The following is a 115,343-nucleotide window of genomic DNA, read 5'->3' on the forward strand; positions in this document are numbered from 1 at the left end:
ACAGCCGCCCGTCTTTGAGCCGAAAGCCACGCCGGGTGTAGTTCAGCGTCGGATCACACCCGTGCTTCTTCTTGTACCCGGGCATCCCGGCCCGCCGCCCAACAGGCAGCCGACCCCGGATGTCCTTGAGCGCCTTCGCGCGGGACCTGCCGAAGTCCCGGACGATCTGCTGCTGCGGCACCGACGAACCCGCCGCCAGCCACGGCGTCACGGCACGACCCCTGGTCAGCATCCTGTCCAGCACGGCGGGACCGCACTTCTCCCCGTCTTGGTGGGCCTTCCTGGAACGCGCGACGCACTCGTTCCAGATCCACCGGCACCGGTCCCACTCCGCCAGCAGTGCCGTACGAGCCGTCGACGACACGCGAAGCCGGTACGTGTACCGGGCATGCCCACCCTCACCAGCCTCCTTCACCTCCGAACCTCCGACACGACGTCCCCCTCCCACGGCATCCCGACTCCCGCTCACCGGCTTCCACCACGAGACCGTACGTGCGGCACACGCACACCTGTACCCTCCTCACGACACAGCCACCACAACCAGCGAACGCGGGCACACGTGTTCGCTTTTCTCCTCGTACCGGCTCTGCGGGTGCCTCGCGCCCCAGGAGACCGCACACGGCGACGCCCCACACTGCCGCCACGGGATGCGATTCCTCCCCGGCGTGAACGCCGGGGCATCCTCGCAAGAGTCAGGTGACGAAGCGACGGACCCCGACCGGGACTTCAACCCGTGTTGGACAGGCGGTCCAGCCACTCCGTGAACATGGCCGTCTCGGCGGAGGTGAAGGCGGGGCTCGGGTTCTGCCGGAGCAGCGCGCCGAGGCGGGTCGCGGCGGCCGGGACTCCGGGGGCGCCGGAAGCCGCCGGAGCGCCGGGGGCGGTCACGTCCGGGGTGAAGACCACCGCGTGCACCGCGTCCCGTACCCGGCGCGACAGGGTCTCGTCCGTGAACGTCGCCGGGCGGGAGACCAGCATCAGGCAGACGCCGACGTTGGAGGACATGATCATCTGCGCGGCGAGTTCGGGAGCGAGCCGCAGCTTGCCCTGTTCGGCGGCCCGGCGCAGGTCGGCGGTGAGGATCCGGTGGGACTCCAGGGCCGCGGCCGGCGGTGTGCGCATCGCCGGGGAGTTCATCAGGCGGTAGAGGTTCGGGTTCCGCAGGGCGAACTCGGTGTGGCCGTCCCAGCCCTCGCGCAGGTCCTGGACCGGGTCCGTGCCGGGGTGCCGTTCCCGCTTGGCCGCCAGGTAGCGCTCCCAGCCGTGGTCGACGACGGCCGACAGCAGACCTTCCTTGTCCCCGAAGTGGCGGTAGAGCGCGGGGGCGCCGACCCCGGCGGCCTCGCACACGGCCCGGGTCGAGACGTCACCGTCCGGGGACCGCGCGACCAGTTCGGCGGCCACGGCGAGGATGCGTGCCCTGGTGCTCACGGGCGCGTCGGTGGCCGGGCCGGTCTCGCCGGGGGTACTGGCGTCGCTGCTCATCTCGGGGTTCCTGACGTCGTCGGAGCGGGAGGACCGTCGGGCGTCAGGCGATGCCGCCGTTGGCGCGCAGGACCTGGCCGTTGACCCAGCGGCCGTCGGGGCCCGCGAGGAAGGCGACGACCGAGGCGATGTCCTCGGGGGTGCCGAGGCGCTCCAGGGGCGGCTGGGCGGCCATGCGCGCGATGGTCTCCTCGTCCTTGCCGTCCAGGAAGAGGGCGGTGGCGGTCGGGCCGGGGGCCACGGCGTTGACGGTGATGTCCCGGCCGCGCATCTCACGGGCGAGGATCATGGTCATCGCCTCGACGGCGCCCTTGGTGGCGGCGTACGCGGTGTAGCCGGGGATGGCGAGGGCCAGCACGGAGCTGGAGAAGTTGATGATCGCACCGCCCGGGCGCAGCCGGCGCGCGGCCTGCTGGTCGACGACGAACGTGCCGCGGATGTTGGTGCGGTGCATCCGGTCCAGGGCGTCGAGGTCGAGGTCGACGAGCGGGGCCAGGGTCATGACACCGGCCGCGTGGACGACGACGTCGACACCGCCGAAGGCCTTCTCGGCCGTGTCGAAGAGAGCGGCGACCTCCGCCTCCTCCGCGACGTCGGCGCGGAAGGCGACAGCCTGGCCGCCCGCCTCACTGATCGCCGCGACCGCCTTGTCGGCCTCGGCGGCATTGCCCGCGTAGTTCACGACGACGGCGTATCCCTCACCGGCCAGCCGCTCGGCGCTCTCGCGGCCGATACCGCGGGAACCGCCGGTGACGATCGCGACGCGCGGGGAGGTGCTCGGCTGCTCGCTCATGGCGTTGCTCCTTGTCTCGGCCGGGGCAGCGGGGTTCACCACCCTGATGAGAGCAACGCTAACATTCAGTCGGTAGCGACGCTACCTGCGAGGTCGGCCGTCGGTCCGGATCCGGTACGGCGTCCGGGTCTCATGCCCGCCGCATCGCCCGGACCGCCAGCCACGCGCACAGCGCGGCCAGTGGCAGCTCGGCACAGAGCGCCATCGTTGCCGCCGCGGCGAGGTCACTCCCCGCCGCCGCGGTCGTGGTGTCGAACCAGGCGTCGATCACGAGCAGCGTGGCGGTCGTGGTGGCCGCCAAGGGGTGCCGTCGGTCGCCGCGGACGGCGAGGACTCCGGTGGCGATCAGGCCGGCCGCCTCCAGCGCGTCGAGACCCACCCAGGTGACCGGCCAGTGTGCCGCGCTCGCGGTGTCCGGCAGCCCGGTCGCCAGCACGTACAGCCAGGGCAGCAGAGCGAGCCCGCACACGACCAGCAGCCACCCGGCCCAACCGACCAGCCGCGAACCCGGCTCAGCCCCGGCCGCCTCCCGCTCCGACGGGTCCGACGGGTCCGACAAGCCGGAGGGGTCCGACGGGTCCGACAAGCCGGAGGGGTCCGACGGGTCCGACAAGCCGGAGGGGTCCGACGGGTCCGGCAAGTCCGAGGGGTCCAACAGGTCCGACGGGTCCGGCCCGGCATGGCCGTGCAGTGGAAAACACTCCGCGCCCTCGCCGCCTTCGGTTGCGAACTCCTCCGCGTGCAAGGCCAGTTGTCGCATGCTCTCGCTCCCCTTCCCGCGTGCTCTCCCTTTCACGGCCTCCAGCCTCCGCCGCACACCCAGGCGTCGTCAGTCACCCAGGTACCCCGACCTGAGGTGGAGAAAAGTGCACCCCGGCCCCGGGCAGTAACGTCATGGCCTGGCGGCGACCTGCGGTTCTACTGTTCGGGTATGCGCTTCAAGACGTGGCAACCGGACTTCCTGTGGCGGCCGTTCGGGGACGCGGGGCGCGCCATCGCGTTCCACTGCGTCGGCATCGCGATCCAGTCCGGAGTGCTGCTGGTCCTGGCGCTGCCATGGATCTACTTCGTGCCGACGGCGCTGTGGGCCGTGACGGTGGCCGTCGTGGTGCCGTCGGCCGCCGTGGTGCTCGCCGGTCCGCTGCTCACCCGGGTGCAACGGGCCCGTTTCCGCGAGCGGCTCGGCGTGGTCGTGCCCGCGCCCGCGGGTCTGGCGGAGCGGCCCGGACGGCCCGGCATACGGCAGTGGCTGCGCTCGGCTCCGGGACGCCGCCAGTTGCGCTACCACCTGCTCGCGGGCCCGCTGTGCGCGCTCGGCGGTCTGGTGGTGCTGGTGCTGTGGGCAACGGGGGGCGCCGCGGCCTCGATCTACGTGTGGCTGTGGGTGACCCCGTGGCAGTGGCGGGCGGAGAACGCGGGGTACGTCGTGAAGGCGGCCTATGTCACCGCCGCCGGTGTCGCCCTGCTCTACGCGAGCGCCTGGCTGGCGAAGGCGCTCGCCCGCGTCGACACCCGCGCCGCGAACACGCTGCTGGGGCCCAGCCGCGAGGAGGAACTGACCCGGCGGGTGGCGGACCTCGCCGAGAGTCGCGCCGGCGTGGTCGACGCGGCCGACGCCGAGCGGCGGCGGATCGAGCGCGATCTGCATGACGGCGCACAGCAACGCCTGGTGGCGCTCGCCGTCAACCTCGGCCTCGCCAAGGCAACCCTCGGCGACCTGCCGGAGGAAGCCCGCAAGGTGATCGACGAGGCGCACCGCGAGGCGAAGGAGGCGGTCGCCGAGCTGAACGACCTGGTGCGTGGCCTGCATCCGGCGGTCCTGGAGGACCGCGGGCTCGACGCCGCCCTCTCCGGCGTCGCCGCGCGCCTGCCCGTACCGGTGCGTCTGTCGGTGAGCCTGCGGCGGCGCCCATCGCCCACCGTCGAGGCGGTCGCGTACTTCGTGGTTTCCGAGACCCTGACGAACGTGGTCAAACACGCTCGGGCTTCGAGTGCCGACGTGACCGTCGAAGAGACGAGGGGGAGACTGTTGATCGCCATCACGGACGACGGTGTGGGAGGCGCGGATCCTTCGGGTGTCTCGGGCACCGGGCTCACCGGACTCGCCAAGCGCGTCGCGTCCGTCGACGGCACGTTCTCCTGCCGCAGCCCCCTCGGGGGCCCGACCGTTGTCACCGTGGAGCTGCCGTGCGCGCCGTGATCGCCGAGGATTCCGTCCTGCTGCGGATCGGGGTGGTCAAGGTACTGGAGATGGCCGGCTTCGAGGTGTGCGCCGAGGAGGCCGACGCGGCGGGGCTGCTGTCAGCGGTCGAAGAGCACCGGCCGGACATCGCCGTGGTCGACGTCCGCATGCCGCCCGGCTACACGGATGAGGGGGTACGAGCCGCTCTCGTGATCCGCCGGCAGTGGCCGGACACCTCCGTGCTGTTGCTGTCGCAGTACGTGGAGGAGCGGTACGCGGTCGATCTCCTCGCCGCCAACACGTCCGGCGTCGGTTACCTGCTCAAGCAGCGGATCGCCGACGTCGAGGAGTTCGCGGAGTCGGCACGCACGGTGGCGGCCGGAGGCACCGCGTTGGACCCGCAGGTCGTCTCACAGCTGCTGATGCGCCGCCACAGCGATCCCCTCGACCGACTGACGCCACGTGAGCGCGATGTGCTGGAGCTCATGGCGGGCGGCCGGTCCAACTCCGGGATCGCGGCCGAACTCGTCGTGAGTGAGAGCGCGGTCGCCAAGCACATCAACAGCATCTTCACCAAGCTCGACCTGCCCAGGGCGGACGCCGACCACCGCCGGGTGCTCGCGGTCCTGCGCTTCCTCGGCCTGGCGAACACCTAGAGGGCTGCTGAACACCTCACCCCGGCCACACGATCGCCTGCACCTCGCTGTACGCGTGCAGGGCGTACGAGCCCACGTCGCGGCCCACTCCGCTCTTCTTGAAGCCGCCGAAGGGGGCCTCCATGTTGCGGCCGACGGTGTTGACGCCGACGCCGCCCGCGCGGAGCCGGCGGGCGACGCGGAAGGCTCGGGCCACGTCCCCGGACCAGACGTAGTCGATCAGGCCGTAGTCGGAGTCGTTGGCGAGGGCGATCGCCTCCTCCTCGTCGTCGAAGGGCAGGACGACGACGACCGGGCCGAAGATCTCCTCCCGGACCACCCTCATGTCCGGTGTGCAGTCGGCGAGAAGGGTGGGGGCGACATAGAACCCGTGGGGCAGGGAGGGGCGTTCGCCGCCTGTCACCACCCGTGCGCCTTCTTTGCGGCCGAGTTCGACGTAGGACTCGACGCGGTCGCGGTGGGCCGCCGAGATGACCGGGCCGACCACCGTGCCCTGCTCCCGTGGGTCACCCACTTTCAAGTGACCTGCGTAGGCCGCCAGTTGCTGCACCAGCAGATCGTGCACGCCCCGCTGCACCAGCACCCGCGTCGGCGCCGTGCAGATCTGCCCGCTGTAGAAGGAGAAGGTCGTGCCGATACCCGACACGGCCGACCCCAGATCGGCGTCGTCGAAGACGATCGCCGCGCCCTTGCCACCCAGCTCCATCAGCTGGCGCTTCATGCCGCGCCCGCACACCTCGGCGATCCGCTGCCCGACCGCCGTCGAGCCGGTGAAGCTGACCATGTCGACGTCCCCGGAATCGACCGCGGCCTCGCCGGACTCCGCCGTCGAGCCGCTGACCACGTTGACCACGCCCGGCGGCACGCCCGCCGCCTGAAGCGCCTCGGCCATCCGGTACACGGAGAGCGGGTCCTGCGGGGCCGGTTTCACCACCACGGTGTTGCCCATCGCGAGGGCGGGGGCGATCTTGCCGGCCGGGTTGGCCCAGGGATTGTTGTACGAGGTGATGCAGGTGACCACGCCGACGGGCTGGCGCACGGCGAGCGCGCCCATCACGGCGGCCCCGCCGAAGGGGCCCGCCTCGTTGATCTGCGGCGGCAGTGGCCGCTCGACCGGTTCGGGCCGCGCGTAGCGCCGGAAGCGGGCCACTCCGACCCCGACCTGCATGCCCCGGGCCGTCCCGGTGGTGGCGCCGCTCTCCGCCTGCGCGAGGGCGGCGTACGGCACGAAGTCGCGCTGGATGAGGTCCGCCGCGCGGGCGAGGACGGCGCCCCGCTCCTCGGCGGGGGTGCGCGACCACGGTCCGAGGGCCTCGCGGGCCGCCGTCGCCGCCGCGTGCACCTGGGCCCGCGAGGCCTCGGGGGCCAGCCCGACGACCTCCTCGGTCGCCGGGTCGGTCACCTCGTAGAACCCGTTGTCGGGGGCCACCCACGATCCGCCGATGAACAGCCGCTGCTCGGCGGCCCCGGGGGCTTTCCCGCCGGCGCCCGTCACCGGGTGCTCACCGTCCGGGTGTCGCGGCCCGACCGCAGCACCTTTCCCGGCACCGCGCCCGTCACCACGTCCTCCCGGATCGACTCGACCCCGTTGACCCACACGGCCTTCACCCCGATCGCCCGGGAGTCCAGCCGCGGACTCTCACCCGGCAGGTCGTGCACGAGGGTGGCCTTGCCGGCGTCGATCCGCTCCGGGTCGAACAGCACGAGGTCCGCATGGAAGCCCTCCGCGATCCGCCCGCGCTCACGCAGCCCGAAGAGCCGTGCCGGATCGTCCGTGAGCATCTTCACGGCCGCCTCCAGCGTCGTCAGCTTCCGCCCGCGCAGACAGTCCCCGAGGAACCGGGTCGTGTACGGGGCCCCGCACATGCGGTCCAGATGGGCGCCCGCGTCGGAGCCGCCGAGCAGGACGTCCTGGTGCTGCCAGGTCTCTGCGCGCAGCGCCCAGGAGTCGGGGTCGTTGTCGGTGGGCATGGGCCACAGGACCGTCCGCAGCTCGTCGGCCGCGCAGATCTCCACCAGGCAGGCGAAGGGCTCCTGGCCGCGCTCGGCGGCGATGTCCCGCACCACGCGCCCGGTCAGGCCCGCGTTCGCCGCGCTGTAGGTGTCGCCGATGACGTACCGGCCGAAGTCGGCGAGCCGCCTGAAGACGCCCGCCTCCTTGCTCCGGGCGCGGCGGAGCATCTCGGCGCGCACCCCGGGGTCGCCGAGCTTCGCGATGCGCTCGGGGACGGGCAGGGCGAGGACCGGTCCCCAGCCGGGGATCAGGTTCAGGGCGCAGAAGGTGCCGAGCGACATGTTCATCGGGGTGAGGATCGGCATGGTGAGCGCGACGACCCGGCCGCCGGACTTGCGGGCGCGTTCGCTCGCCTCCAGCTGGCGCGGGACGCGTTCGGGGACGGCGGCGTCGATCGTCAGGACGTTCCAGTTGAGCGGGCGGCCCGCCACCGCGCTCATCTCGACGAACAGATCGATCTCGGCGTCGCTGAACTGGTCGAGGCAGCCGGCCACGATCGCCTCGATCTGGGTGCCCTCGTGCTCCCCCACGGCCTGGGCGAGGGCCAGCAGTTCGGCGGGCCCGGCGTGCCGGGAGGCGACCGGCCTGCCGTCGCCGTCGGAGTGGGTGGAGGACTGGGTGGTGGACAGGCCCCAGGCTCCGGCGTCCATGGCCTCGTGGAACAGCCGCAGCATGGCGTCGAGTTGCTCCGGCGTCGGCTGTCCGCCCACCGCGTCGGGGCCCATCACGTACCGGCGCAGCGCGCAATGGCCCACCATGAAGCCCGCGTTGACGGCGATCCGTCCCTCCAGGGCGTCGAGGTACTCACCGAAGCCGTGCCACGTCCAGGGCGCGCCCTCCTCCAGGGCGACCAGGGACATGCCCTCGACCTTGGACATCATGCGGCGCGTGTAGTCGGCGTCCTCGGGACGCGCGGGGTTCAGCGGGGCCAGCGTGAACCCGCAGTTGCCGCCCGCGACCGTGGTGACGCCGTGGTTGAGGGACGGGGTGGCGTACGGGTCCCAGAAGAGCTGGGCGTCGTAGTGCGTGTGCGGGTCCACGAAGCCGGGGGCGAGGACGAGTCCGTGCGCGTCCTCGCTCGTCCGGGACGGCTCGGTGACCGTGCCGATCACGGCGATACGGCCGTCCCGTGTCCCCACGTCCGCGGTGTACGCGGGCGCGCCCGTCCCGTCCACGACGGTCGCGCCCCTGATCAGGTGGTCGAGCATCGCGGAGGTACCTCCTAGACGGCTTGGCGGAACCGGGTCGTGCGGTGCACCGGGTCCGTGTCGATCTTCGGGATGACGTGTTCGCCGATCAGCCGGATCGTCTGGAGGGTCTCCTCCTTGGGGACCCCGACGGGCAGTCCGAAGCTGAGCTGGTCGGCGCCGGCCTGTTCCCAGCGCTTGCACTGGGTGAGCACCTCACCGGGGTCTCCGCAGATCAACAGCTCTTCCTCGATGAGGAGTTCGACGAACTCCGCGTTGTACTCGGGGAGCGTCTCGGGCCAGACGGGGAAGCCTTCGGGGCGCGGGAACGTGTCGTGGTAGCGGAAGACGAGGGAGGGCAGGTAGTGCAGCCCGCCGGCTACCGCGATCCGGATCGCCTCGTCGTGGGTGGGCGCGCAGATGGCGGTGGTGGTCACCATGACGTTGTCGTTGACGAAGTCCCCGATGGGTTCGGCGTTCACGACGGCGGTCTTGTACTGCTCCAGGACCCACTCCATGTCGGAGACCTTCTGCACGCTGAAGCCGAGCACACCGAGCCCCTTGCGGGCGGCCATGGAGTACGAGGGCGGCGACCCGGCGGCGTACCACATCGCGGGGTGCGACTTCCCGTACGGCTTGGGCAGGATCTTGCGCGGCGGGAGCGACCAGTGCTTGCCCTGGAACCCGACGTACTCGTCCTGGAGCCACATCTTCGGGAACTCGGCGATGGTCTCTTCCCAGATCTCCTTGGTGTAGTTCATGTCGGTGATGCCGGGGAGGAAGCCGAGGATCTCGTGCGAGCCGGCGCCGCGTCCGGACCCGAACTCGAAGCGGTTCTCGGTGAGATGGTCGAGCATGGCGACCTTCTCGGCGACCTTCACCGGGTGGTTGACCTGGGCGAGCGGGTTGAAGATGCCGGAGCCGAGGTGGATGCGGTCGGTGGCGTGCGCCAGATAGCCGAGGTAGACGTCGTTGGCCGAGAGGTGCGAGTACTCCTCCAGGAAGTGGTGCTCGGACGCCCAGGCGTACTTGAAGCCGGATGCGTCCGCCTGGATGACGTACTCGGTCTCCTCCATCAGCGCCTTGTGCTCCGCGAGCGGGTCGGTCAAGGCGCGCTTGCCCACGTATCCCTGTACAAAGAGCCCGAATTCCAAGGAGGTTCACCGTCCCCATCCAGTTATCTGACGTACCGTCAGATTCTTTGAGCCGACTGTTCCACCGCGTGCGTGGACCGTCAATAGCTGATACGTCGTCAGAGAACGCTCACGCCCGCGAGCCAGCCGCCGTCGATCACGAACGGCTGCCCGGTGATGTACGAGGAGTCCTCACCGGTCAGGAACAGGGCCAGCCTGGCCACCTCCTCCGGACGCCCGATCCGGCCGAGCGGCACCAGCTTGCGGTAGAGCTCGTCGAGCGCCTGCGAGGCCTCCTCGGTGTTCGCGCCCGGGTCGAGCTGTGCCGGGTTGCTCATCGCCGTGTCGACGGCCCCCGGGCAGACGGCGTTGACGCGGATCCTCTTGGCCGCGAGTTCGAGCGCCGCCACCCGCGTGAGGCCGACGATGGCGTGCTTGGTCGCCGCGTAGGCGCCGACGTACGCCATGCCCGTGAGCCCCGTGTACGAGGCCGTGTTCACGATCGTGCCGCCGCCCGCCGCAGCCAGTTCGGGTGCGAGCGTCTTGATCCCGAGGAACACCCCGACCTGGTTGACCTGCACGATCTGCATGAACTCGGCCAGCGGGGTGTCGACCAGTTCGTTGAAGCGCAGGATGCCGGCGTTGTTGACCAGCCCGTCGATCCGCCCGTAGGCCCCCCGCGCGGACCGCACCGCCGCGCTCCAGTCGTCCTCCCGGCTCACGTCCAGGTGGACGTAGTGCGCCCCGATCTCCTTGGCGAGCGCCTCCCCCTGGTCGTCGAGCACGTCCGCGACGACCACCCGCGCCCCCTCCTCCACGAAGAGCCGCGCCTCCTGCTCGCCCTGCCCGCGCGCCGCGCCGGTGATGAGGACGACCCGCCCGTCCAGCTTGCCCATGCCCTGACTCCCTAGTCGATGTGGGGCGCGACGTCCGCGCCGAACGCCGTGATCTGGTCGAGGAGTTCAGTGCGGCTCCGGCTGCGGAACCGCACCTGTATCTGGTGCACGCCCATCGCGCCGTACTCCCGCAGCGACTCGGCCAGCGCCTCGGGCGCCCCGCTCAGGGTGCGCCGTCCGACCTCCCAGCCGGGCTCACCGACGTACAGCGGCTCGGTGATGGCGCCGATCGTCAGGGGTTCCTCGATGCCCGCCTCGGCGCGCAGGCTCCCGAGCCGGGCGATCTGCCCCGGCAGCCGGTCGCGCGGATCGCCCTGCGGCAGCCAGCCGTCGCCGCGCAGCGCGGCCCGGCGCACCGCGGCGGGCGAGGACCCTCCCACCCACACGGGAACCCGCTCCTGCGCGGGCCTCGGCCGCTGTCCGAGCCCTTCGAAGTCGTACGTCTTGCCGTGGTGGACGGGGAACTCCTCCGGCCCGAGCGCGGCGCGCAGCGCGTCGATCGTCTCGTCGAGAACGGCCCCCCGGCGCGCGAAGTCGGCCCCGACCGCCTCGAATTCCTCCTGCACGTGCCCGGCGCCCACCCCGAGGACAAGACGGCCGCCCGACAGGTGGTCGAGGGTCGCGTACTGCTTGGCCGTGACGAGCGGGTGCCGGAGCCCGACGATCGCGACATGACTGAGCAGGCGCACACGCTCGGTCACGCCCGCGAGGTAGGCGAGCGTGGCGACCGGGTCGTACCAGACGGTGCTCATCGCGCCCGCGAGCCGGCGCGGGATGGCGACGTGGTCGCAGCTCGCGACATAGGCGAATCCGGCACGGTCGGCGGCGCGGGCGATCTCGACGAGGTCACCGGCGCCCGCGTCCGCCTCCCACGGCTCCGCGTAGATGGTGCTCTGCGACTGGACCGGGAGCTGCATCCCGTACGCCAGTCGCCCTTCGGGCAGTACCTGCATGGGCCCGCACCTCTCATCTGACGGTCCGTCATTTTCCAGGCTGCGCTGCCATAGTCATTGCTGACGCATCGTCAGACAAGAGGCGGGCGGGTATCGGTCGTACGGTCCCGTCGGAGCGTTCGGCGCTTCGGCGAACGGGGGATGTTCGGCCCGCCCGGACGCCGGGATGTTCAGCCCGCCCAGAGGCCGTCCGCCGTCAGTCCCAGCAGGTCGATCGCATTGCGCCGGACGATCCGGTCGATCACGTCGGCGCCCAGGTGGCCCATCTGGGCCTCGCCGACCTCACGGGACTTCGGCCAGGTCGAGTCGGAGTGGGGGTAGTCGGTCTCGTAGAGGACGTTGCCGACGCCGATCGCGTCGAGGTTCTTCAGACCGAACGCGTCGTCGAAGAAGCAGCCGTACACATGGTCCGCGAAGAGCTCGGACGGCGGCCTGTGGACCTTGTCGGCGACCCCGCCCCAGCCGCGGTTCTCCTCCCACACCACGTCGGCACGTTCGAGGATGTACGGGATCCAGCCGATCTGGCCCTCCGCGTACATCACCTTCAGGTTCGGAAAGCGCTCGAACTTGCCGCTCATCAGCCAGTCGACCATCGAGAAGCAGCAGTTGGCGAAGGTGATGGTGGAGCCGACCGCGGGCGGCGCGTCGGCGGAGGTCGACGGCATCCTGCTGCTGGAGCCGATGTGCATGGCGATGACGGTGCCCGTCTCGTCGCACGCGGCGAGGAAGGGGTCCCAGTCGTCGGTGTGCACGGACGGGAGCCCCAGATGGGGCGGGATCTCGGAGAAGGCCACCGCGCGTACGCCACGGGCAGCATTGCGCCGCACTTCGTCCGCCGCGAGCCGGGCGTCCCAGAGCGGTACGAGGGTCAGCGGTATCAGGCGCCCCCGGGCCTTGGGCCCGCACCACTCCTCCACCATCCAGTCGTTGTAGGCCCGCACCCCCAGAAGGCCCAGCTCACGGTCGGTCGCCTCGGTGAACGTCTGCCCGCAAAAACGGGGAAAGGTGGGGAAACAGAGGGCGGACTGGACGTGGTTGACGTCCATGTCGGCCAGTCGCTGCGGCACGTCGTACGAGCCGGGACGCATCTGCTCGTACGTGATGACTTCGAGCCTGATCTCGTCACGGTCGTAGCCGACCGCCGTGTCGAGGCGGGTGAGCGGCCGGTGCAGGTCTTCGTAGACCCACCAGTCCCCGACGGGACCGTCGTCACCCGGAGCACCCATCACGGGGGCGAACTTCCCACCCAGGAAGGTCATTTCCTTCAGGGGCGCCCGGACGATACGGGGGCCCGTGTCCTGGTACTTCGCGGGCAGCCGGTCCCGCCAGACGTCAGGGGGTTCGACCGTGTGGTCGTCCACCGAGATGATCCTCGGGAAGGCGGTCCCGGCGTCCGCCGAGGGGCTCTGCGCGGTTTCCGTGGTCTCCATACGGGCCACGGTAGCGCTGATCTGACGACCCGTCAGCCATCCGTCGGTTGTGCGCCCGCTCTCCGCCGGCCGATACGGTCGGCGGTAACGGAACGGCGAATTCAGGCGGATGCGTGGGGAAGCTGTGTGAGGACCGTGTGACCTATCGGGCGGTGCCCTGTGATCGCCGTCTCGCACGGCTGACGCATCCGCCATGAACAAGGCAAACTGGGCTCGTTGTACTGACAGTTCGGCAGGGGGACAGCGATGGACGGTGTGCCGCGAGTACCGAAGCAGTGGCACCCGGGCTCCGAGGAGCCCGCGGCGTTGCGCTTCAGCGTGCTCGGCCCGGTACGCGCCTGGCTCGGGGAAGACCCGCTTCCGGCCGGGTCCCCGCAGCAACGCGCCCTGCTGGCCGCGCTGCTGCTGCGCGACGGGCGTACGGCCACGGCATCCGAGCTCATCGACGCCCTGTGGGGCGACGAACCCCCCTCCCAGGCGCTGGCAGCCCTGCGGACGTACGCCTCACGCCTGCGCAAGACGCTCGGTGCCGAAGTCCTGGTGAGCGAGTCCGGCGGCTACGCGATCCGCTCCCTGCGCGAGGGAGCGCTCGACCACGTACGCGCGCAGGAACTTGCCGCCGACGCCGAGAAGGCGCGCGGCTCGGGTGACCTGTCCCACGCCCGCGACCTGCTCCGGGACGCCCTCGCCCTGTGGGACGGCGAACCGCTCGCGAGCATCCCCGGCCCCTACGCGGAGACGCAGCGGGCCCGCCTGGAGGAATGGCGCCTGCAACTCCTCGAATCCCGGCTCGACATGGACCTGGAGCAGGGTTACCACGCGGAGGCGGTCTCCGAACTCACGGCGCTCACCGCGGCACACCCGCTGCGCGAACGCCTGCGTGAACTCCTGATGCTGGCGCTGTACCGCTCGGGCCGCCAGGCCGAAGCCCTTGCCGTGTACGCGGACACCCGGCGGCTGCTCGCCGACGAACTGGGCGTGGACCCGCGGCAGGGCCTGAAGGAACTCCAGCAGCGCATACTCCAGGCGGACCCGGGCCTCGCGGAGCCCTCCGCCCCGAAGGCGGAGCCCGCCCCGGTCCTCGTCCGCCCGGCTCAACTCCCGGCGACCGTCACCGACTTCACCGGCCGGACGTCCTTCGTGCAGGAGCTCAGCGACGTCCTCGCCTCGGCATCCTCCGAAGACGGCCGGGTCATGGCCGTCTCGGCGCTGGCGGGCATCGGGGGCGTGGGCAAGACGACGCTCGCGGTGCATGTCGCCCACCAGTCCCGCGGGGCCTTCCCCGACGGGCAGCTGTACGTCGATCTGCAGGGCGCCGGATCGCGGGCGGCCGAACCGGAGACCGTCCTCGGCGCCTTCCTGCGGGCCCTCGGAACGGCCGACTCGGCGATCCCGGACTCGCTGGAGGAACGCTCGGCCCTCTACCGCTCCGTCCTCGACGGCCGCCGCGTCCTGGTCCTGCTGGACAACGCCCGCGACGCCGCCCAGGTGCGACCGCTGCTGCCCGGCACCGAGGGCTGCGCCGCCCTGGTGACCTCGCGCATCCGGATGGTGGACCTGGCGGGCGCCCATCTGGTGGACCTCGACGTGATGTCGCCCGAGGAGGCGTTGCAGCTCTTCACGAAGATCGTGGGCCAGGAGCGGGTCGCCTCCGAGCGGGAGGCCGCCCTCGACGTGGTCGCGGCGTGCGGCTTCCTTCCCCTGGCCATCCGCATCGCGGCGTCCCGGCTCGCCGCCCGCCGCACCTGGACGGTGTCGGTGCTCGCGGCGAAGCTCGGCGACGAGCGGCGCCGCCTGGACGAACTCCAGGCCGGCGACCTGGCGGTCAAGGCCACCTTCGAACTCGGCTACGGCCAGCTGGAGCCGGCCCAGGCCCGCGCCTTCCGCCTGCTGGGCCTCGCCGACGGCCCGGACATCTCACTCGCGGCCGCGGCGGCGGTGCTCGACCTCCCGGCCGAGGCCACCGAGGACCTCCTGGAGTCCCTCGTCGACACCTCCCTGCTGGAGTCGGCGGCCCCCGGCCGCTACCGCTACCACGACCTCGTACGCCTCTACGCGCGCTCCTGCGCCGAACGCGACGAACAGCCCCCCAGCGAGCGGGCGGCGGCCCTTTCGCGACTGCTGGACTTCTACCTGAGCACGGCGGCCGGGGTGTACGCGATCGAGCGGCCCGGGGACCGGCTGGTGGACCATCTGGAGCCGACGGCGTACCAGGGCCTGGTGTTCGAGGACCGGCACCGGGCGCAGGACTGGCTGTACTCGGAGGCGATCTCCCTGCTCGCCTGCGTCCGCCAGTCCACCAGGGGAGGATTCCTCCGGCGCTCCGTCGACGCGCTGTGGGCCTCCGTGGATCTGGCGGAGTCCGGCACGAACTCCAAGGCGTACGAGGGGGTCGCCTCCGCCCTGCGGGAAGCGGCCCAGGAGGCCGACGACGCGCACGCGGAAGCGCGGGCCCTGGTCACCCTGGCCTACGTCCACTACTACACCGGACGCTTCGCCCCCGCCCGTGAGGCCGCCGCCCAGGCCCTCGAACTGGCCGCCGAGACGGACCACCTGACGAGCTGCTGGGCCTCCAACACGCTCGGAGTGATCGCCCTCTACCAGAACCAGTACGACGACGGCGAAGCACATCTCACCCGGGCGATCGAGAGCTTCCGGGCCTGCCACGACCGTGCCGGCGAGGCGAGCGCCCTCTGCAACCTCTCGCGCATCCACCTCGCCACCGGGCGCACCGGGAGTGCCGTGTCGCTGGCCCAGCAGGGCACCGACACGTACGACGACATGGGCCACGCGCTCAAGGGCGCCAACGGCCGCTACGCGCTGGGCCTCGCCCTCACCCAGAGCGGTCGGCTGTCCGAGGCGACCGCCCGTCTGGGAGAGGCGCTCGCGGTCTTCCGCGACAGCCGCCAAAGGCTCTGGGAGGGCATGTCCCTGTTCCGCCTCGCGGAGGCCGATCTCGCCGCCCAGCGTCCGGCGCAGGCGGCGGCGAACGCCGAGACGGCCCTGACGGTGCTGCGCGGCATCGGCGGCGAGTGGCGCAGGGGCAACGTCCTCATCGTGCTCGGCCAGGCCCTGAACGCGATCGGCCACTCCGGCCGGGCCCAGGTCTGCTGGCGCGAATCCCTCGACATCTTCCAGACGTTGGGGGCCCCCGAGGCCGCCACGGTCAGGGCGCTCCTCAACCCGCTGGCCGTCGCATAGGACCTCATAGGCGTTCGCGTGTGCGGTCGTTCATCGTTCGTTTATCGCTACCCGGCAGTCTCTGTCTTGTCGATCCGTCGCGTCGGGGGGCAGATGGGACGACCTGAGGCCGTAGCACTAAGGTAATCGGCCCCGAGTGCCCGTCCGGCGGCCCACGGGGGAGCTGCCGGACGGGCCGCTCCAAAAAACGCACCGAGACTGTCAGGGGGACAGCCACCATGAGCGACACCAACAGCACCGACAACATCCACGCCACGGACGAGCCGACGGGCGACGCCTCGACGGACAACATCCACGCCACGAGCGAGCCGCTCACCACCAAGAACCTGATCACCAAGAACGACGGCACCGGCGACGCGTCCACGGACAACATCCACGCGACGGACGAGCCGGTCTAAGTCCCATCCCGGGGGGGCGGACTTACACCACACGGGGATCGGCCGCGGCGGCGCGGAGGGGGAGCCGCCGCGGTCGCCGTGCGTCCGGGGGCGGTACGCACCTGGTGTGCTGCAGGTGGTGCGGCGGCGGGACGCCGGCCTACAGCCCCCGGACCGCCACCCTGGGCCCGCACAGCTTCTTCAGGTCGTCCTCGTCCGACGTGTAGAGAACCACGTTGCCGCGCTGCCGCTCGGCGATGGCCGCCAGGGCCGCGTCGATGGCGTACTTGCGGCCGTGCAGTCCGCTCTCCGCCAGCAACGCGATCGCGGCATCGGTGATCTCCCGCGTCACGGGTTCGACGACGATACGGGACATCGCCCAGGACCAGGCCGACCGCTTCACCTGGCCGTGGTAGGCCTCGATCAGGGTCATGGAACTGGTCACGACACCGATTCCGGCCCGGTGGGCGTCCGCGAGCCGGGCGGTCATCCGCCGTTCGCGCAGCGCCGCCCGGGACAGGGCCTCGCAGTCCAGCACATAGATGTCGGTGCTCATCAACCCGCCATCGGCAGGCCGGGTCCGCCCGTGCCGGACGCGGCATCACGCTCGGTGAAGTAGCGGTCGAGCTCGCGCCGCTCGGCCTCGGCCGCCGCCAGCTCCTCCTCCGTGAGGGGCCCGCCCTCCTCCTGCATCCATACCACCAGCTCCCCGAGCCGGTCCCGCTCCCGCTGGCGCTCTATGGCCTGACTGACATACGCGCTGAAGCCCCCCGGCCCCACCTCGCTCCGGATCTCCTCGGCGAGCTCCTCCGGCAGCGTGACCGTGTACTTCTTGGTTGCCATACCAATTACCATACCGACCTCACCGCCCCCGCAGCTCCCCCTTCACCACCTTCCCGCTCGCGTTGCGCGGCAGTTCGCCGACGAACTCGACCGTGCGGGGCACCTTGTAGTTGGCCATCTCGCGGCGGGACCAGGCGATGAGGTCGCCGGCCGTGAGGACCGAGTGCGGGCGGCGGACGACGTAGGCCTTGCCCACCTCGCCCAGCCGGCTGTCCGGTATGCCGACGACCGCCACGTCGGCGACATCGGGATGCAGGCCGAGCAGCTGCTCGATCTCCGCGGGGTAGGCGTTGAAGCCGCCGACGATGAACATGTCCTTGATGCGGTCGGTGATGCGGAGGTTGCCCTCGGGGTCGAGGACGCCCACGTCGCCGGTGCGCAGCCAGCCCTCCTCGGACAGGACCGCCGCCGTGGCCCCGGGGTCCTCGAAGTAGCCGCTCATCACGTTGAAGCCGCGGACCAGGACCTCGCCGGGAGAGCCGGGGGCCGCCGGGGCTCCCGAGGAGTCCACCACCCGCACCTCGGTGTCCGGGATCGCCCGGCCCGAGGTCGAGGCGATCACCGCCGGCGGGTCCCCCCTGCGGCACATCGTGACGATGCCGCTCGCCTCGGAGAGCCCGTACGCCGTCAGGACCGTGTCCACGCCGAGTTCCGTGCGCAGGCGCTCGACGAGGCGCAGCGGGACCACCGCGGCACCGGTCACCACCAGCCGCAGCGCGGAGAGGTCGTACGTGTCGCGGGCGGGGTGATCGAGGAGGGACTGGTGGAGGGTGGGCGGGCCGGGGAGGACGGAGACGCGTTCCGCGGCCACGTTCGCGAGCACCGTGTCCACGTCGAACACCGGCTGGGGGATCATCGTCGCCCCGCGCATCAGGCAGGCGATGATCCCGGCCTTGTAGCCGAAGGTGTGGAAGAAGGGGTTCACGATCAGATAGCGGTCGCCCTCGCGCAGACCGGCGAGGTCGCTCCAGATCTCGTAGCCGCGCAGCGTCTGCGCCTGGGTGATCAGGGCGCCCTTCGGGCGGCCCGTGGTGCCCGAGGTGAAGATGATGTCCGAGGGGGAGGCGCCGGACACGGCCGCGCCCCGACGGCGTACCTCGTCCCGCCCCACGCCCTCCCCGTCCGCGAGGAAGTCCTTCCAGGTGCGGAAGTCGGCGGGGGCGTCGTCCGCGAGGACCACCACCTGTTCCAGGTGCGGGAGGCCGGGGAGCGGGCCCTTTCCGGCTTCGGGGCCGGGGCCGAAGCCGGGGCCGGGGCCCGTGTCCGGGGGCTCCCCCGCCGCCCGGCGCAGCGACGCCACGTAGGACGTGCCGAGAAAGGTTCCCGTCACGAACAGCAGCCTGGCCCGGCTCCTCGCCAGTACGTACGCCGCCTCGGCGCCCTTGAAGCGCGTGTTGAGGGGGACGAGGACCGCGCCCGCGGACACCGCGCCGAGGGCGGAGACGATCCAGTCGAGGGTGTTCGGGGCCCAGATGGCCACGCGGTCGCCGACGCGTACGCCGCTCGCTATGCAGGCCGCCGCCGCGCGCTCCACGCGGGCGCCCAACTCCTCGTAGGAGATGCGCGTCCGGCCCTCGACGACCGCCTCGCGGTCCGCGAAACGGGCCGCCGCCGACCGTACAAGACCCGGGACGCCGCCCCACTCCAGGTCACCGCGCATCGCGCACCTCCTGCCCGAACGCCACTAGCTGACTGACCGTCAGATTAGCGGTAGCCTGACGGCCTGTCAGCAGCCGGGACCGTGTGCGGAGGTCACCCATGCCAGGGATCAAGGACGCCACAGCCGTCGTCGGAATCGGACAGACCCCGTTCGCCAAGCAACTCCCCGAGTCCGAGAAGGCCTTGGCCTGCCGGGCGATCCTCACCGCCCTCGACGACGCCGGTATCGCGCCCGCCGAGGTCGACGGACTCGCCTCCTACACCATGGAGGAGACCGACGAGGTGGAGGTCGCCAAGGCGGTCGGGCTCGGCGACCTCACCTTCTTCAGCAAGGTCGGTTACGGAGGCGGCGGTTCCTGCGCCACCGTCGCGCATCTCGCCGCCGCCGTCGCCACCGGCCAGGCGACGGTGGGCGTGGCCTGGCGCTCGCGCAAGCGGGGGAGCGGGCCGCGCCCCTGGAAGAACACGGCCGTCCAACTCCCCACCCCGGCACAGTGGACGCGGCCCTTCGGGCTGCTGCGTCCCGCCGACGAGATCGGGATGCTCGCCCGCCGGTACATGCACGAGTACGGGGCGACCCGCGACCATCTCTTCAACGTGGCACTGGCCTGCCGCAACCGCGCCAACCAGAACCCCGCCGCGATGATGTACGAACGCCCGCTGACCCGCGAGATGTACATGACCTCCCGCTGGATCAGCGAACCCCTCTGTCTCTTCGACAACTGCCTGGAGACGGACGGAGCGCTGGCGTGCGTGATCGTCTCCGCCGAGCGGGCCCGCGACTGCCGGCAGCGTCCCGTGTACGTCCACTCCGCCGCCCAGGGCCTGCCCGCCCAGCATCACGGCATGGTCAACTACTGGAACGACGACCCGCTCACCGGACCCGCCTGGACCGCCGCCCGACACCTGTGGAAGCACGCCGATTTCACGCCGGAAGACGTGGACGTGGCCCAGATCTACGACGCGTTCACGCCTCTCATACCCCTGTCGCTGGAGGGATACGGCTTCTGCGGGCGGGGCGAGGGCGCGGCCTTCACGGAGGGCGGCGCGCTGGAGATCGGCGGACGGCTGCCCGTCAACACCGGGGGCGGCGGTCTCAGCGAGGCCTACGTACACGGTTTCAACCTCATCAACGAGGGCGTGAAGCAGTTGCGGGGCACGAGTACGGCGCAGGTGCCGGGGGCGGCGACCTGCCTGGTCACAGCGGGGGAAGGGGTCCCCACCTCCGCACTCCTGCTGAGAAGCTGAGGAGCCGAGATGGCTGAGATTGCCGAGATGGCCGAAGTTGCCGAAGCCGCCGAGACCGCCGAGGTGAACGAGTCCCTTCTGTCGCCCGTCCTCGACGACGACGGCGCGCCCTTCTGGCAGTACGCCGCCCGGGGCGAACTGCGCGTCCAGGCCTGCGCCGACTGCGGTGGACTCCGCTTTCCGCCCCGCCCCTGCTGCCCGCACTGCCACTCCTTCGCGGACGAGTGGCGAAGGATGAGCGGACGGGGCCGGATCTGGTCGTACGTCGTCCCGCACCCGCCTCTCCTTCCCGCCTACGCGGCGCAGGCCCCGTACAACGCGATCGTGGTGGAGCTCGCCGACGCGCCACACATACGGCTGGTCGGCAACCTGGTGAGCGGGCCGGACGAGCCCCTCGACTCGGTTCCGCCGGAACGGATTCGGATCGGGGCCCGGGTGCAGGCGGTGTTCACCGAGCTGAACGGTGTCACCGTCCCGCGCTGGGTCCTGGAGCGGGCGTGAGCGGGGACGGGGGCGGGGCAGGGGGCGGGGCAGGGGGTGGCGGGCTCGGGGTGAGTGTCGACAAGGACGCCGGTGTCGCCGTCCTCACGCTCGACCGGCCGGAGCGGCTCAACGCCATCGACCTCGATACGGCCGCCGAACTGGTCGCCGCCTGGCGTGAGTTCCGGTTCGACGACACCGTACGGGCGCTCGTCGTCACCGGCGCGGGCCGGCGGGCGTTCTGCACCGGGATCGACCGGGGCGTCGCGGTGCCGCAGCCCAACTCCCCGTACATGGTGGACGATCCGCTCGCCACGATCGGGCCGAAGGCGAACGACCTGTGGAAGCCGGTGATCGCCGCCGTGAACGGGATCGCCTGCGGCGGCGCCTTCTACCTGCTGGGCGAGTCGGAGTTCGTCGTGGCCGACGAGGAGGCGACCTTCTTCGACCCGCACACGACGTACGGGATGGTCAGCGCCTACGAGTCCGTCTACCTCGCGCAGCGGATGCCGTTCGGGGAGGTGGCGCGGATGGCGCTGATGGGAACCGCCGAACGGATCTCCGCGCGGCGGGCGTACGAGGTCGGCCTGGTCTCCGAACTCACCTCGCCCGGTGGCGCGTTGGCGGCGGCCGTGGCCTGCGCGACCGTCATCGCGTCCTACCCGGCCGAAGCCGTCCAGGGGACGGTACGGGCGCTCTGGCAGGCACAGGAGGCCACCCGGGCGGCAGCCCTCGCGCACGCCCCGCAGCTCGTCTCCCTCGGCAACCTGCCGGACGAGCGGCAGGCGGAGCTGTTCGCCGCGCGGCGCCCGGGCGGTTTCCGGACGCGGTGAGTCCCGCGGGCCGTCAACGCACGGCCTTGGCCTTTGGATCGACCTCGCAGTGATCGAGCCGGTCCACGGCCCCCGTGCTGGCAGCGGCCATCCGGACGGTCGCCTTGCCGTTCGCGGGCACCGACACCTGGCTGCCGGAATCGGCCATGGTGAAGCCGGTCCTGTCCTTGTAGCCGACCTTCACCGTGAAGAGAGCCTCGCGCCCGTTCGGATTCCTGACCTCGACGGTCGTGTACGGGTCCTCCTCGCTCGCGCAGTGCACGAGCACCGCGGTCCCGTCCTTCAGGGCCCGGGCGGTGGCGGAGGAGGTCGCCGTGGGGGTTGAACGGTGGGTGGGCCGCGAACGGTACGTACCGCCGCCGCTGCCACTGGTACTCGTACCGGAGCCGTACGCGTCGCTGCCGGGCGAACGGGACGAGCTGCCGTAGGGGTCACTGCCGTACGGGTCGCTGCTGGACGAACCGCTGCCGTACGAGCCACCGCCACCCGACGTCGTCGACGACGAACTGTCGTGGTCCTGGCGGGAACTGCTGCAACCGCCCCCGCCACCGCTGTCGTGACTGCGGCTCCTGTGGCCGCGGCCCGACGAGAAGCCCGTCAGGGCCAGCACCACCATCACCGACACCACTGTGAATCTGAGCCTGCGCCCCCGCGTGTACATGCCGTCACCCTACCCACGACCGCAGCACCCGCCCCGACGAGGGCCGAGCGGCCCGTCTCACGTCGTGCGGGCCGTCCCGGTCCCCTTCTCCGCGTCCAGCGCGTACACGCAGCGGTCCTTGCTGCACGCGTACACGACACCGTCCTTGACCACGGGCGCCCCGGTGATCTCGCCACCGGTGGCCAGTTTCCAGCGCAGGCGCCCGTCGTCGGCCTTCAGTGTGTACAGGAGGTGGTCCGTGGAGCCGAAGTGGATACGGCCCTCGGCCACCACCGGGGCGCCGACCAGGTCGCCCCCGGCCTGGAAGCGCCACTTCGGGGTGCCGGTGACGGCGTCCAGCGTGTACAGGCCCTTGCCGCTGCCCACATGGACGTGTCCGGCGGCGACGAGGACCGGCTCGGCGGAGGCGCGGGACTCGGTGGCGATGCGCCAGCGGTCGCGGCCGTCGGTCGCGTCGAGGGCGTACACCGTACCGAGGTAGTCGGCGAGGTAGACGCCGCCGCCCGTCACCGCCGGGCCCGGAGCGAAGGTGGGCGGACAGAGGAAGACGGCCGGGGCCTCGAAGTGCCAGCGGACGTGACCGCTCGCCGTGTCGACGGCGAGGACGCGGGTACCGGCGGAGATGTAGACGTAGCCGTCGGGCGCGTGGGTCATGCGGACCGGTACGCCGCCGCAGGAGGCCGCGTCACCGATCGGGTACGACCAGCGTTCCTCGCCCGTCCGGGCCTCCAGCGCGCGCAGTCGCGCGTCCTTCCAGACGTACACCGTGCCGTCGTGGATCGCCGGACCGGCCTCCGGGGACTCGAAGTCCGTCTGGCCGCCGCTGATCTCCCAGAGCTTCTGGCCGTTCGAGGCCTCCCAGGCCTGGATACCGCCCCCGCGCGTGCCGGTGACGACCGTTCCGCGGTCGGCCTGCAGGGAGTAGACCCAGGCGTCGGTGGACAGGCGCCAGAGATCCGCGCCCTCCCTGGCTTCGAGCGCGAACAGTGTCGGCCCGTCGGACGCGTGGATGCGGCCGTCCGCCACCGCCATCGACCACGCCACGTCACGGGTCTTGAAACGGCGGCGGCCGGTCGCGACGTCGAGGGCGTGGACTTCGAAGGAGGTGACGTAGACGAGGTCGTCGGCGACCGAGGGAGTGCCCCAGACGTCGTTCGACATACGGAAACGCCAGGGGCGCCAGCCGGCCGACGCGTCGGGCGCCGGGGGCGCGACGGTGGGCATGGGCGCCGGTTCGGCGCCGTTCACGCCGATGCGCGGCCGGGACCAGGACGCCGCGAGCCCGGCCTCCGGGGGCGGCGCCTTCACGGCCGCCGCGCGGGCGTCCAGAACCCGCGGGCCGGGACCGATGGGCACCTTGGCGCCCGCGAGGCGCACGGGGCCGGCGTCGGGCGCCCCCACGGGCACCGGGGCGTGCGAAGGAGGCGGAGGCACCACTGCGCGCCCCCCGCCACTGCGTCCGCTCCCCCCGGTCGGCGGCTTGACCGGCGGACGGCCGCCGCGGCGCGTCTCGATCAGGCCCACCGCCCGCTCGGGCAGCCACGCCGACGCCGTACCGCTGTCGTCGGATCCGGAGCCGAAGAGGTGAGGAGCGAGCTGGGCCTGGAGGTCGGCGGGGTTGGGGCGGGCCGTGGCGTCCATCTGCATGCAGGACTCGATGAGCGGGCGCAGCTCATCCGGGAGGCCTTCGAGGTCCGGGCCCTCGCGGAGCAGCATGAAGACCGTCTCCACGGGGTTGGCGCCGTGGAAGGGGGCGTGTCCGGTGGCCGCGAAGACGAGCATCGAGCCGAGCGAGAAGACGTCACTCGCGCCGGTGACACTGCGCGAGTCCTTCGCCTGCTCGGGCGACATGTAGGCGGGGGTACCGACGGCGACATTGGTCATGGTCAGACGGGTGTTCGAGACGCCGGACGCGATACCGAAGTCGATCACGCGCGGCCCGTCCTCGACCACCAGGACGTTGGAGGGCTTCAGGTCGCGGTGGACGAGTCCCGCGCCGTGGATCGACTGCAGTGCCTCCGCGACGCCCGCCGCCAGCCAGCGCACCGCCTGGGCCGGGAGCGGCCCGCACTCATTCACTATTTCTTCGAGCGAGGGCGCGGGCACGTAGGCGGTGGCCAGCCACGGCACCGCGGCGCGGGCGTCGGCGTCGACCACGGCCGCCGTGTAGAAGCCCGACACGGCGCGGGCCGCCTCGACCTCGCGCGAGAAGCGGACCCGGAACAACTGGTCCTCGGCGAGCTCCGTCCTGACCGTCTTGATCGCCACGCGTCGGCCGGAAGCCGAGCGCGCGAGATAGACCAGCCCCATGCCGCCGGCACCCAGCCGTCCCAGCACCTCGAACGGCCCGATCCGGCGCGGATCGTGCTGCGTCAGCTGATCCACCACTTGCCTGCCACCTCCCCGTACGGGTCGCGTCATCCACGTATGAACGCGGCCCAGTGCAGCGTCTCACCACCGCACCGCCATGGCGGCACGCACCCCGATTCTTCCTGGCCGAGCCGCCGGTTGCGAACCCGGGGACGGATCGGGGTGTCTCGTGACAAAACAACCGCCCCGGCAGAAGTACGGCCGACGCGGCCCGACGGTTCAGGGCCGAAATGCGCCCCTCACCCCAGAAGTACCCCGCCTCGCACCCGAGAAGTGCCGTCCCTCACTTCGAAGTGCCGCGCCCCTCACCGCAGAAGCGTTTCGACCTGTGCCGTCGAAGCAGCTTCAACGTTCAAGCATCATCACCGCCGAAACGGCGTCACGGCCGGCCGAAGCACCTTCACCGTTCAAGTACCGCGAACGACGCACCCTGATTGTCCGTGACGACGGCCAGCCGCCCGTACGACGTGTCGAAGGGTGTCACCTGGACACGGCCGCCGAGCCGGTTCACCGTCCCGAGTGTTTCCTCGCAGTCCTCGACTCCGAAGTGGACGAGGAAATGGGGAGGCATCTCGGCCGGAAAGACACCCGACACAGGGACGCGGCCGAAATCGGGGGTCGCGTCGGGCCCGAACAGCGCGTCGTGGAACAGGGCCCCGTAGAAACGGTCGACGGTCGCGGTGTCGCGCGCGTACAGCTCGGCCCAGCAGAACGTGCGCCGCTCATGGCGCTTGGCGAAGCCCGCGTGGGAGCCGGGCTGCCACAGGCCGAAGACGGCACCCTCCGGGTCGGTGGCGAGAGCGGCCGTGCCCAGCCCGCCCGACGCTCCGGCCTCGGTGGGCGCGGTGATGATCTGGCCGCCCGCCTCCGTGATCCGCCGGGTGAGCGCCGCGGCGTCCGGCGTCGCGAAGTACACCGTCCACACGGTCGGCATCCGCCCGTCGCTCTTGGGCGTGAGCGCGGCAACCGGCTCGCCGTCCAGCTCCGCCCAGCCCGCCGGGCCGGACTCCTCGGGGAACGTCCAGCCGAAGAGCTCCCCGTAGAAGCGCTTGCCCGCCTCGACATCGGGGAGCTGCGCGTCGACCCAGCAGGGCACACCCTCGGAGAACTCGGCGACAACGGCGGAATCGGCCATGCGGCCAAGCTAACGGCCCTTTCCGCATCCCGCAGAGCATGCGCACCTGCTCCGGTGACGCCCCGCCCCTGCTCAGGGGCCCGGACGGGAACATGTGCGCCATTTCCGGGGAGGCCGGGCGGGACACGAGCGGCCTTTCCCGGGGGCGGGCGGGACGCGAACACCCTTCCCGGGACCGCGCGGGAAGGCGAGCGGCCCTACCGGGGGCCGCTGCGGGAAAGCGAGCGGCCCTACCGGGGGCCGCTGCGGGAAAGCGAGCGGCCTCTCCCTGGGCCGCGCGGGACCACGCGAACCGTCCCCGGGAGGTCCGCACGGGGACGCGCGAACCGTCCCCCGGGGCGTCGGCGCGGGAGATTTCGCGCCACCGGGGGCATCCGTACGGGAGGTTTGCGTGCACCGTGGGCATCCGTGCGAGAGAGCCCGAACCGTCCACGGGCGTCCGCACCGGAACGCGCGAACCCTTGCCGGGGGGTCGCGGGGGTTCACCCACGCCCTCCGGGAATTCCGGAGAACTCCTCGGAGGCCCTGGTGAACCCCCCGTTGAACCCCCACTGAACCCCCCGCTGAACCCCCGCGATGTACGGCCGCACCCCATTTGCAGTCGGCCGAATCGCGCTCCGATCACCCCTCGGTAAGCTGACGGCATGACAGGACAAGTGCGTACCGTCGACGGCCGCGTGGCCGGACGGCGTGGGCAGGCGACCCGGCAGAAGCTGCTCGACTGCCTCAGCGAGATGCTCAGCTCCTCGCCCTACCGGGATGTCAAAGTCATTGACGTCGCCCGGAAGGCAGGCACTTCACCGGCGACCTTCTACCAGTACTTCCCGGACGTCGAAGGCGCCGTCCTGGAGATCGCCGAGCAAATGGCCGCCGAGGGCGCGGGGTTGACCCAATTGCTCGAAGGGCGTTCCTGGGTCGGCAAGGCAGGCTGGCAGACCGCGCAGGAACTCGTCGACGGCTTCCTGGAGTTCTGGCGGAAGAACGACGCGATCCTTCGAGTCGTCGATCTCGGTGCCGCCGAGGGCGACAAACGGTTCTACAAGATCCGCATGAAGATCCTGAACTCCGTGAACAACTCCCTTACGGACTCGGTCACCGACCTCCAGGCCAAGGGCAAGGTCGACAAGGACGTGAACCCGGCCGCGATGGCCGGTTCCCTCGTAGCCATGCTCGCCGCGGTCGCCTCGCACCAGAAGGGGTTCCAGAGCTGGGGCGTCAAGCAGGCCGAACTCAAGCCGAACCTCGCGCTGTTGGTGTATCTGGGCGTGACCGGGAAGAAGCCCACGAAGTAGATTCCCGCACCTGAACGCCCCAGCTCCTGTCATGCGGGCGGCGGTTCATTCCCGGAAGGTTCCTTCCGGGAATGAACCGCCGCCCGCTGCGCTGTACGGGTGCGGAGGACCGGGCGACCGGAACGAGGTCGTCCTCGTCTCCCGGTACTTCGAGTGCACCGGACCGTTCGTTCAGCCGGGCCGGACCTCGCCTTCCGCGGTATCGGCGGGCACCGGTCGCCGCACGATTCTGAAGAGCCGTATCTCCCGGTCCACCCGGGCCTGATAGGTGGCGTACGGCGGCCAGAACGCCAGCGCCGTCCGCCAGACCGCGGCCCGTTCCTCACCCGTGAGGAGTCGGGCGGTCACGGGAATGTCCTCGCCCTTCCAGTTGATGACGGCCTCGGGATGGGCGAGCAGGTTCGCGGTCCAGGCGGGGTGGTCCGTACGGCCGAAGTTGGACCCGACGAGGATCCAGCCTGCCCCCGCCGCCTCACCCGACACGGCCCCTGTCGCCTCTCCGGCATCGACGCCCGTCGCCGCCCCCGCCGCATCACCCGAACCGGCGCCCGGCACGGCACCCGACACCGCACCCGACGCGTCGCCCTCCGGCATACAGGCCAGTGGGGTCCGGCGTTCCAGGCCGCTCCGGGCGCCGCGCACGGTGAGGACGACCCCCGGCAGCATCTGCGCGCTGAGCAGCACCTTGCCGCGCGTGAGCCGGTGCACGGCACGGTCGAGGGCCGGGATGAGGTGAGGGGCCACTCTGGCGAAGGTCCGGGTGGAGGACATCCTCTGCACCAGCCGCACACCGGGCATCCTTCTCGCCCCCGTCCCCGTACCCGCCCTCCCGCCGACGTCGGCTCCCGCGCCGGTCCCGGTCCCGGTCCCGGTGCCAGTACCGGTGCCGGTCCCTGTACCGCTCCCCGTACGCGAACGCCTGGCCGCCGCCATCAGACCGTCACCTCTCCGCCGTCGAAGAGACGCGCGACGTCGGCGGCGTGCGCGCGCAGCCGGTGGACGGGGCCGAAGAGCAGTTCGTCGCCGGAGGCGCGCTTGAAGTAGAGATGGGCGTCGTGCTCCCAGGTGAAGCCGATGCCGCCGTGCAGCTGGATGCCCTCGGAGGCGGCGGTGCGCAGTGACTCCAGCGCCTGGGCCAGCGCGAGCCCGCCCACGCGTTCGCCGCCCGTCCCGGTCGCCCACGCCGCGTAGTACGCCGCCGAGCGCGCCGACCGCACGCCCACGTACACGTCCGCGAGCCGGTGCTTGACCGCCTGGAAGGAGCCGATCGCCCGCCCGAACTGCTCACGCCGGCGCACGTATTCGACGGTGCGTTCCAGCGCGCGGTCGGCGGCGCCCACGGCCTCCACGGCGAGGACGGCCGCGGCGGTGTCCCCGACGGCGGCCAGCGCGGCTGGCACGTCGGCCTGCTCGTCACCCAGCAACTCGGCCTCCACATCCCGCAGTTCGAGCCGGGCCTGGGGCCGCGTCGGGTCCAAGGACGTCTGCCGTGCGCGTACGAGCCCGTCGGCATCGGCCCTCACCAGGAACAGCAGCGTCCGCGATCGCGCGAACCCGCCGGTGTGCGCGGCCACCACCAGCAGCCCGGCGCTGTGTCCGTCGAGCACCTGCGCCGCCTGCCCGTAGAGCCGCCACGCACCCTCCGCCCGGCGCGCCTGGACGCCCCCGGCGCGGCCGCCACCGGCCCAGTCGCCGTGGTTGTCGCCGACCAGCCCGAGGGCGGTGGCCAGGCCCGCGCCCGGTACCGCGAGGGCAGCGGTCAGCGCGCCCGAGGCCAGCGGCGGCAACAGGGCGACGCGCTGGGCCTCGGTGCCGAGGGCCAGGATCAGCGGGGTGGCGAGGACGGTGGTGGACAGCAGTGGCGAGGGGGCGAGAGCACGGCCCGACTCCTCGCAGGCGAGGGCCAGTTCGGTTACCGAGCAGCCGACGCCGCCGTACGTCTCGGGGAGGGCGAGCCCGGGCAGCCCTAGCTGCTGCGCCAGGGCCTCCCAGAGCGCCGGATCGTGGCCGGCGGGGGTCAGTTCGGCGGCCCTCAGCTCCTCCGGGCCACACCGCTTCACGAGCAACTCCCGCAGCGTACGGCGGATTTCCTCCTGCTCCGCGGTGAGATGGGCATCCATGGGCGGGCTCCTCCCTCGTCGGGCAGCGGAACGGCCGGCCAGCGAGACGGCCGGGCGGCGGGACGACCGGGCGGCTGGGCAGCAGGACAGCCGGGCAGCGGACTCCCGGATCTGACGGGCCGTCATGTTAGGACGGAGGGTTCCAGATGCACAGGGGTGCGACCACCTCCCGGCGGCGCAGTTATCTGATGTACCGTCAGATCCATGACTCACGCCACCCCGGGCCACAGCCGTCGAAAGGTCGCCGTCGTCGGCACAGCCCTGTCCGACTGCGGCCGCGTGGACGAGGCGACCCCGTACGCGCTGCACGCCCAGGCCGCGCGCCGCGCGCTGGCAGACTCCGGTCTCGACCGCTCGGTGATCGACGGCTTCGCGTCGGCGGGTCTCGGCACCCTCGCACCCGTCGAGGTGGCCGAATACCTGGGGCTGCGGCCCACCTGGGTCGACTCGACCTCCGTGGGCGGGTCCACCTGGGAGGTCATGGCGGCCCACGCGGCCGACGCCATCGCGGCGGGCCATGCCGACGCCGTCCTGCTCGTCTACGGATCCACCGCCCGCGCCGACATCAGGGCGGGCCGCCGTACCGGCAACCTGTCCTTCGGCGCCCGGGGCCCGCTCCAGTTCGAGGTCCCGTACGGCCACACGCTCATCGCCAAGTACGCGATGGCCGCGCGCCGCCACATGCACACGTACGGCACCACGCTCGAACAGCTCGCCTCGGTCGCCGTCCAGGCCCGCGCGAACGCCGCCCACAACCCGGAGGCGATGTTCCGCGCCCCGGTCACGGTCGACGACGTCCTGTCGGGGCCGATGATCGCGGACCCCTTCACCAAGCTGCACTGCTGCATCCGCTCCGACGGCGGCGCGGCGGTGCTGCTGGCCGCCGAAGAGTACGTACGCGACTGCCGTACGGCCCCGGTGTGGGTGCTCGGCACCGGCGAGCACGTCTCCCACACCACCATGTCCGAGTGGGCCGACTTCACCGTCTCCCCGGCGGCGGTGAGCGGCCGGCTCGCCTTCGAACGCGCCGGAATCCGCCCGGCCGAGATCGACTTCGCCGAGATCTACGACGCCTTCACCTACATGACCCTCGTGACCCTGGAGGATCTCGGCTTCTGCGCCAAGGGCGAGGGCGGAGCCTTCGTGGACGCCGCGAAGGGGCGGCTCTTGGTGGGCGGGGAGCTGCCGGTGAACACCGACGGGGGCGGGCTGTCGGCCCAACACCCGGGAATGCGCGGCCTGTTCCTGCTCGTGGAGGCCGTACGGCAGCTGCGGGGCGAGGTCCCGGAGGAGCGGCAGGTACGGCGCCCGGACGGCACGCTGCCCGAGCTGGCGGTGGCGTCCGGGACGGGGGGCTGGTTCTGCTCGTCGGGGACGGTGGTGCTGGGACGGTAAGCCCGGACTGCGGCCGGCCGGTCAGGGCAGGACGGTGACGGCGGCCGTGTCGTTGCCGAGGTTCACGTCGCGGCGGCTGGTCGACGGCGAGGCGTCCAGGAGGGTCACGCTGCCCTCCCCCGGTCCGTCGAGGCGCAGGGTGAACTCGAAGTCGTCGCTCTCACCCGGGCCCAGCTCGTCCAGCCGACAGCTGTACGTCCCGTCGCCGGAGTCGCAGTGCGGCTCGTAGGAATCTTCGTCGGCCACCTCCATGGGCTCCTTCAGCACGGCACCGGGCGGCGGAGTGAACACCAGCCTCGTGCCGGAGCCGGGGTTGCCGGGCCCGTTGTTGCGGACCTTCAGCCGCAGCGAACGCTCCGTACCGGGGCTGCCGTGCAGTTCGACGCCGAAGACCTCGTAGTCGGCGTGGATGTCCAGGCGTACGTCGGTGACGGCTCTCCCCTCGGCGAAGGTGCCGTCCGTGTCGCGTGCGGCCATGGCCTCGGCCTTCAGGGCCGGGCCGTCGCCGTGGTCACCACCCGGCGGCACCGCGGAGTACTGGCCGGGCCCCGAGTCCAGCGGCCAGGCCTCCAGGTCGAACGAGGTGTACGTCCGCGTCTTCGGTGCGCGCAGACGCAGCGCCGGGTTCAGGACGACGGCCCCGCCCGGCGGGATACGCAACCCGGGGAAGCGGCAGACGGCCGTGTGGCCTTGACTCTGGGGCGGGTAGAGGCAGTTGGCGTACTGCTGCCGGAAGTCCAAGGATCCCGCGACGAGTTTCAGGGCGAGACCCTTCACCGGGACCTCGCCGTCGTTGCGGACGACGAGCGGGACGGTGACGTCGGCGCCCGGACGGACATCATCGACGACCTCGAGAGTCCGCACCTTCACCACCGGCTCGCCGACCACGACCCGGGTGCGGGTCGTCATCCTCTTCCCGTCCTTCGTCGTGAAGGTGAAGCGGACGACTCCCGTGTCGCCGGGCTTGCTGCCCTTCGCGGCGACCGGGTACACGCGGTCCTGGTCCGCCCAGCTGTCGGAGTTGCCTCTGACCTTGCAGGTGACCCGCACTGTGCCGCCTTGGCACTGGGGGTTCTCGGGCGAGCCCGCGGTCCTGAGCCGCACGACGCTCTCGGACCCTCGCACGTCGACGGTCAGCCGGTGGTCCCGCGCCGGGGAGGTACGGCTCGCCCCGACGTCCTCGGCCTCCACATGGAACGGCACCTTGTCCTTGGGCCCGGCCTTGTCGCCCTGCGGGCGCAGATAGAAGACCTCGGGGGCGGTGAGCGAGGACTTCCGGTCCGCGACGGGGCCAGGGCCACACGCGGCGAGCGGAAGCAGAAGCACGACACCGAGAACGACACCGGTCGAACGCCTCAACGGACGGTGCGCAGGAACGCGGCCCAGGTGGTGGGGGTGACGCCGAGGGTGGGGGCGTTGTCCGGGTTCTTGGAGTCACGGATGTGGATGGTGGTGGGGGTCGTGGCTATTTCGAGGCAGGCCTCGCCTTCGGCGTTGCTGTAGCTCGACTTGAACCAGGCGAGTCCGGTCGTGTTCACAGTGCTCCCACCTTCTGCTCGATGAGCCCTGCGGACTCCCAGGGGTTGAGGGCCTGGGCCCGCAGGATGCCGAAGAGTTCGAAGAGGTCGATCGTCTCCTCCGGCTTGTGGATCAACCTACTGCCGCCGTACGCCTCTGCGTACACCAGATTTCGCCCCTCATCCGTGCTCATCAGCTGCATCGGCCCGTTCAGCCCGGAGTGGAAGTGCCGCTTGGTCGGCATCACCTGAACAGTGAGGTGCTGCTTCAGCCGTTGGCTGCACTCCAGGATGTGCAGCAACTGCTCCTTCAGCACCTCTTCACCGCCGAGAATCCGCTCCAGTACCGACTCTTCGATCACGTAACCGACGTACGGCGGCGGGGTGCGCGTCAACACCTCCTGCCGTTCCAGTCGAGCCGTGACATGCTGCTCGATCTCCTCCTCCGTGTACGCCGGTCGTCGTGCTTCGTGCTTCGTGCAGCGCCAGCGCGTACGCCGGCGTCTGCAACAACCCCGGGATCAGCATGTTCTCGTACGCGCTGATCACCCGCGCCTGCCGTTCGAGCCGCACCCAGTTGACGAACAGGGGCGCGTACTTCTCCTCCTCCATCATCTCGATGCACGCGACGAGCGCACCCCGCGCGTCGAGCCCGTTGTCCGCGTCCTTGAGGAACTGGATCGGCGGAATGCGTTCCGCCCTCTCGTACGACCCGAAGCAGGACTCCGAGACCAGCAACAATTCCCCGGCCTCTTTCTGTGTCAGCCCCAACCGCCCCCGCTGGATACGCAGCAGTTCCCCCACCAGGCGCCGCCCCATGTCGCCCCCACCACTCGCCCCCACAACGACCACCACCCTCCCTACAACCGGCAATGTGGACCGTGTTCATCTGGTCACGCTAAGCAATCGTCGTCACGCTCATAGCCATGACGAACGAACTCACCGCGAATTGGGTCCCGAAAGCCGGTCTCCAACTACGCCTCGCCGGGATCCACTTCGATGCCGTCCGCGTGTGCGGCGTACGCGGGGAAGCCGTGCTGCACCACCTCGCCGAACTGACCGATGGACGCCCCGGACCCGTCGTACGGGAGACGAGCGGCCGCCGGTGGACGTACTTCCTGCTGGCGCCCGGGGAGAGCGCGGAGCACGACTGGCCGCCGGGCGCCCGGCGCTTCGGACGCCCGGGGCGGGACGAGTACATCGGGGTCCCCGCGCCGGACGGCAACACGTACCCGCTCGGCTGGGGCCGCGGCGCCCCGGAGGCCGGCGAGTTCGTCGACGCGGAACTGCTGCACGGGGTGCTGATGGCCCAGCTCTGCCCAATCCCCGAGTAATACTCGGGGGCATGGGAACGGATCTTCACGAGGTGCTGAGGTCGCTGCGGGTGTGGGACGCCGAGCTGCCCTCCTTCGACCCGGCGGCCGCGCCCGCCGAACCAGTGGCGCTGTTCACGGAGTGGTTCAAGCAGGCCGTGGCGGCGGGGCAGACCGAGCCGCACACGATGTCGCTGGCGACGGCGGACGAGGACGGCCTGCCCGACGTCCGGATCGTGATGCTGCACGGTGCGGACGCGGACGGGTGGGCCTTCGCCAGCCATGCCACCAGCCGCAAGGGACGGCAGCTCGCCGCCCGTCCGTACGCGGCGCTCGACTTCTACTGGCCAGTCCAGGGCCGTCAGATCCGGGTGCGCGGCCCGGTCGCGGTCGCGCCGCCCGAGGAGAGCCAGGCGGACCTGCACGCCCGGTCCACGGGGGCACTGGCCGCCGCGCTGGTCGGCCACCAGAGCGAAGTCCTGCCCTCCCTGGCGGAGCTGGACCGGGCGTCGGACGCGGCCTGGGAGCGGGCCGAAAGCGTCCCGGACTCCCCCGCCCCCACCTGGACCCTCTACCGCCTTCGCCCGGACGAGGTGGAGTTCTTCCAGGGCGACGCCCGCCGACGCCACGCACGGCTCGTCTACCGCCGCACGGAGACCGGCTGGTCCACCGAGCTGCTGTGGCCGTGACGCCGGTGGGGAAACCCAGAAGCACAGGAACCCAGGACGAGGCGTGCACGCGCGCACTCGGCGCGCCGGCGCAAGGCCCCCGGCCTCACCGGGCCGGGGCGGGTTCCGGATCCGTCGACAGCCGGCCGTGCAGGTGGATGTCGCGGAACGCGTCATGGCGGCCCGCCTCGAACATCGCGCCGCGCAGAGTCCCCTCGTACCGGAATCCACAGCGCTCGGCGACGCGGCAGGACGCCTCGTGGCCCACGGCGTGGCCGAGCTCGAGGCGGTGCAGGGCGAGGTCGACGAAGGCGTAGCGGGCCGCGAGGGTGAGGGCGCGGGTGGCGACCTGGCGGCCGCGGGCCTCCGAGTGGACCCAGTAGCCGACACGGGCGCAGCCCATGACGTGGTCGATATCGTTGACGCCGATGTGGCCGAGCGTCTCACCGCTCTCGGCGTCGGTGACGCAGAAGGAGACCCCGGTGCCGCTCGTCGCGGCGGCGACGCGCCTCCCGAGCGCCTCACGGGCGGAGTCGATGTCCCGGACGAACCTGAGCGGGGTGTTCCAGCGCTGGAACTCGGGATCGGCCAGCCCGCGCAGATAGGCCGAGACATCGGCGTCGGACTCCGGGTCCCAGGGACGCAGCCGCAGGCCGAGGCCCGCCAGCTCGGGGAAGGGATGGACGGCGAACTGTTCATGGACGTCGGACATCCAGCCATTCAAACCCGTTCAGGCTCACGGGTCACTCCATGAACGGGCATGGCTCCCGTAAGAATCCCGCGGCGACCCGGCCTCCGCACCGGACAGAGTCGGCCTCCGCGTCGAACAGAGTGAGTTTCCGCGCCGGACGGAGTCGGCTTCCGCACGGGAGGCCGTCAGCCACCGCACCGGACCGAACTGGTCCGGACCTGATCGAACTGGACTGGACCGGACCGCCCCGGACAGAGTCGGACAGAGTCGGCCGCCACACGGGACGGCGTCACTCTCCGGAGCGTGACGCGGGGCGGAACACGGGGACGCCCGCCCGGAACGCCACCTCCAGGTTCATCCCGATCCGCAGCGCCGCCTCCTCGCACTCGACCACCTCGGTCATCATCCGGGGCCCCTCCGCCAGGTCGACGACAGCGGCGACGTACGGCACGCGCTCGCCGAACGGCGGCAGGTCGTTGCGGTGGACGACGGACCAGGTGTAGAGCGCGGCACGTCCGCTCGCGGGGCGCCAGCTCACGTCCTCGCTCCAGCAGTGCGGACAGAACTCCCGGGGGTAGTGGTGAACGCGGTCGCAGGCCGCACAGCGCCGGATCAACAGCCGCCCCTCGGCCGCCGCGTCCCAGTACGGCCGGGTGAAGGCATCCGCCTCGGGCGCATCGAACCCGCCCCCCGAGCCCACCGCTCCCGCGGAAGCCGTATCCCTCACGGAACGCGTATCACTCACGGAATCCGTCGCTCCCGCGGAATCCGCCGCACTCACGGAACGCGTCGGGCCCGCCGCTCCAACGCCCCGCACGGCCCCGCTCACCGGAAGAGGCCCAGGGCGTTGTCCAGGGACCATGCCTGCCAGGACATCGCGAACAGGCCGACGGCCGAGACCAGCGCCATCATCGCGTTCTGCCCCTGTTCCGCCCAGTCGTGGATCATGAGCGTGAAGTAGAGGACGTTGAGGAGCAGGCCCGCGACCAGGGCGACGGGTGTCAGCAGCCCCGCCACCAGCCCGAGGCCGAGGGCCAACTCCGCGTACACGACGACGTACGCCATCGTCCGCGGGCGCGGTGCGACGACCGCGTCGAAACCGGACCGCACGGCGCTCCACCGGTGCTTGGACGCGATGTCCGCCGCCCACGCGATCCCGGTCCCTCGCTCGAACCAGCCCTTCTTGTCCTTGTGCCGCCAGCTCTCCAGCCACCACAGCCCGAGCCCGATACGGAGCACGGCCAGCCATTCCGCCCCGCCGAGCCAGATCGTGTCCATGGCCGAACCTCCCGCAGAGCCGCCGAATCTGACGGAACGTCAGTTTCGACTCCCCGGGACATCCGCGCAAGAGGCCGGTGCCCGCCGGCAAGAAGTACGCCACCGACGCTCCGCCGGCCCACTCCCGCTTCAGCTCTTCCAGGGGGCGCTCGGAGCCGATCCCACGCTCCCGCAAAAGGCGTACGCCCCGGCGCCCACCTGCGGCAACAGTGCACTTTTCGCACACCTCCACCACGTCGAAGTGATCTACGCCACCAGTCGCACGCACACCTCCCACAGTCGTGACCAGTTCGCAACCGATTCCGGTCTTGACCGAGACCTATCAAGCAAAGCCGTGATTACGCTCGCGCTATGGCCGACTCGACTGCTTCCACGACCCCCCGCACGGTGCCGTCCCACGAGGACCGCCCCGTGTATGTGATCGGGGGCGGCCCCGGGGGGCTCGCGGCGGCGTACGCACTGCGCGCCCGGGGCGTACGAGCTGTCGTGCTGGAGAAGTCGGACCAGGTCGGCGCGTCCTGGCGGCGCCACTACGACCGGCTGCACCTGCACACCACCCGGCGGCTGTCCGCGCTGCCGGGGCTGTCGATGCCGCGCTCGTTCGGGCGGTGGGTGTCGCGCGACAACGTGGTGCGCTATCTGGAGAAGTACGCCGAGCACCACAAGCTGGAGATCGTCACGGGCGTCGAGGTCTCGCGCATCGAGCCCGCCCCGGGCGGTGACGGCTGGCTCCTGCACGCCACCGGCGGCCGTGAACTGACCGGCAGCGCGGTGGTCGTCGCGACCGGCTACAACCACACCCCGCGCATCCCGGACTGGCACGGCCGTGACACCTACACGGGCAAGCTGCTGCACGCCGGCGAGTACCGCAACCCCGCCCCCTACGCGGGCCGCGACGTCCTCGTCGTCGGCGTCGGCAACACCGGCGCCGAGATCGCCGTGGACCTGGTCGAGGGCGGCGCCTCGCGCGTACGGCTGTCCGTGCGCACCGCGCCGCACATCGTGCGCCGCTCGACGGCCGGCTGGGCCGCGCAGTTCACGGGCATTCTCGTACGACGGCTGCCGGTGCGGCTCGTGGACAGGCTGGCCGGGCCGATGGCGAAGCTGAGCGTGCCCGACCTGGCTGCGCAGGGTCTGCCCCGCCCCGGCACCGGGCTCTACTCCCGCGTCAACGAAGGCTCCATCCCCGTCCAGGACGTCGGCCTCATCGCCGCCGTCCGCAAGGGGAAGGTCGAGGTCGTGGCCGCGGTGGAGGGGTTCGAGGACGACAAGGCCGTCCTCGCCGACGGGAGCCGGATCGACCCGGACGTGGTGATCGCCGCGACGGGATACCTGCGAGCCCTGGAAGACATGGTCGGGCACCTCGACGTGCTCGACGGTCGCGGGCACCCGGTCGTGCACGGCGGACACACACCGAAGAACGCGCCCGGCCTGTACTTCACCGGCTTCACCAACCCCATCAGCGGTATGTTCCGCGAACTCGCCCTCGACGCCGAGAAGATCGCGAAGGCGGTCGCCCGGCACACCTCCAAGGCCGAGGCCACGCCGGCCCCCACCCGCTGACACACCCACCACCTGACACGCCAACCACCCTCTGGCGCACCCACCACCCTCCTGACGCGCCGACCACCCGGCTGACACAGCGGCCCAGCCGACGCACCCACCGACAACGCCCAGGCGTGCCCTTCCGGCACGTCCTTCCCCGCACATCGTTCCCCGCATGCCCGCATACCCGCATGCCCGCATGCCCGCATGCCCGCATGCCCGCATGCCCGCAGCCCGCAGCCCGCAGCCGCCGGTCACATCGACCGCGCGGTGTCGGGTTCCGGCTTCGGGTTCCCCGGCGGCGCGTGGCGGGTACGTAGCAGGAACCCGCCGCGCGTCCTCGCGCGCCCGCGCCGCGGCGCTCTCCCGTTCCACCTCCACAGCCTTTGCCTGCACAACGGTTCCTGACACGGCGTCAGTTAAGTAATCTGACACTGCGTCAGTTAAAAGTTGACTGCCACACAGGAGCGGGCGGACCGATGCTTGGATCAACCCACGGCACCCTCACCACCGACTCCCGCCGGGCCCGGGTCATCGCCTGCGGCGAGCAGCCCTCACCGGTCGTGCACGGACGGCCGGCCGAGGTCGACGACCTGGACGTCAGCGGTCGCCCGCTGTACGCCGTCGTGCCCGATCTGGACCGCTTCTTCCGTCCCGAGTCCGTGGCCGTGATCGGCGCCTCGGACACCGAGGGGCGGCCGAACACCGGGATCACCCGGCAGCTGATCGGCTGGGCCGAGCGGGTCGGCGCCCGCCTGCACCCGGTACACCCCACCCGTCGGTCCGTCTTCGGCCTGCCGTGCCTCCCTTCCGTCGCGGACCTGCCGGAGCAGGTGGATCTGGCCGTGCTCCTCGTCGGTGACCCCCTTCCGGTGATCGAGGAACTGGCCGAGGCCAAGGTGAGGTTCGCGGTCGCCTTCGCGTCCGGATTCGCCGAGACCGGGGCCGAGGGCGCCGCCGCGCAGACCCGGCTCGCCGCCGCCGTACGCGGTTCCGGTCTGCGGCTGCTCGGGCCCAACACCAACCTCAACGCCTTCGAGAACTTCCGCGACGACCTCGACGGCCCTGCGGTCGCTCTCATCACCCAGTCCGGTCACCAGGGACGGCCGGTGTTCGCGATGCAGCAGCTGGGCGTCCGCCTCTCCCACTGGGCGCCCACCGGCAACGAGGCCGACCTGGAGACCGCGGACTTCATCTCCTACTTCTCGGAACGGCCCGAGGTCGGCGCCATCGCCTGCTACGTCGAAGGGCTCAAGGACGGCCGCTCCTTCCTGCTCGCCGCCGACCGCGCCGCCCGGCGCGGAGTGCCCGTCGTCGCGGTCAAGGTCGGCCGCACCGAGACCGGCGCCCGCACCGCCGCGTCGCACACCGGCAAACTGACCGGCGCCGACACCGTGGTGGACGCGGCGATGCGGCAGTTCGGCGTGATCCGCGTCGACGGACTCGACGAACTCCAGGACACCGCGGCCCTGTTGGCGCGAGCCCGGGCACCGCAGGCCGACGGCGTCGCCGTCTATTCGATCTCGGGCGGCACGGGCGCGCACTTCGCGGACCTGGCGAGCGAGGCGGGTCTTGACCTGCCGGTCCTCTCGGACGCCAAACAGACCGAGCTGCACACCTGGATACCCGACTACCTGAACGTCGCCAATCCGATCGACAACGGTGGTCACCCGGTCGGCGACTGGCGCGGCCGGAAGATCATCGACGCGATCCTCGCCGACCCCGCCGTCGGCGTACTCATCTGCCCGATCACTGGGCCCTTCCCGCCCATGAGCGACAAACTGGCGCAGGACCTGGTGGACGCGGCGGAACAGACGGACAAGCTGGTGTGCGTGGTGTGGGGATCGCCGGTCGGCACGGAGGCGGCCTACCGCGAGACGCTGCTCGGGTCGTCCCGGGTCGCCACCTTCCGTACGTTCGCCAACTGCATCACCGCCGTCCGCGCCCACCTCGAGCACGCGCAGTTCACCGCCGCCTACCGCTCGCCCTTCGACGAGGCCCCGCGCACCCCGTCGCCCTCCTTCCGCAAGGCACAGGCCCTGATGCGCCCGGGTCAGCAGCTGAGCGAGCACGCGGCCAAGCAGTTGCTGCGCGCGTACGGGATCCGCGTACCGCGCGAGCAGTTGGTGACCAGCGCGGCGGCGGCCGTGCGGGCGGCGAGCCAGGTCGGCTACCCGGTGGTCATGAAGGCCTCCGGCGCCCAGATCGCCCACAAGACCGAACTCGGCCTGGTAAAGATCGGGTTGACCTCCGCCAGTCAGGTCCGCGACGCCTATCGCGAGCTGACGGACATCGCCCGCTACGAGGGCATCTCCCTCGACGGCGTCCTCGTGTGCCAGATGGTCGAGCGGGGCGTCGAGATGGTCGTCGGCGTCACGCACGACCAGCTCTTCGGGCCGACCGTGACCGTCGGGCTCGGCGGGGTCCTCGTCGAGGTGCTGCGGGACACCGCCGTACGCGTGCCGCCGTTCGGTGACGACCAGGCGCGGGCCATGCTGTCCGAGCTGCGGGGGCGGGCGCTCCTCGACGGGGTGCGCGGGGCTCCGCCGGTGGACGTGGACGCGCTGGTCGAGGTCGTGATCCGGGTCCAGCGCATGGCGCTCGAACTCGGGGACGAGATCTCGGAGCTGGACATCAATCCGCTGATGGTGCTGCCTCGCGGGCAGGGAGCCGTGGCCCTGGACGCACTGGTGATGTGCCGCTGAGCCGGAGCGAACGCCAACGCCCACACCGGCTCCTGCTCCGGCTCCCACACCGGCTCCCGCTCCCGCTCCCACACCGGCACCGGCACCGGCACCGGCACCGGGACGGTCGCGCGCACCGGCCCGCCGCCACGCACCCGCCCGCCGACGCGTTCTCGAGCGCAGACACGCGCCGCCCAGGCCATGCGCACGGCTTGGCAGACCCGCCCGCAACCCCCGTACGAAACGGAGCACCTTCATGACCGACTCCCCCCACGTATCCCGCAAAGCTCCTGAATCTCATAAATCTGATGAATCTCATGAATCTCATGAATCAGCCGAAAAGTCCCTCGACTCATTGATACGTCACGCCACTGACAACGCCGTCTCGTGGATCACCCTCGACCGGCCCGAGGCGATGAACGCGCTCACCTGGGACCAGCGGGAGCGCGTGATCGAGCTGCTGGCGACTGCCTCCGCCGACCCCGGGGTGCGGGCCGTGGTCATCACGGCGACCGGCCGCGGGTTCTGCGCGGGAGCGGACCTGCGGGGCGGTCCGCCCACCGGGGAGCGGGTGCCCGGTGATGTCGCCCGCACCATCCGGCTGGGCGCGCAGCGCCTGATCGCCGCCGTTCTCGACTGCGAGAAACCGGTGATCGCGGCGGTCAACGGCACGGCGGCCGGCATCGGCGCGCACCTCGCCTTCGCCTGCGACCTCGTCCTGGCGGCCGAACCGGCCCGGTTCATCGAGGTGTTCGTGCGCCGCGGTCTCGTTCCGGACGGCGGCGGGGCCTATCTGCTGACCCGGCTCGTCGGTCCGCAGCGGGCCAAGGAGCTGATGTTCTTCGGTGACGCGCTGAGCGCCGCGGACGCGGAGCGGATCGGGCTCGTCAACAGGGTCGTACCGCCGCAGGAGTTGGAGAAGACGGCGCGTGAATGGTCCGAGCGGCTCGCCGCCGGGCCGACCCGCGCCCTCGCCCTCACCAAGCAGCTGGTCAACGCCTCCCTCGACACCGACCGGGGCAGCGCCTTCGCGGCGGAGGCGGCGGCGCAGGAGATCAACATGACGACGGTGGACGCCAACGAGGGCGTGGCGAGCTTCGTGGAACGGCGGAGCCCCCGCTACGAGGGCCGCTGAGCGGATTCGGCCGGACAGCGCCGAACCGGCCCGCGCGGAGAGCGAACCGACCCGCGTGAAGAGCGAACCGGCCCGCGCGAAGAACGGGCCCTCCCGACCGAAGGGACCGCCCGACGCCACGAGGGCAGGCCCGACCCGCGCGGAAGCAGGGTCGGCGCACATGGAAGCCGGTCGGCGCGCACGAGAGCAGAGCCTGCCCGTTCAGCCCTGCTTCAGTATGCGCAGGTGGCCAGGCAGTCCCACCGTGCCCGCCCGGCGAGGGCGGGCCTCGTCGGGCGCCTCGCCCGACCTGTTGTACCGCCGTGCTCCCGGCCTCGCGAACCCCTTCCTATCTGACGTGTCGTCAGCTTCAATGGGAGGCGTGATGGGACACGCAGGGATGGCCGCCGCCGCCGTCCGCTACCTCAGGTCGGCCGGGGCCCCCACCGTCGCGGGGCCTGTCGAGGCGTTGCCGCGTCCGGATCTGCGCGCGGTCGGCGAGGACGAGCGGGCGCCCGTCGATCCGGCCGAATTCCGTCATGTTCTGGGGCACTTCGCGACGGGCGTGACCGTGGTGACTGCACCGGCCACCGGCGCCGAGGCCCCGGCGGGCCCGGCCGGCTTCGCCTGCCAGTCGTTCGCCTCGCTCTCCCTGGACCCTCCGCTGATCTGCTTCATGGTCGGCCGTACGTCGACGACCTGGCCGCGTATCGCCCGCGCAGGCGTCTTCTGCGTCAACGTCCTCGGCGCGCACCAGGGCGACCTGTGCCGTGGCTTCGCGGTGAGCGGCGCGGACAAGTTCGCCGGGGTGGTCTACGACACCGCTCCGGTCTCCGGCTCCCCCCGCCTCGCGGGCACCGCGGCCTGGATCGACTGCACGATCCACGCGGTACACACGGGCGGGGACCACCTGATCGTGGTGGGCCGGGTGGACGCGCTCGGCACGAGCGGCGACGGCGACGAGGACGTGCCGCCGCTGCTCTTCCACAAGGGCCGGTTCCTCACCTGACGTTACTCACGGCCAGTTCCCGACCTGACGTTACTCCCGGCCTGTTCCCGGGCTGACTAGAGTCACGGCCAGTTGCTCACCCGACGCGACACACGGCCGGCCGCTCACCCGACGTGAGACGTCGGGCAGAGGGCGGACCGACCCCGTCACGCGGCAGCGGGCGAAACCGCCGCGGTCAGCGGGAGCGTCGGCCGTCGGCGCCGGATCACCAGCACCATCAGCGTGGCCGCCGCGCACAGGGCGCCCGAGGCGTACCAGACCACGTCGTACGAGCCGAGGTGGTCGCGGGCGACGCCGCCGAGGAAGGCGACGAGGGCGGCGCCGACCTGGTGGGAGGCGAGGACCCAGCCGAAGACGATGGCGCTGTCCTCGCCGTACTGCTCACGGCACAGGGCCAGGGTGGGCGGGACGGTGGCGACCCAGTCGAGGCCGTAGAAGACGATGAAGAGGACCATCGGCGGGTGCACGGTCGCGTGGAGCAGCATCGGGAGGAACAGCAGCGAGATGCCGCGCAGGGCGTAGTACACCGCCAGCAGGCGACGCGGCTCGAAGCGGTCGGTGAACCAGCCCGAGGCGACCGTGCCGACCACGTCGAAGACGCCGATCACCGCGAGGAGCGACGCGGCCGCCGTGATGGGCATGCCGTGGTCGTGGGCCGCGGGCACGAAGTGCGTCTGGACCAGGCCGTTCGTCGAGGCGCCGCAGATCGCGAACGACCCGGCCAGCAGCCAGAAGGGGCCCGTGCGGACCGCGGAGAGCAGCACGGTCACCGCACGCCGGGCGGCACCCCGCACGGGCTCGGGCTTCGGCACGAATTCCTTCGCCCCGTACGGCATCTGGCCCACGTCGGCCGGGTGGTCGCGCAGCAGCAGCCAGACGAAGGGGACGACAGCGAGGGCGGCGAGGGACACGGTCACCGCGGCCGGACGCCAGCTGTGCTCCGTGACGATCCAGGACAGCAGCGGCAGGAAGATCAGCTGACCCGAGGCCGAGGCGGCCGTCAGGATGCCCGTCACCAGGCCCTTGCGCTCGGTGAACCAGCGGTTGGTGACCGTCGCGGCGAAGGCGAGCGCCATCGAACCGGAGCCCAGGCCCACCAGCAGACCCCAGCAGAGCAGCAGTTGCCAGGCCGCCGTCATCCACACGGTCAGCCCGGACCCGACCGCGATCACGGTCAGGGCGACCGCCACCACGCGCCGGATGCCGAAGCGGTCCATGAGCGCCGCGGCGAACGGCGCCGTGAGTCCGTACAGCGCGAGGTTGAGCGAGACCGCCGCGCTGATCGTGCCGCGCGACCAGTGGAACTCCTGGTGCAGCGGGTCGATCAGCAGTCCGGGCAGCGACCGGAAGGCGGCCGCGCCGATGATCGTCACGAAGGTGACGGCGGCGACGAACCAGGCGCGGTGGATGCGGTGACGGGCCGCGGGTCGGATGGGCCGGGAGTCCTCGGGGGCCGGGGCGGCTTCGCTTGTCTGGGTCACGCCATAGATCTTCGAGGAACGGCCCACACCGAACCACTGGCCCGAAGGACAGCATTCGCTAGGATCGGGCCATGGCCTCTTCGGGTTCGTTCCGTCCGCACCGCGTCGTCGTCCTCGCCCTCGACGGTCTGCTCCCCTTCGAGCTGGGTATTCCGCAGCGCATCTTCGGCAAGGCAAGGGACACCGACGGGCGGTCGCTGTACGAGGTCGTCACCTGCTCGGTCCGGCCGCCCGGCCCGGTCGAGACGGACGCCGACTTCGCCGTCCTCGTCGCCAACGGGCCCGAGGCGCTGGCCACCGCCGACACCGTCGTCGTCCCCGCCTCGTACGAACTCGGACCCGTCCAGCAGGAAGGCATCCTGACCCCCGAGCTGACCGCCGCCCTCGCGCACATCCGCCCCGGCACCCGCCTCGTCTCCATCTGCACCGGCAGCTACGTCCTCGCCGCCGCCGGATATCTCGACGGCCGCCCGGCCACCACGCACTGGATGCACGCCGAGCACTTCCAGCAGCTCTTCCCACAGATCCAGGTCGACGCGGACGTGCTCTTCATCGACGACGGCGACGTCCTCACCTCCGCCGGCGTCGCGGCCGGGATCGACCTGTGCCTGCATCTCGTACGCCGCGACCACGGCGCCGCCGTCGCCAACGAGGTGGCCCGCCGCACCGTCGTACCGCCGCACCGCGACGGCGGGCAGGCGCAGTACATCCAGCGCCCGGTGCCGGAGGCGCAGTCGGCGACCACGACCGCCGCCCGCGCCTGGGCGCTCGGCCGCCTCCACGAGCCGATCCAGCTGCGCGACATGGCCGAGCAGGAGTCCATGTCGGTCCGCACCTTCACCCGGCGCTTCCGCGAGGAGGTCGGTGTCAGCCCGGGCCAGTGGCTCACCCGGCAGCGCGTCGAACACGCCCGCCATCTCCTGGAGTCCAGCGACCTGTCCATCGACCATGTGGCCCGCGACGCCGGCTTCGGCACCGCCCAGTCGATGCGCCAGCACCTCCAGACGACCCTCGGCGTCACCCCGACCACCTACCGGCGCACCTTCAGGTCGGGCGCCGGGATCGACGTGGCCGACAGGACTGGCGGGACCGGAGGAACCGATGGACCGAATGGGTCCGATGGGGCCGATGGAGTCGGTGGGTGCGAAGGAGTCGGCGGGTGCGAAGGAGCTGACGGAATCGGCGGAGCCGGGAGCGGGAACTCCTTCGCCGTCTCGCGGACATGACGCCTCCGCCACCGCCCTAGAACGTCAGCACCGCCCTCGCCACCTTCCCCGCGTGCGCGTCCTCGGCCGCCCGCTCGAAGTCCTCGACCGGGTACGTCGCCGTCACCAACTCGTCCAGGAGCAACCGGCCTTCGCGGTACAGCTCGGCGTACAGGGCGATGTCCCGCTGGGGGCGGGACGAGCCGTAGCGGCAGCCGAGGATGGACTTGTCGAGGTACATCGAGGAGACGAGGAAGGAGGCCTCGGCCGTCGCCGGGGGCACGCCGAGAAGGACCGCCTGACCGTGCCGGTCGAGCAAGTCGATCGCCTGACGGATGAGTTCGACTCGTCCGACGCATTCGAAGGCGTGCCGGGCGCCGGTGGGGAGGATGCCCTTCACCCCGTCCGTCGAGGTCAGGAAGTGCGTCGCGCCGAACTGGCGGGCCACGGCCTCCTTGGCCGGATTGGAGTCGACGGCGACGATCCGCAGGGCGCCCGCGAGCCGCGCGCCCTGGATGACGTTGAGACCGATGCCGCCGGTGCCGATGACGAGGACGGTGTCGCCCCGGTCGACCCGGGCCCGGTTCAGGACCGCTCCGACGCCCGTGAGGACCCCGCAGCCGATCAGCGCGGCGGACGTCAGTGGGATGTCCTTCGGGATCCGGACCGCCTGCACCGCCTTCACCACCGTGTGTTCCGCGAAGGCCGAGTTGGAGGCGAACTGGTAGAGCGGCTCCCCGGACCGCGTGAACGGCCGCTGCGGCATGCCGATCGCCTTGCGGCACATCGTGGGCCGCCCCCGGTCGCACTCGGCGCAGGTCCCGCAGTTGGCGAGTGTGGACAGGGCCACATGGTCGCCGGGCTCGACATGGATGACGCCCGCACCCACGGCCTCCACCACGCCCGCACCCTCATGGCCGAGCACCACAGGAACGGGGAAGGGTATGGTCCCGTCCACCACGGAGAGATCACTGTGGCAGAGCCCCGCCGCGGAGATCGCCACCCGGACCTCTCCGGGTCCTGGGTCCCGTATCTCCAGATCGTCCACGACCTGGGTCCGCTTCCCGTCGAAGATCACGCCTCGCATCGCGCCAGCTCCCCTCTTCCCGGGCCACCCCGGGCTGTTCCTGGGCCGTACCGGGCAGTTGCTGAGCCGACCGGGCCGTACCGGTCCCTTCCGGACCTTTCTTGGGCTGTACCGAACTGTCCTGCACCCTGTCGGACCGTTCCTGGGCCCTACCGGGGCCATAGCGGGGTCGTGCCGGACCGTACCCGGGCGGGTCGCGGCTAGCCCCGGGGTTCCTTCGGCAGGCCGAGCGTTCGCTCGGCGATGATCGTGCGCTGGATCTCGTCCGAGCCGCCGTAGATCGTGTCGGCCCGGCTGAAGAGGAACAGATGCTGGGCGGCGTCCAGTTCGTACGGCAGCGCAGCCGACCAGTCCGCCGGGCCCACCGCCGCGCCCGCCCCCCGCACCTGCATCGCCAGCTCACCGAGCCGCCGATGCCAGCCGCCCCACAGCAACTTCGCCACGCTCGGCGCGCCCGCATCCGCCAGGCTCTCCGAACTGCCCAGTGTGCGCAGGGCGTTCCACCGCATCGTGCGCAACTCGGCCCACAACCGCACAAGTCGGTCGCGTACCACGGGATCCATGGCCGCTCCCGTCGCGACGGCAGTCCGCAGCACGCGCCCCAACTCCTCGGCGAATCCGATCTGCTGGGCGAGCGTGGAGACCCCGCGCTCGAATCCGAGCAGGCTCATGGCGACCCGCCAGCCGTTCCCCTCGCCGCCGACCACGTGCTCGGCCCGCGCCACCGCCCCGTCGAAGAACACCTCGTTGAACTCGCTCGTGCCGGTCAGCTGGCGGATCGGACGGACCTCTACGCGGCCCGGCTGGTCCATGGGGACGAGAAGAAACGACAGGCCGTGGTGGCGGGTGGACCCCGGCTCGGTACGGGCCAGTACGAAGCACCAATCCGCCTCGTGGGCGAGCGAGGTCCAGATCTTCTGCCCCGTGACCCGGAACACCCCTGCCGGAGCAGCCTCCGTGTCCCGTACGGCAGTTGCCCCTACGGCAGACGCCCCTGCATCAACCGCCGGTACGGCAGTTGTCCCAAGCGCAGACGCCCCTGCATCAACCGCCGGTACGGCAGTTGTCCCAAGCGCAGACGCCCCCGCATCAACCGCCGGTACGGCAGTTGTCCCAAGCGCAGACGCCCCCGCATCAACCGCCGGTACGGCACTCGCCCCCACGGGAGTCCCCTCTCCGAGAGGCGTCCGTAAGGCAGTCGTCCGGATACCCGCCAGGTCCGAGCCCGCGCCGGGTTCGCTGTACCCCTGGCACCACAGCTCCCGGCCCTGGGCGATCGGCGGCAGGAAGCGGCGCTTCTGTTCCGGCGTCCCGTGCGCGACGAGCGTCGGAGCCAGCAGGTTCTCGCCGATGTGCCCGGACCGGGCGGGCGCCTTCGAGCGCGCGTACTCCTCGGCCCACACGACCTGTCGGGTCAGGTCCGCACGCCGGTTCCCGTACCCTCCCTCGTCCCAGCCGAGTCCGATCCAGCCGCCCCGCCCGAGTTCCCGCTCCCAGTCACGGCGCGCGGGCGCGCCGACCAGGTGCTCCCGCAGCCAGGCCCGCGCCTCGCGCCGGAAGACCTCGTCCTGCGGACCGAATGCGAAATCCACGCGCTCTCCTCCCACCGGAACCGACGACGGACTCACGAGACGGACTCATGAGACGAAGTCACGAGACGGACCGCACGACACGGACCTCACGACACGGACCTCACGAGACGAAGTCGGACGGACTCACGACACGGACCATGCGACAAACTCATGCCCCGGCCTCACGCGTTGGGGCGCGTCTTCTCCGCCGCCGCCCGCGCCATCGCCTCCAGTTGCTCCAGCAGCGGCATCGGATCGACGCCGACGGTCCCGGGCAGGAAGTCGGCGATCTTCTCCGGGGTCCAGGCACCCTCGGCGTATCCGGCGCGCAGTTCGCGGGGCTGGGCCCATACGGCGATCTTGGGGCCGGCGATCGTGTAGACCTGCCCGGTGATGCGTTCCTCGCGGGCCCGGTCCGACAGCAGGTAGACCACGAGGGCGGCCACGTCCTCCGGTTCGCCGATCTCCTTCAGCTCCATGGGTACGTTCGCCGACATGCGGGTACGGGCGACGGGCGCGACCGCGTTCGCGGTGACTCCGTACTTGTGCAGTCCGAGGGCCGCGCTGCGCACCAGCGAGATGATTCCGCCCTTCGCCGCGCTGTAGTTGGCCTGCGCGACCGATCCCTGGTGATTGCCGCTGGTGAAGCCGATCAGCGTGCCCGAGCCCTGTCTGCGCATCACCGCCGAGGCGGCCCGGAAGAGCGTGAACGTGCCCTTGAGGTGGGTGGCGACCACCGGGTCCCACTCCTGCTCGGACATGTTGAAGAGCATCCGCTCGCGCAGGATCCCGGCCACGCACACCACTCCGTCGATCCGCCCGTACGACGCGAGCGCGGTGTCGACGACGTGCTGCCCGCCCGCCATCGTCGAGATGTCGTCGGCCACCGCGACCGCTTCCCCGCCGGCCGCCTCGATCTCCTTGACGACCGTGTCGGCGACCGAACTCGTGGGCTCGGCGCCCTCGACGGACACGCCGTAGTCGTTGACGACGACGCGCGCGCCCTCGGCCGCCGCGGCGAGGGCGACCGCCCGGCCTATCCCCCGCCCCGCGCCCGTGACGGCGATGACCTTGCCCGCCAAGAAGTTCCCCACTCCCGGCCCCTTCCCGCAGTTTCTGACGGTCCGTTAGATTCAACTCGGATTCTACGACCCGTCAGATACCTGGAGACAAGCCCCGGGGAGGACTCATGTCGCCGACGACGCTCCATCCGGAGTTCCACGAGATCGCCAAGCGGGTGAACAACTGGGGGCGCTGGGGGGCCGACGACGAGATCGGAACGCTGAACCTCGTCACCGACGAGGTGGTGCGGGAGGCCGCCGCGACCGTACGGACCGGGCGCCGCGTGCCGCTCGCCCTCCCTCTCCAACAGGACGGCGTGCAGACCGGAATGATCCCGGGGCGAGTCAATCCGCTGCACGCCATGGTGCAGATCAACCAGGAGATCTTCGGCCCCGGGACGGTGGCGTGCAGCGACGACGCCGTGACCATGGGCCTCCAGGCGGGCACCCACTGGGACGCGCTGACCCATGTCTCCCACTCCGGCAAGCTCTACAACGGCCGTCCCGCCTCCACCGTCACCCCGCACGGCGGCGCCGAGTTCAGCGGGATCGACAAACCGCGGCACATCGTCTCCCGCGGTGTCCTGCTCGACGTGGCGCGGGCCCGCGGCGAACACCGACTCGCGGGCGGGCACGCGGTCACCCCCGAAGACCTTGAGGCGGCCGAGGAGTTGGCGGGCACGCGGGTGCGGGCGGGCGACATCGTGCTCGTACGGACAGGGCAGATCCAGGTGTACCTGGCGGGCGACAAGCACGGGTACGGGTATCCGTCGCCGGGCCTGTCGGTGCGCACCCCGGAGTGGTTCCACGCGCGCGATGTCGCGGCGGTCGCCAACGACACCCTGACCTTCGAGATCTTCCCGCCCGAGATCGAGGACCTGTGGCTGCCCGTGCACGCACTCGATCTGGTCGAAATGGGGATGATGCAGGGCCAGAACTGGAATCTCGAAGAGTTGTCCACAGCCTGTGGACAAGAAGGCCGCTACGCCTTCCTGCTGTCGGCCATGCCGGAACCCTTCGTCGGCGGCACCGGCACACCGGTGGCACCCGTGGCACTTCTCTGAGGGCCGGCTGGCGGCGCGCCTCCCCCACTCTCGACTGCGCCCGGCCGGGAGGTCCCCCACCTCACCCCGGGCACGGCACCGCGCGCCGCCATCCGCCTCCGGCGCACCCGCCCTGCCCCCCTGGCCGCAAGGGAGCCGACGCCGAATCACGACCCGCACTCGCCGAGGGCCCCCGTCACCGGAACCCTCGTCGTCCCCTCGCGGCGAATCGCTGAACACAAGCGTGATCAAACGGACACGCCACGTCAACACCCGATCGGGGATTTACGGCGTTACACCCTATTTGAGACAGCGCGTACGGAAGCACGGCCCGGCGCATTCGGCCACTACCGCGGCCATGTACAGAGGTTTCGTGCATACATGCACAAAACCGAACGCCCGTCGCCCGCGACCTGCCGGACAGAAACGAGGGGGAGGCTCGGCGAACCGCACGGCCGGGAACTCGAACCGTCGGCCCGCGGAGGGTGGCAGGCGTCGGTGCGTCACACGCACGGGAAGCGCTGGACCGCCTCACGCGGCACGCGCGGGGGAAGCGACCCGAGCCGCCCGGCAGTGGCCGCCGGACCCGCCGCTAGGGGCTGTCGTTCGGATCAGGCTGCGGGGTGCCGACGGTGCCTTGTCGGCTGGGGTGAGCGGGGTGTGGTGCGTGCGGCTGCAAGGCGGAGGAGGGAGTCGACGCGATGGGGGTCCCCCCGTTCGAGCGAAGCCGGGAGTGGGGAGTCGGCGAGTGACGACAACGCCGCTGGGGGTCCCCCCTGCTCGAAGAGCTCGGGGGAGTGCGTGCCGGACCCCGCGTCTGCGGCATGATCCAAACGACAGCCCTTAGACCGCCTCGTACGCGAAACCGTCGGCCGAGTACGGGGCATCCGGCGAGACACCCGAGGCGCAGCGGTCCACCTCGCACCAGATGCGCTTGCCGGCACCCTCCGGATTCCAGCCCCAGCGGTCCGCGAGGCCGTCGACGAGTTCCAGGCCGCGGCCGTTGGTCTCGTCACCGTCGGCGTGCCGCGGCATCGGTGGCCGGGTGCTGGAGTCGGCCACTTCGAGGCGCACGGTGGCGGCGCCGGCACCGCCCGGCAGACAGAGGCGCAGCACGGCCGGACACCCGGTGTGCACCACGGCGTTCGTGACAAGCTCGGAGACGAGCAGGATCAGCGTCTCGGCGAGTGGTTCATCGGCTTCTATCCCGGACCCCGCGAGCCTCGAACGGGCCCACTGCCGGGCTCGCCCCACCTCTGCGGGGTCGGGCCGGATCTCCAGCTGCACTTGAAGCACCTGCACCGCTCACACCATCCGAACCGGCGGACACATCGCCTCGCGCCTCACAAGGGCCACGATCGTAGCCATTTTCTGCATGGCCAGAACAAGGATCACGGAACGTGATTCCCTTGCGAGACAGCATGGTTGACGTACAGTCACCCCAACAAGCGCTTCGGGCATATTCCAGCGCGAAGGAGTACGCGTGCGGCATACTGTGCGACGCTCGCCACGGGGAGTCGAACAGGCAGGTACGGGGGCCCGCCCTGCCGTACGAGCGGCACGCATCGCCGGGTTCGGCGCGGCCTCGGGGGCAACACCGGGATGGCTCAGCCTCAGAACCACTCGCATCCCACACAAGGTACCGGAGCCCGGCGCCGACTCCAGGCCGTGACAAGTCACGCCTAGGACACAACCCGGTCTCAACGCTCCGCGATTCCGGTCTGCCACGATCCGTGACATCCGCCCGCGTTCCTCCCGCGGCACCACGGGGCAGCGGCCCGTTACACCGTCCCGGCCACCAAGTCGTCCGCCAACTCCTCCTCGCCCTGTGTAGCTTCACCCGCACGGTGCGTCCGGATCCATGCCCTCTTCAGGTGCAGATGGACGTCGGACTCCCAGGTGAAGCCCATGCCGCCATGCACCTGGAGACAGTCGCGGGCGCCGCGCACTGCGGCCTCGTCCGCGAGCAGGCGGGCCGCCGCGATGTCCACCGGGTCGGCGGTGACCGAGGCGGCGTAGACGGCCGCGCGGGCCACCTCGACCCGCACGAGCATGCCCGCACACAGATGCTGCACCGCCTGGAAGGCCCCGATCGGCTGCCCGAACTGCTCGCGCGTCCGGGCGTGTTGCACGGCCGTCTCGCAGGTCCGGGCCGCGCTGCCGAGCTGCTCGGCGGCGGTGAGGAGCGACGCGAGAAGCGTGTCCGGCGGCCAGGGCGCCCGGAGTTCGCCGCCCCCGGGCCGCCGGTCGGTGGAGGCGGGCAGCCGGTGCAGGGGGGTCAGCGGGTCCACCGAGGCCAGCGGCTCGGCTCCGGCGGCGTTCCCGCGGACGACGTCGGCCTCGTCCAGCCATTCCACGAGCCCTGCGCCGACGGACGTGACGACCACCTCTCCGGTGGCCGCACCGGCCACGGCGCCCGCGGCGAGATGCGTGGCGATCAGCGGGCCCGGCAGCAGCACCCGTCCCGCCTCCTCGAAGGCGAGCACGGCCTCCGGGAGTCCCTGGCCGACACCGCCCTCGGCCTCGGCCAGGCGCAGCGCGAAGAACCCCGCCGCACCGAGCTCGCGCCACAGCCTCCGGTCGAGGACCTGCCCGCCCTCCGGGTGCTTCCCGTCCGTCGCCCCGCCCCGCCGCTCCGCCCGGCCGAGGGCCGCGCGCAGCTCCTCCCGTCCGAACCGGCCCTCCAGCAGCTCCCTGATCCCCTGCCGCAAAGCCCTTTGATCATCCGTGAGCCGGAAGTCCACTTTTCGAACTCACCTCCCCTTGGGAAGGCCGAGGATCCGCTCGGCCACGATGTTCCGCTGGATCTGCGAGGTGCCGGCCGCGATGGTGTACGACAGTGACGACAGCCGGTCCAGGGTCCACTGCCGCCCCTGGTCCAGGGCCTCGGGACCGAGCACCTCGGCGGCGGCGTCGAACAGTTCCTGACGGGCGTGCGAGTAGCTCAGTTTGAAGACCGAACCGCCGACGCCGGGCACTCCACCGGTTCCCTGTGCCTCGCTGACGTTCCACTGGGTGAGCCGCCACAGGGCGCGGAACTCGGCGTTCAGCCGGCCGAGGCGGCGGCGCAGTGCGGCGTCGTCCCAGCGGCCGTTCTTCCGGGCCTCGCGCGCGACCTCGGCCAAGACGCGTCGGCAGGCGACCACTTCGCCCACGAAGGCGGTGCCGCGCTCGTAGGACAGCGTCACCATGGTCACGCGCCAGCCGTCGTTCTCGGCGCCGACCCGGTTGGCGACCGGGACGCGCACCTCGTCGAGGAAGACCTCCGCGAACTCGGTGGAGCCCGCGAGCGTGCGCAGCGGCCGGACGGTGATCCCGGGCGCGTCCATGGGCATCGCGAGCCAGGTGATGCCCCGGTGCTTGCGGGCGCCGGGGTCCGTCCGCACCAGCAGTTCGCACCAGTCGGCGACCTCGGCGTGGGAGGTCCAGATCTTGGACCCGCTCACCACGTAGTCGTCGCCGTCCCGCCACGCGCGCGTGCGCAGCGCCGCGAGGTCCGAGCCGGCGCCCGGCTCGCTGAAGCCCTGGCACCAGACCTCCTCGCCGCGCAGCACGGGCGGCAGCCAGCGCGCCCGCTGTCCGGCGCTTCCTTCGGAGGCGATGGTCGGCCCGGCGTGCAGCAGCCCGACGAAGTTGGCCCCTACATAGGGGGCGCCCGCCTTCTCCGTCTCCTCCAGGTAGATGAGGTGCTGCGTCGGGGTGGCGCCCCGGCCGCCGGCGTCGACGGGCCAGTGCAGGCCCGCGTACCCGGCGTCGTACAGCATCCGCTGCCAGCCGAGGTCGTACGCCCGTCGCGCGGGCCAGTCGTCCGGGGACGGTTTCGGCGGCAGCGCCGGAAGAACCCCGGCGAGCCACGTTCGCAGACGCGCGCGGAAGTCCTCCTCCTCGGGCGTGTACGCGAGATCCACTACAGGTCCAGTTCCAGCATGCGGATGGCGTTGCCGCGCATCAGCTTGTGGATCGTCTCGTCGTCCAGGCCCTTCACATGGTCGAGGGCGACCTCCTTGGTGTGCGGGAAGGTCGAGTCGACGTGCGGGTAGTCGGTCTCGAAGGTGGCGTTGTCGCGGCCCACGACGTCGAGGGACGCCACGCCGTGCTTGTCGCGGAAGAAGCAGCAGAAGATCTGCCGGTAGTAGTACGTCGACGGGGGCTCCGGGATCAGGTCCCTGACCCCGCCCCAGGCGCGGTGCTCCGACCAGACGTCGTCGGCGCGCTCCAGGGCGTACGGGATCCAGCCCATCTGGCCCTCGGAGTAGGCGAGTTTGAGACGCGGGAACTTCACCAGGACGCCGCTGAACAAGAAGTCCATCATGGAGGCCATCGCGTTGTTGAAGGACAGCGAGGCCTGGACGGCGGGGGGCGCGTCGGGGGACGCGGCGGGCATCTGGGACGACGAGCCGATGTGCATGTTCACGACCGTGCCGGTCTCCTGGCAGACGGCGAAGAACGGGTCCCAGTGGCCCGAGTGGATGGAGGGCAGCCCCAGATAGGTGGGGATCTCGGAGAAGGTGACGGCCTTCACGCCCCGGGCGGCGTTGCGGCGGATCTCGGCGACCGCGAGGTCGATGTCCCACAGGGGGATCAGGCACAGCGGGATCAGCCGGCCGCCGCTGTCGCCGCACCACTCCTCGACCATCCAGTCGTTGTACGCCCGGACACAGGCCAGGGCGACTTCCTTGTCGTGCGCCTCGGCGAAGGTCTGTCCGCAGAAGCGCGGGAAGGTGGGGAAGCAGAGGCTGGCCTCGACATGGTTGAGGTCCATGTCCTTGAGGCGCTCGACCGGGTCCCAGCAGCCGCGCCGCATCTCCGCGCGGGTGATGCCCTCCAGCGTCATCTCGTCACGGTCGAAGCCGACGGCCGCGATGTTGCGCTTGTACGGGAACTTGAGGTCCTCGTAGATCCACCAGTCGGTCGGCGGACCGTCCGGGTCCATGGTGATCTGATACTTGCCCGCGACGTAGGCGAGTTCACCGATCCCGGCGGTGAGCGGCCGCGGACCGCGCTCCCGGTACTTTCGCGGCAGCCAGGTCTCGAAGAGGTGCGCGGGCTCGATCACATGGTCGTCGACGCTGATGATGCGGGGCAGTTCGGTCATGGTCCCCTCCGCCTGCGTACGGGTCCGTCCGCGGGTGTCCCCCACGATGTATCTGATGGGTCGTCAGATATTTGTTCAGGAGCAGGCTAGCCCCGCGCCTATGGACCGACAAGGCGGCGAGCTCTACGCTCTGCGCACGATCTGACTGCCCGTCAGCTATGGGCGTCGAAGCGAACGATCACCGGGGGGGCCGAAGTGAACGACACCGCACACGCCCTGAGTTCCGCGCGCACGCTGTGGGAACTGGTCGCCCGCCGTGCCGACCTCACCCCCGACCGGCCCGTCCTGCTCCAGGACGACCGCTCCCTGAGCTTCGGCGAGCTGCGCGAGCGCGCCGAGCGGGTGGCGGCGGGCCTGTACGACAAGGGCGTACGCCCCGGCACGGTGGTCGCCTGGCAGCTGCCCACCCGGATCGAGACCGCCCTCCTGTCCTTCGCGCTGGCCCGCATCGGCGCCGTGCAGTCACCGGTCATCCCCTTCTACCGCGACCGTGAAGTCGGCTTCGCGCTGCGGGAGTCCAAGGCGGAGTACTTCGCCGTGCCGGGCCAGTGGCGCGGCTTCGACCACACCGCGATGGCGCACCGGCTCGGCGCGAAGAACGTCTTCGAGGCGTACGACACGCTGCCGGACGGTGATCCGGCCGTGCTGCCCGCCCCGCCCGCCGACGGCACCTCCGTCCGCTGGATCTACTGGACCTCGGGCACCACCTCCGACCCCAAGGGCGTACTGCACACCGACCGTTCACTGATCGCGGGCGGTTCCTGCCTCGCCCACGCGCTGCGGTTGTCCGCCGGTGACGTGGGCTCGATGGCCTTCCCGTACGCGCACATCGCCGGGCCCGACTACACGGTGATGCTGCTGCTCTACGGCTTCCCGGCCGTGATGTTCGAGCACTTCGCGCTGCCCGTCGCGCTGGAGGACTACCGCAGGCACGGCGTGACGGTGGCGGGCGGGTCGACCGCGTTCTACTCGATGTTCCTCGCCGAACAGCGCAGACAGCCCGGGGAGCCGGTCATTCCCACGCTGCGGCTGCTCGCGGGCGGCGGAGCCCCGAAGCCGCCCGAGGTCTATCACTCCGTCGTCCGGGAGATGGGCGTGCAGCTCACCCACGGGTACGGAATGACCGAGGTCCCGATGATCACGATGGGCGCGCCGGACGACACGGCCGAGAACCTCGCGACCACGGAGGGCAGGCCCCCCGAGGGCATGGAGATACGGATCGTGGACACGTCGGGAGCCTGCCTGCCCTGCGGCACCGACGGGGATGTACGGCTGAGGGGGGAGGCCGTGTGCCAGGGGTATCTGGACCCGGCGCAGACGGCGGAGGCGTTCGACGGGGACGGGTTCCTGATCACCGGGGACGTCGGGCATCTGACCGAAACCGGGCACCTCGTTCTCACCGGCCGGGTGAAGGACATCATCATCCGCAAGGGCGAGAACATCTCCGCCAAGGAGATCGAGGACCTGCTGCACCGGCACCCGGCGGTCGGCGACGCCGCCGTGATCGGACTGCCCGACGCCGAGCGCGGGGAACGCGTCTGCGCGGTGGTCGAACAGCCTCCGGGAGCGGCCGGGTTGACGCTGGCCGCCGTGACGTCGTATCTGCGCGGGGAAGGGCTGTCCGTGCACAAGCTGCCGGAGCAACTGGAGGTCGTGGACGCCCTTCCGCGCAACGAGGCACTGCGGAAGGTACTCAAGTACCGGCTCAGAGAACGCTTTTCGGGGTGAGACCCCGGCCGGCCGAGGTGGTCCCCACGGGGCGGCCGGGTGAGCGGTCGGCCCTGGCGGACCGGCCGGACCGGTCCCCAGGGAGGCCGGCCGTGGTGAACGGCCGGCCCTGACCGACCGGCCGGTTCTCCTACTCCGGAACCGTGAAGTAGCGCGCGAACGCGCTCACGACCTCCGTCTCGCCGATCCGTCCGTCGGCGTCCGCGTCCAGGGCGGCTGCCGCGGTGGCGGCGAGGCCGTCGCCCACTCCGAGGGCCCTGAGGACGCGCGCGGTCTCCTCGACCGTGGCCGCGCCGTCCCCGTCGGTGTCCGCCACCGCGAGGGCCGCGTGCAGGAAGGGACGGGCGATCTCGGCGAACCGGTCGGGGTTGTCGCGCAGCCGCTTCACGGCGCCGCTCACGAACTCCTCGCGGGTGATCCGCTGGTCGCCGTCCCGGTCCGCTATCCCGGCCATGCCCTGCCAGAACGCCTCGGCTCCGATGTACAGGGCCTGGCCCTTGTCCGACCGGGCCGTCGTACCGAACTCGGCGAGAAGCGCCTTGGTCGCGGCGTTGAAGTCCTCCCGGTCGATGTAGCCGTTGCCGTCCTGGTCGAAGCCGGCGAACCGGGCGGCGATCCTGCGCTCGTACTCGGTACTGACCATGGTGTGTTCGGACCGCCTCACTTCTCAGCCGGCCGGGGCCGGACTGCACTTCATCTGGCACGGAGCGTACGACGCCCGGACCGCCCGGGGAGCCGGAAAACGACGGTTGTACCAAGACCGCAAAAATTCTGGAACAACAGCGTGGCGGTGCGTCGCGCAGTGAGCAGGGGGCGTCACTCCGGGCGAGGGCCAGAGCTGGGCCTAGGGCTCGGGCTGGAGCCGGGGCTCGGGCAGGGGCTCGGGCAGGGTTTCGGGGCGGGGCACGGTTTCGGGGCGGGTGCGGGCTACCGGACGGACGGGCCGGCGGCCGGCCGGTCAGGCCGACAGCGGGCGGGACTCCTCGTCGACGGCCGCGTCGACGTCGGGGTACACGTCGAAGAGACGGCGCACTCCGAGGGCCCCGAGGACGCGGTTGACGTGGGAGCCGTCGGCCGCGCCCTGAGCGGGCAGGATCAGCCGCAGACGCCCCCGGCAGGAGCGCGTGAGACGGCGGGCGGCGATCAGCACGCCGACACCGCTGGAATCGCAGAACACGACCTCGGAAAGGTCCAGGACGATGCTGTGCCGGCCCGCGGCCACCACGTCGTGCACGCTCTGTCGCAGCGCAGGCGACGTCACGAGGTCGAGCTCGCCCGACACCCGCAGAACGGCCCACTCGCCCTCCTGGCGGCCGACGGCGCCCGAACCACCCGTGCTCCCTCTCCCTGTGCCTCCCGCGCCGCCGTCGCCGTCGGTCACGTCGGTCACGTGGATCACCTTGAGCGTCACCGCCACGCCTCTCGCTCGCCTCGCCCAGCAGAAACGGAAGCACTCCGTACGCTTCCTTCCAGCGCGGCTGCCCCGCCGTAGTTCCATGAAACACGGATCCCGCCAGGAAGAAACGCCTGTCTACGGTCGAAAATGCTTCACGAGGGTTCTCTTTCGGTCGCATACGACCAGTTGCGGTCACGTCCGGGAGTGGAAGTGGCGCGCTTCTACCATCCATCGCCTGCCCAGGGGCGCACATTGACGCAAAGGGGCGTGCGTCGTCCGACGTGCCGACTACATTCAAGACAGCAGTTGCGCACACGCTGGACAGCAGCACCGCATGACTGGACAGCGGCAGGGGACACGGCCGGGACACCTGCCGGACACACGGACGGGCGCCGGGCACGACCAGGGGTGAGGGGGCCGTATGGCGACACAGGACGCACCGCCCCGCTGGGACCGCAAGATGCAGCAGCGGCTCTCGCGCGGGGAGGCGGCCGCGCTCGGTGAGCTCTACGACCGGTTCGCCTCGCTCGTGCACGGTCTCGCCCATCGTGTGCTCGGAGACGAGCGGGCCGCCGACGGGATCACCCGCGAGGTCTTCACCCACGTCTGGGAGAACCCCGACGCGTACGACCCCAAGCAGGGCCCCCTGCGCTCCTGGGTCGCCACACTGACCCACCGCCTGGCCGTGCAGCGCCTGCGCGCCACCGAGACCGCCGCGCTCGCCCGGGGCGGCGACGGCACCGCCGAGGAGCTGGAGCGCAAGGTGCGCAGCGCGTCCGTCGCCGCCCGCGCGGACTACATCGTCACGTCCATGCCGACCCCGCTGCGGGCCGCCCTGGAGCTCGCGTACTTCCAGCGCCGTGACTACCGACAGGCCGCCGCCGACCTCGGCGTCACCGAGGACGAGGCCCGCCGCCGGCTCCGCCTCGGCCTCCAGCTCCTGTCCACCGCCCACGACACCGGTCCCACCGGCGCACCGCCGGAATACGGGGGTGCCCGGTGAGCGAGGGAACGGACCGTTCCGAGTCGTTCGACGACCAGGACGGGCGCGAGGGCGTGCACGGAGACATGGACGAGGGCGTGGACGGGAACGGGGCCGGGCACGACGGCCTGCGCGAGGACGAGGACGGGCACAGCGGGATGCATGGGGACGGACATGAGGACGTGGGCAGCGGCGGTGACGCCGAGCCGCGGCCGGACGGGTCCCCTCGCATACCGCCGCCGCGCGCCTCCGTGGAGGACACCGGACTGCCGCTGCCCGAACCGGCCGCCGCACCCGGCCCGGCGCCGCTCGTCCTCGAACACCGGGTCCTGAAGTCGCTGCTCGGCGCATGGGCGCTGGCCGCCTGCTCGGCCGACGAGACGACAGCCGTCGAGGAACACCTCGGGCACTGCGGCTCGTGTGCGGAGGAGGCGCTGCGGCTGCGCGAGGCGGTCGGACTGCTGCACCCGGCGGAGAGCCTCGACCTGAACCCGACGCTGCGGACCCGCGTCCTGACGAGCTGCCTGGGCCGGCGCCCGCCGCGCATCCCGGTACCCGAGTGGGCCGCTCCGTACGACGCGGAGACCGCCCGCCTCGACGCCCTGCTCCAGGACATCGGCGGCTCCGAATGGCACGCGCCCGTGCGGCTGCGCTGGTTCGAGGGCGACGGGCCCGTGAGCCGCCGTACGACGGTCGCCGGGGTCATCGCCCATCTGCTGACCGTCGACGGACTGGTCGCCGTCGCGCTGGGTCTTGACGACCCGCTCGGCAAGGCCGACGCGGAGCGGCCGACACCGCAGGATCGCACCGAGGCGTACTGGCGTGCCTCGCGCGTCCCGCCCACCCGGTCCGTTCGCGGGCCCTGGCGGGAGCAGAGCCACAGCATCGTCCGGACGGTGTCGTTCGTGGAGGGAGGTACCTCCCACGCGGGCGAGACCGGGGGCGGGAAGGGCTCCGGGCGGCTCACCGTGGCGTACGGCGGTTTCGAACTGCCGCTCAGCGACTCGATGCTGGACCGGGCCTTCGAGTGCTGGGTGCACGCGGGGGACATCGCCGACGCCGTGGACTACCCGTACGAACCGCCCGCTCCCCGGCACCTCCACCGGATGATCGACCTGGCCGCGCGGATGCTGCCCGTCTCCCTCGCCGAGCGGCGCCGGGCCGGGCTGTCGGCCCCGCCTGTCCGGCATCTTGTCGCGGCGGGCGCTCCGGGGCGGAGCCTGCGCCTGGAGATCGAGGGCTCCGGAGGCGGCGAGTGGCTCATCCCGCTCGACTCGCCCGGCGCGGTCGGCTCCGCCGAGCGCGAGGTGGCCCATGTCGCGCTGGACGGCGTGGAGTTCTGCCGCCTGGCCGCGGGCCATGTGTCCCCGGAGGAGGCGGCCGCCGGACAGGACGGCGACCGCGAGGCCATCAGGGACGTGCTGTTCGCGGCGGCGTCACTGAGCCGGATGTAACCCGGCCGCGGCGGCGAAGCCACGACCGCCCCACACTTCTGTGCCCGTACGCCCCTACGCCCGTGCGCCGTAGGCGGTCAGGCGGTCAGGCGGTCAGGCGGTCAGGCGGTCAGGCGAAGATGACAGTCCGGCGACCGTTCAGCAGGATGCGACGTTCCGCGTGCCACTTCACCGCGCGCGCCAGCGCCTGGCACTCCACGTCACGGCCGATGGCGACCAGCTGGTCGGGGGTGACGTCGTGGCCGACCCGCTCGACCTCCTGCTCGATGATCGGGCCCTCGTCGAGGTCGGCGGTCACGTAGTGCGCGGTGGCGCCGATGAGCTTGACCCCGCGGGCGTGCGCCTGGTGATACGGCTTGGCGCCCTTGAAGCTCGGCAGGAAGGAGTGATGGATGTTGATGATGCGGCCGCTGAGCTGCTTGCACAGGTCGTCCGAGAGGACCTGCATATAGCGGGCGAGGACGACCAGCTCGACGCCCTTCTCGCGCACCAGCTCCAGCAGCTGCGCCTCGGCCTCGGCCTTGGTGTCCTTCGTCACCGCGATGTGGTGGAAGGGCACGTCGTACGACCCGACGAGCTCCGCGAAGTCCGTGTGGTTCGACACCACGGCGGCGATGTCGACGGGCAGCGCGCCGATCCGCGCGCGGAAGAGCAGGTCGTTCAGGCAGTGGCCGAACTTGCTCACCATGAGGACGACGCGCATCCGGTCCTCGGCCCGGTGGATCTGCCATTCCATGTGGAAGGCGTCACCGATCGCCGTGAAACTCGCGCGCAGTTTGTCCACCGTCACCGGCGACTCCGCCGAGAAGTGGACACGCATGAAGAACAGACCCGTGTCGTGGTCGCCGAACTGCTGACTGTCCTCGATGTTGCAGCCGGTCATGAACAAGTAGCTCGACACGGCGTGCACGATGCCCTGCTTGTCGGGGCAGGAGAGAGTCAGGACGTACTGCTCGGAGGCGGGCGCGCTCCCGCGGACGGACGGCTCATTCATGCGGGACAGGGTCCCATACCAGGCGCCCGCGACGGAGTGCCGTCCCGCCACGCGGACGTCCGCGTGGCACCGCCCGGCCGCTCCGCGGACGCCGTACGGGCACCTGTCCGTCCCCGACGCCCGGGGAGCGCTCCACGAACGCGTCACGGACGTCCCCCGGTCACCGGTCACCGTCGGACCGAGGGCTGTTCCGATCACCGGGACGCGTGCCGGGCCGACCACGGGGCCGAACCCCATGCCGAACCCCGGTGGAACCGCTGGCCCACCCCCGGTGGAACCGCTGGGCCGGCCTCTAGGCCGACCGCGTCAGGATGCGCAGGACCTCCAGGGTGCGCGGAGGCGCGTCCACGTCCTCGCCGTCGCTCGACGCCAGCCGTACGTGCGCGGCGCGCGCGGCCTGCAAGGCGTCGGGCCACCCCTGGTGGTCGAGATAGGCGGAGACGGGTGCGTCCGGTCCGACCTGGTGCATGATCCGCAGGACCCGCAGGACGGCGCTGTCCACGAGGGCCGCCTCCTGGGGGTCCCGGAAGATCGTGCCGACGTACTTCTCGGCCGACCAGTTGTCCAGCCAGGTGTCCTCGACCAGTCGGTACACGGCGTCGGTGACGTCGCCGTACCCGTCGACTCCTGCGAGCCAGACGTCTCGCTGGAAGACGGGGTCGGAAAGCATGTGCAGCGCGGAGCGCACATTGCTGCGCCAGCGCCACCAAGGCATGTCGTTCAGTGGCATGCCGCCCATGGTGGATGAGCGACGACCGCGACGGGAAGAGTTCTCCGAGTCTTGCACGGTCACCGATCGTACGTTCCCTGTGAAAAACAGTTCATCGACCCCTGCAATTCACCTCTACGTCACCCGGTGTCGACCGCAGGTCACACAACGGTTTCTCGTGTGGGGGAATCGTGCATGCCCATGACCGGTAGGCGACGTACTCGCACCACCACCCCCCTTTCGCCCCGGCCCCGCAAGGCCAAGCTGCTGTACGCGAGCGCGCTGGTCGCGTGCGCGTCGGTCGCCGTCGGATGCGGGGTCATCCCTGGTGCCACGGGGGGCTCCGGGGATGACCCCGTCAGAGTGATGACCTGGGCGCCGGAGAAGACCAACGCAACGAACAAGCCCGGAATGCCGGCGTTGGCGAAGGCCTACGCGCGCTGGGTCAACGCCCACGGCGGCATCAACGGCCGCAAGCTGGAAGTCCTCACCTGCAACGACCAGAACGACTCGGTCGCCGCCGCGCACTGCGCCGAGCGGGCGGCCGACGAGAAGGTCGTCGCGGTCGTGGGTTCCTACAGCCAGCACAGCCGCTCGTTCCTCGCCCCGCTGGAAAGCGCGGGCATCCCCTACATCGGGGGCTTCGGCGTCACCGACGACGAGTTCACCAGCCCCATCTCCTACCCCATCAACGGCGGCCAGCCCGCGCTGCTGGCGGGCCTCGGCGAGCAGCTCGGCAAGAACTGCGGTCCTGTCTCGCTCATCCGCCCCGACACCATCGCCGGTGACGAGCTGCCGGTGCTGCTCGACGCCGGCCTGAAGGCGCTGGGCCACCCCCAGGCCGCCGATCAGCGGGCGGCCGAGGACGCCACGGAGTACTCCCAGCCGACGAAGCAGGCGCTTCAGCACGCGACCTCCGGCTCGACCGGGCGAGGGTGCGTGGTCCCCGCGCTCGGTGACCGCACGAACACCTTCATGGACTCCTTCCGGCGCGACAGCGCGGACTACCCGAAGGTGCACACCGGTACCGTCATCGGCAGCATCGACCAGTCGCTGATCGACGCCACCGGCGGCAAGTCGGGCCCCTACGAGGGTTCGTACGTCACCGGCTGGTACCCGACGGCGGACGACGCGCGCTGGAACGCGATGCGCGGTGTGATCAAGGAGCAGGCCTTCGGCGACAACCGGATCGATCCCGCCGACGCCGGGGTGCAGACCACCTGGATCGCCTACACCGTGCTGAAGAAGGTCCTCGAGTCCCTCGGCGCAGGCGAGATCTCGTCGCTCACCATCCGGCGCGAGCTCGACAACGGCCTCAAGGTGACCACGGGCGGGCTCACACCGACGCTCAGCTGGCGCTTCGAGGACCTCATCGGGGCCGGCGACTTCCCGCGACTCGTCAACGCCGATGTCACCTTCCAGGTCATCCGCGACGGTCAACTGACCACGCAGCGAGACGGGTTCATCAACATGGCGAAGACGCTGGCGAACGCGGGCTAGCCGGACGGACATCGCGGGCGGACCCGCCTGCGGTCGGGGCGGGTCCGCCCGCCCCGACCGACCGGAACCGGAACAGCGCCCACAACGAAGCCCGGCTCCCTCGCCGTTCAGCGAAGGAGCCGGGCTCTCGTGCGGTCACAGCCGACTGCCGGTCACAGTCGACTGCGGGTCACAGCCGACTGCCGGTCACAGCTGAGTGCGGGTCCGCTGTGTCAGTCCGTACTTGGACGCGATGGAGTTCCAGAGCCTCGCGGCCTTCTCCTTCTGGGCGGAGGCCGTGCCGCTGGCGGCGTCGCCCGCCCGGGTCTGCCCGGTGTTGCGGGCGTGGCCCTTGTGGCAGCCCTTCTTGTCGTTGCCGATCTGGTCGGCCCAGGCCGCGTAGTGGTTGTCGGCCGCCGCGGAGGCCTTCCAGCCGTTGGTGAGGGCGGCGGCCAGCTCGTCGTGGTTCGGCAGCTTGTCGACCGCCAGGGAGGAGAGCCGGGTGACCAGCTCGCCGCGCTGCTTGGCCGCGTCCCGCAGATCACCGGCCGCCTGGCCGAGGTTGTTGCACGCCTTCACGTTCGCCACGGCGCTGATCACCGAGTCACGGCTGCTGGTGCTGTCCGCGAGGACCTTGTCCAGCTCGACGGCCTGCGCCTTCACCGGGTCGCCGGCGGCCGCCGACGAACCCTGTGTGGCGGGCGAGGTCGCGGCCACCGTCTTGCCGGTGTCGTCGTTGCCACCGCCTCCGCCGCCACTGAGCAGGGCGCCCGCGCCGACACCGAGCACGATGATGCCGATGCCGACGGCCGCGATCACCGGGACGCGTGAGCGACTGCGGTCACCGCCGCCCGCTCCGTCGCCGTCGGACGGGCCACCACGCCGTGCCGCGGCCCGGCCACCGGGCGCGCCCGGCGCGGACTGCCCGCCGTACATGTCGCCCGCGCCGTGCGGGGCCTGTGGTGCGCCCGCGTCGATACGCGGCAGCATCTGCGTCGCCCCGGCCGCTTCCGGCTCACTGCGGAAGAGATTGTCGAACTCCGCCGGGGGCTGCCGCTCCTCCGGAGCGCCGGCGGGTATCCCGTAGGACCCGGACGGCTGTGCGGGCACGGGCGGGATGTACTGCGTGGCGTCGGCGTCCGAGCCGACGGGCGGCAGCGATCCGGCGCCGGGACCGCCCTGCGGCGTCTGCCCGAGGTACTGCGTCGCTTCGGGCCGGACCTCCGGCGGCAGCGCGCCCGGTCCCACCGGCGGTATGAACTGCGTCGCCCCCTCGTCACCACCCGGAGCGGCCGGGATGTACGGAATGTACTGAGTCGCCCCGTCTTCGCCGCCGGACGGCATCGACGCGCCCTGTCCGGCGTGACCGCCCTGCTGCTCCTGGGCCCCGTAGTTGCTGCCGTAGCCGTCGTATCCGGCGGCCGCGTGCGAGCCGTGCGCCCCCGGCGCATAGCCGTTCCCGGCGCCGTACGACGAGGGCTGCGCGCTCTCGGGCGGCAGCGGTCCGGAGCCGGATCCCTGCTGGGCGAAGCCCTGCGCCTGCTGTGCGCCGTGCGGGTCCGACCCCGGCCAGCCCTGGGGCCCGGAGGGCGCGGAGGCCTCCCACGACTGAGGGGCGTTCACCGGCGCACCCCAGCCGTCACCGGGCTGCGGGGCCGGGGCGGCCGACTGGTCGGGGCCCCACTGTCCGCCCCAGCCGGGAGCACTCACCGGCGCCACACGGTCACCCGCCGTACCCGGCAGCAGCGGCTCGCTACCGTCGGAGGGCAGCACGATGCCTTCGCGCGCGGGCCGCGCCGAGGGCTCCTCGCCCTGTCCACTCTGCGTCACCGGGACTCCTACGAATGGGGGACCTTCGGAATCATCGGCTCACGCTACCGGGTCCCCACAACCCGGTGCTACGCAGCACCGGCAGTGATCCCCGTGCCGTGTGACGCGGGTAACGAAACCGCCCCCGAATGCGCTGTATTCGACTGCCCTCGCTCACAGCGCCCACGTTTTCCCGGCGTTCACGCCGGTACAGGCCATATGTTCATTCGTGCGGACCCGAAGGCACGGAAGAGAAATGATCACACCCGCGCCGGAACCCGGGCGATCGCGCCGCCCCTGGACGACTCCCCGGGCCCTCACACCGAACCCTCGCTGCAAACGCTCACGCCGGAGCGCACGCGCCACGGTGCGCACGGCGTTCGGTTCACATGGGGCGCACGCGGCGTGCGCCCCCAGCAGGACACACGCCGTCCGTCCACGCCGAGCCGCGCACGACTCAACCCACGTGCCCCACGCGTGCGTTCACGCCGCCGCCTGCAACTCCATGCGCGCCCCGAACTCCCGCACCACGGCCTCGTCCTGGAACGGCTCCAGGCGCTGCTGCAGGTCCTCCAGGTACTCGGCGCCGCGGTTGGAGCGGAGGGTGCCGAGGAGTTCGACGGCGCGCAGACCGGTGTGGCAGGCCTGCTCCACCTCGCGCTGCTGGACCTGTGCCGTGGCCAGCAGGACGTAGCCGATGGCCCGGCGGCGGGCACGCGACTCGGGATGGCCGGCCAGGGACTCCTCGGCGCACCGCGCGGCGGCCTCGGCCTGGCCGAGGTCCCGGTGGCAGTGGGCCAACTCGTCGGCCAGATAGGCCTCGTCGAAGTGCGCGATCCACGTCGGGTCGTCCCCGGAGGACTCGTCGGCGTTCTCCAGAGCCGTGACGGCCCGCCCCGACGCCACCTGCGCGGCGCGCGCGTCGCCCATCAGCGCGTGCCCGCGCGCCTCGGCGGCGTGGAACATCGACTCCGCCCGCGGTGTCACCCGCCCGCGTGCCCCCTCCTGGGCCGCGCGCGCCAACTGCGCGATCTCGCGCGGGTTGCCGAGCTGGGCGGCCAGGTGGCTCATGGACGCGGCCAGGACGTAGCCGCCGTAACCGCGGTCGCCGGCCGCCTGCGCCAGCCGCAGCGCCTGGATGTAGTAGCGCTGGGCGAGCCCGGGTTGACCGGTGTCGATGGCCATGTAGCCGGCGAGTTCCGTCAACCGGGACACGGCGGCGAACAGTTCGCGTCCGACCGCCTCCCGGTAGGAACCGGCGAGCAGCCCGGAGACCACGCTGTTCAGGTAGTGCACGACGACCGGGCGCACATGACCGCTGCCGTACTGGTGGTCGAGCTGGACGAGGGCCTGGGTCATCGCGCGGACCGCCGCCACGTCCGAGAGCCCGACGCGCGGGCCCGCCGAGCGGGCGACCTGCGAGTCCGGCGACGAGATCAGCCAGTCACGGCTCGGCTCGACGAGCGCGGAGGCCGCGACGGACGACCCGGACAGGAAGTCCCGTCGCCCCACGTCGCTGCGCCACAGCTCGCAGACCTGCTCGATGGCGCCCAGTATGGTCGGCGAGAACTGGAGACCGACGCCGGACGCCAGGTTCTTGCCGTTGGCCATGCCGATCTCGTCGATCGTGACCGTCCTGCCGAGCTTGCGGCCGAGCGCCTCGGCGATGATCGCCGGAGCCCGGCCCCGCGGCTGCTGACCGCGCAACCAGCGCGCGACGGACGTCTTGTCGTAGCGCAGATCGAGTCCGTGCTCCGCTCCGCACATGTTGACCCGGCGGGCCAGCCCGGCGTTCGAGCAGCCCGCTTCCTGGATGAGTGCCTGCAGTCGTTCGTTCGGCTGCCTGGCGATGAGAGGCCTTGCGGCCATGGCGTACCCCCTGTGGCTGCGGTGCCTGCCCACGCACCGAGTTGACGTGTCCTCACCGGCCGACCAGCGAAAGAAGTCGGCCAGGAAGATCAATGCCCCGCAGACATGCCGAAGATGCGGGACATGTGAGGATTGCCGGGGTAAGGGCGGTTGCCCGACCCCATCCCTGATTACCCACTACCGGCTGCCGTTCCCCCTGCGCGCCCCCACACGTGCATCCATGCGCCCCAGGCGAGGAATCGATGCTCCTCCCCCGCGCGCGTGTCCCCCGTAACCCGAGGTGGACGCGGGAGTTGGGATCCACGTGGAAGAGACCATCGCAGGTACCGAGTCCGCGCAGATCCCCCGGCGGCGTGGCGAGTCGCTGCAGGAAACCGCCGTGCGCTATGCCGAGGAACGCCACTGGGACGTGGTCCCCGGCACCTGGCTGGAAACGGTCGGCGGGATACAGCTCTGCTCCTGCGGTGAACCCGCCTGTGCCGCGCCCGGGGCGCATCCGGCGCGGGAGGACTGGGCGACGCAGGCGACGGGCAGCGCGACCGTCGCACGGCGGCTCTGGGCGATACGGCCGACGGCGTCGATCCTGCTGCCCACGGGCCGTACGTTCGACGCGATCGAGGTGCCCGAGACGGCCGGGTTCCTGGCGCTCGCCCGCATGGAGCGGATGGAACTCACCCTCGGGCCGGTGACGTGCACACCGGACCGGCGCATGCACTTCTTCGTGCTTCCCGGCGCCGCGGCGAAGATCCCCGGTCTGGTACGGACGCTGGGCTGGCCGCCCGCCTCCCTCGACCTGGTCGCGCTCGGCGAGGGGGCCTACGTGGCCGCGCCGCCGACCCGGTTCGGCTCCCGGGGCGCCGTGCAGTGGGCCTGCCGGCCGACCCCCGCGAACCGCTGGCTGCCGGACGCGGAGGAACTGATCTCGCCGCTGGCCTACGCCTGTGGACGGGACCGGTAGATCCGCAGCAGTCCACAGGGGCCGCAGCCGCCCATAAAGATTCGCGGAGATCGACTGAGACCGGTAGGGACGGGGAGCGGGCGGCCGTAGGCGCTTAGGGTGCCTGTATGAGCGAGGGAGCGAAGGACGGTGGCGTGCCCGCCGTACGTGTGCGGGGGCTCTGGAAGCGGTTCGGGGAGCAGGTCGCCGTGGCCGGGATCGATCTGGAGCTTCCCGCGGGGCAGTTCATCGGGCTCGTGGGACCGAACGGGGCCGGCAAGACCACCACCCTGTCGATGGTGACCGGGCTGCTCAGGCCCGATCAGGGCACCGTCGAGGTCGTCGGCCGCGACGTGTGGCGCGACCCGGTGGAGGTGAAGGCACGCATCGGTGTGCTGCCCGAGGGACTACGGCTCTTCGAGCGGCTCTCCGGGCGTGAACTGCTCGCGTACACCGGCCGGTTGCGGGGCCTGCCCGGCGCCGAGGTCGACAAGCGGGCCGCCCAGCTCCTCGACGTCCTCGACCTCGCGGGCGCGCAGCACAAACTCGTCGTCGACTACTCGACCGGCATGCGCAAGAAGATCGGTCTGGCCTGCGCCCTCCTCCACAACCCCGAAGTCCTCTTCCTCGACGAGCCGTTCGAGGGCGTCGACCCGGTCTCCGCGCAGATCATCCGCGGGGTCCTGGAGCGGTACACGGCCTCCGGTGCCACCGTCGTGTTCTCCTCGCACGTGATGGAGCTGGTCGAGTCGCTGTGCGACTGGGTGGCCGTCATGGCCGCCGGCCGCATCCGCGCGCACGGCCCGCTCGCCGACGTACGGGGCAGCGCGCCCTCGCTCCAGCAGGCCTTCCTGGAGCTGGTCGGCGCGCACGGCCGGGGCACCGCGGCCGACCTGGACTGGCTGGGCGGCGGGGCTTCCCGGTGAGCGCCGGCACCGGCGTCTCCGCCGCGTCGATCACCCCCGTCGTCGTACGCCTGAAGCTGTCGCTCCTGCGCAACGGGCTGCGGCAGTCGGCCGGGCGGCGGGCCGCGTTCATCGTGTCCACGGTGCTCGTGCTGCTCTTCGCCGTGCTCCAGCTGCTCGGCCTGATCGCGCTGCGCGGCAACGCGCACGCCACCGCCGTCGGCGTCCTGCTCGTGGCGATCCTGGCGCTCGGCTGGACCGTGATGCCGCTGTTCTTCCCCAGCGGGGACGAGACGCTCGATCCGACGCGGCTGGTGATGCTGCCACTGCGGCCGCGGCCGCTCGTCCGGGCACTGCTGGCCGCCTCGCTGGTCGGCGTCGGGCCGCTCTTCACCTTCTGCCTGCTGCTCGGTTCGGTGATCTCGGTCGCGCACGGGGCGGCGGCGTACGCGACGGCGGTGCTCGCCCTCGCGCTCGCCCTGCTGGTCTGTGTGGCGCTCGCGCGGGCCGTCGCGGCCGCCAACATCCGGCTGCTGTCCAGCCGCAAGGGCCGCGATCTGGCGGTGCTCAGCGGACTGGTCGTCGCGGTCGGCGCGCAGCTGGTCAACTTCGGTGCGCAGCGGCTCGGTTCGGCGGGCGGCCTGTCGAAGCTGGACCCGGTCACGGACATCCTGTCCTGGATACCGCCCGCGTCTGCGATCGGCGCCGTGGACTCGGTGAGCGACGGATCGTACGGGGCCGGGATCGCCCGGCTCGCGCTGTGCGCGGCCGCCCTGGCGGGGCTGCTGGCGCTCTGGTCCCGTCATCTGACGCGGCTGATGACCTCGCCCGACGGGTCGACGCTCCAGGCCGCGGAGCCCGCCGGCCGCGAGCGCGGCTCGTCGGGGCTCGCGCGGCTGCTCCCGGCGGGGCGCACCGGCACGGTCATGGAGCGCAGCCTGCGGTACGTGTGGCGCGATCCGAAGACCAAGGCGGCCTGGGTGACCTCGCTGGCCATCGGGCTGATCGTGCCGGTGTTCAACGCGCTCCAGGGCACCGGCTCGGTCTACTTCGCCTGCTTCGCGGCCGGGATGCTCGGGATCCAGATGTACAACCAGTTCGGGCAGGACACGTCCGCGTTCTGGATGGTGGCACTGACGATCTCCTCGACCCGAGACGCCTACGTCGAACTGCGCGGGCGCGCGCTGGCCCTGCTGGTGATCACCCTGCCGTACGCGACGCTCGTGACCGCCCTGACGACCGGGCTGCTCGGCGCGTGGGAGAAGCTGCCCGAGGTGCTCGGCCTGTCCTTCGCGCTGCTCGGCGCGATGCTGGCGACCGGCGCCTGGTCCTCGGCCCGCTTCCCCTACTCCATCCCCCAGGAGGGCTACAAGAACGTGGCCCCCGGTCAGGCCGGCCTCGCCTGGATCGCCATCTTCGGCGGCATGGTCTCGGCCGCACTGCTCGCCTCCCCCGTCATCGCCCTCACGATCTGGCTGAACGTGAGCGCGGACGGGGACCGGTGGAGCTGGCTGCTGCTGCCCGTGGGCGCCGTCTACGGGGCACTGATCACACTGCTGGGGCTCCGGCTGGCGGCACCCCGGACGGCCCAGCGACTGCCGGAGATCCTGGCGGCGGTCAGCAAGGGGTGAGAGCCGGAGTGCGAGCGCACCGGCTTCAGCTGGTGAGCACGCCGTCCAGGAACGGCTCGATCGCGGCGCGCCACGCCTCGGGCTGGTCGTAGTGCACGAGATGGCCGGCGTCGGCGACCTCCGCGTACTGGCCGCGCGGCAGGACCCGGACCATCTCCTGGGACTCCGCCCGGCCGAGCTCGCCGTCGAGTCCCCGTACGACCAGGGCGGGGCACCGGACCTGGGCGAGCTCCTCCCAGTGGGCGTCGTACACCCATGTCTGGCGGGACTTGAGCATCTGTTCCGGTTCGAAGACCGGGCGCCAGCCGTCGGAGGACTCGTGCATCACCTCGGCGTAGAACTCGCCGCGGGAGGGATTGCGGCGCTCCACCCAGGGGTCGTCCTCGCCGAACCACTTCCGTACGTCGGCGAGCGTGGCGAAGGGGACGGGCCAGGCCTTGAACCAGTCCTCCCACTCGCGCTGCGAGGCGGCACCCAGTGCCGAGGCCCGCATGTCACAGATGATCAGGGCGCGGACGAGATCGGGGCGTTTGGCGGCGAGCTGCCAGCCGGTCAGCGCGCCCATCGCGTGGCCGATGAGGACGGCCGGTCCGAGACCGAGCTGGTCGAGGGCGGCTTCGGCGTCCTCGACGTAGGCCTCACGGGTGTACTCGGCCTCCGGGGCCTTGTCGCTCTGGCCGTGTCCTCGCTGGTCGAGGGCGATGGCGCGGTGCCGCTCGGAGAGCCAGCGGGCGGTGGACGCCCAGTGCGAGGCGCGGCCCATCAGGCCGTGCAGTAACAGCACGCCGGGCGCCTCGGAGGCCCTCGGCAGGTCGCTCTTGGGGGGATCGGCGAACTCCCAGGCGGCTAGGCGTACACCGCCCGCTCCCGTCACGTCGATGCGCCGCACCATCGGTAATGGCACCCCCCTAGCTCGCTCGGACCGGCTCGCTCCCGCTCTTCCCAGCCGGTCCACTCGTACCGCTTCCTGCTGCTGCTCCTGCTGTGCTGCCCGGTGTCCCTATGTGTACTCCCGCCACATCGCCACGTTATCGAATGGGGTTTCGAAGCTGGCCTTTCCGGCCGCAACACCCCTCGTTCGAGTGACCGCCCGCAAGGATTGACCGCCGTCGCCGCGGGGAGATCTTCTGCGGGAGGCGGACCGCTCGGGGAAAACGGTCCGAAGGGAATGACCCTGAGAGCTCGGGGCTCCGGGTCAGCACAGGGGAGGACAGGCCCCGGCGCCAGATGGCGCCGGGGCCCTCTCCACATCTGCGGCACATCCTTACGCCCCCTCCCCGACCGCGCACCATCGCTCTCGGACACGGTCAAGAGCCCTCAGGTCATATGCCTCACGCGACAGCCTCGCACGCAAACGGTCCGGGCGCTGCGATTCCGCACACTGAATCTTCGTATCGACCAGGTCGCGAAAGCATCACAACTGCCTCTGCTGTCACAGCAGTTGACACGCCTGGGGTGCGGCGGACCGGGTGCGCCCCACGGTGTCCGGCGAGCGCCCGGACGCCGACGTGGAGGTCAGCGACCGCTGACCCCTCGGCCGGCGCCCGGGAGCTGCCCCTCGCGGGCACCGGAAGCACGGACGGAGAAAAAGCCGCGATCCGGAAGCACGGCTACCGGACGTGCACCTTCCGGAAGTGCGGCTACCGGCGCTACGGCCAACGGAAGCACAACTACCGGAAGCTCGGCCACCGGAAGCGCCGTTACCGGACGCGCGCCCCCGGAGACGGGGTCACCGGTGGCACGGCCACCGGTACGCCCGCCGACGGGGTCAGCGCTTGGCGACGAACACATGGGAGGCAACGTCCGCCTCCAGCTCCGCGGCCTCGCCGCCGCTGCCCACGAGGACCCCGCCGGCCGACTCGGTCACGCTGACCACGGAGCCGGGCTGCACGCCCGCCCGCCGCAGCGTGTACATCAGCTGCGCGTCCGTCTGGATCGGCTCACCGATCCGCCGTACGACCACGGTCTTGCCGTCCAGACCCGGGTCCAGCTCGGCCAGCGACACCATGCCCTCGTCCAGGAACGGGTCCGCGCCGTCCTTCTCGCCCAGCTCCTCCAGGCCCGGGATCGGGTTTCCGTACGGCGACTCGGTCGGGTGGCGCAGCAGCTCCAGCACGCGCCGCTCCACCGCCTCGCTCATCACGTGCTCCCAGCGGCAGGCCTCCGCGTGCACCTGCTCCCACTCCAGGCCGATCACGTCGACGAGCAGACACTCTGCGAGGCGGTGCTTGCGCATGACGCGCGTGGCCAGCCGCCGGCCCTCGTCGGTGAGCTCCAGATGCCGGTCGCTTGCCACCGCCACCAGACCGTCGCGCTCCATCCTCGCCACCGTCTGACTCACCGTCGGGCCGCTCTGGTCGAGCCGCTCCGCGATCCGGGCGCGCATGGGGACAACGCCTTCCTCCTCCAGCTCGAGGATGGTGCGGAGATACATCTCCGTGGTGTCGATCAGTCCGGACATTCGTGCCCCTCGATTAGCTCTGCCGGAGACTCGATGGCCCACCGGCGTGTGCGCTGGCCCTGAACTCAATTCTGACGCATAGCACTGACAACCGTGCCTCGCCGTTGAAACCGCTTGGTGTCGATTGCCCTGGAATCCGTGCGGGAAGGGGACCCCGTCCTCAGGCACGCCCCCCGGCCGCCGCGCTCGGCGGAACCCCCGAAGGCCGTATTGACAGGGAAGTGGTCCAGACCGCAACGTGATCCGCGACACGACGGAGTACGGCCGCACCGGGGCGACCGGTTCAGCCGCCCACCCGCCCTGGGCCGACCCGACGCCGACGAGACGTCCAAGCCGACGAGACTTCTAAGGGGCTTCGCCGATGAGCGACAGCAAGCTGGCCGGGCAGTTCTTCGACGCCGCGATCGGCCTGCTGCGGCGGGTACGGGACGAGGACGCCGGGGAGATCGAGGCGGCCGGGACCCTGATCGCCGACACCGTCGTCGACGGCGGCCGGCTCTTCGCCTTCGGCGCCGGGCACTCCTCGCTCGCCGCGCAGGACATCGTCTACCGCGCGGGCGGCCTCGCCCTGATGAACCTGCTCGCCGTGCCGGGAGTGGTGGGCGTCGATGTCATGCCCGCGACGCTGGGCTCCGCCCTGGAGCGGGTCGACGGTCTGGCGAGCGCGGTCCTCGACTCCAGTCCGCTGCGTTCCGGTGATCTGCTGGTGATCATCTCGCTCTCCGGCCGCAACGCGCTCCCGGTGGAGATGGCCATGAACGCCCGCGCCCTGGGGATCAAGGTCATCGGCGTCACCTCCGTCGCCTATGCCACCGAGACGACGTCCCGGCATGTGTCGGGCACCTACCTCAAGGACCACTGCGACCTCGTCCTCGACTCGCGGATCCCGGTCGGCGACGCGGAGCTCGCCGTGGACTCCATCGAGGCGCCCTTCGCCCCCGCCTCGACCGTCGTCACCTCGGCCCTGCTGCAGGCCGTGATGGCCACCGCCGCCGGCGCCCTCGCGGACCGCGGCATCGAACCGCCCCTGCTCCGCTCGGGCAATGTCGACGGCGGCCACGAGTGGAACGGACGGGTCATGACGGAGTACGGGGACCGGATCTTCTACCGGCGCTGACCGGACGCTCCACCGGCGCCGACCGGACGCTTCACCGCGCTGACGAATGCCTTCACCGGCGCTGACCGGATGTCCTACCGCGCCCAGAGGCACGCAGCGCCCCGGGGACGGAGCACTGACGGACACACGGACCCGAGCGGCTCCGCAGGCGTCCTCGGGCCGGTTCCAAAAGTGCCTCAGGCCTTCCCCGCCAGCTCCTCCAGGTCCAGGGCCATCGCGATCCGTACGGCCACGTCCTCCGCGTACATCGCGTCCGCGCGCTCGAACCGGTTGCGGCCGGCGCTCCGCAGGAACGTCACGACTCCCAGCGTCCGCCCGCGGCTGCGCAGCACCGCGCACAGGGCGTGCACGGAGTCCCTCGGCCACTGCCGGGCGAGCGCCCACTCGCGCGCCTGCTCGGCGGCGGCGGCAGCCGCGTCGGCCCGTACCGACCCGGCGCGCTCCACGCACTGGAGCGCGGGGTGCCCCTCCCCGTAACGCAGGGGCAGTCCGGCCTTCCCGGTGATGAGGCTCGGTCCGGGCGACCCGGCGGGCGTGGCAACGGTCCGGACGAGCCGCACGGGTCCCTCCCCGTCCGCGAGCCGGCCCCCGGCCACCCGGTCGACCAGAGCGTGGTCGGCGAAGCCCGCGAGGGCGAAGTCGAGGTGGACGGCGGCGGCCTCGCCCGGATCCTCGCACTCGGCCGCGGCCCGCGCGGCGCGATGCAGCTGGTTGGCGCGGAAGCGCAGCAGCGCCGCCTCCTGCTCGGTCTGCTTGGCCTCGGTCACGTCCTGGAAGAGCCAGCCGACGCCGAGCGGTACGGGTTCCTCGGCGAGCGGCGAGGCGAGCCGCAGGAAGCCGCTGAGCCAGCAGCGCCGCTTCTCGCCCTCCGCCGTGCGCACGCTCACCCACATCTCCGCGGGTGCCGGCGGAGCGCCTTCGGACAGGACGTGGGTGAGGGCGCTCTCCAGTTCCTCGACGCCCTGGGAGAGCAGTTCGCCCAGGGGCCGGCCGAGAACGGAGGTGCGACCGGTCCCGAGGGCCTGTGCGGCGTGCGCGTTGACCACGGCGGGCCGCAGGTCCGCGTCGACCAGGACCACGCCCCAGCTGGCGTCCTCGAAGAGCGCCTCGCTCAGGGCGATGGACCGTTCCAGGTCGATCTGTGTGTGCACCTCGCTGAAGGCGCAGTACACCCCGGCGGGCTTGCCGTCGGGGCCGCGGACTGCGGCGGACTGGGTGCGGACGAGCACCCGGCCGCCGTCCTTGGTGAGGAGCGCGAACTCGTGCACCTGGCGGCCGGGGGCCTCCATGGCGGACATCAGCCGGGCCTCGACCTCCTCGGCGTCCGCGGTCCGCACGGCCCAGCCGGCGAATCCGCGCCGCCCCACGGCCTCGGCCGCCGTCCACCCGAGAATGCGCTCGGCCTCGCGGTTCCAGTGCGTGAGGACGCCGTCGGCGTCGAAGGCGCACAGAGCCGCGTCCATGCCGTCCAGGAGCGCGGCAAGCAGATCCGAGCCGTCCCGCTCGGGCTCGTCCGGCCCCAGCTCGTCGGTGGTCCCACTACGCCGGGAAGCACTCACCTGGACCCCCTGCAGGCTGTGTCCGCGTATACGACGCGACAGTTCACTCACTCGTCACCATTCAACTCGAACGTGACCCAGCCCACACCTCGTTCCCCGAAGATGGGAGGAAATCGCTGTACGACGGAATCGCGCCCCGCCCGCCCCAGGAGCCTCCGTCCGGAACTTCTCCATAAATCACTTGAGGCTCCTCGGATGTCTTCCTAGAGTGCTGCCCACGTAGGAGAGGAGGTGGTTCGGCTCATGACGGAAACCCGGACATACGAGGTGACTGCGGGCTAGCGGCCCGTTGTCGGACTCGGTTCGGCGCCGGACCAGCATGTGTGATGTGCATGCAGCCGGCCCAATCCAACGCAGTCACCCGACCCGCGAGCTCGCCGGTGCGTCCGGCCGGCCCCATCGCCGCCAGGCGGAGGGACCCGAGCTCGCGGGTCGTCTGCGTTCGGCCCGGGTGAGCGTCCGGCCCGGATGAAGAGAGTGTTCGACCGGGACACGAACTCGACCCGGATGAGCGTTCGACCGAGAAGGAAGCTCGGCCCCGGCGAGCATTGGGCCGGGGCACGGACTCGGCCCGGGCGGCACTTCGGCCGAGGCGAGGGTTCAGCCGGGTCGAGCGACTTCCGGAGTGATCCAGGCCACAGGCGGATCACGGGGGCGGCAGTACGCTGTGCCCATGCTTCCGATGCTCGTTCGACGCCGCCACGTGGACTACGTGCGCGTCACGAGCATGGGCTGTCGGCGCTCCGCCTGACCCAGCCCCCTTCGCACCGCTCCTCCCTTCACCCGGCACCCGTGGTCCCCGCCCCACCCCTGGCGGCCGCCCGGGCACCCGTAGACCCCGCGGACGCATCTCATGACGACGAACACGTCTTTCACGCCTGCCCCGAACGGGCGGCACATCCCCTCGTACCAGCAGCTCCCGATCATCGATCTCTCCGCGGCCGACCGCGGCCCGCAGGCACGGGCGCTGCTGCACGCGCAGTTGCACAGCGCCGCCCACGACGTGGGGTTCTTCCAGCTCATCGGGCACGGGGTGAGCGAGGCCGAGACCGGCGCGCTGCTGCGGGCCATGCACCGGTTCTTCGCGCTCCCCGAGGCCGACCGGCTGGCCATCGACAACATCGGCTCGCCGCACTTCCGCGGGTACACACGGACGGGCGACGAGCGGACCGGCGGCAGCCGGGACTGGCGGGACCAGCTCGACATAGGGGCCGAGCGGCCCGCGCGGACACCCGGGCCCGGTGAGCCCGCGTACTGGTGGCTGGAGGGGCCGAACCAGTGGCCGGCCGCACTGCCGGAGCTGCGCACGGCGACGCTGGCCTGGATCGAACGGCTGAGCGCGGTGGCAGCGCGGCTGCTGCGTGAACTGCTGACCGCCATCGGGGCGCCCGCCGGCTTCTACGACCCGGTCTTCGGCGAGCGGGCGCATCCGCATCTGAAGCTGGTGCGGTATCCGGGGAGCGCGGGCGACGGCGCCGACCAGGGCGTCGGCGCGCACAAGGACTACGGGTTCCTGACGCTGCTGCTCCAGGATCAGGTCGGCGGCCTTCAGGTACAACGCGAGGACGGCCGCTTCCACGACGTACCGCCGCTGCCGGGCGCCTTCGTGGTGAACCTGGGAGAGCTCCTGGAGGTCGCGACCAACGGGTATCTCGTGGCGACCAACCACCGGGTGGTGAGCCCGGCCGGGGCCACCGAGCGGTTCTCGGTGCCGTTCTTCTACAACCCGCGCCTGGACGCCCGGATCGAGCCGCTGCCCTTCCCGCACGCCTCGGCCGCGCCCGGCGTCACCGACGATCCCTCGAACCCGCTCTTCGCCGAGTACGGTTTCAACGAACTGAAGGGCAAGCTGCGGGCGCACCCGCTCGTCGCCGCCCGCCACCACACGGAGCTGCTCACTCCCGCGTGATGACCGGCGGCGGACGCGGGTCGGTGCGCGGGATCAGCGCGCGATGTCCCCGTATCCCTCGATCTCCTGGGGGCCCCTCGTGCCGGGGCCCACGTAGTGCGCGGACGGGCGCACCAGACGGCCCGTGCGCTTCTGCTCCAGGATGTGCGCCGACCAGCCCGCGGTACGGGCGCACGTGAACATGGACGTGAACATGTGCGCCGGGACCTCGGCGAAGTCGAGGACGATGGCCGCCCAGAACTCGACGTTCGTCGCGAGGACACGGTCCGGGCGGCGGGCGTGGAGCTCGGCGAGGGCGGCCTTCTCCAGGGCCTCGGCGATCTCGAAGCGGGGGGCGCCCAGCTCACGCGCGGTGCGGCGCAGCACCCGCGCGCGCGGGTCCTCGGCGCGGTACACGCGGTGGCCGAAGCCCATCAGGCGTTCGCCCTTGTCGAGGGCGTGCCGGACGTAGGCGTCGGCGTCCCCGGTGCGCTCGATCTCCTCGATCATGCCGAGGACGCGGGAGGGGGCGCCGCCGTGCAGCGGACCCGACATGGCCCCCACGGCGCCGGAGAGCGCGGCGGCGACGTCCGCGCCCGTCGAGGCGATCACGCGCGCGGTGAAGGTGGAGGCGTTCATGCCGTGCTCGGCGGCCGAGGTCCAGTAGGCGTCGACGGCGGCGACGTGCTTGGGGTCGGGCTCGCCGCGCCAGCGGATCATGAACCGTTCGACGACGGAGTGGGCCTTGTCGATCTCGTTCTGCGGGACCATCGCGAGGCCCTGGCCGCGGGCGGACTGGGCGACGTACGACAGGGCCATGACGGCGGCGCGGGCGAGATCCTCGCGGGCCTGCTTCTCGTCGATGTCGAGGAGGGGTTTGAGGCCCCAGACGGGGGCGAGCATGGCGAGCGCGGACTGCACGTCGACACGGATGTCGCCGGAGTGGACGGGGATCGGGAACGGCTCGGCGGGCGGCAGACCGGGGTTGAAGGCGCCGTCGACGAGGAGTCCCCAGACGTTGCCGAAGGAGACATGGCCGACGAGGTCCTCGATGTCGACGCCCCGGTACCGGAGAGCGCCGCCCTCCTTATCCGGTTCGGCGATCTCCGTCTCGAACGCGACGACTCCTTCGAGTCCGGGTACGAAGTCGGACATCAGGCGGCTCCTCGTGATGTGTACGACGGATGGTGTTGTGGGGGGGGGTGTGCCTGCCCCTGTGCCCTTGTCCGGGCGACGGTCGGCGATGTGCGGTCCGCGCACCGGCCGCACGGTCGTATACGAAGACTCCCGAATGCTCCTCGAACAGTCTCCGCCGACTCGCGGTCCGAAAGCGGTCACCCCGGTGATGCCCCGTACGGCTGGTCCTCCAACCGGAACGGCACCAGCACGATATCTCCGAGTGCCACCTTTGGGGAGAGTGCGCGGCACTGAGTGCCACTGCGTGATGAAGCACACCCACCTCCGTGAGCGGGCCCGGATACGGCAGGATGACCGCGTGAACGATCGTTTCCCGGACGAATCCACGACCGAGCCCCTCATCCAGCGCGCGGCCGAGGCCGCCGAGGCCGCGGACGAGGAGATCGCCGCCGACCCTGCCGCCATGCGGGCGCACTACCGCGCCGAGGGCCTCGACGAGGGCGGTCTCGCCGCGCACCCCATGGAGCAGTTCTCCCGCTGGTTCAAGCAGGCGGCGCAGGCCGCGGTGCACGGATTCGTGCACGAGCCGAACGCGATGGTCGTCTCCACGGCGGACGCCGAGGGCCGGCCCAGCTCCCGCACGGTACTGCTCAAGCAGTACGACGAGCAGGGCTTCGTCTTCTACACCAACTACGACTCGCGCAAGGCCGACGAGCTGGCCCGGAACCCGTACATCTCGCTGCTCTTCCCGTGGCACCCGATGGCCCGCCAGGTGATCGTCACCGGGACGGCGCGGCGCACCGGACGGGACGAGACCGCCGCGTACTTCCGCACCCGCCCGCACGGCTCCCAGCTGGGCGCCTGGGCGAGCACGCAGTCCACGGTCATCTCCTCGCGCACGGAGCTGGACGTCTCGTACGCCGAGCTGAGCGCCCGCTACCCGGAGGGCGAGCAGGTGCCGGTGCCGCCGCACTGGGGCGGTTTCCGGATCGCCCCGCAGACGGTCGAGTTCTGGCAGGGCCGCGAGAACCGGCTCCACGACCGGCTCCGCTACGCGGCCGAGCCCGACGGCAGCTGGCGGATCGAACGCCTCAGCCCCTGACCGGCGGGCGGGAGCGGTACCGGCCGCCGAACCCCTGACCTGCGGGCGAGCGGTACCGCCAGCCGCTCAGCCCCTGGCCTGCGGGAAGGCCGTACCGGCCGTCGTTCGCCACCGGCCGCCATCACCGCTCGGGCGCGCCGGCCCCGGGCGGTCCGCCGCCTCAGCGCTCTCGCCTCCGGGCGTTCTGCCCCTCGGCGCGCTCACCTGCGCGCATTGAGCGCCCGGGCGCGCTGCCCCTGGACATCCGCCCCCTCGGCACGCTCAGCCCAACGCCTCCTCCACGATCGCGCCCCATTGCTCGACGACCCGCTCGCGGCGCGCGGCGTCGTCGGTGAGCAGGTTCGCGAGGCCGAGGCCGCGCGCCATGTCGAGCAGGCCCTGCACCGTCTCGCGCACCCCGGGCCGGGATTCGTCCGCGCCCAGCAGGTCCACCGCGATGCGGTGGCTCTCGCGGCCTACGCGGGCTTCCAGTTCGGTCACCCGGGACCGGAGCTGGTCCTCGTTGGAGGCCGCGACCCACAGGTGCAGGGCGGCCCGGAACAACGGCCCGGTGTAGAGGCCGACGAGGGCCGCGACGACGACACGCCGGTCGGCGGGGCCGTCCGGGAACAGGGCGCGCAGGGCGGTGGAGCGTTCCTCGGCGACGTACTCGACCGCAGCCGTGAAGAGGTCCTCACGGGTCGGGAAGTGGTGCTGGGCCGCGCCCCGGGACACCCCGGCGCGCTCGGCGACGACGGAGACCGTGGAGCCCGCCCAGCCGTGCTCGGCAAGGCAGGCCACGGCGGCGGCCAGGAGCCGCTGCCGGGTGGCCCGGCTGCGGTCCTGTTTGGGGACGTGCGGAGTACGTGCCGCGTGTTCCGTCGTGCTCACACCACCCATGCGGGATCCCGTCGTTCGAGGAAGGCCGTCATCCCCTCGCGGGCCTGCGCGGAGGAGAACAGCCGGGCCGAGAGCGCGGTCAGGTCCGCCGCGTCCCGGTCGAAAGCCTCCAGCACCTTAGCCGTGAGCAGCGCCTTCGTCTCGGCGAGGGCTTCGGGGGCCGCTCTGCGCAGTCCGTCCAGAACGGGCGCGAGTACGGCGTCCACGTCGTCGCCGGCCGCCGTCAGGAGCCCGGTGCGGACCGCCTCGGCGGCGTCGAAGCGCTCGCCGGTGAGGTAGTAGCGGGCGAGTGCGCGCGGGTCGGCGCGGGGCAGCAGCGGGAGCGAGATCACGGCGGGGGCGACCCCGATGCGTACCTCGGTGAAGGCGAAGCTCGCCTCCGGGCCGGCCACCGCGAGGTCGCAGGCCCCGAGCAGGCCGAGGCCGCCCGCCCGGACGTGTCCGCTCACCCGGGCCAGGACGGGCTTGCGCAGTTCGACGATCTGCCGCAGGAGGCCGACGAAGGCCTCCGGGGGCGGGGGGTCGCGCAGGTCGGCGCCCGCGCAGAAGGTGTTCCCGGTGTGGGTCAGGACGACCGCGCGTAGGTCGTCGTCCTTGCCGCAGCGGGTGAGGGCGTCGGCGAGCTCGCCCACGAGGACGGCCGACAGGGCGTTGCGGGTGTCCGGCGAGTCCAGGGTGAGGGTGGTGACGCCGCGCTCGTGCGCCGCGTGGACGACGGTCATGACAGGCCTCGCAGTTCGCGGCGCAGGATCTTTCCGGAGACCGCCCTCGGGACCGTGTCGATGAAGGTGACGAGACGGACCCGCTTGTACGGGGCGACGCGCTCGGCGACGTGCATCATCACCTCTCCCTCGGTGAGGTCGGCGGCGGAGGGCTGGCGCACCACGAAGGCGTGCGGGACCTCGTTGTTGTCCTCGTTGTAGGCGCCGATGACAGCGGCGTCGGCGATGCCGGGGTGGGTGAGCAGCAGTGCTTCCAGTTCGGCGGGGGCGACCTGGAAGCCCTTGTACTTGATGAGTTCCTTGACGCGGTCCACGACGAACAGCCAGCCGTCCGCGTCCACATGGCCGACGTCGCCGGTGTGCAGCCAGCCGTCCGGGTCGATCATCGCGGCGGTCGCGTCGGGGCGGCCCAGATAGCCCTTCATGACCTGGGGACCCCGGACCACGATCTCGCCGGCCTCTCCGACACCGAGGTCCTTGTCCGGGTCGTCGAGGGAGACGATGCGCATCTCGGTGCCCGCGACGAGCTTGCCGACCGTCCCCGGGGGCGGGTTCTCGGCGTCCAGCGGTACGACGTGCGTGCCGGGCGACAGCTCCGTCATGCCGTACGCCTGGCCCACCGGCGGCAGCCCCAGCCGGGCCGAACAGGCGGCCGCCAGCGCGGCGTCCAGGGGAGCGGCCGAGCAGACGATGTACTTCAGGGACGACAGGTCGTACTCCGCGACCGCCGGGTGCTTGGCGAGCGCCAGGACGATCGGCGGCGCCACGTACAGACCGGTGATGCGGTGCTTCTGGATCGCGCCCAGGAAGGTGTCGAGTTCGAAGCGGGGCAGCACCACGACGGTGGCGCCCTGTCGCAGGGGCGCGTTCATCAGGGCCGTCAGCCCGTAGATGTGGAAGAACGGCAGCACGGCGAGGATGCGGTCGCCGGGGTTCATCGGCATGGCCGGCGAGAGCTGGGCGAGGTTGGTGGCTATGGAGCGGTGGGTGAGCATCACGCCCTTGGGGACGCCGGTGGTGCCCGAGGAGTACGGGAGCGCCGCCACGTCCTCCACCGGGTCGATGTCGACCTGCGGTTCGGGAGCGGTGCTGCCCAGCAGGTCGGCCAGCGAGCGGTGCCCCGGCGCCTGGTCGCACACGAAGATCTCCCGTACGCCGCCCGCGAGTTCGGCGGCCTGCCGGGCCGCCTCCAGCAGCGGCGAGACGGTCACGATCCAGCGGGCCGAGGAGTCTTTCAGCTGTTTGGCGAACTCCTCGGGCGTGGCGAGCGGGTGCACGGTCGTGACCGACGCCCCCGCGCGCGTGGCCCCGTAGAAGACCGTCGGGAAGGCGATGGTGTTGGGGCTGTGCAGGGCGAGCACATCGCCCTTGCGCAGTCCCGCGTCGGCGAACGCGGCGGCCAGCCGCCGGTGGTACTGGTCGAGTTGGCCGTAGGTGAGCGTGGTGCCGTCGACGCCGTCGACGAGCGCGGGCGTCTCGCCGCGCTCGGCGGCGTGGCCCAGGACGGCGTCGTGGATGGGTTCCTCGACGGCCGGTACATCTGCGTACTCGCTGCGGAACACGGTTCCTCCTAGAGCGCTCAGTACGACTTGGGCAGGCCCAGGGTCTGGTGGGAGACGTAGTTGAGAATCATCTCCCTGCTGACGGGTGCGATACGAGACACGCGCGCCGCGGTAATCAGGGAGGCGAGGCCGAACTCCCGGGTGAGGCCGTTGCCGCCGAGGGTGTGCACCGCCTGGTCGACGGCCCGCACACAGGCCTCCCCCGCCGCGTACTTGGCCATGTTGGCGGCCTCCCCCGCCGCGATGTCGTCCCCGGAGTCGTACAGGAACGCGGCCTTCTGCATCATCAGACGGGCGAGTTCGAGCTCGATGTGGGCCTGTGCGAGCGGGTGGGCGATGGCCTGGTGGGCGCCGATCGGAGCCTTCCAGACCGTGCGGTCGCGGGCGTACTCGACGGCCCTGGCGAGCGCGAAACGGCCCATGCCGATCGCGAACGCGGCCGTCATCACCCGCTCCGGGTTGAGCCCGGCGAACAGTTGCAGCAGCCCTGCGTCCTCTCCCCCACTGCCGAAAGCGTGGGAGGGGCCCCCACCGACCAGCGCGTCGGCCGGCAGCCGCACCTCGTCCAGGGTGAGCTCGAACTGCTTCTCGGCACTGGCCAGTTCCATGTCGATCTGCCGCCGCCCGAATCCCTCGGTGTCGCGCGGGACGATGAACAGGCAGGGCTTGAGACTGCCGGTGCGGGCGTCCTCCGTGCGGCCCACGATGAGCGTCGCGTCGGCGATGTCGACGCCGGAGATGAACACCTTGCGGCCGTTCAGGACCCAGTCGGTGCCGTCGCGGCGGGCCGTCGTGGTGATCCGGTGCGAGTTGGACCCGGCGTCGGGCTCGGTGATGCCGAACGCCATGGTGCGGGTGCCGTCCGAAAGGCCCGGCAGCCACTGCCGCTTCTGCTCCTCGGTGCCGAAGCGGGCGATGACCGTGCCGCAGATGGCGGGCGAGACGACGAGCATCAGCAGCGGGCAGCCCGCCGCGCCCAACTCCTCCAGCACGATGGACAGTTCCGCGATGCCGCCGCCTCCGCCGCCGTACTCCTCCGGGAGGTTCACCCCGAGGTAGCCGAGCTTGCCCGCCTCGGACCAGAGCTCGTCGGGGTGGCCGCCCTCGGCGACGACCTTGGTCATGTACTCACGGCCGTAGCGCTTGCCGAGAGCGGCGACCGCGGAACGGAGCGCCTTGTGTTCATCGGTCTCTGTGACAGGGCTCATGACGGCTCCTCGGTACGGAGGTTCGGTACGGAAATTGCTGCCTGTACGTAGCTGTTCGCGCCCGCGCGGCGGACACCCGCGCGGTGGTGCGGTCGGCGCCCCGGTGACGGGGCGCGCTCTCACCGGGTGTCGCCCCCGGCTGCCGGTTCCTGCGCTGCCGGTTCCTGCGCGACCCCGTCCTGCGCCGTCTCCTCCCGCACGACGGCCAGCAGCGCGCCCACCTCCACCTGCTGTCCGACCACGGCGTGCAGGGCGGTGAGCGTGCCCGCCGCCGGCGCCGAGATCCTGTGCTCCATCTTCATCGCCTCCAGCCACAGCAGCGGTTCCCCCGCCCGCACGGCCGCGCCCTCGGCGAGCCCCTCGGCCACCCGGACCACGGTGCCCGGCATCGGCGCGAGCAGCGAACCCGGAGCCCGGTCCGCGGCCGGATCGGGGAAGCGGGGGAGCTCGGTCAACGCGGTGGCGTTCACGAAGACCTGGCCGTCCGCGTACCGCGTGACCTCGAACGTCCGCCGCACACCGGCCACTTCGAGGACGACGCGGCCCGCGTCGGCGTGCACCACGCGCACCCCGTCGGCCGCGAGTCCCTCGCGCGTGTGCCGGTAGGCGGCCTCGTGCTCGGCGCCGTGCATCCGGTAGCGCTTGGTATGCGGCTGCGACGCCAGGTTCCGCCAGCCGCCGAACCTGGACCGGCCGTGCCCGTCGGCCAGGGCGGCGGCCAGCGGGGCGTACGGATCGGGGGCCGGCACGGTCAGCGCGGCGAGGTGACGGTCGTAGAACCCCGTGTCCATCCGGGCCCCGGCGAACTCCTCGTGCCGCAGCGACCGTACGAGCAGATCCCGGTTGGTGACCGGGCCGTGGACCGTGGACCGCTCCAGGGCGCCGGCCAGTTTCCGCACGGCCTCGGCGCGGGTGCCGGCGTGCGCGACGACCTTCGCGAGCATCGGGTCGTAGTGGACGGAGACCGAGTCCCCGTCGGTGAACCCGGTGTCCAGCCGGACGCCGTCCGGGACGGCGATCCGGTGCAGGTTGCCCGTCTGCGGCGCCCACGCGCCCGCCGGGTCCTCCGCGTACAGCCGGGCTTCCACGGCGTGGCCGCGTGCGGGCGGGGGCTCGCTCTCCAGCCGCTCCCCCTCCGCGACCCGCAGTTGCAGGGCCACCAGATCGACCCCGAACACTGCCTCCGTCACCGGGTGTTCGACCTGGAGGCGGGTGTTCATCTCCAGGAAGTGCGCGGTGCCGTCGGCCACCAGGAACTCGACCGTGCCGGCGCCGACGTAGTCCACGGCGCGGGCGGCGCGTACCGACAACTCGTAGAGCGTGTGCGTGAGTTCGTCTCCGAGCCCGGGAGCGGGCGCCTCCTCGATCACCTTCTGGTGGCGCCGCTGGAGGGAGCAGTCCCGTGTGCCGAGCGGCCAGACCGTGCCGTGCGTGTCGGCCAGGATCTGCACCTCGACGTGCCGGCCGCCCTCCACGTACGGCTCGACGAACACCTCGCCGTCCCCGAAGGCGCTCAGCGCCTCCGCGCGGGCCGCCTCCAACTCGGTTTCCAGATCCGCCAGTTCGCGGACGATCCGCATCCCGCGCCCGCCGCCGCCCGCGGCGGCCTTGACCAGCACCGGCAGGTCCCCGGCGGTGACGCGCTCCAGGGGCGCGAGCCCCATCAGCTTCTTCGCCCGGGTCTTGGAGGCCATCGCCTCGATCGCCTCCGGCGACGGACCGACCCACACCAGCCCCGCGTCGATCACCGCCCGCGCGAACCCGGCGTTCTCCGACAGGAACCCGTACCCCGGGTGCACGGCGTCGGCGCCCGCGTCCAGCGCGGCCCGCACGATCAGATCACCCCGCAGATACGTCTCCGCGGGCGTGTTGCCCGGCAACCGCACCGCCGCGTCCGCCACCCGCGCGTGCAGGGCGTTCTCGTCGGCGTCCGAATACACCGCGACGGTGCGCACCCCCGCCTCGCGGCAGGTACGGAAGACCCGGCAGGCGATCTCGCCCCGGTTGGCGACCAGCAGACTCGAAATCACGAGATCCCTCACATCCGGAAGACGCCGAAGCCACCGCGCGCGCCCTCGAAGGGCGCGGTGTGGATCGCGGACAGGCACAGGCCGAGGACGGTGCGGGTGTCGCGCGGGTCGATGACCCCGTCGTCGTACAGCCGCCCGGACAGGAACATCGGCAGCGACTCGGACTCGATCTGCTGCTCCACCATGGCGCGCAGCGCCGCGTCGGCGTCGTCGTCGTACGGATGCCCCTTCGCGGCGGCCGACTGCCGGGCGACGATCGACAGGACGCCCGCGAGCTGCTGCGGGCCCATCACCGCCGACTTGGCGCTGGGCCACGCGAACAGGAACCGCGGGTCGTAGGCGCGCCCGCACATCCCGTAGTGGCCGGCTCCGTAGGAGGCTCCCATCAGCACCGACAGATGCGGGACCCGCGAGTTGCTCACCGCGTTGATCATCATCGCGCCGTGCTTGATGATGCCGCCCTGCTCGTACTCCTTGCCGACCATGTAGCCGGTGGTGTTGTGCAGGAAGAGCAGCGGGATGTCGCGCTGGTTGGCCAGCTGGATGAACTGGGCGGCCTTCTGGGACTCGGCGCTGAACAGCACGCCCTGGGCGTTGGCGAGAATGCCGACCGGATAGCCGTGCAGGCTCGCCCAGCCGGTGGTCAGACTCGTCCCGTACAGCGGCTTGAACTCGTCGAAGTCCGAGCCGTCGACGATCCGGGCGATCACCTCGCGCGGGTCGAACGGATGCTTGAGATCCCCCGGGACGATCCCCAGGAGCTCGTCCTCGTCGTGCTTCGGGGGCGCCGCAGGAGCCGGATCGCCGTACGCCTTGCGGTGGTTCAGGCGGGCAACGACCCGGCGGGCCTGGCGGAGCGCGTCCTGCTCGTCGACGGCGAAGTAGTCCGCGAGGCCCGACACGCGCGCGTGCATCTCGGCACCGCCCAGCGACTCGTCGTCGCTCTCCTCGCCCGTGGCCATCTTCACCAGGGGCGGCCCGCCGAGGAAGACCTTCGCCTTCTCCTTGACCATGATCACGTGGTCGGACATTCCGGGGACGTACGCGCCTCCGGCCGTCGAGTTCCCGAAGACCACCGCCACCGTGGGGATTCCGGCCGCGGACAACCGCGTGAGGTCGCGGAAGATCGCGCCCCCGGGGATGAAGATCTCCTTCTGCGAGGGCAGATCCGCACCGCCCGACTCGACCAGGCTGATGCAGGGCAGCCGGTTCGCGAGGGCGATGTCGTTCGCCCGCAGCGCCTTCTTCAGGCTCCAGGGGTTGCTGGCGCCGCCGCGCACGGTCGGGTCGTTCGCGGTGATCAGGCACTCGACCCCCTCGACCACGCCGATGCCGGTGACGAGCGAGGCGCCCACCGCGTAGTCACTGCCCCAGGCCGCGAGCGGCGACAGCTCCAGGAAGGGCGTGTCGGGGTCGAGCAGCAGCTCGATCCGCTCCCGGGCCAGGAGCTTGCCGCGCTTCCGGTGCCGGGCGACGTACTTCTCGCCGCCGCCCGCCAGCGCCTTGGCGTGCTCGGTCTCCAGGTCCGCGAGCTTGCCGAGCATGGTCGCGCGGTGGGCCGCGTACTCGGGGCTCCTGGTGTCGAGCGCGGAGGAAAGCACGGTCACAGAAGGACCTCCGGAATATCCAGGTGACGGGAGCGGAGCCATTCGCCGAGGGCCTTGGCCTGGGGGTCGAAACGGGCCTGGGAGGCGACGCCTTCGCCGAGGATCCCCTCGACCACGAAGTTCAGGGCGCGCAGATTGGGCAGGACGTGCCGGACGATCTTCAGATCACGGCTCTCCGGGATCAGACTCCGGAACCTGTCCGTCGTCAGGTGATGGGCCAGCCACCGCCAGGCGTCGTCCGTGCGCGCCCAGACGCCGACGTTCGCGTTCCCGCCCTTGTCCCCGCTGCGTGCCCCCGCGACCAGTCCGAGCGGCTCCCGCCGGGTCGGCCCCGCCGGCAACGGCTCGGGCAGGGACGGTTCTTCGAGGGGCTCCAGTACGAGTGTGTCGTGGGCCGGGGGCACGGCGATCCGGCGCCCGTCGTGGAGGACCGCCATATGGTCCACGGTGCCATGGGGGACGTACACATCCTCGAAGACCCCATAGGGCGAGCCCGCTCCAGGTGGCGCCATCACATGGAATCCGGGGTAGCTGGCCAGCGCCAGTTCCACGGCGGCTCCGCTCAGGGCCCGGCCGACCGCCGTCTGGTCCCGGTCGCGCACGACGAGGCGGAGCAGGGCGCTCGCGGTCTCCTCGGTCGGGGCGTCGGGGTGATCGGTGCGGGAGAGGTCCCAGCGGACCTCCGCCGGGCGGGACTTCGCCGCGTCGAAGGCGGCCTCCAGCTGGGCCTTTACGAGCTCCGCCTTGCGTTCGATGTCGAGGCCGGTCAGCACGAAGGCGACCTCGTTGCGGAAGCCGCCGAGCTTGTTGAGGCCGACCTTGAGGGTGGGCGGCGGGGCCTCGCCGCGCACACCGTCGATCCGGACGCGGTCCGGGCCCACCTGGGTGAGTACGGCCGTGTCGAGGCGGGCGGTGACGTCGGGTCCCGCGTACCGGGCGCCCTGCGTCTCGTAGAGGAGCTGCGCGGTGACCGTGCCGACGTCGACGAGGCCGCCGGTGCCGTCGTGCTTGGTGATGACGCTCGACCCGTCCTCGTGGAGCTCGGCGAGCGGGAAGCCGGGGTGGCGCAGCCGCGCGGGGTCGTGGTCGGCGAAGAAGGCGTAGTTGCCGCCGGTGGCCTGCGTGCCGCACTCCAGGACGTGCCCGGTGACGACCGCGCCCGCGAGCCGGTCGTAGTCGCCCGGCCCCCAGCCGAAGTGGGCGACGGCGGGCCCGGTGACGAGCGCCGCGTCGGTGACACGTCCGGTGACGACGATGTCGGCGCCCTCGCGCAGACAGGCGGCGATGCCGGCACCGCCCAGGTAGGCGTGCGCGGCGAGGCTGCCGGGGTATCGGTGCGTGAGGTCGTCGCCCTCGACGTGGGCGACGACGACCGGGATGCCGAGCCGGCCGGCCAACTCCCGCACGGCGTCGGCGAGTCCGGCCGGGTTCAGACCGCCCGCGTTGGTGACGAGGCGGACGCCGCGCTCGTGGGCGAGGCCGAGGCACTCCTCCAGCTGGCGCAGGAAGGTCTTGGCGTAGCCGCGTCCGGAGTCCTTCAGCCGGTCGCGGCCGAGGATGAGCATGGTCAGTTCGGCGAGGTAGTCGCCGGTGAGGACGTCGAGCGGGCCGCCGGTGAGCATCTCGCGCAGCGCGTCGAAGCGGTCGCCGTAGAAGCCGGAGGCGTTGCCGATGCGCAGCGGGCTCCTCCCGGCTCCCGGGGTCACTGGTCGGTCTCCTTGGGCTCGCGCCCGGCACCCGGCGGGCCGGCGAAGGCCTGGGCGATGTCCAGCCAGCGGTCGGCGTCCGGGCCCTCCGCCCGTACGGCGAGGTCGGCGCGGTGCGCCCGCTGGGTCACCAGCAGGCAGAAGTCGAGGGCGGGGCCGGTGACGCGCTGCGGGGCGTCGGCCGGACCGTAGGCCCACACCTCGCCGGAGGGGCCCTCGAGCTCGACGCGGAACTCCTCGGCGGGTGCGGCGAGGCCGTGCACCGCGAAGGCGAAGTCACGGGCGCGCACCCCGATGCGGACCACATGCCTCAGCCGGTCGGTGGGTTCGCGCACCACACCCAGCGCGTCGGCCACGTCCTGTCCGTGGGCCCAGGTCTCCATCAGGCGCCCGGTGGCCATGGAGGCGACCGACATGGGCGGGCCGTACCAGGGGAACCGGGTTCCGGTGGGTGCCGCGCGCAGGGCCGTCTCCAGGGCGGTCCGCCCTTCACGCCAGCCGGTGAGCAGCAGGGCGGGCGGCTGGGCGGCGCCCGTCTCCGCGCCCTCGTCCACGAAGCCGTCGGGAGAGGCGAGCGCCTTCTCGACCTCCTTCGCGAAGGCGTCGGCGTCGGTGACGGCGAGCAGGGCCGACCGGTCGGTCCAGGCGAGATGCGCGATCTGGTGGGCGACGCTCCAGCCCCCGGCGGGCGTATCGAGCGCCCACTGCTTCTCGCTCAACTCCCCCACCAAACGGTCGAGTTCCTCACTCTCCCGGTGCAGATCGTCGATCACGGAGACCACGGACGACGCGTCGGACACGATGCGCTCCCCTCGGGACACGACGGTGTGTGGCACGGAGCATGACAGCGACCCAAGAAACAATCAAGCGTGCTTGCATTAAATGCGTCGCCCACTCGCCGTCCCACCGGACGGCGGTCCGGCGCATCAAACCCTCAGGGCACCGCATCCGGGCCAGGCTCCAGCGCCCCTGCCACCGGGCGCGAGCCGCCGCGGCGCCGGATCTCGCGGCGACGGCATCGGTCCTGAACTCGTCCGAGTGGCCCTTCATCGCTATCGGCGGACTTTCTCGCTCTCTCCGGAACAAGCAGTTCCGGTATCAGCGCGTCCACCAATCAGATTGAGAACACAACCATTTGAAGTTCTCGGGCATCTAAGCCTCCGTACTCAACGAACCCTTTCGCATACGTCACCCCGAAGCGGCTGCGCCCAGAAGCCCGGCACAGCCGGAAACTGGGCATCGGACGGCGGCACCGCCCGGGTGGCAACGAGTACGGCCACCGTCGCCGAGTTCCAAGGGAAACAATGCACCAACTCCGAGTCAGCGTGATCGTCCCCGCCTACAACGCCATGCCCGAGCTCACCGACTGCATCACTTCGGCGATGGAGCAGACCATCGGCCCGGACCGGCTCGAGATCATCGCTGTGAACGACGGATCGACCGACGGCACCGGCAAAGAGCTCGACCGGCTCGCCGCTCTGCACCCCTCACTGCGCGTCATCCACCAGGAGAACTCGGGCACCGCGGCCATCCCGCGCAACGTCGCCCTCGACGTCGCCCGCGGTGACTACGTCTTCTTCCTCGACTCCGACGACTACCTGGGCCCCGACGCGCTGCGCCGCATGGTGGCCATGGCCGACGAGAACAACACCGACATCGTGCTGGGCAAAATGGTCTCGGTGGGCGGCCGGGCCGTGCCCACCGCGGTCTTCAAGAACTCCCAGCCGCGTACGGACATATTCTCCTCGGCCGCATACTCGACCCTCGGCTGCTGGAAGCTCTTCCGCCGTTCGCTGCTGGAACGGCTGAACCTGCGCTTCCCGCCGTTCCGCAACACCGAGGACAAGCCGTTCACCGCCGCCGCGTACCTCAACGCGAATGGTGTATCCGTTGTCGCGGACTACGACTGCTATTACCACCGCGACCGCGCGAACGGAAACAACCTCACCCTCACCGCGCAGAACCTGAGCCACCGAATACAGGGCACCCGGCTGTGCTTCGAGACGGTGGCCCGCTATCTGGAGCCGGGGCCGCGGCGCGACCAGATCATGCGTCGGCATGTCGAATGGGAACTGTGCGGCCCGCTGTGGTGGCTGCTGCTCCGGGAGAGCGACGAGGAGATCCGCGAGCGCATCTACCCGGAGATCCGCGACTGGGTGGAGAACTGGGTCACCGACCCGATCATCGAGAAGCTCGAGCCGCGCGACCGGCTGCTGCTGCACCTGCTGCGGGCCGACCGGTTCGAGGAAGTGATGACGGTCATCCGCAACGCCAAGGAGGACGCCGAGCGCGGTCACGTCATCGACGGGGGCCGGGTCTACTGGGAACATCCGCTCTTCCGCGACACGGCGGCGGGGGTGCCGGACAGCGCGTTCGACGTCACCGGCCGACTGCCGGTGCGCCACCGGATCGAGTCGGCGGACAGGCAGGAGGACGGCGTGCTGCGACTGACCGGCCACGCCTACATCGAGAACGTCGCCTCCTTGGACGCGGCCACCGAGCTGGTGCTGCGCTGCCACGACGCGAACCACCCGGAGGTCCGCATCCCCGCGCAGGTGCACGCCGTCGCCGGGCTCCCGGACGACGAGCGCTACGCGAACGCGGGCTTCGTCGCGGACATCGCCCTGTCCACGGCGGCGGCCGGCGCCCCGCTGGGCCGGGGCCGGTGGAACCTCTTCCTCGACGTACGGGCACAGGGGGTCGGTCGTACGGTCCGGCTGAAGAGACCCGAGACCGAGCGGACACCTCAGCAGTGGATCATGACGACGGCCTCGGGCAATCCCACCACCATCACCCCGTACATGACGAAATGGGGCAACTTCTCTCTTGATGTCGGCCAAGAGGTGCCGCGCGACGACACCCCCTGCCAGGTGACCGAGACGTCGTGGCACAGGTCGCGAAAGGGCACGCTGGTGGTGGCCGGCACGCTGGCCGGTGAGGATGCGCAGGACATCGGGGCGCTGCGTTTACGCGTGGAGAACGCCACGGGCGACCGCCGCGAGGTCCCGGCGTCGCTCGACCGGGCCGCCGGGAGGTTCACGGCGGAGCTCCCGGTCAAGGGCCTGCGCCCGGGCCGCTGGACGGTGACCCTGCCCGGCCCCTCCCCCTTCCCTGTCGCCGCCGTCCCCCACCTCACGGGCCTGGGCCGCACCCGCTGGTTCCACATCGCCCGCCCCTACGCCGCCCGTCCGGTGAAAGAGGCGTCGGAGACAACGCTGGTGATGGAGATCCACGCGGTGGACGTGCCGAGGGTTGTACTGCGGAAGCTGCGGGGGGTTGCGCGGAGGGGGCGGGGCTAGCGCCGGTGCCGGAAAAGCCTGCCGGAAGCTCGCGGCGTCCGATGCCGGGGGCACCTCCGACGCCTTTCAGGCCGTGGGGGCGCATCGCAAGGCGGAGCATCATGCGTGTACTGGACGTACTCGGGTGATGCGACAACGCGGCGTGGGGGTCCCCCTGCTCGAAGAGCTTGGGGGAGTGCCGTTCCGGGCGTCGCGAGCCGGTGAACCTTTCCGGTCGCAGCCCTGGCGAGCGCGCCCGTCGGCCGGCCGACGGCGGGCCATCGCCGGCATCACCGTTTCCGGTGTGCCCGGGCGTCGGGTCAAGACGTCCGGTCGGCCTCCAGACCCTTCCCTCTTCCCCGCCCCACCTGGGTGCGCACCGCGCCCATGCTCGCCGCGACGACCAGGGTGATGGCGAGGGACTGGACAAGGGAGAGCGTCTGGTCGAGGACGAGGAATCCGGCGGTGGCGGCCACGGCCGGTTCCAGGCTCATGAGGATGGCGAAGGTGGAGGCCGGGAGGCGGCGCAGGGCGACGAGTTCGAGGGTGTAGGGCAGCACCGAGGAGAGCACGGCCACCGCCGCGCCCAGGGCGACCGTCGTCGGAACGAGGAGCTTCGAGCCCGACTCGACGATCCCGAGCGGCAGGAACGCCACCGCCGCGACCGCCATGGCCAGGGCGAGCCCGTCGGCCTGGGGGAAGCGTCTGCCCGTACGCGCACTGAAGATGATGTACGCCGCCCACATGGCCCCCGCGCCCAGGGCAAAGGCGACACCCGCGGGGTCGAGGCTGCTGAAGCCTCCGCCGCCGAGCAGGAAGACCCCGCCGAGGGCAAGGGCCGCCCAGACCGCGTTGAGGGCGCGGCGGGAGGCGAGGACGGAGAGGGCGAGCGGGCCGAGCACTTCGAGCGTGACGGCCGGGCCGAGCGGGATGCGGGCGACCGACTGGTAGAAGAGGCCGTTCATCGCGGCCATGGCGAGGCCGAAGGCGACCACCGTGTTCCAGTCGGCGCGCGAGTGCCCGCGCACCTTGGGCCGACAGACCACCAGCAGCACGATCGCGGCCACCAGCAGGCGCAGCGTCACCACGCCGAGGGCGCCCGCTCTGGGCATCAGGCTCACCGCGAGAGCCCCGCCGAACTGCACCGAGACGCCTCCGGCGAGAACCAGGCCCACGGACCCGAGGGCGCCGCGCCGACCGGGGCCGCCCGCGGTGGGCACGCCGGCCGCGGGCACGGGTGCCAGGGCGGGAGCAGCCGGGGCCGGAGAGGACGGGGCGACGCTGGGGGAGTTCACGGGGCCTACCAGAGGATCGACTCGAATTCGTCCATCGTACTGCACTCGTCAGTCCAGAGTAATGGACTTGTCCAGGTGCGTAAAGCCCTTACGGTGCTGTCCATGGAGGTGGGTATCCGTCGGGGAGTGCGCGGCCGGAACGAGCGCCGGGGCGCCGGGGAGGCGGTCGAGGAGTGGCACCCCCTGCGGCTCCGGCCGGCGGCTGAAACCGGCCCGGCCCCTCCGCACGTGCACGGGGAGCTGCGGGCCGGCGGCGGGTCAGCGGTCAGCGGTCAGCGACGGCTCATGTACAGGTCGAGTGCCTTGTGCAGCAGGCGGTTGATGGGGAAGTCCCACTCTCCGAGGTACTCCGCGGCCTCGCCGCCCGCGCCCGCCTTGAAGCGGAGCAGGCCGACGAGGTGGTCGGTCTCGTCGAGGGTGTCGGTGATACCGCGGAAGTCGTAGACGGCGGCGCCCAGTGCGTGGGCGTCGGTCATCATGCGCCACTGGATGGCGTTGTTGGGCTGGACCTCGCGCTTGCGGCTGGTGGAGGCGCCGTAGGAGTACCAGACGTGGGTGCCGACGGTCAGCATGGTGGCCGCCGCGAGGACGTCGCCCTCGTGGTGGGCGAGATAGAGCCGCATGCGGTCGGGGTCCTCGGCCGTCAGCGAGGTCCACATCCGCTGGAAGTAGGGCAGCGGGCGCGGGATGAAACGGTCGCGCTCCGCCGTCTCCGCGTACAGCTCGTAGAAGGCGGGCAGGTCGTCGTAGCCGCCCCGGACCACCTGGACTCCTGCTTTGTCGGCCTTCTTGATGTTGCGCCGCCACTGCTGGTTGAGGCCCTTGTGAATCTCCTCCAGGGACCGTCCGGCGAAGGGGACCTGGAAGACGTAGCGGGGCTGACCCGCCGCGAAGCCGTCCTCGCCGCCCGGCTCGGTCCGCTGCCAGCCCATGCCCCGCAGCCGCTCCGCGATCTCGGCGGCACCCGGCTCCCGCGAGGTCGGCGTCACGTCGCCCAGCCGCCGCGCCGCCGGATCGGCGATGGCCGTCTTGACCGCGTCCGCGCTCCAGCGGCGCGCGACCACGGGCGGGCCCATCTTCACGGTGAACGCGCCGCGCGACTTGAGATGCGCCAGCATCGGCCGGAGCCAGCGTTCGGCGAGGTCCGGGTCGTGCCAGTCGATGACGGGGCCCTCGGGCAGATACGCGAGGTACCGCTTGACCTTCGGCAGGGGGCGCAGCAGCACGAGCGCGGCCCCGTGGAGCCGGCCGTCCCCGTCGAACCAGCCGAGGCTCTCCGCACGCCAGTCCGGCTTCACGTCGCCCCACGACGGCACCTGCATATGGCTGGCCGAGGGCCGCGAGCGGACGAACGCCAGGTGTTCGTCGCGGGTGATCGCCTGCAGGCGGAGGGCCATGCGCGTTGCTCCTCGAAGTCCTCGTACCGGTGGAATCGCCAGCGTACTTACCCGGGTCCCGCGGACCTGCCGCCCTGCGGGCCGTTCTCCAGCGCCTCGGCCAGTACCTCCGCCAGGTGGCGGCCCCGCCGGTCGGTCAGCTGGGCCAGCTGGGTGCGGCAGGAGAAGCCGTCGGCGAGGATCACCGCGGTGTCGTCGGCCGCCCGTACCGCCGGGAGAAGCTGTTCCTCCGCGCAGGCCCTCGACACCTCCTCGTGGCCCTTCTCGAAGCCGAAGTTGCCCGCGAGGCCGCAGCAGCCGCCGACGAGGGCGCCGGTCAGGCCCGCCGCGTCGCGCAGCCTGCGTTCGGCGGCGTCACCGAGGACCGCGTGCTGGTGGCAGTGCGTCTGGCCGACGGCCGGGCGGTCGAGGCGAGGTGGCGTCCAGGTCGGCGCGTGCCGTTCCAGGGCCTCGGCGAAGGTCATCACCGCCGCCGCCAGCCGCGCCGCGCGCGGGTCGTCGTGCAGCAGCTCGGGGAGGTCCGTGCGCAGCGCGGCGGCGCAGCTCGGTTCCAGGACGACGACCGGGATGTCGTCCATGGCGAGGTAGGGCTCCATGAGGTCGAGGGTGCGGCGGAGCACGGTGCGGGCTCGGTCGAGCTGGCCGGTCGAGACGTACGTCAGCCCGCAGCAGACGCGGTGGCGGCGGCGCGGCAGCAGTGTGGTGAGGCGGAGCGGTCCCCGGGTGACGCCGTCGCCGATGGGCCCGTGCCGCATCACCGTCCTCGGTGGCAGCAGTACGGCCAGTCCCGCGGCCTCCAGGACCCTCACGGCCGCGCGTCCGACGGAGGGTTCCAGGTGTTCGGTGAAGGTGTCCGGCCAGAGGAGGACCGTCTTCCCGCCGAAGCCCGGGAACAGTGGGCCCGCGAGCCGCCTCTCCCCGTTCCCCTCGCTCCCTCCCCGGCCCGGACCGCCCCGAACGTCCTCCTCGCTCCGGCGCCGCTCGCGCACGTACGCCCGCACCCGGTCCCGGAACCGGGTCGACCACCACCGGCTGAACGTCTCCGGTGCCAGCCGCGGGATCTCCCGTTCGGGCGCGATACCGGCCAGGCGCTTGGCGAGGGCGGCCAGCGGACGCATGGACGCGAGGGAGTTGACGAGCCGTGCCGAGCGGGTGCGGGTCACCGCGGCGAGCCAGAAGGGGAGCCGGCCCAGGGCGTAGTGCGCGGCGGGGCGGCGGCGGCCTGCGTAGTGGTGGTGGAGGAACTCCGCCTTGTACGTGGCCATGTCGACGCCGACCGGGCAGTCGGACCTGCATCCCTTGCACGACAGACACAGGTCCAGCGCGTCGCGGACCTCCGTCGAGCGCCATCCGTCGGTGACGATCTCGCCGGCGAGCATCTCGTGCAGCAGCCGGGCGCGCCCGCGCGTGGAGTGCTCCTCCTCGCCGGTCGCCCGGAAGGAGGGGCACATGACGTCGGCGCCGCCCGGCCCCGACGCCGTACGGCACTTGGCGACGCCCACGCAGCGGCGCACCGCCGCCGAGAAGTCGCCGCCGTCCGCCGGGTAGCCGAACTCCACGTCCACCGGGCGGTGCGGCAGGACCGCGAACCGCAGGTTCTCGTCCAGCCGGTGCGGGCGGACGAGCATGCCGGGGTTGAGCAGGCCGTCCGGGTCCCAGAGGTCCTTCGCCTTCTCGAAGAGGCCGACCATCTCGGCGCCGTACATCGCCGGCAGCAGTTCCGCGCGCGCCTGCCCGTCCCCGTGCTCCCCGGACAGCGAGCCGCCGTGGGAGACGACGAGGTGGGCGGCCTCCTCCGAGAAGCGCCGGAATCGGGCGACGCCCGCCGCGGAGATCAGGTCGAAGTCGATGCGGACGTGGATGCAGCCGTCGCCGAAGTGCCCGTACGGCGTTCCGTGCAGGCCGTGGGCCGCGAGCAGGGCCCGGAAGTCCCGCAGGTAGGCGCCGAGCCGGGCGGGCGGCACCGCGCAGTCCTCCCAGCCGGGCCAGGCCTCACCGCCGAGCCCTCGGCCCCCACCGGGCAGCAGGGAGTCGCCCCCGGCGTACGGCATACGGGTCGCGGTGCCGCTCGCGTCCTCCCGCAGCCGCCACAGCGCCCGCTGCCCCGCCGGGTCGGTGACCACCAGGGCGCCTCGTACGTCCGCCGCCCGCACGATCGTGTCGGCGTGCGCGCGTGCCTCCGCCGGCGATCCGCCGCCCGTCTCCACGAACAGCCAGGCTCCGCCGCGCGGCAGCCCCGCGTCGGCGGGTACGAGATCGGCGGCCATCCCCTCCACGGTCAGCGGCCCCAGTGGCAGCAGACCGGCGGCGGCGTCCGCCGCGGCGCTCTCGTCGGGGTAGGCGAGGACGGCCAGCGCCCGCGCGCGGGGGGCCTCGACCAGTCGCAGGACCGCCTCGGTGAGGAGGCCCCAGGTGCCCTCGGAGCCGCAGAAGGCGCGGGCCACGTCCGCGCCCCGCTCGGGCAGCAGCGCGTCGAGGGCGTACCCGGAGATCCGCCGTGGGAGGTCCGGGAAGCCGGTCCTGAGCAGTGCCAACTGACCCTCGACCAGGGCTCGCAGGCCGTCCGGGGCACCCTTCCAGTCCCGGCCGAGGCGGCGGGTGTCCCCGCCCGCGCCGACGACCGACAGCTCCCGCACGCTGTCCGCCGTGGTGCCCCAGGCGACCGAGTGGGAGCCGCAGGAGTTGTTGCCGATCATTCCGCCGAGGGTGCAGCGGCTGTGGGTGGAGGGGTCGGGGCCGAAGCGCAGTCCGTGCGGGGCGGCGGCTTCCTGGAGGCGGTCGAGGACGGCACCCGGCTGGACGACGGCGGTACGGGCGTCCGGGTCGAGCGCGACGATCCGGTTCATGTGGCGGGTGAAGTCCAGGACGACGCCGGTGCCGGTGGCCTGTCCGGCGATCGAGGTGCCGCCGCCGCGCGCCACGACGGGCACCGCGTGGGCGCGGCACACGGCGAGGGCCGCGGCCACGTCGTCGGCGTCGCGCGGGGCCACGACACCGAGCGGTACGCGCCGGTAGTTGGAGGCGTCCATGGTGGTCAGCGCCCGCGCCGTCGCGTCGAAGGAGACCTCTCCGCGCACGGCTTTCGCCAACTCGGACCGCAGTTCCTCGGCGCGCCCTCTCGCCGCCCTCCCGGGAAGCCCCTCCGGCACGTCCCCGGGTGGTCCGCCGAACCGTCCGCCCGGCCGTCCGCCGGTTCGTCCCCGGGCTCGCCCCTCGGCTCGGACCTCGGCTCGCCCCTCGGACTGCTCTTCGGACTGCTCTTCGGACTGTTCTTCGGATCGTCCCCCGGGCCGCTTTTCAGCGCGTCTCTCCGGCCGTCCTCCCGGCCGTCCTCCCGGCTGTCCCTCCGGCCGTCCCTCCGGCCGTCCTCCCGGCCGTCCCTCCGGCTGTTCCTCCGGCCGTCCACCCAGATCCGTCATGTCTCCAGGATGCCGCCGGGCACCGGCTCCGGCCGCCCGACCGCGCACCCGAAAGGCCCCGATATGCCGAGGCGATCATGAAACCGCTTCCCGAAGCCTCCCAATCGGATCACGAACTCTCATATAGTGACCGCGAGTTGAGCATCAGGTGTCGCTTCTCGCCCAGGACCGACCGAGGACACGACCGAGGACACGTTCTCCCCCCAAGAACACGACCGAGGACCGATTGATGACCCCGCCCCTGCCCTCCGGCGATCGACCCACCCTGCGCGCCACGGCGCAAGCCGCGCTGGCCGCCGCCGTCCCGGCCGCGGTCGCGGTGGTGGCCGCCGTCCTGCTGGCACCCGAACCGGCCCGCGTACCCCTCGCCTGGGGCACCGGCGCCGCCGCGGTGCTGCTGTGCGCGGCCGTCACGGTGGCCACCCGCGCCGTACAGACCAAGCGACTGATACTCCGTCGCCTCGACAACGTGACCAAGGACGTCGGCCGGCTCCTGCAGGAACGCGCCCGGCTGGCCGAGGAGTTCAGCCAGGAACGCGCCCGGCTGGCCGACGAGGCCGCCCGCGACCGCGCCCGCGCGACCGAGGCCGCGACCCAGGAGCGGATCCGCCTGACCGAGACCGCCGCACGCGAACGAGCCCGCCTCACCGAAGAGTTCACCGAGGAGCGGGAGCTGCTCATCGGCGACCGCGCCCGGCTCACCGAGCGCAACGCCGAACTCTCCGAGCTCGCCCGGAAGGCCGACAGCAACCGGACCGCCGCGGTCTCGGCGACCGCCAACGCGGCCGCACGCATGCAGGCGCTGTCCACCGGCATGCTCGCCGACCTGCGGGCCATGGAGGAGAGACACTCCGACGAGGACGTCCTCGCCGACCTCCTCCACCTCGACCACCGCACCGCGCAGGCGGGCCGCCTCGCCGACTCCGTCGCCGTCCTGACGAGTGCGCGCTCGGGACGCCGCTGGGCCCGCCCGATCGTCATGGAGTCGATCCTGCGCGGCGCCATGGGCCGCATCGGCGGCTACCAGCGCGTGCGCGTCCACTCCACCAGCGGGGCCGCCGTCGCCGGACACGCCGCCGAGGGCGTCATGCACGCGCTCGCCGAACTCCTCGACAACGCCGCCAACTTCTCGCCGCCCACCGCCGAAGTGCATGTGTACGTCGAGGAGGTCCCGGCGGGTGTCATCGTCTCCGTCGAGGACAGCGGACTGGTGATGGGCGACGTCCAGCTGCGGCGCGCCGAACGCGCCGTCTCCGGGGGCATCGTGAACGCGTCCGATCTCGGCGGACTCACCGGCACCCGCCTCGGCCTCGCGGTGGTCGGCCGGCTGGCCGGCAAGTACGGCCTGAAGGTCTCCTTCCGGCCCTCCGCCCGCGGCGGCACCGGCGTTCTCGTCCTGATCCCGCAGGACCTCCTGACGCCGGCGAACGCCCCGCACGGCACAACCCCGCTGTCGGCCGGGCCCGAGCCCGTCGTGTCCGCCCCGGCGGCCGTCGAGGGCCGCACCTCCGCGTCACGGTCCCGGGCCGACCAGGAGCCGCCGGAGCCCCAGAGGCCACACGGCTCGCAGGGCTCGCAGGAGTCCCGGTCGCCCCAGGAATCCTCCGCGTCCCCCGTGTCGTACGCCGCCGCCCGCTCGGCCGACGACCTCGACCCGGACCCCGTCCCGACCCATGACTCGCCCCGGCACGAGCAGGGTCCCGCGTCCACCGGCGGCCTTCCCAAGCGCCGTCGCGGACGCACCCTCGCCCACGCCGAGCGCAGCCGCTCGCACGCCTCGCCCCCGGCCACCCCTGAACCCCGTACCGGCGACGACCCCAAGTCCCGGTCGGCCGCCCGCTTCGGCACCTTCCGCCAGGCGGTACGCGGCACGGCGCCGGGCGCACCCGAACCCGTGGCGGTCGAGGATCCCCCACCGGCCGAAGGCCGTGCGCGGCCCGAGGACCTCGCACGACGCGAGGACCGCGTACAGGCCGAGGACCGCCCGCGTCCCGAAGACCGTGTACGAGCCGAGGACCGTGTCCCGGACGCGCATCCCGTACGGGCCGCGGACGACGCCCGCGACGAAGCCGCCGTACAGGGCGCCGCGCCCGCCGCTTCCACCACCTCCACCACCCCCACCGCGCACGCGCTCCCGGAAGGCGACACCACCCCATGACCGGCACCATCACCGCCGACGAGAAGCTCACCTGGCTCATCGAGGGCCTCCTTGAGCGCACCCCGGGCGCCCGGCACGCGCTCGTGCTCTCCCGCGACGGCCTGAAGCTGTGCCGCACTCCGGAGCTGTCGGTCGACCAGGCCGACCAGCTCGCCGCCATCGCCGCCGGCATCCAGTCGCTGTCCCACGGGGCGTCCGTGGAGTTCGGCGACGGCAGCGGGGGTGTGCGCTCGGCGATGGCCGAGTTCTACGGAGGGGTGCTCTTCATCGTGGAGGCCGGCGACGGCGCGCATCTCGCCGTCGTCACCGCCGAGGACGCCGACGCCGGACTGGTCGGGCACAACATGAGCGAACTCGTGGAACAACTCGGCGAGCACCTGACCTCGCCGCCCCGGTCGTCATGAGCCGTCCTGGCAGGGACGACGCGCCCGACCGGCTGTACACCCTCACCCAGGGGCGCACCCGGTCCGGGCCCGACACCCCCTTCGACCTGGTGACGCTGGTGGTCGCCGAGTGCGATCCGGTGGCGGGCATGCAGTCCGAGCACGCCGCGATCCTGCGGATGTGCGAGCGGCCGACGGCGGTCGTGGAGATAGCGGCGGAGCTGAAGCTGCCGGTGTCGATCACCCGCATCCTGCTCTCCGACCTGCTCTCCACGGGCCGCGTCAGCGCCCGTCACCCGCACACCACTGTTCCTTCCGGTCTTCCCGATCCCGACATCCTGGAGCAGGTGCTCGTTGGACTCCGTAACCTCTGACGCTCGTGCGCCCCTGTCCGCGTCGGCCGACAACGGCCTCAAGATCGTGATCGTGGGTGGCTTCGGTGTCGGCAAGACGACCCTGGTCCGCTCGGTCAGCGAGATACGTCCCCTCAACACCGAGGAGACGATGACGCAGGCCGGCGAGGCCGTCGACGACACCAGCGAGGTGCGCGGCAAGTCCGCGACCACCGTCGCCTTCGACTTCGGGCGCATCACGCTGGACACGCACAACATCCTGTACCTCTTCGGCGCACCCGGGCAGGAGCGGTTCTGGTTCCTGTGGGACCGGCTGTTCTCCGGAACGCTCGGGGCGATCGTCCTGGTCGACACCCGTCGTATCGACGAGTCCTGGTACGCCATCGACCGGCTGGAGCACCACGGCACGCCGTTCATCGTGGCCTGCAACGACTTCGGCGGGCCCCCGCACACCCCCGCGCAGATCCGCGAGGCCCTCGACCTCGACCCGCACGTGCCGCTGCTCGACTGCGACGCCCGCTCCCGGGAGTCCAGCAAGCGGGTGCTGATCACGCTGGTGGAGCACCTCCAGTCCCGCTACGCCCTCCACGGCGCCGCAGCCGCGGAAGGCGCCCTTCAATCACCGGAGTTGGCGCTGTGACCCCCACCACCGCATCCGCGCCCGTCCCCCTCGGCGGGCCGCGGTTCCAGACCGAACCCGCCGAGCTGTACCGGGAGATGCGGCGCGACCACGGTTCCGTCGTGCCGGTCGTCCTCGACGGCGACATCCCGGCCTGGCTGGTGCTGGGCTACCGCGAACTGCACCAAGTGACGGGCGATCCCCAGCTGTTCAGCCGGGACTCGGACCTGTGGAGCCAGTGGGACCGCATCCCCGACGACTGGCCGCTGCTGCCGATGATCGGCCGCAAGCAGCCCTCCATCCTGTACACCGTCGGCGAGCGCCACCGTGAGCGGGCCGCGATGATCAGCGACGCCCTCGAAGCCGTCGACCCCTTCGAACTGCGCTCCCAGGCCGAGAAGTTCGCCGACGAACTGATCGACGCGGTCTGCCCCAAGGGCGAGACGGACCTCATCGGCGACTACGCGGCCCTGCTGCCCGTACGGGTCCTCGCGACGCTCTACGGCTTCGCCGACGAGCAGGGTCCGGGCCTGGTGACCGCCCTGAACGACATGATCAACGGGCGCGAGGGCGCACTGGCCGGGCAGCAGCATCTCGCCGGCTCCATGGCCAAGTTGATCGCCGACCGCAAGGAGAGCCCGGCCAACGACGTGGTCTCCCGGATGCTCGCGAACACCGCAGGCTTCACCGAAGAGGAGATCGTCCAGGACCTGATGGTCATGATGGCCGCCGGCCACCAGCCGACCGCGGACTGGATCGGCAACTCGTTGCGCCTGATGCTCACCGACGAGCGGTTCGCGGCCTCGCTGTTCGGCGGCCGGCACAGTGTCGCCGAGGCCATGAACGAGGTGCTGTGGGAGGACACCCCCACCCAGAACGTGGCCGGGCGCTGGGCCTCCCGCGACACCCAGCTCGGCGGCCGCCGGGTCCGCTCCGGCGACCTGCTGCTGCTCGGCCTCCAGGGCGCCAACTCCGACCCCCAGGTCCGCACCGACAGTTCCGCGCTCACCGGGGGCAACAACGCCCACTTCTCCTTCGGTCACGGGGAGCACCGCTGCCCGTTCCCGGCGCAGGAGGTCGCGGAGGTCATCGCGCGCACCGGGATCGAGGTCGTGCTGGACCGGCTCCCGGACATCGACCTGACCGTGCCGGCCGAGTCGCTGGCCCGGCGCCCCTCCCCGTGGCTGCGGGGCCTGAGCGAACTGCCCGTACGGTTCACGCCCGTACCCGTCCTCTGAGACGCCGTCGCGCCCGGCCGACGCGCTGTCCGGCCGGGGCCCGGGGCTGTCCCCTGCCCCCGGGAAGCCGCAGTACTCCCACCCCAGCCCTTGGAGGCATCCCCGCATGACCACCGGTACCGAAGAGACCCGCATAGTCCTGGACCCCTTCGTCACCGACCTCGACGGCGAGAGCGCCGCGCTGCGCGCAGCGGGGCCGCTCGCCGCCGTCGAACTGCCCGGCGGTGTGCCGGTGTGGGCGGTCACCCACCACGCCGAGGCGCGCGCCCTGCTCACGGACCCCCGTCTGGTGAAGGACATCAACGTCTGGGGCGCCTGGCAGCGCGGCGAGATCGCCGCCGACTGGCCGCTGATCGGACTCGCCAACCCCGGCCGCTCCATGCTCACCGTGGACGGCGCGGACCACCGGCGGATGCGCACCCTGGTGGCGCAGGCGCTGACACCGCGCCGGGTGGAGCAGATGCGGGAGCGGATCTCGAAGCTGACGGAGAGTCTGCTCGACGACCTCACCGGGGATGTCGTCGACCTGAAGGCCGACTTCGCCTACCCCCTGCCCATGTACGTCATCGCCGACCTCATGGGCATCGAGGAGTCCCGCCTGCCGCGTCTGAAGGAGCTGTTCGAGAAGTTCTTCTCGACGCAGACCCCGCCCGCGGAGGTCATCGCGACCCTCACCGAACTGGCCGGGATCATGGCGGAGACGGTGGAGGCGAAGCGGGCCGAGCCGGGCGACGACCTGACCAGCGCACTGCTCCTGGCCTCCGAGGACGGCGACCACCTCACCGACGCGGAGATCGTCTCCACCCTCCAGCTGATGGTCGCGGCGGGCCACGAGACGACGATCTCCCTGATCGTGAACGCGGTCGTCAACCTCTCCGCCCACCCCGACCAGCGCGCCCTCGTCCTGTCCGGCGAGGCCGACTGGTCCGCGGTCGTCGAGGAGACCCTGCGCCACTCCACCCCGACCTCCCACGTCCTCATCCGCTTCGCCACGGAGGACGTCCCGGTCGGCGACAAGGTGATCCCGGCGGGCGACGCGCTGATCGTGTCGTACGGCGCGATCGGCCGCGACGAGAACGCCCACGGCCCCACGGCGGGCGAGTTCGACGTCAGCCGCACCAGCCGGAACCGGCACATCTCCTTCGGCCACGGACCCCACGTCTGCCCCGGCGCGGCCCTGTCCCGCCTGGAAGCGGCCGTCGCCCTGCCGGCCCTGTACGAGCGCTTCCCGTCCCTGGACCTGGCCGTCCCGGTGTCGGAGCTCCGCAACAAGCCGGTGGTGACGCAGAACGACCTGTTCGAGCTGCCGGTCCGGCTGACCGCCGAATGAGGTGAACCGCTCGCCGGCCACCCGTGAGCCACCCGTGCGGCTGATCGCCGAGCGAGGCGAGCTGACGGAGCGGCAGCTCGCCGGAGGGGCCCGTCACGGCCCCTCCGGCGACGGCGGCCGCCGGCCCGCGTCAACTCGCCCGTCTCAGCCGACGGACGACGTTTCGCCGAGGTTTCCCCGAACGGCTAGGCTCCCCGCGTGGCCGATATCCAGATCCCCGCTGACATCAAGCCCGCCGACGGACGATTCGGCGCTGGCCCCTCCAAGGTGCGGACGGAGGCACTGGACGCGCTGGCCGCGACCGGTAGCTCTCTGCTCGGCACATCCCACCGCCAGGCCCCGGTCAAGAACCTGGTCGGCAAGGTGCGCGAGGGCGTGCGCGAGCTGTTCTCCCTGCCCGACGGGTACGAGGTCGTCCTCGGCAACGGCGGCTCCACCGCGTTCTGGGACGTCGCGACGCACGGCCTGATCGAGAACAAGTCGCAGCACCTCACGTTCGGCGAGTTCTCCTCCAAGTTCGCGAAGGCGGCGAAGCTCGCCCCGTGGCTGGCCGAGCCCACCGTGGTCGCCTCCGACCCGGGCACGCACCCCGAGCCGGTCGCCGAAGCGGGCGTCGACGTCTACGCCTTCACCCACAACGAGACCTCGACCGGTGTCGCCGCCCCGATCAAGCGGGTGCAGGGCGCCGACGAGGGCTCCCTCGTCCTGGTGGACGCCACCTCCGGCGCCGGCGGCCTGCCCGTCGACATCGCCGAGACCGACGTCTACTACTTCGCCCCGCAGAAGTCCTTCGCCTCCGACGGCGGCCTGTGGATCGGTGTGTTCTCCCCGGCCGCGATCGAGCGCGCCGAGCGGATCCACGCCTCCGGCCGGCACATCCCGGAGTTCTTCTCGCTGCCCACGGCGATCGACAACTCCCGCAAGAACCAGACGTACAACACTCCGGCCCTCGCCACGATCTTCCTGCTCAACGAGCAGCTGGAGTGGATCAACGGCCAGGGCGGCCTCGCCTGGTCGGCGGGCCGGACGAAGGACTCCTCGACCCGCCTGTACCGCTGGGCCGAGGACAGCAAGTACGCCACCCCGTTCGTGACGGACGCGGCCAAGCGCTCGCAGGTCATCGGCACGATCGACTTCGCCGACGAGATCGACGCCGCCGCCGTCGCCAAGGTCCTGCGCGCCAACGGCATCGTCGACACCGAGCCCTACCGCAAGCTCGGCCGCAACCAGCTGCGCGTCGCCATGTTCCCGGCGATCGACCCGGCGGACGTCGAGGCGCTGACGCACTGCATCGACTACGTGATCGAGAAGCTCTGACCGTTCTGTTCCTACGACTGAGGGGTGTCCGGCACGCGAGCGTGCCGGACACCCCTCAGTCGTAGGTGCGTGCGCCCCTCAACTCGTAGGTGTGCCCCTCAGCCGTAAGGGGGCTCCCCTCAGCCGGAGTTGGGCCCCGGCTTTCACAGTGGTGCGGGTCAGTCGCGGCGCAGCAGCCGCTTGAAGCCGAAGACCACGGCGAAGAGGGCCGCGACCGCGACGGCGCCGATCTTCAGCCCACCGCTCATTCCGCCGCCGCTTCCGTCCCCGGCCGCGGAACCGCCGCCCTTGGAGGGCGACTTGGAGTCGGAACCGCCGGTACCGGGCGCGTCCTCCGGCTGCACGGGGCTGTCCGCGCCCTCGCTGCCGTACATGAGCTTCGATCCGTCGGGGGTGTACGTGATGGACTCGCCCTGGCTCTGGAGAGGCACGTCCAGGCGGCCCGTCTTCTTGATCCGGCCGTCGTTCCAGGAGTAGGCGATGCCGCCGAAATAGCCGCGTACGGCGAGCTGCCGGCCGTCGGGGGAGAAGGCGCCGTCGGTGACCCAGAGGTCGATGGTCGCGACGGGCTCGAAGATGTTGGTGCCGGTGGCGGAGAGCCGGGCGGGGCCTGCGTAGAGGTGGCCGCCGTCCTCGTCCTTGTCGGCGATGTAGACGCGCCCCGTCTTGGGGTGGACCATCAGCGCCTCCGCGTTGCGGGGGCCGTCGGAGTACTTCACGACGTACTGCGTGGCACGGATCGTCTGGTCCTTGAGCACCTTGGGCTCGGGGAGCTTGTAGATCCACACGTGGTCCCACTTGCCGCCGAGGTTGTCGCCGATGTCGCCGGCGTAGAGGTCGCCGTCGGGGCCGATGGAGATCGCCTCGACGTCCCGGGGCGCGCCGACCCCGCTCATCGTGATCGTGGCGAGGGTCCGGCCGGTCCTGCTGTCGACGGCGTACAGATAGGGCCCGTCGTCGCTGTCGTTGTGGGTCCAGTAGACGCCCGGATGGATGCGCGAGGCGGCGAGGCCGCTCGACTCCTTGATCCGGGGATCCTTGATGGTGAATCCCCCGTCCCCGCCGTCGGCGAGAGCGGGCGTCGCCAGGGCGACGGCGAGGGCGGCTCCGGCAAGGGCTCCGGCGGCGGCTCCGGACACGAACAAGGGCGATCGGCGCATGACCCCAAGCCTGCCATCCCACCGGCCCGTCGACGTCGGCCCCACCCACCCGAACGCGCGCCGCCGGTCCCCATGCCCGGGACCGCCAGGCCCGAACCCCCGCCGCCGGGTCCCACGCCCGGGACCACCAGGCCCGCCGACCACCACATCCGCCCGGACCCGCACCCCCGGCTCGCCCCGCCCGCCCGCCGGACCCGCCCCTCCCCGCGCTTCGGACCCACCCGGTCCCCCATGTGCCCCACCGGCCCCGCGAAGGCGTGTCCAGCCTCACACCGTCACGGCTCATGGCACCCGGACCGATCGTCCATGATGATCGGATGCTCAGGTTCATGCCCGTCGGCGACTCCATGACGATCGGTAGCGCGGGCGAACACACATGGCGTTACCGGATGTGGCAGCACCTGCGCGCGACGTACCGGGGCCCGTTCAAGATCGTCGGCCCGCGCGAGACGCTCTACGACAAGGCGACGGAGTGCCCCGACTCGTACGAGTACGCGGACCCGGAGTTCCCCCGCGCCCACCTGGCCGGCTGGGGCGAGGGCTGGCTGCACATGGCCCCGCTGATCCGTGAGGCGGTCCGCGCGCAGCGCGCCGACGTCCTGCTGGTCTCCCTCGGCCTCATCGACCTCGGCTTCTACACGAACGCCGTCCAGACCGCCGACAACGCCCGCGCCTTCGTCGAGGAGGCCCGCGCCGCGAACCCGCGCGTCCGCATGGTCCTGCTCCCGGTGATACCGAACGTCCGCGCCGAGACCGACGCCCCCTTCGCCGTCCAGGTCACCGCCTTCAACGAGCTGCTCGCCAAGGCGGTCGCCGACCTCGACGAGCCGCGCTCCCCGCTGCTGCTCGCGTCCCCGCCGCCCTCGTACGACGTCACCTTCGACACGTACGACGGCACCCACCCGAACGCGAGCGGCGAGCACAAGATCGCGGAGGGTTTCGCGGAGGCGATGTACCAGGCCTGGGACCTGGGCGAGCCGTACACGGCCCAACAGGCCTGACGGAAAAGGGCGTTGCCCGGTCACCGCGCGGGTGCGCCCGCGCCCGGGCATCGTTGCGGGAGTGCGTCCGGCCTCCGTGCCGTCACCCGGCCTGCTCTTGCCTAGAGCGCACTCCACGACGTTGGCTGGTGAGTCATGGAGTACACACAGCTCGGACGTACGGGGCTCAAGGTCAGTCGGCTCGTCCTCGGCACCATGAACTTCGGACCGCAGACCGACGAGGCCGACAGCCACGCCATCATGGACGCGGCGCTGGACGCGGGAATCAACTATTTCGACACGGCGAACGTGTACGGCTGGGGCGAGAACAAGGGCCGTACCGAATCGATCATCGGGAACTGGTTCGCGAAGGGCGGCGACCGGCGTGAACGGACGGTCCTCGCCACCAAGGTGTACGGAAACATGGGCGCCGAGGGCGCTCCGTGGCCCAACCAGGACAAGCTCTCCGCCCTCAACATCCGGCGGGCGGTCGACGCGAGCCTGAAGCGCCTGCAGACCGACCACATCGACATCTACCAGTTCCACCACGTCGACCGTTCGACGCCGTTCGACGAGATCTGGCAGGCGATCGACGTCCTGGTGCGGCAGGGGAAGATCCTCTACGTGGGGTCCAGCAACTTCCCCGGCTACAAGATCGCCCAGGCCAACGAGATCGCCGCCCGCCGCGGCGGCACCATCGGCCTGGTCAGCGAGCAGTGCCTCTACAACCTCGCCGAGCGCCGCGCCGAGATGGAGGTCATCCCGGCCGCCCAGGAGTACGGGCTCGGCGTCATCCCCTGGTCGCCGCTGCACGGCGGACTGCTGGGCGGTGTGATCAAGAAGGAGGTCGAGGGCGGCCGACGGGCGAGCGGCCGGTCCGCCGACGCCCTCGCCAACACGGCCGTACGGGCCCAGATCCAGTCGTACGAGGATCTGCTGGAGAAGCACGGTCTGGAGCCCGGAGAGGCCGCGCTGGCCTGGCTGCTGACCCGTCCCGGTGTCACCGGCCCCATCGTGGGACCGCGCACCGCGGAGCAACTCGAGTCGGCGCTGCGCGCCGTGGAGCTGGAGCTGTCGGAGGAGGTCCTGGAGGCTCTCGACGAGATCTTCCCGGGACCGGGGCCGTCCCCCGAGGCGTTCGCCTGGTAGACGGGCCACGCGCCCGGCGGTGGCGGTGGCAGTCGCTGTCCGACCGCCGACGGCATCCGGCGGTGGCCGTCGCCGTTCGGCCGCCACCAGGCATCCGGCGGTGGCGGTCGTTATCTGACCGCCGCCGCCATGGCCACGACGAAGAACATCAGCACGAGCACACTGGCCATGATCCGGTTACGGGTCTTCGGGTTCACGTCGTCGAGGTTAACCGGCCGCCCGGCCGGTCCCGTCGCCCGCCCCCAGCGGCCGGCTCACCACCGTTTCGTATCGGGGCTGCTCACCGGGCACTCCCGACGTCGGCAGGTTGCTGCGGACGAGACACAGCTCACCCACCGTCCAGGGCTTCCCGGCGAAGGTGTCCAGGGCGGCGACGTACGGCTTGAAGTCGGCGGAGTCGCGGCTGCGGGCCACCGTCAGATGAGGCCGGTAACGGCGGTGCTCCTCCATCTCGACGCCCGCCTTGCGGCCCGCGGCCTCCGCCCGGTCGGCCAGCAGTCGCATGGTCTCGACGTCTCCCGCCGCCCCCACCCACAGAGCACGCCCGCCGAAGTGCCCGCCACCGCGCAGGGACAGCGGGAACGGGTCGGTGCGCCGGGCGGCCCGCAGCAGCCGCTCCGCGAGGTCCGGGACGGTGTCCTCGGCCACCTCTCCGTAGAACGCGAGGGTGAAGTGCCAGCCGGGGCGGCCCGTCCAGCGCAACGAGTCCGCACCCGGCATCCGCTGCAACGTGTCCATTTCCGGGGCGAGTTCACGCACCACATCGGCAGGGGGCAGTACCGCCGCGAAGAGTCTCATGGGGCCAGCCTTCCAGGGAACGGCGATCAGCACACGGGAGCGGGCGAGGCGGCCGGCTCCGTCGAAGGCTCCCGAAGCCGGGCCGGCCGGCTCCCTGGAACGCTCCCGAACGTGTGGGCCGCGCCGTACGGGCAAGGTGCCGGCCGGACTCCCCCGACCGCTCGGCCCCGTACGCGTGAGGCGGCGGACCGCTCCGCCCGCTTCCGTACGTACGCACATACGCGTGAGGCGGCCGGCCGCGTGAGCGGACCGACCGCCTCCGAGGCGCCTGGTCACACCGCGGCGGCCGGCTGCTCCTCGCTCCGCACGCGCGGGACGAAGCGGATCCGGGGGTGTCCGTGGTGCCAGCCGAGGGAGACACGCAGGCCGCCCAGGCGGGCCAGGACCAGGCCGATCGTCGTCGCCGCGGCCATCGAGACCAGCCCGCCGAGCGCGAAGCCCAGCCGGGGGCCGTAGACGTCGGTGACCCAGCCGATCAGCGGCGCGCCCAGCGGTGTGCCGCCCACGAAGACCATCATGAACAGCGCCATGACGCGGCCGCGCATGGCCGGGTCGGTGGCCATCTGGACCGAGGTGTTCGCGGTGACGTTCACCGTCAGTCCGAAGATGCCGATCGGGACCATCAGGAGCGAGAACAGCCAGAGCGTGGGGGCCGCCGCCGCCACCACCTCCAGCGCGCCGAAGGCCACCGCCGCCGCGATCAGTACGCGCAGCCGGGCCGTGCCGCGCCGGGCGGCGAGGAGCGCACCGGCCAGCGAGCCGATCGCCATCAGCGTGTTGAAGAGGCTGTACGCCCCCGCGCCCGAGTGGAAGATGTCGTCCGCGTACGCCGACAGCCAGACGGGGAAGTTGAAGCCGAAAGTGCCGATGAAGCCGACGAGAACGATCGGCCAGATCAGTTCGGGGCGGCCCGCGACGTAGTGGAGGCCTTCGCGGAGCTGGCCCTTGGCGCGCGGTGCCCGCTCGACGACGTGCAGTTCACGGGCGCGCATCAGCAGCAGGCCCGCCATGGGGGCCACGAACGACAGGCCGTTCAGGAGGAAGGCCCAGCCGGTGCCGACGCCGGTGATCAGCAGGCCCGCGACGGCGGGGCCGACCAGCCGCGCGGACTGGAAGTTGGCCGAGTTGAGGCTGACCGCGTTCTGCAACTGGCCGGGGCCGACCATCTCGGAGACGAAGGACTGGCGTGCCGGGTTGTCGACGACGGTGGCCATACCGACGGCGAAGGCGGCGAGATAGACGTGCCAGACCTGGACGTGGCCGGAGAGGGTGAGGAGGGCGAGCGCGAGGCCGGTGAGGGCCATCGCCGTCTGGGTCACCAGCAGCGTCGGGCGCTTGGGGAGACGGTCGACGAGGACACCGCCGTACAGCCCGAAGAGCAGCATCGGCAGGAACTGGAGCGCGGTGGTGATGCCGACCGCGGCGGAGGAGCCGGTCAGGCTGAGCACCAGCCAGTCCTGGGCGATGCGCTGCATCCAGGTGCCGGTGTTGGAGACGACCTGGCCCAGGAAGAACAGACGGTAGTTCCGGATCTTCAGCGAGCTGAACATCGAGGCGGAACGGGGGGAGTCGCGGGTGGCTGTGGAGTCGTGGGTGGCTGGTGCGGGGGCGGAGAATGCTCCGGGTCCCGTACTCAAAAGGGCTCGCCTCCAGGGCAGTCGTGGACGTCGGCGTCATGGGGGGGGCGTCGGCGCTTGCGGGGAAGGGCAGACCCTCCGTTGCTCCGAGACCGGTGATCCGAACCGAGATCAGTGATCTGGACCGAGATCGGCGATCCCGGCCGAGACCGGTGATCCGGACCGAGATCAGTGATCGGGGCCGTGACCGGCGATCCGGACCGAGATCAGCGATCCGAGTCGTGACCGGTGATCCGGACCGGGATCGGGGAGCGAAAGAGGGCCGCCGGCGGTCAGATGTGCGCGAGCTTCTCCAGAACGGGGGCGGCTTCGCGGAGCTTGGCCCATTCGTCCTCGCCGAGGGCCTCGACGAGTCCGGCCAGGAACGCGTTCCGCTTGCGGCGGCTCTCTTCGAGCATCGCCTCCGCCTTGTCGGTCTGCGTCACGACCTTCTGGCGCCGGTCATCGGGGTGCGGCTCCAGCCTGACGAGCCCCTTGGCTTCGAGCAGCGCGACGATACGGGTCATCGACGGCGGCTGCACATGTTCCTTGCGGGCGAGCTCGCCGGGCGTGGCGCTGCCGCAGCGGGCGAGGGTGCCGAGCACCGACATCTCGGTGGGGCTCAGCGACTCGTCGACCCGCTGGTGCTTGAGTCGACGCGACAACCGCATCACTGCGGAGCGCAAGGCGTTCACGGCGGCCTCGTCGTCGCCATGGGTGAGGTCAGGCATGTTCTTTAGCGTAACTCATTACCCTCGCTAAAGAACAATGGGGTGCCCGTGACCCGCGCCATCCGGGCTGAGAGATCACTCATATGAGTGAGATCGCTCCGGAAAATGACCCGAATCCGGTCGGGAAGCGGCGACCCTCGACCCCATGGGGACCAGTGTGCTCAGCCTGCGTATGGACGGGGAGCTGCTCGACCGGCTCCGACAACATGCCGCGAAACGCGGAATGAGCGTCCAGGACTATGTGGTCCGGACGCTCATTCGCGACGACTTCGACGAGCGGTTCCAGACCGCCGTCGAGGAGACGGAGAAATTCTACGGGGTCACCTGAGACCCCGTACTGCTGATGCCGCTCAGGTCAGGCCGAGGGCCGGCATGAGGTAGTAGAAGGTGAACACCGCCGACACCACGTACATGGCGACCGGGATGTCACGGCCGCGGCCCGCCGCAAGGCGCAGCACGACGAAGGTGATGAAGCCCATCCCGATGCCGTTGGTGATCGAGTAGGTGAACGGCATCATCATCATCGTCACGAAGGCCGGGATGGCGATCGTGTAGTCCGCCCAGTCGATCTCCTTGACCGAGTGGGACATGATCAGGAAGCCGACCGCGATCAGCGCGGGGGTGGCTGCCTGGGACGGGACCATCGTGGCGACGGGGGTCAGGAACAGGGCGACGGCGAAGAGCCCGCCGGTGACCACGTTCGCGAAGCCCGTGCGGGCACCCTCGCCGACGCCGGCCGTGGACTCCACGAAGCACGTGGTGGCCGAGGAGGAGGTGGCGCCGCCCGCGGCGACGGCGATGCCGTCGACGAAGAGGACCTTGTTGATGCCGGGCATGTTGCCCTGCGCGTCCGTCAGCTTGGCCTCGTCGCTGATGCCCATGATCGTGCCCATCGCGTCGAAGAAGCACGACAGCAGCACGGTGAAGACGAAGAGGATGCCGGTCAGCACGCCGACCTTGCCGAAGCCGCCGAAGAGGCTGAACTGGCCGACGAGCCCGAAGTCCGGGCTGGCGACCGGGTTGCCGGGCCACTTCGGGGTGGTCAGACCCCAGGACGGGACGGTGGTGACGGCGTTGATGATCACCGAGGCGACCGTCATGGTGACGATCGAGATGAGGATGGCGCCGGGCACCTTGCGCACGATCAGCGCGAGGGTGAGCAGGGTGCCGAGGACGAAGACCAGGACGGGCCAGCCGTGCAGGTGACCGTCGGTGCCGAGCTGGAGCGGGACCGTCGTCTGGGCGATGTCCGGGATGCGGGTGACGAAGCCGGAGTCCACCAGGCCGATCAGCATGATGAACAGGCCGATCCCGATCGCGATGCCCTTGCGCAGACCGAGCGGCACCGCGTTCATGACGCGCTCGCGCAGACCGGTGGCGACCAGGAGCATCACGATGAAGCCCGCGAGGACCACCATGCCCATGGCGTCCGGCCAGGACATCCGGGGCGCGAGCTGGAGGGCGACCACCGTGTTCACGCCGAGGCCCGCCGCCAGCGCGATCGGCACGTTGCCGATGACGCCCATGAGGAGCGTGGTGAAGGCCGCGGTCAGCGCGGTCGCGGTGACCAGCTGTCCGTTGTCGAGGTGGTTCCCGTACATGTCCTTCGCGCTGCCCAGGATGATCGGGTTCAGCACGATGATGTACGCCATCGCGAAGAAGGTGGCGAAGCCGCCGCGGATCTCGCGCGGGAGGCTGGAGCCCCGCTCGGAGATCTTGAAGTAGCGGTCGAGGGCGCTCTGCGCGGGCCGGGACTCCGGCTCGTGCGGGGCGGGGGCCTTGGTGGCGGCCGAGGTGGACATGCGGGTCCTCAAACGTGCAGGGGGACGGGGACGTGATCGAGCCTGGTCAGTGGTCGCTCACCAACAGGTTCCCCCAGGCCTCTGTTGGTGTTTTATACGAATACAACTGGCCAGACTCGGACGGTTTCAGTATGAACATATGAGTCAGAAATCGCTATCTCCGCGCGTAGACCCTTGTCGCACAAGGGAAGACCAGGCGCGAACGCGACCGGTCTCCGACCCTCGTAAGCTGTGCACATGGCGAAGTGGACCCCCAAGCACGAGGCGCCGGAGCCCCTGGAGGGCCCCGTCGTCGCCACCATCACGGGCGGCACGATCCTCTGGTTCGTCCTCTTCCTGGTGCAGCTGCCGTTCTACGGCTGGTTCGACGACCACGGACACCTGTGGTGGCTGTGGACCTGCCTGGCCGGCGCGGGCCTCGGACTGATCGGCATCTGGTACGTCCGCAAGCGTGACGCCGCGATCAAGCGCGCGCACGCCGCCGGCTCCCCCGGCGCCCCCGTGACGGAGTAACGGGGCTTCTCCTCCACCCACGGCAGCATTCCCCGCCGCGCCCCGTCCTCCCCAGGTCGGAACTTTGGCGCACTCGGCGGGTGAAGCCGCATATCCGCACGTACCGTCGAATGCATGACCCACATCGACGCGGGCGCCGAACTCGATCCCGTTCACCCCGTGCCCATACCCGCCTCCCGGCGGGCCGAGGGGTTGTCGGCCGCCGAGGTGGCCGAGCGGGTCGCGCGCGGC

98 protein-coding genes and 1 pseudogene (1 of these 99 running past the window's edge) are annotated in these 115,343 nt (G+C 71.6%); 40 read left to right on the top strand and 59 right to left on the bottom strand.

All coding sequences use genetic code 11. From position 1 onward, the window contains the following. The 4 genes and pseudogenes from N4G66_RS00005 to N4G66_RS00020 all read right to left on the bottom strand — a co-directional run. Positions 1-415, bottom strand: a pseudogene (locus N4G66_RS00005) (RNA-guided endonuclease TnpB family protein); the annotation flags it as partial. Between the two features lie 311 nt (positions 416-726). Further along, positions 727-1,485: a TetR/AcrR family transcriptional regulator gene (locus tag N4G66_RS00010; RefSeq protein WP_261701758.1), complete on the bottom strand. Its 759-nt coding sequence runs from the start codon at positions 1,483-1,485 to the stop codon at positions 727-729. 43 nt (positions 1,486-1,528) lie between these two features. Continuing rightward, entirely contained in the window at positions 1,529-2,278 is a 750-nt protein-coding gene (locus tag N4G66_RS00015; protein ID WP_261701759.1) for an SDR family oxidoreductase, read from the bottom strand. A 130-nt stretch (positions 2,279-2,408) separates the two neighbouring features. After that, complete coding sequence (locus N4G66_RS00020) at positions 2,409-2,837, bottom strand: hypothetical protein (protein ID WP_391858724.1); 429 nt, start codon at positions 2,835-2,837, stop codon at positions 2,409-2,411. Between the two features lie 372 nt (positions 2,838-3,209). On the opposite strand from N4G66_RS00020, the gene N4G66_RS00025 reads away from it, so the two are divergent. Continuing rightward, a complete protein-coding gene (locus N4G66_RS00025; protein WP_261701760.1) occupies positions 3,210-4,478 on the top strand; it encodes a sensor histidine kinase in 1,269 nt (422 codons plus the stop codon). Beyond that, positions 4,466-5,116, top strand: a complete 651-nt coding sequence (locus N4G66_RS00030) for a response regulator (RefSeq protein WP_261701761.1) — start codon at positions 4,466-4,468, stop codon at positions 5,114-5,116. The genes N4G66_RS00025 and N4G66_RS00030 overlap by 13 nt, the downstream gene beginning before the upstream one ends. Before the next feature lie 16 nt (positions 5,117-5,132). Here N4G66_RS00030 and N4G66_RS00035 read toward each other — a convergent pair whose 3' ends face one another. The 6 genes from N4G66_RS00035 to N4G66_RS00060 form a co-directional block, all read right to left on the bottom strand. Continuing rightward, complete coding sequence (locus tag N4G66_RS00035) at positions 5,133-6,611, bottom strand: aldehyde dehydrogenase family protein (RefSeq protein ID WP_261701762.1); 1,479 nt, start codon at positions 6,609-6,611, stop codon at positions 5,133-5,135. Continuing rightward, entirely contained in the window at positions 6,608-8,338 is a 1,731-nt protein-coding gene (locus N4G66_RS00040) for an N-acyl-D-amino-acid deacylase family protein (protein WP_261701763.1), read from the bottom strand. The genes N4G66_RS00035 and N4G66_RS00040 overlap by 4 nt, the downstream gene beginning before the upstream one ends. 14 nt (positions 8,339-8,352) lie before the next feature. Beyond that, entirely contained in the window at positions 8,353-9,471 is a 1,119-nt protein-coding gene (locus N4G66_RS00045; RefSeq protein WP_391858725.1) for an LLM class flavin-dependent oxidoreductase, read from the bottom strand. Positions 9,472-9,569: 98 nt separating this feature from the next. Then, positions 9,570-10,346: an SDR family NAD(P)-dependent oxidoreductase gene (locus N4G66_RS00050; protein WP_261701765.1), complete on the bottom strand. Its 777-nt coding sequence runs from the start codon at positions 10,344-10,346 to the stop codon at positions 9,570-9,572. Positions 10,347-10,357: 11 nt separating this feature from the next. Beyond that, positions 10,358-11,299: an LLM class F420-dependent oxidoreductase gene (locus N4G66_RS00055; RefSeq protein WP_261701766.1), complete on the bottom strand. Its 942-nt coding sequence runs from the start codon at positions 11,297-11,299 to the stop codon at positions 10,358-10,360. 170 nt (positions 11,300-11,469) lie between these two features. Then, positions 11,470-12,729, bottom strand: a complete 1,260-nt coding sequence (locus N4G66_RS00060; RefSeq protein ID WP_261701767.1) for an amidohydrolase family protein — start codon at positions 12,727-12,729, stop codon at positions 11,470-11,472. Between the two features lie 246 nt (positions 12,730-12,975). Between N4G66_RS00060 and N4G66_RS00065 the strand changes: the two genes are divergently transcribed. Both N4G66_RS00065 and N4G66_RS00070 read left to right on the top strand, forming a co-directional pair. Further along, the gene (locus N4G66_RS00065) at positions 12,976-15,930 is read left to right on the top strand and encodes an AfsR/SARP family transcriptional regulator (protein WP_261701768.1); all 2,955 of its coding nucleotides are present in this window, start codon (positions 12,976-12,978) and stop codon (positions 15,928-15,930) included. Positions 15,931-16,148: 218 nt separating this feature from the next. Beyond that, positions 16,149-16,328, top strand: a complete 180-nt coding sequence (locus tag N4G66_RS00070) for a hypothetical protein (protein ID WP_261701769.1) — start codon at positions 16,149-16,151, stop codon at positions 16,326-16,328. Between the two features lie 139 nt (positions 16,329-16,467). On the opposite strand, the gene N4G66_RS00075 is transcribed toward N4G66_RS00070, so the two are convergent. From N4G66_RS00075 to N4G66_RS00085, 3 genes are read right to left on the bottom strand one after another with little or no spacing between them, the layout of a single operon-like run. Beyond that, entirely contained in the window at positions 16,468-16,863 is a 396-nt protein-coding gene (locus N4G66_RS00075) for a PIN domain-containing protein (RefSeq protein ID WP_261701770.1), read from the bottom strand. Then, positions 16,863-17,150, bottom strand: a complete 288-nt coding sequence (locus tag N4G66_RS00080; protein ID WP_261701771.1) for a ribbon-helix-helix domain-containing protein — start codon at positions 17,148-17,150, stop codon at positions 16,863-16,865. The genes N4G66_RS00075 and N4G66_RS00080 overlap by 1 nt, the downstream gene beginning before the upstream one ends. A 19-nt stretch (positions 17,151-17,169) precedes the next feature. Further along, positions 17,170-18,810, bottom strand: a complete 1,641-nt coding sequence (locus tag N4G66_RS00085; RefSeq protein WP_261701772.1) for a fatty acid--CoA ligase family protein — start codon at positions 18,808-18,810, stop codon at positions 17,170-17,172. Positions 18,811-18,908: 98 nt separating this feature from the next. Here N4G66_RS00085 and N4G66_RS00090 point away from each other — a divergent pair, with 98 nt between their 5' ends. Genes N4G66_RS00090 through N4G66_RS00100 form a run of 3 tightly spaced genes read left to right on the top strand, consistent with a single transcriptional unit; the run spans position 18,909 to position 21,370 of the window. Continuing rightward, entirely contained in the window at positions 18,909-20,057 is a 1,149-nt protein-coding gene (locus N4G66_RS00090; RefSeq protein WP_261701773.1) for a lipid-transfer protein, read from the top strand. 27 nt (positions 20,058-20,084) lie between these two features. Then, positions 20,085-20,558, top strand: coding sequence for a Zn-ribbon domain-containing OB-fold protein (locus N4G66_RS00095; protein WP_261702133.1), 474 nt, complete (start codon positions 20,085-20,087; stop codon positions 20,556-20,558). Between the two features lie 50 nt (positions 20,559-20,608). Continuing rightward, on the top strand, positions 20,609-21,370 hold the full coding sequence (locus N4G66_RS00100) for an enoyl-CoA hydratase/isomerase family protein (RefSeq protein ID WP_261701774.1): 762 nt from the start codon (positions 20,609-20,611) through the stop codon (positions 21,368-21,370). A 13-nt stretch (positions 21,371-21,383) separates the two neighbouring features. Here the strand turns inward: N4G66_RS00100 and N4G66_RS00105 are convergent, their stop codons facing one another. From N4G66_RS00105 to N4G66_RS00115, 3 genes are all read right to left on the bottom strand, one after another. Further along, on the bottom strand, positions 21,384-22,031 hold the full coding sequence (locus N4G66_RS00105) for a hypothetical protein (protein ID WP_261701775.1): 648 nt from the start codon (positions 22,029-22,031) through the stop codon (positions 21,384-21,386). 57 nt (positions 22,032-22,088) lie between these two features. Next, positions 22,089-24,419, bottom strand: coding sequence for an outer membrane protein assembly factor BamB family protein (locus N4G66_RS00110; RefSeq protein WP_261701776.1), 2,331 nt, complete (start codon positions 24,417-24,419; stop codon positions 22,089-22,091). Between the two features lie 382 nt (positions 24,420-24,801). Next, positions 24,802-25,536 carry a VOC family protein gene (locus N4G66_RS00115; RefSeq protein WP_261701777.1) on the bottom strand — a complete coding sequence of 245 codons (735 nt, stop codon included), beginning with the start codon at positions 25,534-25,536 and terminating at the stop codon, positions 24,802-24,804. A gap of 644 nt (positions 25,537-26,180) precedes the next feature. Between N4G66_RS00115 and N4G66_RS00120 the strand changes: the two genes are divergently transcribed. Continuing rightward, on the top strand, positions 26,181-26,828 hold the full coding sequence (locus tag N4G66_RS00120) for a TetR/AcrR family transcriptional regulator (protein WP_261701778.1): 648 nt from the start codon (positions 26,181-26,183) through the stop codon (positions 26,826-26,828). A gap of 171 nt (positions 26,829-26,999) precedes the next feature. Here the strand turns inward: N4G66_RS00120 and N4G66_RS00125 are convergent, their stop codons facing one another. Together N4G66_RS00125 and N4G66_RS00130 are read right to left on the bottom strand one after the other, a co-directional pair. Continuing rightward, positions 27,000-27,599 carry a nitroreductase family deazaflavin-dependent oxidoreductase gene (locus N4G66_RS00125; protein ID WP_261701779.1) on the bottom strand — a complete coding sequence of 200 codons (600 nt, stop codon included), beginning with the start codon at positions 27,597-27,599 and terminating at the stop codon, positions 27,000-27,002. A gap of 161 nt (positions 27,600-27,760) precedes the next feature. Further along, complete coding sequence (locus tag N4G66_RS00130) at positions 27,761-28,948, bottom strand: acyl-CoA dehydrogenase family protein (protein WP_261701780.1); 1,188 nt, start codon at positions 28,946-28,948, stop codon at positions 27,761-27,763. A gap of 204 nt (positions 28,949-29,152) precedes the next feature. Between N4G66_RS00130 and N4G66_RS00135 the strand changes: the two genes are divergently transcribed. Next, positions 29,153-30,343 carry a thiolase C-terminal domain-containing protein gene (locus N4G66_RS00135; protein WP_261701781.1) on the top strand — a complete coding sequence of 397 codons (1,191 nt, stop codon included), beginning with the start codon at positions 29,153-29,155 and terminating at the stop codon, positions 30,341-30,343. 21 nt (positions 30,344-30,364) lie between these two features. Here the strand turns inward: N4G66_RS00135 and N4G66_RS00140 are convergent, their stop codons facing one another. From N4G66_RS00140 to N4G66_RS00155, 4 genes are read right to left on the bottom strand one after another with little or no spacing between them, the layout of a single operon-like run. Then, on the bottom strand, positions 30,365-31,669 hold the full coding sequence (locus tag N4G66_RS00140; protein WP_261701782.1) for a DUF11 domain-containing protein: 1,305 nt from the start codon (positions 31,667-31,669) through the stop codon (positions 30,365-30,367). Positions 31,670-31,698: 29 nt separating this feature from the next. Continuing rightward, complete coding sequence (locus N4G66_RS00145) at positions 31,699-31,881, bottom strand: DUF397 domain-containing protein (protein ID WP_261701783.1); 183 nt, start codon at positions 31,879-31,881, stop codon at positions 31,699-31,701. Continuing rightward, complete coding sequence (locus N4G66_RS00150) at positions 31,878-32,297, bottom strand: DUF5753 domain-containing protein (protein ID WP_315903598.1); 420 nt, start codon at positions 32,295-32,297, stop codon at positions 31,878-31,880. Before N4G66_RS00150 ends, N4G66_RS00145 begins: the two co-directional genes overlap by 4 nt. After that, a complete protein-coding gene (locus tag N4G66_RS00155; RefSeq protein ID WP_261701784.1) occupies positions 32,182-32,679 on the bottom strand; it encodes a helix-turn-helix transcriptional regulator in 498 nt (165 codons plus the stop codon). Before N4G66_RS00155 ends, N4G66_RS00150 begins: the two co-directional genes overlap by 116 nt. Before the next feature lie 107 nt (positions 32,680-32,786). Between N4G66_RS00155 and N4G66_RS00160 the strand changes: the two genes are divergently transcribed. Next, positions 32,787-33,194: a hypothetical protein gene (locus N4G66_RS00160; protein ID WP_261701785.1), complete on the top strand. Its 408-nt coding sequence runs from the start codon at positions 32,787-32,789 to the stop codon at positions 33,192-33,194. Positions 33,195-33,205: 11 nt separating this feature from the next. Then, positions 33,206-33,862, top strand: coding sequence for a pyridoxine/pyridoxamine 5'-phosphate oxidase (locus N4G66_RS00165; protein WP_261701786.1), 657 nt, complete (start codon positions 33,206-33,208; stop codon positions 33,860-33,862). Positions 33,863-33,947: 85 nt separating this feature from the next. Here the strand turns inward: N4G66_RS00165 and N4G66_RS00170 are convergent, their stop codons facing one another. The 3 genes from N4G66_RS00170 to N4G66_RS00180 all read right to left on the bottom strand — a co-directional run bounded on the left by N4G66_RS00170 (position 33,948) and on the right by N4G66_RS00180 (position 35,810). Continuing rightward, the gene (locus N4G66_RS00170) at positions 33,948-34,553 is read right to left on the bottom strand and encodes a GNAT family N-acetyltransferase (protein WP_261701787.1); all 606 of its coding nucleotides are present in this window, start codon (positions 34,551-34,553) and stop codon (positions 33,948-33,950) included. Positions 34,554-34,821: 268 nt separating this feature from the next. Beyond that, complete coding sequence (locus N4G66_RS00175) at positions 34,822-35,259, bottom strand: Zn-ribbon domain-containing OB-fold protein (protein ID WP_261701788.1); 438 nt, start codon at positions 35,257-35,259, stop codon at positions 34,822-34,824. A 98-nt stretch (positions 35,260-35,357) separates the two neighbouring features. Further along, positions 35,358-35,810: a DoxX family protein gene (locus N4G66_RS00180; RefSeq protein WP_261701789.1), complete on the bottom strand. Its 453-nt coding sequence runs from the start codon at positions 35,808-35,810 to the stop codon at positions 35,358-35,360. 351 nt (positions 35,811-36,161) lie between these two features. Between N4G66_RS00180 and N4G66_RS00185 the strand changes: the two genes are divergently transcribed. The 4 genes from N4G66_RS00185 to N4G66_RS00200 all read left to right on the top strand — a co-directional run bounded on the left by N4G66_RS00185 (position 36,162) and on the right by N4G66_RS00200 (position 42,162). Beyond that, positions 36,162-37,373: a flavin-containing monooxygenase gene (locus N4G66_RS00185; protein ID WP_261701790.1), complete on the top strand. Its 1,212-nt coding sequence runs from the start codon at positions 36,162-36,164 to the stop codon at positions 37,371-37,373. Between the two features lie 461 nt (positions 37,374-37,834). Then, entirely contained in the window at positions 37,835-40,060 is a 2,226-nt protein-coding gene (locus N4G66_RS00190) for an acetate--CoA ligase family protein (RefSeq protein WP_261701791.1), read from the top strand. 235 nt (positions 40,061-40,295) lie between these two features. Next, positions 40,296-41,174 (top strand): enoyl-CoA hydratase/isomerase family protein, encoded by an 879-nt coding sequence (locus N4G66_RS00195; RefSeq protein WP_391858726.1) that lies wholly within the window; start codon positions 40,296-40,298, stop codon positions 41,172-41,174. A 364-nt stretch (positions 41,175-41,538) separates the two neighbouring features. Beyond that, positions 41,539-42,162, top strand: coding sequence for a flavin reductase family protein (locus N4G66_RS00200; protein WP_261701793.1), 624 nt, complete (start codon positions 41,539-41,541; stop codon positions 42,160-42,162). 146 nt (positions 42,163-42,308) lie between these two features. Here the strand turns inward: N4G66_RS00200 and N4G66_RS00205 are convergent, their stop codons facing one another. Continuing rightward, on the bottom strand, positions 42,309-43,643 hold the full coding sequence (locus N4G66_RS00205) for an MFS transporter (protein WP_261701794.1): 1,335 nt from the start codon (positions 43,641-43,643) through the stop codon (positions 42,309-42,311). Between the two features lie 71 nt (positions 43,644-43,714). On the opposite strand from N4G66_RS00205, the gene N4G66_RS00210 reads away from it, so the two are divergent. Beyond that, positions 43,715-44,869: a GlxA family transcriptional regulator gene (locus N4G66_RS00210; RefSeq protein WP_261701795.1), complete on the top strand. Its 1,155-nt coding sequence runs from the start codon at positions 43,715-43,717 to the stop codon at positions 44,867-44,869. A gap of 16 nt (positions 44,870-44,885) precedes the next feature. Here the strand turns inward: N4G66_RS00210 and N4G66_RS00215 are convergent, their stop codons facing one another. The 3 genes from N4G66_RS00215 to N4G66_RS00225 form a co-directional block, all read right to left on the bottom strand. After that, entirely contained in the window at positions 44,886-45,935 is a 1,050-nt protein-coding gene (locus N4G66_RS00215) for a Zn-dependent alcohol dehydrogenase (RefSeq protein ID WP_261701796.1), read from the bottom strand. A gap of 200 nt (positions 45,936-46,135) precedes the next feature. Beyond that, entirely contained in the window at positions 46,136-47,527 is a 1,392-nt protein-coding gene (locus N4G66_RS00220; RefSeq protein WP_261701797.1) for an acyl-CoA dehydrogenase family protein, read from the bottom strand. Positions 47,528-47,688: 161 nt separating this feature from the next. Continuing rightward, on the bottom strand, positions 47,689-48,600 hold the full coding sequence (locus N4G66_RS00225; protein ID WP_261701798.1) for an SDR family oxidoreductase: 912 nt from the start codon (positions 48,598-48,600) through the stop codon (positions 47,689-47,691). Positions 48,601-48,695: 95 nt separating this feature from the next. Between N4G66_RS00225 and N4G66_RS00230 the strand changes: the two genes are divergently transcribed. Beyond that, on the top strand, positions 48,696-49,631 hold the full coding sequence (locus N4G66_RS00230) for a cyclase family protein (protein WP_261701799.1): 936 nt from the start codon (positions 48,696-48,698) through the stop codon (positions 49,629-49,631). An 822-nt stretch (positions 49,632-50,453) separates the two neighbouring features. Here N4G66_RS00230 and N4G66_RS00235 read toward each other — a convergent pair. The 4 genes from N4G66_RS00235 to N4G66_RS00250 form a co-directional block, all read right to left on the bottom strand. Then, positions 50,454-50,912, bottom strand: a complete 459-nt coding sequence (locus N4G66_RS00235; protein WP_261701800.1) for an ATP-binding protein — start codon at positions 50,910-50,912, stop codon at positions 50,454-50,456. Positions 50,913-51,391: 479 nt separating this feature from the next. Next, complete coding sequence (locus tag N4G66_RS00240; protein ID WP_261701801.1) at positions 51,392-52,354, bottom strand: acyl-CoA dehydrogenase family protein; 963 nt, start codon at positions 52,352-52,354, stop codon at positions 51,392-51,394. A gap of 9 nt (positions 52,355-52,363) precedes the next feature. Further along, entirely contained in the window at positions 52,364-53,518 is a 1,155-nt protein-coding gene (locus tag N4G66_RS00245) for an acyl-CoA dehydrogenase family protein (protein WP_261701802.1), read from the bottom strand. Then, the gene (locus N4G66_RS00250) at positions 53,518-54,705 is read right to left on the bottom strand and encodes an amidohydrolase family protein (RefSeq protein WP_261701803.1); all 1,188 of its coding nucleotides are present in this window, start codon (positions 54,703-54,705) and stop codon (positions 53,518-53,520) included. The genes N4G66_RS00245 and N4G66_RS00250 overlap by 1 nt, the downstream gene beginning before the upstream one ends. Positions 54,706-54,900: 195 nt before the next feature. Here N4G66_RS00250 and N4G66_RS00255 point away from each other — a divergent pair, with 195 nt between their 5' ends. Next, positions 54,901-56,433 carry a class I adenylate-forming enzyme family protein gene (locus N4G66_RS00255; RefSeq protein WP_261701804.1) on the top strand — a complete coding sequence of 511 codons (1,533 nt, stop codon included), beginning with the start codon at positions 54,901-54,903 and terminating at the stop codon, positions 56,431-56,433. Between the two features lie 130 nt (positions 56,434-56,563). Here N4G66_RS00255 and N4G66_RS00260 read toward each other — a convergent pair whose 3' ends face one another. Both N4G66_RS00260 and N4G66_RS00265 read right to left on the bottom strand, forming a co-directional pair. After that, on the bottom strand, positions 56,564-57,076 hold the full coding sequence (locus N4G66_RS00260; protein WP_261701805.1) for an EF-hand domain-containing protein: 513 nt from the start codon (positions 57,074-57,076) through the stop codon (positions 56,564-56,566). Positions 57,077-57,391: 315 nt separating this feature from the next. Continuing rightward, positions 57,392-57,721, bottom strand: coding sequence for an STAS domain-containing protein (locus N4G66_RS00265; protein ID WP_261702135.1), 330 nt, complete (start codon positions 57,719-57,721; stop codon positions 57,392-57,394). A gap of 529 nt (positions 57,722-58,250) precedes the next feature. On the opposite strand from N4G66_RS00265, the gene N4G66_RS00270 reads away from it, so the two are divergent. Next, entirely contained in the window at positions 58,251-58,832 is a 582-nt protein-coding gene (locus N4G66_RS00270; RefSeq protein WP_261701806.1) for a sigma-70 family RNA polymerase sigma factor, read from the top strand. Positions 58,833-58,969: 137 nt separating this feature from the next. Further along, positions 58,970-60,265, top strand: a complete 1,296-nt coding sequence (locus N4G66_RS00275) for a zf-HC2 domain-containing protein (RefSeq protein WP_261702136.1) — start codon at positions 58,970-58,972, stop codon at positions 60,263-60,265. A gap of 109 nt (positions 60,266-60,374) precedes the next feature. On the opposite strand, the gene purU is transcribed toward N4G66_RS00275, so the two are convergent. Together purU and N4G66_RS00285 are read right to left on the bottom strand one after the other, a co-directional pair. Beyond that, positions 60,375-61,259 (bottom strand): formyltetrahydrofolate deformylase, encoded by an 885-nt coding sequence (gene purU, locus N4G66_RS00280; protein WP_261701807.1) that lies wholly within the window; start codon positions 61,257-61,259, stop codon positions 60,375-60,377. 292 nt (positions 61,260-61,551) lie between these two features. Further along, positions 61,552-62,052: an SCO4402 family protein gene (locus N4G66_RS00285; RefSeq protein WP_261701808.1), complete on the bottom strand. Its 501-nt coding sequence runs from the start codon at positions 62,050-62,052 to the stop codon at positions 61,552-61,554. A gap of 117 nt (positions 62,053-62,169) precedes the next feature. On the opposite strand from N4G66_RS00285, the gene N4G66_RS00290 reads away from it, so the two are divergent. Beyond that, positions 62,170-63,468, top strand: coding sequence for an ABC transporter substrate-binding protein (locus N4G66_RS00290; RefSeq protein WP_261701809.1), 1,299 nt, complete (start codon positions 62,170-62,172; stop codon positions 63,466-63,468). A 186-nt stretch (positions 63,469-63,654) separates the two neighbouring features. Here the strand turns inward: N4G66_RS00290 and N4G66_RS00295 are convergent, their stop codons facing one another. Both N4G66_RS00295 and N4G66_RS00300 read right to left on the bottom strand, forming a co-directional pair. Next, the gene (locus N4G66_RS00295) at positions 63,655-65,277 is read right to left on the bottom strand and encodes a hypothetical protein (protein WP_261701810.1); all 1,623 of its coding nucleotides are present in this window, start codon (positions 65,275-65,277) and stop codon (positions 63,655-63,657) included. 462 nt (positions 65,278-65,739) lie between these two features. After that, the gene (locus N4G66_RS00300; RefSeq protein WP_261701811.1) at positions 65,740-67,125 is read right to left on the bottom strand and encodes a transcriptional regulator; all 1,386 of its coding nucleotides are present in this window, start codon (positions 67,123-67,125) and stop codon (positions 65,740-65,742) included. Between the two features lie 304 nt (positions 67,126-67,429). On the opposite strand from N4G66_RS00300, the gene N4G66_RS00305 reads away from it, so the two are divergent. The 3 genes from N4G66_RS00305 to N4G66_RS00315 all read left to right on the top strand — a co-directional run bounded on the left by N4G66_RS00305 (position 67,430) and on the right by N4G66_RS00315 (position 70,598). After that, positions 67,430-68,083: a bifunctional DNA primase/polymerase gene (locus N4G66_RS00305; RefSeq protein ID WP_261701812.1), complete on the top strand. Its 654-nt coding sequence runs from the start codon at positions 67,430-67,432 to the stop codon at positions 68,081-68,083. Positions 68,084-68,190: 107 nt separating this feature from the next. Next, positions 68,191-68,988, top strand: coding sequence for an ABC transporter ATP-binding protein (locus tag N4G66_RS00310; protein ID WP_261701813.1), 798 nt, complete (start codon positions 68,191-68,193; stop codon positions 68,986-68,988). Beyond that, on the top strand, positions 68,985-70,598 hold the full coding sequence (locus N4G66_RS00315; RefSeq protein ID WP_261701814.1) for a transporter: 1,614 nt from the start codon (positions 68,985-68,987) through the stop codon (positions 70,596-70,598). The genes N4G66_RS00310 and N4G66_RS00315 overlap by 4 nt, the downstream gene beginning before the upstream one ends. A gap of 25 nt (positions 70,599-70,623) precedes the next feature. On the opposite strand, the gene N4G66_RS00320 is transcribed toward N4G66_RS00315, so the two are convergent. Both N4G66_RS00320 and N4G66_RS00325 read right to left on the bottom strand, forming a co-directional pair. After that, positions 70,624-71,490: an alpha/beta fold hydrolase gene (locus tag N4G66_RS00320; protein ID WP_261701815.1), complete on the bottom strand. Its 867-nt coding sequence runs from the start codon at positions 71,488-71,490 to the stop codon at positions 70,624-70,626. Positions 71,491-72,366: 876 nt separating this feature from the next. Next, positions 72,367-73,059: a metal-dependent transcriptional regulator gene (locus N4G66_RS00325; RefSeq protein WP_261701816.1), complete on the bottom strand. Its 693-nt coding sequence runs from the start codon at positions 73,057-73,059 to the stop codon at positions 72,367-72,369. Between the two features lie 361 nt (positions 73,060-73,420). Here N4G66_RS00325 and N4G66_RS00330 point away from each other — a divergent pair, with 361 nt between their 5' ends. Beyond that, the gene (locus tag N4G66_RS00330; RefSeq protein WP_261701817.1) at positions 73,421-74,176 is read left to right on the top strand and encodes an SIS domain-containing protein; all 756 of its coding nucleotides are present in this window, start codon (positions 73,421-73,423) and stop codon (positions 74,174-74,176) included. A 176-nt stretch (positions 74,177-74,352) separates the two neighbouring features. Here N4G66_RS00330 and N4G66_RS00335 read toward each other — a convergent pair whose 3' ends face one another. Further along, positions 74,353-75,735: a PAS domain-containing protein gene (locus tag N4G66_RS00335; protein ID WP_261701818.1), complete on the bottom strand. Its 1,383-nt coding sequence runs from the start codon at positions 75,733-75,735 to the stop codon at positions 74,353-74,355. Between the two features lie 853 nt (positions 75,736-76,588). On the opposite strand from N4G66_RS00335, the gene N4G66_RS00340 reads away from it, so the two are divergent. Continuing rightward, on the top strand, positions 76,589-77,644 hold the full coding sequence (locus tag N4G66_RS00340) for an isopenicillin N synthase family dioxygenase (protein WP_261701819.1): 1,056 nt from the start codon (positions 76,589-76,591) through the stop codon (positions 77,642-77,644). Positions 77,645-77,677: 33 nt separating this feature from the next. Here the strand turns inward: N4G66_RS00340 and N4G66_RS00345 are convergent, their stop codons facing one another. Then, positions 77,678-78,778 carry a citrate synthase 2 gene (locus N4G66_RS00345; RefSeq protein ID WP_261701820.1) on the bottom strand — a complete coding sequence of 367 codons (1,101 nt, stop codon included), beginning with the start codon at positions 78,776-78,778 and terminating at the stop codon, positions 77,678-77,680. A 445-nt stretch (positions 78,779-79,223) separates the two neighbouring features. Between N4G66_RS00345 and pdxH the strand changes: the two genes are divergently transcribed. Continuing rightward, a complete protein-coding gene (gene pdxH, locus N4G66_RS00350) occupies positions 79,224-79,862 on the top strand; it encodes a pyridoxamine 5'-phosphate oxidase (protein ID WP_261702137.1) in 639 nt (212 codons plus the stop codon). 261 nt (positions 79,863-80,123) lie between these two features. On the opposite strand, the gene N4G66_RS00355 is transcribed toward pdxH, so the two are convergent. From N4G66_RS00355 to N4G66_RS00390, 8 genes are all read right to left on the bottom strand, one after another. Continuing rightward, positions 80,124-80,741 carry a TetR/AcrR family transcriptional regulator gene (locus N4G66_RS00355; protein WP_261701821.1) on the bottom strand — a complete coding sequence of 206 codons (618 nt, stop codon included), beginning with the start codon at positions 80,739-80,741 and terminating at the stop codon, positions 80,124-80,126. After that, positions 80,729-81,463 (bottom strand): enoyl-CoA hydratase family protein, encoded by a 735-nt coding sequence (locus tag N4G66_RS00360; protein ID WP_261701822.1) that lies wholly within the window; start codon positions 81,461-81,463, stop codon positions 80,729-80,731. Before N4G66_RS00360 ends, N4G66_RS00355 begins: the two co-directional genes overlap by 13 nt. Continuing rightward, entirely contained in the window at positions 81,460-83,025 is a 1,566-nt protein-coding gene (locus tag N4G66_RS00365) for a 4-coumarate--CoA ligase family protein (RefSeq protein WP_261701823.1), read from the bottom strand. The genes N4G66_RS00360 and N4G66_RS00365 overlap by 4 nt, the downstream gene beginning before the upstream one ends. 17 nt (positions 83,026-83,042) lie before the next feature. Beyond that, the gene (locus tag N4G66_RS00370; protein WP_261701824.1) at positions 83,043-84,233 is read right to left on the bottom strand and encodes an acyl-CoA dehydrogenase family protein; all 1,191 of its coding nucleotides are present in this window, start codon (positions 84,231-84,233) and stop codon (positions 83,043-83,045) included. Between the two features lie 119 nt (positions 84,234-84,352). After that, positions 84,353-86,263 carry an acetyl/propionyl/methylcrotonyl-CoA carboxylase subunit alpha gene (locus tag N4G66_RS00375; protein ID WP_261701825.1) on the bottom strand — a complete coding sequence of 637 codons (1,911 nt, stop codon included), beginning with the start codon at positions 86,261-86,263 and terminating at the stop codon, positions 84,353-84,355. A gap of 8 nt (positions 86,264-86,271) precedes the next feature. Continuing rightward, positions 86,272-87,870 (bottom strand): acyl-CoA carboxylase subunit beta, encoded by a 1,599-nt coding sequence (locus tag N4G66_RS00380; protein ID WP_261701826.1) that lies wholly within the window; start codon positions 87,868-87,870, stop codon positions 86,272-86,274. Further along, positions 87,867-89,576 carry an acyclic terpene utilization AtuA family protein gene (locus N4G66_RS00385; RefSeq protein WP_261701827.1) on the bottom strand — a complete coding sequence of 570 codons (1,710 nt, stop codon included), beginning with the start codon at positions 89,574-89,576 and terminating at the stop codon, positions 87,867-87,869. The genes N4G66_RS00380 and N4G66_RS00385 overlap by 4 nt, the downstream gene beginning before the upstream one ends. Beyond that, positions 89,573-90,376 carry a TIGR03084 family metal-binding protein gene (locus tag N4G66_RS00390; RefSeq protein WP_261701828.1) on the bottom strand — a complete coding sequence of 268 codons (804 nt, stop codon included), beginning with the start codon at positions 90,374-90,376 and terminating at the stop codon, positions 89,573-89,575. Before N4G66_RS00390 ends, N4G66_RS00385 begins: the two co-directional genes overlap by 4 nt. A 504-nt stretch (positions 90,377-90,880) precedes the next feature. Here N4G66_RS00390 and N4G66_RS00395 point away from each other — a divergent pair. Beyond that, positions 90,881-92,875, top strand: a complete 1,995-nt coding sequence (locus N4G66_RS00395) for a glycosyltransferase family 2 protein (protein WP_261701829.1) — start codon at positions 90,881-90,883, stop codon at positions 92,873-92,875. 299 nt (positions 92,876-93,174) lie between these two features. Here N4G66_RS00395 and N4G66_RS00400 read toward each other — a convergent pair whose 3' ends face one another. From N4G66_RS00400 to N4G66_RS00410, 3 genes are all read right to left on the bottom strand, one after another. Next, positions 93,175-94,149 (bottom strand): EamA family transporter, encoded by a 975-nt coding sequence (locus tag N4G66_RS00400; RefSeq protein ID WP_261701830.1) that lies wholly within the window; start codon positions 94,147-94,149, stop codon positions 93,175-93,177. Positions 94,150-94,421: 272 nt separating this feature from the next. Next, the gene (locus N4G66_RS00405) at positions 94,422-95,546 is read right to left on the bottom strand and encodes a lipid II:glycine glycyltransferase FemX (RefSeq protein WP_261701831.1); all 1,125 of its coding nucleotides are present in this window, start codon (positions 95,544-95,546) and stop codon (positions 94,422-94,424) included. A 47-nt stretch (positions 95,547-95,593) separates the two neighbouring features. Next, complete coding sequence (locus tag N4G66_RS00410) at positions 95,594-98,575, bottom strand: FAD-binding and (Fe-S)-binding domain-containing protein (protein ID WP_315903599.1); 2,982 nt, start codon at positions 98,573-98,575, stop codon at positions 95,594-95,596. 619 nt (positions 98,576-99,194) lie between these two features. Here N4G66_RS00410 and N4G66_RS00415 point away from each other — a divergent pair. From N4G66_RS00415 to serC, 7 genes are all read left to right on the top strand, one after another. Further along, the gene (locus N4G66_RS00415) at positions 99,195-101,123 is read left to right on the top strand and encodes an ATP-binding protein (RefSeq protein WP_261701832.1); all 1,929 of its coding nucleotides are present in this window, start codon (positions 99,195-99,197) and stop codon (positions 101,121-101,123) included. Further along, the gene (locus tag N4G66_RS00420; RefSeq protein WP_261701833.1) at positions 101,120-101,527 is read left to right on the top strand and encodes a roadblock/LC7 domain-containing protein; all 408 of its coding nucleotides are present in this window, start codon (positions 101,120-101,122) and stop codon (positions 101,525-101,527) included. Before N4G66_RS00415 ends, N4G66_RS00420 begins: the two co-directional genes overlap by 4 nt. Next, positions 101,524-101,880, top strand: coding sequence for a DUF742 domain-containing protein (locus N4G66_RS00425; protein ID WP_261701834.1), 357 nt, complete (start codon positions 101,524-101,526; stop codon positions 101,878-101,880). Before N4G66_RS00420 ends, N4G66_RS00425 begins: the two co-directional genes overlap by 4 nt. Beyond that, on the top strand, positions 101,861-102,499 hold the full coding sequence (locus N4G66_RS00430; protein WP_391858727.1) for a GTP-binding protein: 639 nt from the start codon (positions 101,861-101,863) through the stop codon (positions 102,497-102,499). The genes N4G66_RS00425 and N4G66_RS00430 overlap by 20 nt, the downstream gene beginning before the upstream one ends. Beyond that, on the top strand, positions 102,496-103,716 hold the full coding sequence (locus N4G66_RS00435; protein ID WP_261701835.1) for a cytochrome P450: 1,221 nt from the start codon (positions 102,496-102,498) through the stop codon (positions 103,714-103,716). The genes N4G66_RS00430 and N4G66_RS00435 overlap by 4 nt, the downstream gene beginning before the upstream one ends. A gap of 106 nt (positions 103,717-103,822) precedes the next feature. After that, on the top strand, positions 103,823-105,046 hold the full coding sequence (locus N4G66_RS00440) for a cytochrome P450 family protein (protein ID WP_261701836.1): 1,224 nt from the start codon (positions 103,823-103,825) through the stop codon (positions 105,044-105,046). 198 nt (positions 105,047-105,244) lie between these two features. Then, positions 105,245-106,363, top strand: coding sequence for a phosphoserine transaminase (gene serC, locus N4G66_RS00445; RefSeq protein ID WP_261701837.1), 1,119 nt, complete (start codon positions 105,245-105,247; stop codon positions 106,361-106,363). Positions 106,364-106,521: 158 nt separating this feature from the next. On the opposite strand, the gene N4G66_RS00450 is transcribed toward serC, so the two are convergent. Then, positions 106,522-107,523: a WD40 repeat domain-containing protein gene (locus N4G66_RS00450; RefSeq protein WP_261701838.1), complete on the bottom strand. Its 1,002-nt coding sequence runs from the start codon at positions 107,521-107,523 to the stop codon at positions 106,522-106,524. A gap of 317 nt (positions 107,524-107,840) precedes the next feature. Between N4G66_RS00450 and N4G66_RS00455 the strand changes: the two genes are divergently transcribed. Together N4G66_RS00455 and N4G66_RS00460 are read left to right on the top strand one after the other, a co-directional pair. Beyond that, positions 107,841-108,524 carry an SGNH/GDSL hydrolase family protein gene (locus tag N4G66_RS00455; protein ID WP_261701839.1) on the top strand — a complete coding sequence of 228 codons (684 nt, stop codon included), beginning with the start codon at positions 107,841-107,843 and terminating at the stop codon, positions 108,522-108,524. A gap of 135 nt (positions 108,525-108,659) precedes the next feature. Continuing rightward, on the top strand, positions 108,660-109,652 hold the full coding sequence (locus N4G66_RS00460; protein ID WP_261701840.1) for an aldo/keto reductase: 993 nt from the start codon (positions 108,660-108,662) through the stop codon (positions 109,650-109,652). A 207-nt stretch (positions 109,653-109,859) separates the two neighbouring features. Here the strand turns inward: N4G66_RS00460 and thpR are convergent, their stop codons facing one another. From thpR to N4G66_RS00475, 3 genes are all read right to left on the bottom strand, one after another. Continuing rightward, positions 109,860-110,450: an RNA 2',3'-cyclic phosphodiesterase gene (gene thpR / locus N4G66_RS00465; RefSeq protein WP_261701841.1), complete on the bottom strand. Its 591-nt coding sequence runs from the start codon at positions 110,448-110,450 to the stop codon at positions 109,860-109,862. 272 nt (positions 110,451-110,722) lie between these two features. Then, positions 110,723-112,087, bottom strand: coding sequence for an MFS transporter (locus N4G66_RS00470; protein ID WP_315903595.1), 1,365 nt, complete (start codon positions 112,085-112,087; stop codon positions 110,723-110,725). 272 nt (positions 112,088-112,359) lie between these two features. Beyond that, positions 112,360-112,797, bottom strand: coding sequence for a MarR family winged helix-turn-helix transcriptional regulator (locus N4G66_RS00475; RefSeq protein WP_261701843.1), 438 nt, complete (start codon positions 112,795-112,797; stop codon positions 112,360-112,362). 145 nt (positions 112,798-112,942) lie between these two features. Between N4G66_RS00475 and N4G66_RS00480 the strand changes: the two genes are divergently transcribed. After that, positions 112,943-113,125 carry a BrnA antitoxin family protein gene (locus tag N4G66_RS00480; RefSeq protein ID WP_261701844.1) on the top strand — a complete coding sequence of 61 codons (183 nt, stop codon included), beginning with the start codon at positions 112,943-112,945 and terminating at the stop codon, positions 113,123-113,125. Between the two features lie 22 nt (positions 113,126-113,147). Here N4G66_RS00480 and N4G66_RS00485 read toward each other — a convergent pair whose 3' ends face one another. Next, entirely contained in the window at positions 113,148-114,599 is a 1,452-nt protein-coding gene (locus N4G66_RS00485; RefSeq protein WP_261701845.1) for an NCS2 family permease, read from the bottom strand. Between the two features lie 237 nt (positions 114,600-114,836). Between N4G66_RS00485 and N4G66_RS00490 the strand changes: the two genes are divergently transcribed. Together N4G66_RS00490 and N4G66_RS00495 are read left to right on the top strand one after the other, a co-directional pair. Then, positions 114,837-115,112 carry a DUF2530 domain-containing protein gene (locus N4G66_RS00490; RefSeq protein WP_261701846.1) on the top strand — a complete coding sequence of 92 codons (276 nt, stop codon included), beginning with the start codon at positions 114,837-114,839 and terminating at the stop codon, positions 115,110-115,112. A 114-nt stretch (positions 115,113-115,226) separates the two neighbouring features. Continuing rightward, on the top strand, positions 115,227-115,343 hold the 5' portion of the coding sequence (locus tag N4G66_RS00495) for a cation-translocating P-type ATPase (RefSeq protein WP_261701847.1). It continues 2,283 nt past the right edge of the window; the window shows 117 of its 2,400 coding nt (coding positions 1-117); it begins with the start codon at positions 115,227-115,229; its stop codon lies beyond the right edge, outside the window.

The organism is Streptomyces rhizosphaerihabitans, from assembly GCF_025399795.1.
Classification (GTDB): Bacteria; Actinomycetota; Actinomycetes; order Streptomycetales; family Streptomycetaceae; genus Streptomyces; species Streptomyces rhizosphaerihabitans.

Coding starts and splice junctions, on each gene's coding strand:
- N4G66_RS00010 (WP_261701758.1), bottom strand. CDS start 1,485: ATGAGCAGCGACGCCAGTACCCCCGGCGAGACCGGCCCGGCCACCGAC.
- N4G66_RS00015 (WP_261701759.1), bottom strand. CDS start 2,278: ATGAGCGAGCAGCCGAGCACCTCCCCGCGCGTCGCGATCGTCACCGGC.
- N4G66_RS00025 (WP_261701760.1), top strand. CDS start 3,210: ATGCGCTTCAAGACGTGGCAACCGGACTTCCTGTGGCGGCCGTTCGGG.
- N4G66_RS00040 (WP_261701763.1), bottom strand. CDS start 8,338: ATGCTCGACCACCTGATCAGGGGCGCGACCGTCGTGGACGGGACGGGC.
- N4G66_RS00050 (WP_261701765.1), bottom strand. CDS start 10,346: ATGGGCAAGCTGGACGGGCGGGTCGTCCTCATCACCGGCGCGGCGCGC.
- N4G66_RS00055 (WP_261701766.1), bottom strand. CDS start 11,299: ATGCAGGTACTGCCCGAAGGGCGACTGGCGTACGGGATGCAGCTCCCG.
- N4G66_RS00060 (WP_261701767.1), bottom strand. CDS start 12,729: ATGGAGACCACGGAAACCGCGCAGAGCCCCTCGGCGGACGCCGGGACC.
- N4G66_RS00065 (WP_261701768.1), top strand. CDS start 12,976: ATGGACGGTGTGCCGCGAGTACCGAAGCAGTGGCACCCGGGCTCCGAG.
- N4G66_RS00070 (WP_261701769.1), top strand. CDS start 16,149: ATGAGCGACACCAACAGCACCGACAACATCCACGCCACGGACGAGCCG.
- N4G66_RS00075 (WP_261701770.1), bottom strand. CDS start 16,863: ATGAGCACCGACATCTATGTGCTGGACTGCGAGGCCCTGTCCCGGGCG.
- N4G66_RS00080 (WP_261701771.1), bottom strand. CDS start 17,150: ATGGCAACCAAGAAGTACACGGTCACGCTGCCGGAGGAGCTCGCCGAG.
- N4G66_RS00085 (WP_261701772.1), bottom strand. CDS start 18,810: ATGCGCGGTGACCTGGAGTGGGGCGGCGTCCCGGGTCTTGTACGGTCG.
- N4G66_RS00090 (WP_261701773.1), top strand. CDS start 18,909: ATGCCAGGGATCAAGGACGCCACAGCCGTCGTCGGAATCGGACAGACC.
- N4G66_RS00095 (WP_261702133.1), top strand. CDS start 20,085: ATGGCCGAAGTTGCCGAAGCCGCCGAGACCGCCGAGGTGAACGAGTCC.
- N4G66_RS00105 (WP_261701775.1), bottom strand. CDS start 22,031: ATGTACACGCGGGGGCGCAGGCTCAGATTCACAGTGGTGTCGGTGATG.
- N4G66_RS00115 (WP_261701777.1), bottom strand. CDS start 25,536: ATGGCCGATTCCGCCGTTGTCGCCGAGTTCTCCGAGGGTGTGCCCTGC.
- N4G66_RS00120 (WP_261701778.1), top strand. CDS start 26,181: ATGACAGGACAAGTGCGTACCGTCGACGGCCGCGTGGCCGGACGGCGT.
- N4G66_RS00125 (WP_261701779.1), bottom strand. CDS start 27,599: ATGTCCTCCACCCGGACCTTCGCCAGAGTGGCCCCTCACCTCATCCCG.
- N4G66_RS00130 (WP_261701780.1), bottom strand. CDS start 28,948: ATGGATGCCCATCTCACCGCGGAGCAGGAGGAAATCCGCCGTACGCTG.
- N4G66_RS00135 (WP_261701781.1), top strand. CDS start 29,153: ATGACTCACGCCACCCCGGGCCACAGCCGTCGAAAGGTCGCCGTCGTC.
- N4G66_RS00155 (WP_261701784.1), bottom strand. CDS start 32,679: ATGGGGCGGCGCCTGGTGGGGGAACTGCTGCGTATCCAGCGGGGGCGG.
- N4G66_RS00160 (WP_261701785.1), top strand. CDS start 32,787: ATGACGAACGAACTCACCGCGAATTGGGTCCCGAAAGCCGGTCTCCAA.
- N4G66_RS00165 (WP_261701786.1), top strand. CDS start 33,206: ATGGGAACGGATCTTCACGAGGTGCTGAGGTCGCTGCGGGTGTGGGAC.
- N4G66_RS00170 (WP_261701787.1), bottom strand. CDS start 34,553: ATGTCCGACGTCCATGAACAGTTCGCCGTCCATCCCTTCCCCGAGCTG.
- N4G66_RS00180 (WP_261701789.1), bottom strand. CDS start 35,810: ATGGACACGATCTGGCTCGGCGGGGCGGAATGGCTGGCCGTGCTCCGT.
- N4G66_RS00185 (WP_261701790.1), top strand. CDS start 36,162: ATGGCCGACTCGACTGCTTCCACGACCCCCCGCACGGTGCCGTCCCAC.
- N4G66_RS00190 (WP_261701791.1), top strand. CDS start 37,835: ATGCTTGGATCAACCCACGGCACCCTCACCACCGACTCCCGCCGGGCC.
- N4G66_RS00195 (WP_391858726.1), top strand. CDS start 40,296: ATGACCGACTCCCCCCACGTATCCCGCAAAGCTCCTGAATCTCATAAA.
- N4G66_RS00200 (WP_261701793.1), top strand. CDS start 41,539: ATGGGACACGCAGGGATGGCCGCCGCCGCCGTCCGCTACCTCAGGTCG.
- N4G66_RS00210 (WP_261701795.1), top strand. CDS start 43,715: ATGGCCTCTTCGGGTTCGTTCCGTCCGCACCGCGTCGTCGTCCTCGCC.
- N4G66_RS00215 (WP_261701796.1), bottom strand. CDS start 45,935: ATGCGAGGCGTGATCTTCGACGGGAAGCGGACCCAGGTCGTGGACGAT.
- N4G66_RS00230 (WP_261701799.1), top strand. CDS start 48,696: ATGTCGCCGACGACGCTCCATCCGGAGTTCCACGAGATCGCCAAGCGG.
- N4G66_RS00250 (WP_261701803.1), bottom strand. CDS start 54,705: ATGACCGAACTGCCCCGCATCATCAGCGTCGACGACCATGTGATCGAG.
- N4G66_RS00260 (WP_261701805.1), bottom strand. CDS start 57,076: ATGGTCAGTACCGAGTACGAGCGCAGGATCGCCGCCCGGTTCGCCGGC.
- N4G66_RS00270 (WP_261701806.1), top strand. CDS start 58,251: ATGGCGACACAGGACGCACCGCCCCGCTGGGACCGCAAGATGCAGCAG.
- N4G66_RS00275 (WP_261702136.1), top strand. CDS start 58,970: ATGCATGGGGACGGACATGAGGACGTGGGCAGCGGCGGTGACGCCGAG.
- purU (WP_261701807.1), bottom strand. CDS start 61,259: ATGAATGAGCCGTCCGTCCGCGGGAGCGCGCCCGCCTCCGAGCAGTAC.
- N4G66_RS00290 (WP_261701809.1), top strand. CDS start 62,170: ATGACCGGTAGGCGACGTACTCGCACCACCACCCCCCTTTCGCCCCGG.
- N4G66_RS00300 (WP_261701811.1), bottom strand. CDS start 67,125: ATGGCCGCAAGGCCTCTCATCGCCAGGCAGCCGAACGAACGACTGCAG.
- N4G66_RS00310 (WP_261701813.1), top strand. CDS start 68,191: ATGAGCGAGGGAGCGAAGGACGGTGGCGTGCCCGCCGTACGTGTGCGG.
- N4G66_RS00320 (WP_261701815.1), bottom strand. CDS start 71,490: ATGGTGCGGCGCATCGACGTGACGGGAGCGGGCGGTGTACGCCTAGCC.
- N4G66_RS00325 (WP_261701816.1), bottom strand. CDS start 73,059: ATGTCCGGACTGATCGACACCACGGAGATGTATCTCCGCACCATCCTC.
- N4G66_RS00330 (WP_261701817.1), top strand. CDS start 73,421: ATGAGCGACAGCAAGCTGGCCGGGCAGTTCTTCGACGCCGCGATCGGC.
- N4G66_RS00340 (WP_261701819.1), top strand. CDS start 76,589: ATGACGACGAACACGTCTTTCACGCCTGCCCCGAACGGGCGGCACATC.
- N4G66_RS00345 (WP_261701820.1), bottom strand. CDS start 78,778: ATGTCCGACTTCGTACCCGGACTCGAAGGAGTCGTCGCGTTCGAGACG.
- pdxH (WP_261702137.1), top strand. CDS start 79,224: ATGCGGGCGCACTACCGCGCCGAGGGCCTCGACGAGGGCGGTCTCGCC.
- N4G66_RS00355 (WP_261701821.1), bottom strand. CDS start 80,741: ATGGGTGGTGTGAGCACGACGGAACACGCGGCACGTACTCCGCACGTC.
- N4G66_RS00360 (WP_261701822.1), bottom strand. CDS start 81,463: ATGACCGTCGTCCACGCGGCGCACGAGCGCGGCGTCACCACCCTCACC.
- N4G66_RS00370 (WP_261701824.1), bottom strand. CDS start 84,233: ATGAGCCCTGTCACAGAGACCGATGAACACAAGGCGCTCCGTTCCGCG.
- N4G66_RS00395 (WP_261701829.1), top strand. CDS start 90,881: ATGCACCAACTCCGAGTCAGCGTGATCGTCCCCGCCTACAACGCCATG.
- N4G66_RS00405 (WP_261701831.1), bottom strand. CDS start 95,546: ATGGCCCTCCGCCTGCAGGCGATCACCCGCGACGAACACCTGGCGTTC.
- N4G66_RS00410 (WP_315903599.1), bottom strand. CDS start 98,575: ATGGACGCCTCCAACTACCGGCGCGTACCGCTCGGTGTCGTGGCCCCG.
- N4G66_RS00415 (WP_261701832.1), top strand. CDS start 99,195: ATGACCCCGCCCCTGCCCTCCGGCGATCGACCCACCCTGCGCGCCACG.
- N4G66_RS00420 (WP_261701833.1), top strand. CDS start 101,120: ATGACCGGCACCATCACCGCCGACGAGAAGCTCACCTGGCTCATCGAG.
- N4G66_RS00425 (WP_261701834.1), top strand. CDS start 101,524: ATGAGCCGTCCTGGCAGGGACGACGCGCCCGACCGGCTGTACACCCTC.
- N4G66_RS00440 (WP_261701836.1), top strand. CDS start 103,823: ATGACCACCGGTACCGAAGAGACCCGCATAGTCCTGGACCCCTTCGTC.
- N4G66_RS00450 (WP_261701838.1), bottom strand. CDS start 107,523: ATGCGCCGATCGCCCTTGTTCGTGTCCGGAGCCGCCGCCGGAGCCCTT.
- N4G66_RS00455 (WP_261701839.1), top strand. CDS start 107,841: ATGCTCAGGTTCATGCCCGTCGGCGACTCCATGACGATCGGTAGCGCG.
- N4G66_RS00460 (WP_261701840.1), top strand. CDS start 108,660: ATGGAGTACACACAGCTCGGACGTACGGGGCTCAAGGTCAGTCGGCTC.
- thpR (WP_261701841.1), bottom strand. CDS start 110,450: ATGAGACTCTTCGCGGCGGTACTGCCCCCTGCCGATGTGGTGCGTGAA.
- N4G66_RS00475 (WP_261701843.1), bottom strand. CDS start 112,797: ATGCCTGACCTCACCCATGGCGACGACGAGGCCGCCGTGAACGCCTTG.
- N4G66_RS00480 (WP_261701844.1), top strand. CDS start 112,943: ATGGGGACCAGTGTGCTCAGCCTGCGTATGGACGGGGAGCTGCTCGAC.
- N4G66_RS00485 (WP_261701845.1), bottom strand. CDS start 114,599: ATGTCCACCTCGGCCGCCACCAAGGCCCCCGCCCCGCACGAGCCGGAG.
- N4G66_RS00490 (WP_261701846.1), top strand. CDS start 114,837: ATGGCGAAGTGGACCCCCAAGCACGAGGCGCCGGAGCCCCTGGAGGGC.